Consider the following 115343-nt stretch of genomic DNA (forward strand, 5'->3'; position numbering starts at 1 on the left):
GTACTCGTCCGTGCTCTTTCGCATGACGTCGCGCCCGAATACTGGGTGCAGCAGGCTATTTACTTGGAAAGGCTTTAGGCGGAATATTGCGAAAGTGGGAGGAAGCAGTCGGAAAATCTCCTGAATAAATGCGCTCGAACGGCTTCCGCCCGTTGAATGCAAGGGAGGATAATCATGAGACGTACTTTCCCGCTCGCGGCATCCGCCGCGGCGTTGTTGCTCGGCGTGCCCTCCGCCTTCGCGCAGTCCGGCGGCGTCGAGAAAGCAGTCGGCGGCTACAGCTTCGAGGAAGCCGCAAAGGAAGCCCCCACCACCAAGGATTTCCATTCGGCCGATGGCCATCTCACCTTCGCCATCGTCACACATACGGCCGGCAACGGCTTCTTCGATCCGGTCTATGTCGGCGCAACCGCCGCCGGCAATCTGATCGGCGCCAAGATACTGCTGCTCGGCTCGGAATCTCCGACCGACGACCCGGCCCGCGAGATCGAAATCCTGAATCAGATCGTGCAGGATCCGACGATCGACGGGCTGATCATGACAACGCCCCAGGTCGGCGCCTATAACGACATCGTCAAGGCCGCCGGAGCCAAGGGCATACCGGTAGCAACGACCAATTCCTTCGACGGCACGATCCTCGACCGCAGCGGCATCAGCCACACCGGTCAGGACGCCTCCGCCGCGGCGATCGCCGGCGAGGCACTCGTCAAGTGCCTGGCGGACAAGGGTATCGAGAAGGGCTCGATCGTTCTGCCGTCATCGACCGCGATGGGCAACATCGAGGTGAACAATCGCGTCACCGCGGCCTTCAACGCGATCGTCAAAGGCCTGAAGGATGCCGGCAAGCTCGAGGCCTTCAAGGTCGACGCAGGTCCCGAGAACACCGGCATCGACACCAATCCGAACGATCCGGTGAACGGCATCGTGACGCTGTTCGAGTCGCGCGGTGATGTTGTCGGCGCCTTCGCCGGCAACAACGTGTTCACGCCAGCGCTGGCCAAGGCCGTCGCCCAAACCGGAAAGACCGGCAAGATCTGCGCCTATGGGTTCGACCTCGGTCCGGCGCAGCAGGATGCGTTGAAGAGCGGCGACCTGACCGGCGCGCTCGGGCAGCAGCCCTTCCTGCAGGGCTTCTATCCGGTCATGCAACTCTATCTGCAGATCGATCGCGGCATCGCGGCCGCCAATCTCGACACGCGCGCCCAACTCGTGACCCAGGAGACCGTTGGAAAGGTCGGCAAGCGTTTCGAGAACTGAATGTCAAAGCGACACTGAACTGGCGCGGGAGAACTGGTATCCTCCCGCGCATTTGGCCTTCGGAACCCTTTATCGAAGAATGCCCGCTGAAGCTCTCGCTCGTCGCCTTCCACCCCAGCTCGTCGGCGGCTGGGAAATGGGATTGCTTGCCCTGCTGGCGCTGATCTATCTCGGCGGCGCTGCCGTCAATCCGACGTTTTTCGGCTCGCCGGAGGCGTTCCATGCACTGCTTCGCGATACCTCGCGGGTCGCCATCATCGCCGTCGGAATGACCTTCGTCATCATCAACAAGGACCTCGACCTGTCGGTCGGTTCCATCTACGGCCTTGTGGCCGTCGTTTTTGCGAGGCTGTTCGCGCCAAGCTTCGCCGATCTCGGCATCGTCATGTCGGTGACCGTCTGCGTCCTTCTTGGCATGGTGATCGGCCTCGTCAACGGCGTGCTCGTTACCATTCTAAAAGTGCCGTCGTTCATCGCCACCTTGACCACGCTTTTAATCGGCCGCGGCTTCGTCCTCGCCCTGACGCACGGTCAGGCGATCTACTATCCAGGCAAAGCGAAGGAGGCCCCGCTCTTCTTCCATCTCGGCGAGACGAACGTCTTCGGCTTCAACAACCAGATCGCAATCTTCGCGGTCGTTGCCGTGATCGGCGCCTACGTGCTCGCCAACACTCGCTGGGGCTACGAAACCTTTGCGACGGGCGGCAACGAGCAGGCAGCAGTCTATGCTGGCATACCGACGAACTGGGTGCGGATCCGTGCCTATCTGCTCTCGTCGCTCTGCGCCGCTGTTGCCGGCCTCCTGTCGGCCGCTCAAGACAAGGGCGTGACCCCGCTTTACGGCGTCAGCGGCGAACTGACCGTCATCGCCGCGGTGATCATCGGCGGCGCTTCCATTCTCGGCGGTCGCGGCCGCGTCGCCGGGTCCTGCCTCGGCGCCACGCTGGTCGTTCTGCTGGACAAGGTGCTGCGCGAGGGTTTGCCGATCACGCGCACCATCAAGATCGGCGAGGAGGAGGTGACGGTCAACGCCGTCTACTCCCTGCCAGTAGGCGCGGTGCCGGTCTTCCTCGGACTGCTGCTTGTCATCGCAGTGCTGATCGAACCCTATCTCATCCGCCGCCAGGTCGCGGCGCGCCTCTGGGCATGGCTGCGCGGCAGGCCGCCGCCGCCGGCCTTCGAGATCGGCGGCGTCGCACTCGAGGGCGTGGTGACCAAGGGTGCGATGGCGACCGACATCGCATTGTCGGCGACCGGGTTCGGCAAGTTCCTCGCCCGGCGCGATGCCCTCGCCGTCATCCTGACAGTGGTGCTGTGGCTCACGGGTCTTTTCCTCAGGCCGGATTACTGGTGGAACCTGTCCAACACTTTCGCGATCCTGCTCAACTATACGGAACTGGCGCTGATCACGGTCGGGCTTACCTACGTCATCGCGGCCGGCGATATCGACCTCTCCGTCGGAGCCGTCCTGGCGCTCGCCGGCAGTGCGGCGGCCTATTTCCTGAAGGTCCTGGGCGCCGACCCCGTCACCGCTGTCGCGATGGGCCTGCTGGCGGGGATGCTTGCCGGCCTTGTCAACGCCGTCGTCGCCGTTGGCTTGAAACTGCCGGCCTTCATCGCAACGCTTGGCATGTTCTACATCGCCCGCGGCCTCGCGGCCTGGTTCGTCGCCGGGCAGCAGCTTACCGGCTGGCCAGAGGGCTACAATTTGCTCGGCCGCAAGGTGAATGACATCCTCCTTCACTTCAGCATCGTGCTTCCGGATGGCATCCTCAGAACACTGGCCGAGGTGGTCAGCGTGCAGACCATCTGGATGATCTTCGTCGCCGTGATTGCCGGCGTCGTGCTCGCCTACACGCCGTTCGGGCAAAAGGTCTATGCAACCGGCGGCAACATCCGCGCCGCCGCCTATGCCGGCATCAACACCAACCGGGCGCGCTTCATCTCGCTCATGCTGGCGGCGTTCTGCGCGACGATGGCCGGGATCATCAACGTCGCCTATTTCCGAAGCTTCAACCCCGTTGCAGGCCAGTTCCGCGAGCTCGACGCCATCGCGTCGGTGATCATCGGCGGCGGGTCGATCTTCGGCGGCTACGGCACCATGCTGGGTTCTCTGGCCGGTGCAGCCGTGATCACCCTCGTTCGGGCGCTCCTGCAGCTCAATGTCCAGGGCTTCAGCATGCCGCAGCATTGGATCAATGTCTTCATCGGCGTCATTCTCATTGTCGCGGTGCTGATCGACATCTGGGTGCGCCAGGCCAATATCTTCGGTCGCCTGCGAGCCCGCCTCGCGCGAGGCGCACGAACCCGGGAAACCATTCATGCCTGATGCTGCGTTGCCTCAACCGATCGTGGAAATGCGAAGCATCGAAAAAGCCTTCGGTGCCGTTCAGGCGCTTCGGAAAGTCGATCTAGTGCTCTATCCCGGAGAGATCCTTGGACTGGTCGGCGACAACTCGGCCGGCAAGTCGACGCTTATGAAGATCCTGACCGGCGCCTATCAGCGCGACGCCGGCGAAATCCTCGTCGCCGGTCAACCGGTGCACTTCAAGAGTCCGCATGAGAGCCGCGATGCGGGCATCGAGATGATCTACCAGGATTTCGCTCTTTGCGGAAACATGGATGTCGGCCAGAACATCTTTCTCGGCCGCTGGCCGCGCAAAGGCCCTTTCGTCAATCGCCGCAAGATGTACGCGGAAGCCGATAGCGTGCTGAAGCGGCTCAAGGTGGACGTGAACTCCGTTTTCCAGAAGGTCGAGAGCCTGTCGGGCGGTCGCCAGCAATCCGTGGCGATCGCCCGCGCGATTTCGTTCGAGCCACGCGTCGTGATCCTCGACGAACCGACAGCCAATCTCTCGGTGATGGCGACCGCGAGGCTCCTCGAGACCATGCTGGAACTGAAAAGGCAGGGTGTTGCCCAGATCATCATCTCGCATCGGCTGGTCGACATTTTCGCCGTAGGCGACCGTGTCATGGTGCTCAAGCGCGGCGAGAATGTCGGCGACCGTCATGTCAGGAACACCGACGAGCACGAGGTCCTTGAGATCATCGTCTCCGGCACGCGGGAGCAGGCGCTTACGGCCGATCAGGCGAGGGCGGTCTGACCACCGAGGCATTGACCCCGGGGTTTATCGCCTCTGCCGGGGGTCGGCTGAACCAAAATTCGTCGGCTTGACAACGGCCATGGCCTGCGCGACCCAACCGGAATGGGACGGGCTGCGAAACATGGTTGCTGTGGCTAAACTGTTGATCGTCAACTCGCCGCTGCGCTCCTTTCGTGCAAAAAGGACAAGGCGGTGACAAGGCCGCGCTCGCGGCGCGGCGGCGGCCGCCCGACCATCGCCGACGTGGCGCGCAAGGCGGGCGTCGGCGCGATCACCGTGTCGCGTGCGCTGCGCGAGCCTGGGCGGGTCTCGGAAGATCTGCGCCGGCAGATACAGGTCGCCGTCGACGAGCTCGGTTACATCCCGGACCCCAATGCGCGCGCATTGGCTTCGGCGCGCGCGGAGGTCTTCGGCGTGCTGGTGCCGTCGCTCACCAACAATGTCTTTGCCGAAGTGGTGCGCGGCATCTATGACAGTCTTTCGGACAGCCCTTTCCGTATCCAGATGGGCAATACCCACTATTCGGGCCTGGAAGAGGAGCGGCTGCTGCAGCTGTTCGCCTCGCAGCGCCCGGCGGCGCTTATCGTCGCCGGCATCGACCAGACGCCGCAGTCGCGAAAGCTGCTGGAGACGGCCGGCTGCCCGGTGGTGCAAGTGATGGAAACCGGACACGATCCGGTCGATATGCTGGTCGGCTTCTCGCATTTCGACGGTGGCCGCGCTGCCACCGAGCACCTGATCGAGGCAGGTTATCGGCGCATCGGTTTCATCGGCGCGCGCATGGACCCGCGCTCGCAGCGGCGCCTTGCCGGCTATCGCGCGGCCATGGAGGCGGCCGGCCTGTTCGATCCCCGCCTGGTCACCACCACGCCGCTATTGTCCAGTGTGACGCTCGGCCGCGAGCTTTTGCGCGATGCGCTGGCCAAGATGCCGTCGCTCGACGGCGTCTTCTGTAACAATGACGATATCGCGCTTGGGGTCTTGTTCGAATGTCGCCGCGCCGCCATCGCGGTACCGAAGGCCATCGGCATCGTCGGCTTCAACGACCTCGACATGATGCAGGCGGCGTTCCCGTCGGTCACCAGCGTTCGCACGCATCGTTATGAAATCGGACGGCAGGCAGTGGCGATGGCGCTGGCGGCGATTGCGGGCCGGAGGCCCCAGCAGAGGGTTGTCGATCTCGGTTTCGAGCTCATTCGCCGCGAGAGCACCGCACGTTGAAACACGCAAAGACGACTGTGCAAATGCCGGTTTACTACCTTGCATGGTAGCGCTACCATCTTCAGCATCGAGTAGTACGGTGGGTGGGGGGAAGGCGCTGTTTATTATACATAAGAAAACAGTCCTTACTTGTTTATTATGTATAATATGATAGTTTGCTGAATTGCCCGCAGGCGAGGCAAGAGGAGGCAGCGGGCAGCAAAGGCCGGCCGGCAGGCGATTGGATGCGGTAGGAGGTGCCGGCCAAAGCGCCAGGACTTAATCAACAAGCAGAACTGCAACTGGGAGGAATACTGATGATCAAGTCACTTGTTGGCGGTGTGGTTGCCGCCACTGCATTTGTCATGCTGAGCTCGTCGGCGATCGCCGATCCGGAAATCGTCAAAGGGCCCTCGGCCGAGCCCGACTGCTTCGCGCCCTGGGCGGCCGACACACAATTCTTCAAATATCCGAAGAAGGAAGGGCCCTATCGTATCGCGCTCGCGAACGGCTATATCGCCAATACCTGGCGCATCCAGATGATCCAGACGGCCAAAGCCTATGCCGCGCAGCCGGACGTCGCCAAGAAGCTGAAGGAATTCAAGGTGGTATCGACCGGCGAGGATGTGCCGGCGCAGATCTCGGCGATCAATAACTTCATCGACTCCGGCTTCGACGCGATCGTCGTCAACGCCCAGAACCCGACCGCGTTCGGGCCCGTGATCAAGCGCGCCAAGGAAGCCGGTGTCATCCTGGTTGCCTTCGACAACATCCTCGACACCAAGGACGCCATCAACGTCAATGTCGACCAGAAGGGGCTCGGCGAATTGTGGGGCAAGTGGCTGGTCTCGCACGTTCCGAACGGCGGCAAAGTGCTTGAGGTGCGCGGTGTCGCGGGTACCTCCGTCGATACCGACCGGCACAATGGCATTCACGAGGTTCTCAACGCGTCGGGCAAGAAATGGGATGTCACCGAGGTCGTCGGCAAGTGGGACGACGGCGTGGCGCAGAAAGCCACGGCCGACGCGATCGCCACCAGCGGACCGTTCGACGGCATCACAGGGCAAGGCGGCGATACCGGCATCGTGCAGGCGATGATCGACGCCAAGCATCCGTTCGTGCCGTTCGGCGGCGAGACGGAAAACGGCTTCCGCAAATTCTGCGCGGCGCATGCGGCGGACGGGCTGAAATGTTCGTCGGCCGGTACCGGCCCGGCGCAGGTTGCCGTTGCCATCAAGACGGCGATTGCCGCGCTCGAAGGCAATGTCGTGCCGCAGTCGGTCAAGCTGCCTTTGGCCATCGTCGAGGATCCGAACTTCAAGGCAGGGCAGGACTACTTCCCCGATCAGTCCGACAATTTCTTCGTCGGCAATTCCTTCCCGACCTGCGGCATCAATTTCACCGCGCAGGAAATCATGGGCCAGACCAAGGAAAACAAATAGTCTGACGGACCGGCGTCGCGGAAGCCGCGACGCCGGCCGCTTGATGCCAATCACGAACTGGCCTGGGGAGGGCTGATGAACGGCGCGGCTCCGCTCTTCCGCATGGAAGGCATATCCAAGCGCTATGGCGGCGTGCGCGCCCTGGAAAAGGCCGATCTTACCGTCACGGCCGGCAGCATCCACGCCATTCTCGGTGAGAACGGCGCCGGCAAATCGACTTTGATCAAGGTCATGGCCGGTGTCGTCGCGCCGGATGAAGGTACCATGACCCTGGACGGCCGCGAGGTGACATTTGCTTCGCCCGCCGCGGCAAACCAGGCCGGCATCGTCTGCATCTTTCAGGAGCTCTCGCTCATTCCGGAGCTGAGCGTCGCCGACAACATCGTCATATCCGACCCGCCGAAACGCTTTGGCATGATCGACCGCAAGGCGCAACGGCGCCTCGCGGAACAGGCGCTTGGCCGCGCGGGTGCCGCCGATATTCACCCCCTGGCGCTGATCAAGGACCTGCCGCTCTCGCGACGACAGATGGTCGAGATCGCCAAGGCGTTGGCCAGGAAGCCGCGCATCCTGATCCTCGACGAAGCGACGTCGGCGCTGACGGCCGCCGATGTCGCGAAGGTCTTCGAGGTGCTGAAGCGGCTGCGCCAGGAAGGGCTGGCGCTGCTCTATATCTCCCACCGAATGAACGAGATCTCCGAGCTTGCCGACCAGTGCACGGTGTTTCGTAACGGCCGCAATGTCGCCAGCTATCGGGCTGGATCGAAGAGCGACAACGAAGTCGTCGAGCTGATGATCGGCCGGGAATACAGCCACATCTTTCCGCCGAAGCCGACCAGGCCCCAGACGGTTGCGGCTCCTGTGCTGGAGGCGCGCAACCTGTCCTGGAGCGATAGGCTGGACAATATCTCGCTCTCGGTTGCGGCCGGCGAGGTCGTAGGATTGGGCGGGCTCGACGGCCAGGGTCAGCGTGAGCTGCTGCTGGCGTTCTTCGGCGTTCTGCGAGGTCTTTCCGGGCAGATCCTGGTCGACGGCAAGCCGGTTTCGATTGCCAGCCCGGCAGCCGCCAGCGATGACCGTATCGGCATGGCGCTGATCCCGGAAGACCGCAAGACGGAAGGGCTGATGCTGCCCATGACGGTGCGCGAGAACCTTTCCTTCGCAGCACTCGACAGGCTGTCAAAGGCCGGCGTCATCGACCGTGCCGCCGAGCAGCGGCTGATCGATGACATGGTTGAATTGCTGGCCATCAAGACGGCGGGGCTCGATATCCCGGTCGGCGCGCTGTCCGGCGGCAACCAGCAGAAGGTGGTGATCGCCAAATGGCTGATGCGGCAGCCGCGCATCATTCTGCTCAACGATCCGACGCGCGGCATCGATGTCGGCACCAAGCAGGAGCTCTATCAGCTGATGCGTAAGCTCGCCGACGCCGGCGCCGCGATATTGTTTTATTCGACCGACTATGACGAGCTGATCGGCTGCTGCGACCGCGTGCTCGTGCTTTATGACGGCGCCATCAAGCGCGAGCTGGTTGGCGCCGATATCACCGAGCACGCGCTGATCGCCAGCGCGCTGAATATCCACGGCGGCAGCGGGCGGGCAGAACAAGGAGAGGGCGCGTGAAGGATTGGCGCTATTGGCTGGCCGAACAGCGCGGAACGCTGCTGGCGTTCGCCATCTTCATCGTCATGTTCGCGATCTACAGCGGCAATCATCCAGCCGGCTTCACGGCCAACGTCGTGCAGACGGCGGCGAACAAGGGCGTTCTGCTTGCCTTCGTGGCGATGGCGCAAACGCTGGTGGTGATCACCGCCGGCATCGATCTTTCGGTCGGCATGATCTTCACGCTGACCAATTGCATGGCTTCCTGGCTCGTCATCGGCACGGGCCTCGAGACGGCGTTTGGATTGGTGGCTGTGCTTGGCACCGGGCTCGTCTGCGGGGCGATCAACGGCGCCATCGTGATCTACGGGCGCCTGCAGCCGATCGTCGCCACGATAGCCACCGGCGCCGTCTATTTCGGTCTCGCGCTGCTTTTGCGACCGGTTCCCGGCGGATCGGTCAACGAGGACGTCGCCGATTTCCTGACAGGGCGCTTCTTCGGCGTCGTGCCGGCAAGCCTGATGGCGCTGTTCGTCGTCGTGCTTGTCGTGTGGGTGCCGTTCCGCCGCTCCGAGCTCGGCCGCGCCGCCTACGCTGCCGGCTCGTCCGAGACGGCCGCCTACATGTCGGGTGTGCCGATCCGCAGGGGCAAGTTCCTTGCTTACACGCTGGCCGGACTGCTTGCCGCGATCGGCGGCCTGTTCCTCACCTTCTTTACCTATACGGGCGAGGCCGCCTATGCGAGCGGCAATGCCTACACATTGTTCTCGATCGCGGCTGTTGTGCTCGGCGGCGTCTCGCTGTTCGGGGGCAAAGGCAGCGCCATTGGCGCGATCTTCGGGGCGCTCGCCTTCCGCACCATCGGCGACCTGCTTTTCGTCTTCGATTTCGACCCGCTCTGGCAGCCGCTGTTCCAGGGCATCATCCTTTTGATCGCGGTCAGCCTCGGCGCCTTCGCGCTGTTTCGGGTGCGCAACCGGCTGGAGTGGTTCCTGTGAGCGAAACGACGCTTGGCGGCATCGCCAGCCGCATGCCGAAATTCATCCGCCGCGCCGATCCGGCGGTGGCGACCGCCTTTGCCTGCATCGTTATCCTGCTTCTGCTCGGTAGCCTCTATTCGCGCAGTTTTCTCTCGCCGGAATATCTCCTGCAGCAGCTGAAGGTCGCGTCGTTCCTCGGCGTGATCGCCACCGGCATGATGCTGGTGATCCTGCTCGGGCAGATCGACCTTTCCGTGCCGTGGTCGGTGGCGACCGGCGCGATGATGGCCTGTGCCGCTGCAGCCTACGGTTCGGTCGGCGTCGCGCTCGCGATCCCGTTCGGCGTTCTGTGCGGGGTCGCGATCGGCATCGTCAACGGCGTCGGCGTGGCTTATTTGCGCATTCCCTCGATGATCATCACTCTAGCCACCAACGCCGTCGCGCAAGGATTGATGGTGGTCTACACAGGCGGGTTCTCGCCGCAGGATTCGGCGACGGCGGCGATGCGCTACCTTGCGACCGGCTTCACCATTCCGGGGGTGCCGAATGCCGTGATCATCTGGGCGCTGATAGGGGCGGCAATGGTTTTCGTGCTGACCCGCACCTCCTTCGGCCGCGTAGTTTACGGCATCGGTAACCGTGAGCGCGCCGCCTATCTTTCCGGAATCGACACGCGCCGCGTGGTGCTGATTGCCTTTGCCGTCTCCGGCGGGCTCTCGGCCTTCGGGGGCGTCCTGCTCGCGGGCTACGCATCGAAGGCGGCGCAGTCGATGGGCGACGCCTATCTGTTGCCGTCGATCGCCGCCGTGGTGCTGGGCGGCACTTCGATCCTCGGCGGCCGCGGCTCATATCTCGGCACCGTCGCCGGCGTGATCCTGATCACGCTGCTGCAATCGATCCTGTCGGTCATGCAGATGCCGGAGGCGGGGCGGCAGATCATTTACGGCGTCGTGATCGTGGCCATGCTTTTGCTCTATGGCCGTGCGCCGGCAAGCCGCTGATTGTGGATGAAGGATCGCAAGGCCACAGCCGTCGGAGGTTTCCATTGAACGACATCCGGTCAGCGCCGGCCATAGTCGTGATGGGGGTCGCCGGCTGCGGCAAGTCGGTGATCGGCGAAGCGCTGGCCGAGGCGCTGGGCGCGGTCTTCATCGAGGGCGACCTATTGCATCCACCAGAAAACGTGGCGCGCATGGCGCGCGGCGAGCCGCTGACGGATGCGTTGCGCGAGGGTTGGCTCGATGCCATCGGCGAGCGCATCGCAGCTTCCGTCGGCGAGGGACACAAGCCGGTGGTGGCCTGCTCGGCGCTGAAGCGCAGCTACCGGAACCGGCTGCTCAGCTTTTGCCCGGGCATCGTCTTCCTCTATCTGAAGATCGATCGCGAGACTGCCTGGCGACGGGTGTCGGGGCGCAAAGGCCATTTCATGCCGGCGAGCCTGGTCGACAGCCAGTTCGCGACCTTGGAAGAACCGGAGCCGGACGAACCGGCGGTGACGGCGGATGGCGCGCGGAGCGTCGCCGCCATCCTTAAACAAGCACTGAGCTCAAGCCCCTCGAGCTGAACAGGTTCAGGCGACGCGATTTTCAGGCTTCGTTCTGATGCATGTCGTTGATCCAAAACCGCTGCGCATTTGGGCGACATGCATTATGCGGCGTCGCCGCCGATCGCGGCTTGATCCTGTTGTCCGGTGAGCCGGTTGGCGCTGGACCAGGCCATCATCTGCTCGGGATACAATTTGACCGCTTCCAGCAGCCGGTCGCGCTTGAGCAGGATATAGGCCGCTTGCAGAACGAAGTTCTTTGCCGCCACGTCCTTTGCCGGCCGGGATGCAGGCTGGGCAGCGTTGGGCTTCAGTTCGGGACTGACGATCGCCCGGTATTCGCGAAAGGGCACAGTCTCAAGGGTCGACATGCCAAACAGCGCAGCGCCGGCGCGCGCCGCAAAATTCGCCGGCGCCGAGGCGAGGTGGGTCCAGCCACGCTCGCCCATGGCGCTCTCGGTGAAGGTAGATCCCGCGTGGATGGTGTTGGTCATCAGCACGACTCCGTTCTCCTTCAGCGTCTTCTGGATGCGCGCCGTAACCTGGTAGGCTTCGGCGCGCTCGAAGACGATGCGGCTCTTCAGAAACCGGTTTTCGACCTCGACCAGCGGCCTGTTGATCACATGCAGGCCGAATTTGCTTTCCGAAAAGCCGTGAAAGTTGACGCTCACCTGGTGCGCTTCGATGCCGGCTTCGAAGAGGGCGCGCTTGCCCATGATGGTCTGGGCGATGAACTGATCGCACCAGACGATGGCGCCGCGGCCGCGCTGCAAGGCCTCGCGCAAGCCGTCGATGCCTTCCAGCCGGATTGCCGGCGACCAGCGCCTGCCAGGCGCCAGATGAGCGGCAAGCATCAGACGGCGGCGATGCGCGGCGGCGAGATGTCCCCTGAAAAGGCTTCGCGTGTCGGCATCATCGCCAAGCACCGCTTTGATCGCCACGTCATAGCGCGCGAAATCCTTGCGAAAATGACGCTTGCGTCGAAGCGTCGAAACCCAATCGCAGATCGGCGCCCACCAGGCTACCGGCAACACCGCCGCCACGCCGAGATAGAACAAGGAAAGCAGGCTTTCGCGCAGATCCTTGTTGGAGACGCTGCGCAACTTGCCGGGGCGGAGGAGCTTGCGGCTGAAGAAGCGGACGGTCTCGCCGCGCTCCGGCACTGCAACGTCGGCGATGATCTCGGTATGATAGACGCTGGCGGATGACGGTTGCCGGTTGGCCCTGCGGGACTTGCCAAGCCGAGGCAGCCTCATGCGTCAGATACCCCCAAACCTTCATACATCCGTCAGCCGATTACAGCGTCTGTCGCGGACAGACAACCAACGGCGAGGCGGCGCGGCTGAGCGATCAGATCTGCGACGTGAGTTCGACCGGGAAATCGTCGTTGTCGGCGTCGCGCATGGCGGCAAGGCTGCGGTTGTCGAGCACCTCGGCGATCGCCTGGCGCACTTCCAGCATCATGTGACGGACCTGGCACGTCGCCTCGTCGCAGTCCTCGCAGCGCTGATATTGCGTGCGGCTGGCGCAAGGGATCGGCGCCAACGGCCCGTCGAGCACGCGCACGACATGGCCGATCTTGATCTCGGAAGCGGGCCTGGCGAGGCGATAGCCGCCTTCCTTGCCCTTGCGGCTCTGGACGAAGCCGGCATTGCGCAATTCGCCCAGGATGGCGTCCAGGAACTTCTTCGGGATGTTGTTTGCGACCGCTATGTCGTTGACGAATGCAAGCTGGCCAGCCGGCAGGCCGGAAAGATGCACGAGGGCCTTGAGGCCGTATTTGCCTTTTTTGGTCAGCATGCCCGATTCAGTTTATCAAACCCCAATCGCCTGCATCTGGCGGTTGTTTGTGTGCAAATCATGACAGTTTGGCCGCGCTACGCGGTTTGGCACAACAATTCTTCGACACAGGTTTAGGCACAAACGCCTTGATTCTTCGTAACGTTTTTCACATTGGCCGCGTTGATTTCGTCGGCAAAGTGATGCCGGCTCCAGATTGAAAAAAGCCGGCGATGGCGACGGCGATGACGGCTTGCCACTTCTTTTGATTGTAAGCGCTACCGGCTGCCATAGGCCTGATCGAGCAAGCCGCCTGCCGCGAAATGCTCTTTCTGCACCCTGTCCCAGCCGCCGAAGACCTCGTCTACCGTCAACAGGCGCACGTCGGGAAACTCGGCCTTGTATTTGGCGGCCACTGCTGCGTCGCGGGCCCGCAGGCCGTTGCGGGCGGCAATGTCCTGGCCCTCGGGCGAATAGAGGAATTCGAGATAGGTCTTGGCGAGATCGCGGCTACCGTGCTCGTCGGCGATCTTATCGACGATCGCCACCGGGAATTCGGCCAGCAGGCTGACTGAAGGCGTGACCTGCTCGAACTTGTCGTCGCCATATTCCCTGCGGATGCCGCGCGTTTCGGATTCGAAGGTGATCAGCACGTCGCCGATCTCGCGCTGCACGAAGGTGGTGGTGGCGGCGCGGCCGCCGGTGTCGAAGATCGGCACGTTGGCGAACAGCTTGGCGATGAACTCCTTCACCTTGGCGTCGTCGCCCTTGAAGGCCTCCTTGGCGTAAGCGGTGGCAGCGAGATAGGTATAGCGCGCATTGCCTGATGTCTTCGGGTTGGGGAAGATCACCTGCACGTCGTCACGCACCAGATCGTTCCAGTCCTTGATGTGCTTGGGATTGCCAGCACGAACAAGGAAGGACGGCAGCGAATAGAAAGGCGATGCGTTGTCTGGGAAATCCTTCTGCCAGTCCGCGGAGATCAGACCCCTCTTGACCAGGAAATCGACGTCGGTGACCTGGTTGAAGGTGACGACGTCGGCTGCCAAACCTTCCGCGATGGCACGAGCCTGCGCCGAGGTTCCGGCGTGGGACTGATCGACGGTCACGCCGGGATGCTGAGCGATGAAAGCCTTGTTGATGTCGGCAAACAATTCGCGGCCGACGTCGTAGGAGGCATTGAGCAGCTTGTCGGCCGACCAGGCTTGGGAGGACGCGAGGACGACGAAGCCGGCAAGCGTGGCAATACCCAGCAATAAGCGCTTCATGAAAACGGTCCTCCTCCAGACAATCAGAACTATGGTGTGACCATAAAAAGGAAAGCCTGGCTGCGCGAGGCACGCGGTCCGGGGGACGCACGAGCAGCGGGAAAATCTCCCGCCCGAACAGCCGCTTGCTAGGATTTTCTTCCAACCTGATTCATCGGGGCCACTGCCGCGCGCCCGGAAGCGGCAGGCGGCAAACAGGTCAGGAGGCCGGGAAAAGCTTCCAGCGCCTCGGCCTGAAAGCCACCCGGCTCTTCTGTGCCGCCGGATGGTCGACCGGCAGCTCGATCTCGACGCGCTGACGCTCGCCGCCGATCTCGAGCTCGACCCGCCTTGTGCCGGCGACGCGGCGGCTTGCGGCGACCGTCCCGGCAATGCAGCCGCTGCAGCCGTCGAGCAGCTCGACATCGTGCGGACGAAAGTAGAGCAGGGCCTCCCCGGACGGCGCATGCGGCGCCTGCAGGCCGACCGGTCGGTCGGCGAGCCAGATCTCGCCATTGTCGACCTTGACCGGCAGCGAGCTCGATTCGCCGATGAAGCTGTAGACGAAAGGCGAGTTCGGCGTGTCGTAGATCTCGTCGGCCGAGCCGACCTGCTCGATGCGACCTTGGCTCATGACGACAACGCGGTCGGCGAGTTCGAGCGCCTCCTCCTGGTCGTGGGTAACGAAGACGGTGGTGTGGCCGGTGGCGTCGTGGATTTCGCGCAGCCAGCGGCGCAGCTCGCGGCGCACCTGCGCGTCAAGCGCGCCGAACGGCTCGTCGAGCAAAAGCACCTTGGGCTCGATGGCCATGGCGCGGGCGAGCGCGACGCGCTGGCGCTGGCCGCCGGAAAGCTGTGCCGGATAGCGCTTTTCCAGCCCCGACAGCTGGACGAGGTCGAGGAGTTCCGAGGCACGGCGGCGGATCTCCTGCGCCGAGGGACGCGCGGCGCCATGCCGGACCTTGAGGCCGAAGCCGATATTGTCGGCAACCGTCATGTGGCGGAACAGAGCGTAATGCTGGAACACGAAGCCGACATTGCGCTCCTGGATCGACTTCTGCGAGGCATCCTCTTCGCCGAAGAAGATGGCGCCCTTGGTGGGCCGCTCCAGGCCGGCGATCAGGCGGAGGAGCGTCGTCTTGCCGGAACCGGATGGCCCGAGCAGCGCGATAAGCTCGCCCGACCTGATGTCGAGCGAAACGTCGTGGAGCGCCGGAAACCGCTCGAACTCCTTGCGCACGTTGACAACGCGAACTTCCATACAGATCCCTCAATCAACTGATGCATGCTATGCGGTTTCGGGCGGCATGCATCTAATGTCCGCGCGTCGCGGCAATCTCGGCGCCGTAGCGCATCTCCAGAAGTGTTTTCAAGACCAGCGTCACCAACGCCAGGCCGGCAAGCAGCGAGGCGACTGCGAAGGCGCCGACGGCGTTATACTCATTGTAGAGAATTTCCACATGCAGCGGCATGGTGTTGGTGAGGCCGCGAATGTGACCTGAGACCACCGACACGGCGCCGAACTCGCCCATGGCGCGCGCGTTGCAGAGTAGCACGCCGTAGAGCAGGCCCCATTTGACGTTGGGCAGCGTCACATACCAGAAGGCCTGCCAGCCATTGGCGCCGAGTGACAGGGCCGCCTCCTCGTCGCCATTGCCCTGTTCCTGCATCAGCGGGATCAGCTCGCGGGCGACGAAGGGGAAGGTGACGAAGATGGTTGCGAGCACAATGCCCGGCACGGCGAACAGGATGACGATGCCATGCGCCTTCAGCCACGCGCCGAGCAGGCCTTGCGCCCCGAAGAGGAGCACATAAACCAGGCCGGAAATGACGGGCGACACCGAGAACGGCAGGTCGATGAGGGTGGTCAGAAAGGCCTTGCCCTTGAACTCGAACTTGGCGATCGCCCAGGCAGCCGAGATGCCGAAAATGAGGTTGAGCGGCACGGAGATCGCCGCCACCAGCAGCGTCAGGCGGATCGCCGAGCGCGTGTCGGGGCTGGCAAGCGCCTCCGTGTAAGCGCCGATGCCTTTGCTAAGCGCCTCGTGGAAGACAACGATCAGCGGCAGAAGCAGGAAGACGGCGAGGAAGGAGAAGGCTATTCCCATCGCCACCCAGCGCACCGGCCGGCTTTCGGTCACCGCGGCCGACTGGCTTTCGTGGTGCGGTTCGTAGGATTTGATCTCGGGATCAGCCATAGCGCTTGCGGCTCCATGTCTGGACGAGGTTGACGACCAAAAGCATCACGAAGGACAGCGCCAGCATGATCGCGGCGATCGCGGTCGCCGCCTCGTAATTGTATTCCTCGAGCCTGATGACGATGAGGAGCGGCGCGATCTCCGACTTGAAGGGCAGGTTGCCGGCGATGAAGATGACCGAGCCGTATTCGCCGACACCGCGCGCGAAGGCGAGCGAGAAGCCGGTGACGATGGCCGGCGCCAGTCCCGGAAAGAGCACGCGGGTGATGGTCTGGAAGCGGTTGGCGCCAAGCGTGGCGGCAGCTTCCTCGACCTCCCTGTCGAGCTCCTCCATGATCGGCTGGACGGTGCGCACCACGAAGGGCAGGCCGATGAACACCAAGGCGATGACGATGCCGAGCGGGGTGTAGGCGACCTTGATGCCGAGCGGCATCAGAAGCTGGCCGATCCAGCCATTCGGCGCATAGAGCGTGGTGAGCGCGATACCGGCGACTGCGGTGGGCAAGGCGAAGGGCAGGTCGACCATCGCATCGGCGATGCGGCGGCCGGGGAAGCGGTAGCGGACCAGCACCCAGGCGACGATGGTGCCGAAGACGACGTTGACCGCGGCGGCCAGGAAGGCGGTGCCGAAGCTGATCTTCAGCGCATTGAGAGTGCGCCGGTCGACGGCGATCGCCCAGAAGTCGGTCCAGCCGAGCGCGGCCGAACGCCAGACCAGCCCCGAAAGCGGGATGAGGATGATGAGCGTGAGGTAGGCAAGCGAGAAGCCGAGCGTCAATCCGAAGCCCGGAATGACACTCGGCTGTCTGAACCGCCACCCCGCCTTGGCGGGTGCTGTGTTCATGCTGTTCTGGATCGTCCCTTCTTACTCAGACCAGAGCGCCCTTCGCCTCGGCTCGGGCACTCGTACAATAGACCCAATCAGGTTTCATCCGGCCGATGGCCGCCATGCTTCATTGGGCGGGCTTGTAAATCTGGTCGAATATACCACCGTCGCCGAAATGATAAGGCTGCGCCTTCTTCCAACCGCCGAATTGCGGATCGTCGATGGTGACGAGCTTGATTGCCGGTAGCTTGGCGAGATCCTCGGCAGGCACCAGGTCGGGCTTGGCCGGACGATAGTGGTTCTTGGCGATGATGGTCTGGGCTTCCTTCGAATAGAGCCAGCTCAGATAAGCCTCGGCGACCTTGCGGGTGCCCTTGGCGTCGACATTGCCGTCGACGACGGCGACCGGCGGCTCGGCCAGGATCGAGGTCGGCGGGTAGACGATGTCGAAATTGTCGGCGCCGAATTCATCGAGCGCGAGATAGGCTTCGTTCTCCCAGGCGATCAGCACGTCGCCCAGCCCCTTCTGCGCAAAGGTCACGGTCGAGCCGCGGGCACCGGTATCGAGGACCGGGACATTCGCATAGAGCTTGCCGACGAACTCCTTGGTCTTGGCTTCGTCATTGCCGTCATTGGCATTGGCATAGGCCCAGGCGGCGAGGTAGTTCCAGCGCGCGCCGCCCGAGGTCTTCGGGTTCGGCGTGATTACCTGGACGCCGTCCTTCACAAGATCGTTCCAGTCATGGATGCCCTTGGGATTGCCCTTGCGCACCAGGAAGATGATGGTCGAGGTGTAGGGGGCCGAGTTGTTCTCGAACTTCGTGCGCCAGTCCGGATTGATCTTTTTCGTCTTCGCGGCAATGGCGTTGATGTCGCCTTCGAGCGCCAGCGTCACGACATCGGCGTCGAGACCGTCGATGACGGCTCGCGCCTGGGCGCCGGATCCGCCATGCGACTGTTGGATGGTAACGGTTTCTCCGGTCTCCGCCTTCCAGTGCGCGGCGAAGGCCTCGTCATAGGCTTTGTATAGCTCACGTGTCGGGTCGTAGGACACATTGAGAATGGTCGTATCGGCAAAAGCGAAACCGAGGGTGCCGAACTGGACAGATGTGGCGACCAGCGCGCCGAGCAGTTTCCCGAAATGAGGGTTGGTCATTTCCGCCTCCGTTGAACGGCCCGAACTCTAGCGAATTTATAGAAATTAGATGCACTGAATGTTGCCTTTTTCATCTCCTTGCAGCAATTTTTCGGCGAGGGGCGGCCAGTCGAGGAAATATCTTCCTCACGTGGCGGCAACATGGATCCTCGTCAGCGGGCCTAATTATAACCGGTCGCGGTCACGGCAAGCCGTGTGGCCCCAGTCGGCGGTCACCGGAAATCGAGGCGCTGCTTTGGGAACGGCTCGTCGGCAAGGGTGAAATGCCACCATTCGCGCCCATAGTTGCGGAAGCCGGCGGCGCGCATGGCCAAAAAGCAGCATCGTGCGGTTTGCCGCTGCTTGGACGGGCAGGTGGCGGTGGGCCGTCTCGCTCGCCGGATCGAAACAGTCGAATCCGGTGCCGAAGTCGAGGGTGCGGGCGTCAGTCACGCCGCAGGCGGGAGGAGCCGCGCTTGTCTCGTCAAGCCCAGCGACGGCGAGGTCAACGGTCGAGCCGCGCGATGAGGTCGCCGCGCTCGACATTCGGATACCACTGCGGGTCGGGCGGGCCGCCTTGCCTTGTCCATCTAACCATGTCGGCGACGGCGCGTGCCGGGCGGTAACAGTCGAAGGCGATCACGTGAGGCCCTTGGCCGTCATTGCTTTCTGAACGCCGGACAGCGCCTTCGCCGCCGGCGCGGTCAGGATGCAGACCGGCGCTTCGTAGCCGTCGACCTTGCGCTGCAGGAAGTTTCCCAGCCCGGCATAGCGGATGTCCTGGCGAATGGTCGGCTCGACATCGGCGAGCCGGACGAATCCGGCGGGCAGGGGGTCGGCGTGGGCGGAGAAGGCAGCCAGCAGGGCCAGTGCCAGGAGGATTATAGCTGCTCCCGCTGAAGGACGGGTGTGCTTCGCGATAAGCCTCGAGAGAAGTGCCTTCGACCCATGAAAGGCGCAACGCGCCGAATCGCTTGCCGGATTCTATTCAACGAAAACCTTCACGCTGGCCGCGCGCCCGGCGGCGTCGATAACGGTGAGAGTCGAATAGCCGGTGCCGTCGGGCTGCCAGGTCGCGGTGCGGCGGCGGTCGATGCCGGCGAGCGGCTTGCCGTTGGCAAGCCAGCGGAACGGCGCGCGCCCGCCCTGCAGCTTCAGCACAAGCGGCGAAGCGTCCGCAGAGTTGGTGCCGAGGTCGACGCGAGCCCCGTCCGGCGGGAAGACGATGGTGGGCGCCGGTTCGGTCGGCGTTGCCTGCACCAGCCCGTCGGAGCCGGCGCCGAAGCGGGCGAGCGTCACCGGCAACTCTTCGCGTTTAAGATTGAAGACGCCCGGCGGCCGGCCGGGCAGCGGCACGCTCCCCAAACCCGAGCGGACAAAGCCTTCGAACAGGATGGGCGCGGCCGAGACATAGCCGGAGAGGCCAGGTACCGGGCCGGCGTCGGCACGGCCGACCCAGACGCCAAGCACATAGCGGCCGTCGAAGCCAACCGACCAGGCATCGCGATAGCCGTAAGATGTGCCGGTCTTGTAGGCGATGCCGCGCGGGGCCGCACCTTCGGGCGGCTTCACGCCGGACAGGATGTCGTCGATCTGCCAGGCGGCCTGGTCGTCGAGGATGGTGGCGGTGATGCGCCCGGCATTGGCCGGCTCGGTGCCGTCATGCAGCGTGTGCATCTTGCCGCCATTGGCGAGGCCGGTATACAGCTGCACCAGGTCGCGCAAAGTCACGCCGGCGCCGCCGAGGCCGATCGCCAGCCCGGGCGCCTCGTTGAGCGGCAGGACCAGGTTGACGCCGGCCTGGCGGAAGCGCGCCGTGAGCCGTGCGGGACCAACCGCGTCCAGCAGCCGGATCGCCGGCACGTTGAGCGACAGCTGCAGCGCCTGCCTGATGCTGACGTCGCCCTGGTAGCCCATGTCGAAATTCTTCGGCCGATAGCCGCCAAAGTCGGCGGGGCTGTCCTCGATGATCGTCTCCTGCGCCACCAGGCCTTGCTCGAAGGCAAGCCCATAGATGAACGGCTTCAGCGTCGAGCCGGGCGAGCGCACTACTTTGGTCATGTCGATCCAGCCGGATCGGCTGGCGTCGAAGAAATCGGCTGAGCCAACTTCGCCAAGAATGTCGCCGGTGCGGGCATCGGCCATCACCATGGCGACGGAAAGCTTTGGGCCGAGCTTCCTGGCGGCCTCTTTCGCCACCTGCTCCAGCCCTTGCTGAACACTGCGGCGGATGGTGAGTTGCAGCGGCTTGCCGGGTTCAGCCTTGGGCAGCATGGCGTAGGAAGCATGCGCTGCCAATGCCGGGAGCTTGCGGCGCAGGCCGGAGACGTCGTCGAGCGCGGCGCGCGCTGCCTCTCGTTCGTTGAGCAGACCGGCCGAGACCATGCGGGTGAGCACGCGGTCGCGCGCGGCATGCGCGATGTCGAGGTTGCGGTCTGGCCGGCGCTTTTCCGGCAACTGCGGCAGCGCGACCAAAAGTGCTGCTTCCGATACGGTCAGCCGCTTCGGTTCCTTGCCGAAATAGGCGAGCGAGGCTGCGCGCACGCCTTCTAGGTTGCCGCCATAGGGCGCCAGCGTCAGGTAGCGCTCGAGGATTTCGCGCTTGGACAAACGCCGCTCGATCTGGATGGCGCGCAGGATTTGCCTGGCCTTGGAGGCGAGGCTGCGGCTGTCGCGCGGCTCGATCAGACGGGCAAGCTGCATCGAGAGCGTCGAGCCGCCGGAAACGATGTGGCCGCTGGTGGCGAACTGCCCGGCGGCGCGACAAAGCGCCAGCATGTCGACGCCGCGGTGGTCCCAGAAGCGCTTGTCTTCATAGGCGACCAGCATGTCGACGAACTGCTTGTCGACCTGGTCGAGCCGAGTTTCCAGCCGCCAATAACCGTCCGGTGTGGCGAAGGCCCGCAGCAGCTGGCCGTCGCGGTCCTGCACTTCGGTGGAGACCGTCAGCGGCGCCGGGAGCGGCGGCGGGAAGGCGCGGTCGAGCTCCCAGAGAGCGGCGACGGAAAGGGCAAGACAGGCGGCGGAGGACGCTGCCGTTATGGCAGCGCGGCGCAAGAATTTTTTGGAGAGCATGGCGCTGCCCCTCACCCTCCTCTCCCCGTGAACGACGGGGAGAGGAGGGTGTCAGCGCTGGAGCTTGTCCCTTCTCCCCGTCTTTCACGAGGATAAGGTGCCGGCAGTTGGATGATGGGCAGCGCTATCGCCATGTTTGTGATCGCCAGCGTCGGAATACTTACTCCGCCTTGACCTCCATCATGCCGGAGGCGGTGCGGGCCGAATATTGCGGCCGGTACATGTCCTCCACCGTCGCCGCCGGATGGGCATAGGTGCCGGGTGTCACGGCGCGCACGACATAGGCCAGCGTGATGTTGCGGTCGCCGTCCCCTTCGTTGGGATTGAAGGCGGCGACGAAGCGGTCGTCGCGGAACTCCAGATGCGCGGCGTCGGTCTGCGCCAGCCAGGAGAAGTTCGACAACTGAGCGCTGGACACCAGGCTCGGATTGTCGATCTCGAAGCCGGCCGGCAACAGATCGGTGATCAGCAGGCGCGAGGGCCATTTGTTCTGCTCATAGACCTTGAGCACGACCACATAGCGTTCGTTCTGCCTCGCCTCGGTGATGTTCGCCTCGGTGCCGTCGAGCCTGTAGTAGGTACGATCGATGGTGAAGCCGTCGCCGCCGGCCGGCAGCGGCTCGACGGGTGCGGCCACCGCGGTGACCACCGCCTGCAGCGCCGTCGTGCCGGTGTTGGCGATGGCGAGCGGGCTGTCGACAAGGTCGTTGCCGGCAACCCGATCGGAATAGCCGCCGGTATGCGGCGCGCCGTTGACAGAAAGCGTGATCGAATTGTTGCCTTCCTTCAGCGCCCTTGCCGCAAGGAGCATCCAGGATTCGTCCTGCGTGCTCGTCCAGCGGGCGTCGGCGCGTTCACGCGCCACCAGCCTGATCAGCTGCGGCACGATGCTCGGCACCGGCTTCGATTCCGCGGCCAGCGCAAGCATCGCCGCGCCGTCACGCAGGGGCGAGCCATAATCGGAGCGATAATAGTCGTATTCGGTGCTTGCCTGCGCCAGCCGCAAGGCCGTCTGGAAAGTCGCCTCCGAACGCTGGGTGTCGCCATAGAGCGCCAGGCTCGCGGCCAGTTGGGCGACAGCCATCGGGCTGGAGAAGGACTCGAGCTGCGTGTCCGAATAGTAGCGCAGATCGCCGATCGAGGCCTTCTTGTTGCGGGCGAGCACATAGAGCGCGTAGGCGATCTCGCTGCCACGATCCTGGACGTCCTGGTCATAACCAAGCGAGTTCTGCAGGTTGTTCAGCGCCTGGTTCATCGCCTGAGCCGGCACGTCGTATTTCTGCTCGCGTGCCCGGGTCAGGAACTCCGTGACATAAGCATCGAGCCAGAGATCGCCGGACCCCGGGCCCCAGAGGCCGAAGCTGCCGCTTGATGCCTGGTAGCTCAGCACCTTGTAGACGGCATCTTGGATGCGCCCATGCAGGTCCGGATCGCTCTCCATGCCGATGCTTTTGGCCATGTCGTTGACATAGAGCAGCGGCAAGGCGCGGCTGGTTGTCTGTTCGGCGCAGCCATAGGGGTAGCGATCGAGCGTCATCAAAAGCGAAGGGACGTCGAAGGCGGCTGCCTGCGAGACGCCGATGCTGACCGAAGCACCGTCGAGCACGCTTGCGGCGAGCAGCTCCTTGTCGACGCGCAAGGCTCCGCCATTGGGCTTCAGGTCGACCACCATGCGGTTGGTGACCGGGAGCTGCGCCGGGCGCACCGGCAGGTAGAGCGTCTGCTCGACCTCCGTTCCGCCGTCATGCGCGAGCTTGACGGTGATCGAAGCGTCGCCCGCCGTCTGCGCGATCAGCGGAAATGAGAGCGCTTGCCGCTTGCCCTGGCTAAGCGTCAGCTTCTCGGGCAGGGGCTTGTCGCCGGTCGAGAGATCGCCGGTCGTGGTGACCGACAGCTTGTAGTCGCCGGCAGGGCCGTCGGTGTCGGCGATGTCGAGACGCATCGTCGCGGCATCGCCAGGCGCCAGGAAGCGCGGCAGGCCGGCGGTGATCATCACCGGATCGCGCACGATGACGTCGGTTTGAGCATGGCCGACGGCCTCTTTGGTCCAGGCGACGGCCATGACGCGCACGGTGCCGTTGAACTGCGGGATGTCGAAATCGATCCGCGCCTTGCCGTTGGCATCGAGCTCGACCGGGCCGGAGAAGAAGGCGACCAGCTTCTCGGTCGGCGGGCTGCCCTGCGACTGCATGTTGGCGCCGTCGCCGCCGGTCCGCAATTTGCCGGTGGTGCCGAGCGAACCGTCGATCAGGCGGCCATAGAGGTCGCGGATTTCCAGACCCAGCATGCGCTGGCCGAAGAACCAGTCCTCCGGATCTGGCGCCTTGTAGTTGGTGAGATTGAGGATGCCGACATCGACGGCCGCGACCATCACATAGGCCTTGCTGCCGGCTTGCGCGCCGCTGACGGCGACCGGGATCGACAGCTGCTGGCGCGGGGCCGTCTTTTCAGGCGGCGTAAGCGCAACAGTGAGCTTTTTCGAACCCGGATCGACGGTCAGCCATTTGACGCCGATTGCGCGGGCCGGCATGCGCGATTCCTGCGCATCGCCGGGCCGGAACAAAGTCGCCGTGACATAGGCGCCGGCGCCCCAGTCGTTGCCGACCGGGATGTCGACGGTGCTGCCGCCGGTCGGCACCGAAGCGGTGACGGTCTTCAACAGCTTCTCGGCGCCGACGGTGACCAGGAGTTCGCCGGCAAAATGCGGCGACACCTTGAGCTTGGCCACCTCGCCGGCGGCGTAAGTGTCCTTGTCGAGAGCGATCTCCAGGCCGTCCGGTGTTTCGGTGGTGGTCGAGGCGACGTACCAGCCGGCGTCGAACTCATAGCTGGTCGCCGGGCCATCGGGGTCGGCCGTCTCGACCTCGAGCCGGTAGCGGCCCCAGTCGACAGGAAGCGACACGGTCGCCTCGCCGTCGGCTTTCAGGTCGATCTGGCCGTTGGCGACGGCCTTGGTGAGGTTCACCGCTTCATAGTTCCAGGAATTGTTCGAACGGTACCACTGGTAATTGCGCTCGACCTTGACCAGCGACCACTGCGCGCCCTTCAGCTCCTCGCGTTTGCCGTTCGGATCGACGGCGATGATGCTGAATTTCGCCGTTCCGCCTTGCGGCACCTCGCCGCCTTCGAAATCCGGGCGGATGCCGATCATCTCCTTTTCCGGCTGGACGGCGATGTCGAGCGAGCGCTCGACGGCACGGCCGCCGGCTTCGCGCATGCGGACTGTGACCTTGGCGTTGATCAGCTTGGTCGTGGAGGGCAGTTGGTCGATCGAGACCGGGAAGGTCGCCTTGCCGTCGTCGCCGACGAGGGGAAGGTTGGCCAAAGGCGTCACCGAAGGTTCGGCCGACTGCTCGTCGGCGAGACCGAAGGTGAAGTCCTTGAACCGATCCCAGCTGTCCGTGGTCGACAGCGTCATCTCGCCTTCGAGCGCGAGGCCGGCGGCCGGCGCGCCATAGAGGAAGCGGCCGTCGACGCTGACATTGGCTGTCTCGCCCTGCGCGATTTCCTTCTTGTCGGCCGTCAAGTCGAACTCGATGCGATCCGGCACGAAGTCTTCGACCAGGAACATATGGCTGGCGACCGGTGCCTGCTTGGGATCGGTGTAGATCGACACCGACCAGGTGCCGCGCATGGCGTTAGGCTCGAGCGACAGATCGACGGCATGGGCGCCGGCGGAAGCGCCGTCGCTGACGATACGGCGGTTCTCGACGCCATCGGGTCGGGTGAAGATGAAGGTCAGCGGCAGGTTCTCGACCGCCTTGGCGGCGCCGTCGCGCGCAAGGGCGGCGACATGGACGTCTTCGCCGGCGCGGTAGATGCCGCGCTCGGTCCAGGCATAGACGTCGAGCGCGCCGGGCGCGGCACGCCCGGCAACGCCGCGGTCCGACAGATCGAAACCGGCGCGGCCCATGTCGAGGAAGACGAAGTCGTTGTCGCCCTGCTTGGCCATCAGCACCGCCGGCACCATGCCGCCTTCGCCGCGCGTCAGGCCGGGGTTGAAAACGGCATGGCCCTCGGCGTCGGACGTCGCCGTGCCGAGGATTTCATTGTTCTTGGCAAGCAGCGTCAGTTCGGCGCCGGCAATCGGCTTGGCAGAGCCCAGCGAGCGGGCAAAGACGTTGAGACCGTCCTGGCCGGTATAAGTGGACAGACCGATGTCGGACACGACGAACCACTGGGTGGCGCGCGAACCATAATCGTCGCTCTTGTCGTCGACCGGCTGGGCGGTCAGCACATAGACGCCGGGCTTGCGCTGCGGGATCGCTTCGTCGACCGGGAAGGAGGTGGTGACCTCCTTGTTGAGGTCGTTGGCGATGTCGAGCGTGCCTTCCCAGACCGGCTCGCCCATCTGGTCGGAAATGGTGGAAATGTCGTAGCCGTCGAGCTGATGCAGGAACTGGTAGCCGGACAGAAGCTGCGCCAGCGATCGGTCGCCGATGCGGTAGAGCTTCATCTTGGCGGCGCTCATGTTGACGGTGACGACCGGAATGCCGCGGCGGGCGCCGGCCGGCAGCACGAAGCTGTCGCCGGTGAAGCGGGCGGACGGGGCGCGGTCCTGGACATAGATCGACAGCACGACCGGAGCGGCAATCGTCTCGCCGATCGCGGCCGGCAGACCGGCGCGGAAGGTCACGTCATAGTGCTGGCCATGTTCAAGCCCTTCGACGCAGATCTGCTTGTCCTTGGCTTCGACAGCCTTGGGAGCGGCATTGTCGACGGTGACGAACTGCGAATAGTCGACGCCGGTCTTCACCAAGTCCTCGGAGAACTGGGCGCAGATGCGCGGCGAAGAGGAATCGGCATCGACGGAATGGTCGATGACGCGGAAACCCTTGCGTGCCTTGAGGTCGGCGTAGTCGGCCTGCACGGCTGGCGAGTTCACCAGCGCAAGGCTCGCCTCATAGGCCTGAATGGCCGGCCGGAAAAGGTCGCGCTTGTCGAGGCCGGCGGCAAGCAGCGCCAGCGCCTCGGCGCGGGTCTTTGCCGTGCGCACCAGCTTATAGGCGTTGAAGGCCGCCGAGGTGACGTTTGCCGGCAGGGTAGAGGGTTCGGAGGTGTTGGAAGCCGGCTGCACGCCGAGCGTCTCGCGCGCCAGCGCCAGCCAGAGCGCGCCGTCGTCGGGCAGGACAGACAGCGCCGCCTGGTATTTCTGCATGGCCAGGCGATGGTCGCCGGTCAGCGCTGCCTGCTCGGCCGCGGCTTGAAGTGCGGCCAGCCCTTCGGTCGGCTTGTCATAGGCCGGATCGGTCAGCTTGTTGCGGAACTGCTGGGCCTGATCGGCCATCCAGTTGGGGAAGAAGGCAAGTGGAGGCGGCGCGCCGATATCGGGGTCGCCATCGACGTTTGCGACTTTGCCGGCGACTGCGCCGCTGAAGGGTTTCAGCTGATTGTAGTCGGATTTGAGAAAGCACCATTTGGCCTTGGTGTTGTAGGTGAAGGCGCGGCAGGCGGGATCGCCGAGGCACGTGGTCTTGCATTGGTCGAGGCTGACATTCTGGTCGGACCTGAGGTCGAAACCGAAATAGTCGGAGTTGTCGGTCGTCACGATTCGCCGGGCTTCGGCCGCTTGCGCGGCCCCGCTCAAGGCAAAGAACAGAAGAACGAGGAAAGAGAGACCACGAGCCGCGCGCATTGCCATATCACCCTCCCGACATTGCAGCGTCCGGCCATGATCAAGCATCAAATAGGCTTGTCAACGCCGAACGCGGCAGGTTTTCAACCCGCCAACGGTTTCCATGCCGGCCACAGGCCGGTATTTCGACAGAACCTCCATGGGACAAGGGTTCACGCTTTCTTGCGAAGGCGCAAAAGGTGTGAATTCCAAGCCCGGTCTATTTCAGACAATTGGATTGTGGCCCCTTTACGAGCGTTTCAGAACTTCATTCCAATTTTAGTTTTGTCGTCTAGGTTAGCGTAATGCCGGCGTATGAAACGCAGATGTCAGGAGGGATCGCGCCAGGGCGCGGGCTTCCGCGCGCCCTGCTTTTGGCGCTCGTCTGCGCGGCCATGCTCGCCGGCGAAGCGCGGCCGGCGGCTGCTTTCGAGATTTTCGGCATCAAGCTTTGGGGCTCGTCCAAGGACGAGGATGCCGACATCGTCGATCCGCTGCGCTATTCGGTGACCATTGACGCTCCCGATGCCGACAAGGATCTGGTCAAGAAGCTGGAAGATGCCTCGGCGCTCAAAAATGACGAGGAGCATCCGGTATCGGGGTCGCTCGGCTTGATGGCCAAGGCGCGCAGCGACCGCGAGCAACTCGTTGCCGCCCTTTATGCCGACGCCCGCTACGAGGGCGTGGTCACCATCACCATAGAGGGCAAGTCCATCGACGAACTGCCGCCGGACGCCGAATTCAAGGGGCCGCAGCCCATTCCGGTGGTCGTCAGCATTGCCGCCGGGCCGAAATTCACCCTCGGCGACATCAGACTGAAAGGCGACGCGGCCGGCCTGGCGAGCGCCGATTTCGGCCTGATCGCGGGCGGCGACGCCAGTTCGGGTGCCGTGCTCAAGGCCGAAGCGGCGATCGTGCGAGCGCTCAAGGAGGAGGGCAGGCCGCTAGCCAAGGTGACGGATCGCGAGATCGTCGCAGACCATGACACCTCGACGCTCGACGTGACACTGACGGTCGCGGCCGGCCCGGTCGCCGGCTATGGCGACACCACCGTCGAGGGCACCGAAAAGGTCGATCGCGACTTCACCGAATACATGACCGACCTAAAGCGGGGCCAGCAATATTCGCCGCAAGAGATTGACGATGCCCGCGATCGGCTGCTCGGGCTCGAAGTCTTCAACAGCGTGACCATCAAGGAGGGCGAGAGCCTCGACGCCCAAGGTAACATTCCGATCGACGTCCAGGTGAGCGAGCGCAAGCCGCGCTTTTTCGGCGTCGGCGGCACGTTTTCGAACACGGAAGGACTGGGGCTCGAAGGCTATTGGGGCCACCGCAACCTGTTCGGCCAGGCAGAGAAGCTGCGCATCGACGGCTCCATCAGCGGCATCGGCAGCAACAGCATTTCCGCGCTCAACTACAATGCCGGCATCATGTTCGAGAAGCCGGGGGTGCTCGGGCCGACATCGAAGTTCTTCACCGGCGTCAAGACCGTGTTGGAGCACCCCGACGCCTATGACCATTTCTCGGTCAAGGGCGACGTTGGAGTCTCCTACGACCTCGACAAGAGGCAGCGGGTCTCGGCTGAATTCGACCTCGACTACTCGAGGATCACCGACGCCTTCGGCAAGCACACCTATCTGATCGCCAGCATTCCGCTGCAATATGTCTATGACAGCCGCGACAACAAGCTCAACCCGACCAGGGGTTTCCGGGCGCTCGCCTATGCCGAGCCGAGCTACGACATTTTGAACGGCGCGACGTTCCTCAAGCTGAAGGGCGAAGGCTCGGCTTACCAGTCGCTCGATACGGCGAGCAAATTCATCCTCGCCGAACGGGCCACGCTCGGCTCGATCGTTGGCACGGGGCTGCAGAATGTTCCGGCCGACAGGCGCTTCTATTCCGGCGGCGGCGGCTCGGTGCGCGGCTATGCCTATCAAGGTATCGGCCCGAAGGACATCGACGGCCAGCCGATCGGCGGCCTGTCCCTGTTCGAGACCTCGGTCGAGATGCGCATGGCCGTCACCGACACGATCGGCATCGTTCCGTTCGTCGATGCCGGCACGGTCTCGACCAAATCCTTCCCCGATTTCTCCGACGTCAAGGTCGGCGCCGGCGTCGGTCTGCGCTATCTTACGCCATTCGGGCCGCTGCGCATCGACGCCGCCGTGCCGCTCAACCGCGATCCGGGCGATCCGCATTTCGGCCTCTATGCCGGCATCGGTCAGGCGTTCTGATGATGAGGATATTCTGGCGCATCCTTCGTATCTGCCTTTACACGCTGCTCCTGCTGCTGGTGGTGGCGATCGGCGCGCTCGGCGTGCTGACCGGCACCGAAGGCGGCCGTCAGAATCTCGCCGGTCTGATCTCGAAGCTGGCCTCGACCGAGGACCGCAAGATCACCGTCAGCGGTATCGAAGGCATCTGGTCCGGTCAGCTCAGGCTCGATCATGTCGTGCTGGAGGATCGCACGGGGCCCTGGCTGGTGGCGCGCAAGGTGGCGCTCGACTGGTCACCGACGGCGCTTTTGTCGCGCAACTTCAACGCCGATCGCATCGAAGCCGAGCGGATCGAGTTGGCGCGGCTGCCACAAGCCGGCCAACAGCCGTCGCAAGGCGCATCGAACAGTCTGCCGGTCTCGATCGACGTCAAAGAGATCGAGCTGCCGGAGATCGCGCTCGGGCAAGAGCTCGCCGGCAGCGGCATTGCCGAACTTGCCGCCAAGGGTTCGCTCAAGGCCGATCCATCGCCGCTGGCGATCGACACGGTGCTCAAAGTCGCCCGCCGCGACGGCAAGCAGGGCAATGTCGACGCCAAGGTCCGTTTCGCGCCGGCCGACAACAAGCTCGACCTCGATCTCAAGGCATCAGAGCCGGCCGGCGGCATCATCGCCAATTTGCTCAAGCTCCCCGATGCGCCGCCCGTCGATATCGTCGTCTCCGGCACGGGGCCGCTCGCCAATTGGAACGGCATCGGCACCTTCGTCGTCGACCGTCAGATCGTCGCCCAGCTCACCGGCCGCCATCAGTTGAGCGACAAGGGCCACTATATCGAGGCCAAAGGCGACGGCGAATTCGAGCGCTTCCTGCCCGAGAAGTTCAAGTCGCTGTTTGCCGGCAAGACGAACTTCGACGTGGCCGGGACGGCGACCACGACAGGCGGGATCGATATCGAGCGCGCAATTGTAGAGAGCGGCGCCGTGCATGGCACGGCCACCGGCAATGTCGACCCGACGGGCGCCAGCGATCTTGCCGTCGAGCTCTCCGCCAAGGACAAGCCCGTCACCATCGACGTCGGCACCAGCGCGGTGCCGATCCTGGTCGCGGTCGAGAAGGCGACCGCACGCGCCTTTGGCGACGGCAAGGCGGCGATAGTCGACATCGGCACCTCGTTGGCCTCGATCGCCGTCGGCGGCACGCAGCTCAACAATGTGACGGGACAGGTCCATTCCGACGGCTTCGACGTCGCGACCCGCACCGGGCCGGTCAATGTCAAGCTCGCGGCCGCCGGTCTGAAGACCGACGTGGCGACCCTGGCGCCGCTGGTGACGGGCAAGCTAGCCGCCGATCTCGCCGGTTCGATCAGCCGAGACACCGTAACCGTCGACCAGGGCACGTTGCGCAGCGATGCGCTCAATGCCGCGCTGACCGCCGGCGTCTCGCTCGCCGATCTGTCGATGACGCTGAAAATGAACGCCGACGCCGTATCGAAGGCGCTGCCGCCGCAGATCAGCTCGCTGCTTGGCGACCGGGTGAAATTCTCGGCTACCGCGACCCGGGATCCGGAAGGCGCTTTCGCGGCCAACGAGCTGGAGCTCACCTCGGGCTCGCTCAGCGCCAGCGGCACGGCCAGCGCGCAAGGCTCGGACATCCAGGCAAACGTAAAGGGAACGCTGGGCGATGTATCGGCGCTGTCGTCGCTGGCGGGCACGCCGCTTGCCGGCGGGGTCAATTTCGCGCTGACCGCCAGCGGTCCGCGCTGGGCGCCGGATTTCTCGGTGTCGGCCGACAGCGCGAGCCTGACGGCGGCCGGCCGCACGGTGAAGGACATCAAGCTCTCGGCGAAGGGCAAGGCGGACATCGCCAACCCCTCGGCCGATATCTCGCTGACGGGCAGCGTCGAGGAACAGCCGCTCGACATCGAGGCGTCGTTGGTGACCGCCGCCGGCAAGCGCGCGATCAGGGGGCTCAGCCTTGCACTCGGCGACAACAAGGTTTCGGGCGACCTCGCGCTTGACGAAGCGTTCCTGCCGCTCGGCACGCTGACGCTGGCCGTTCCCGATGTCGGTCCGCTGGCGGCGCTTGGCGGCCAGACGGCGACCGGCGATATCAACGGCACGATCGCTTTCGCCAAGGATGGCGCGGCTCCGAACCTCACCATCAATGCGGCCAGCACATCGATCGCGCGCGGCGAACTGGCGGCGAAAGCGATCACCGTCAACGCGCTGATCGCCAATTATCTCAAGGGACCGGCAATATCGGGCACGATCAAGGCCGACAGCGTCACTTCCGGCAAGACGGTGGTCAGCGGTATCGGCATCGACCTGAAGCGCGACGGCGACTGGACCAATTTTTCCGGCGGCGCGACGGCATCCGGCATTCCGGCCACCGCGACCGGGCGCGTGAAGATCGCCGACGGCAAGACCAGCGTCGAGATCGCGTCCGGCGAAGCGACCCTGCGCGGCATCAAGGCGGCGATCGCCGAGCCGTCGCGCCTTGCAATCGCCAACGGCGTCGCCAGTGTCGAGAAGCTTGCGCTCAATCTCGGCGGCGGCTCGGCGACCATTTCCGGCAGCGCCGGCCAGATCCTCGACCTGACGGCCAATTTCGCCAGCCTGCCTGCGGCGCTCGCCAATGATTTCGTGCCGGGCCTGGATGCTGCCGGAACGCTGGAAGGCACGGCACACCTCACGGGGCCGTCGGCCAATCCCGATATCGAGTTCGACGCCAAGCTTGCCGGCGCCGAGACCAGCCAGACCCGCCAGGCCGGACTTGGGCCGCTCAATCTGGATGCCGCCGGCAGCTACGGTCTGGCGAGCGGCCTGGCCCTGGACCATGCAGCGCTTGCGGGCGACAAGATTTCCGGCAACGCCGCCGGCACCTTGAATCCGAACGGCGTCAGCGATTTTTCGCTCGATCTGACGTCATCCGGGCCCAGCCTGCCGCTGACGATCGGCAGCGCCGAAAGCCCGGTCAAGATCGAGGTCCAGTCCTTGTCGGCAAAAATAGCCGGCCAAAGCACGCAGGCTCGCCTCGAGGCTTCCGCGATCCTGCCTTCGGTTGCCGCCAGCCAGGTGAATGTGGACGGCCTTGCCGTTGCGCTGCATTCGGATGCGTTCGATCTCAAGGGCAGAGCAGGCCCGGTCTCCGGGACGGTGTCGATCGACAGGATCGGCCTGGACAATCCGATGATCGCGCCGTTGGTTGCCGGCAAGGTCACGGCCGAGGTCAATGGCCGTTTGACGAGCGACGCCGTTGCCGTCAACAGCGGCTCGCTCAAGAGCGATGCGCTCAACAGCCAGGTCGCCGGCCGCATGTCGCTGCGCGACGGCGCCGTCGACCTCAATGTGAACGCCAATGTCGCTTCTTCCGCCTTGCCGGCGGCGGTGCGCGGCATGTTGGGCGAGAGCGCGCAATTGAGCGCCGCGCTGAAACGCGACGCCAACGGCAACGTCAATGTCTCCGGCTTGAAGCTCAACTCGGGCGCGCTGAGCGCCGACGGGCAGGCGAGCCTTGCCGACAACAAGCTTGCCGCCGACATCAGGGGGGCGTTGAGCGACGTTTCGCTGCTGTCGAAAGACGCCAAGGGCGCCATCGCTTTTGGCCTGAATGCGCAAGGTCCGATCATGGCGCCCGACCTTGCGCTGACGGTGAACAGCGACAGGCTGTCCGTGGCAGCGCGCGAGATCACCGGATTGAAACTCACCGCGACAGGCAAGGCCGATGCCGCCAATCCGGCGGCCGATGTGCAACTGACCGGCAATGTCGCCGGACAGCCGCTGCAGGCCAATGCGGTGCTTGCCACCGCCAATGGCAAGAGCGCGATCAACGGGCTTCTGCTGTCGCTGGGACCGAACAAGATCTCGGGCGACCTCGCGCTCGACGATCAATTCCTCCCGGTTGGCACGCTGACGCTGGCCGTCCCCGATGTCGGCCCGCTGGCGGCGCTGGGTGGCCAGACGGCGACCGGCGATATCAACGGCACGATCGCCTTCGCCAAGGATGGCGCGGCTCCGAACCTCACCATCAATGCGGCCAGCACATCGATCGCGCGCGGCGAAGTGGCGGCGAAGGCGATCACCGTCAACGCGCTGATCGCCAATTATCTCAAGGGACCGGCAATATCGGGCACGATCAAGGCCGACAGCGTCACTTCCGGCAAGACAGTGGTCAGCGGTATCGGCATCGACCTGAGGCGCGACGGCGACTGGACCAATTTTTCCGGCGGGGCGACGGCATCCGGCATTCCGGCCACCGCGACCGGGCGCGTGAAGATCGCCGACGGCAAGACCAGCGTCGAGATCGCGTCCGGCGAAGCGACCCTGCGCGGCATCAAGGCGGCGATCGCCGAGCCGTCGCGCCTTGCAATCGCCAACGGCGTCGCCAGTGTCGAGAAGCTTGCGCTCAATCTCGGCGGCGGCTCGGCGACCATTTCCGGCAGCGCCGGCCAGATCCTCGACCTGACGGCCAATTTCGCCAGCCTGCCTGCGGCGCTCGCCAATGATTTCGTGCCGGGCCTGGATGCTGCCGGAACGCTGGAAGGCACGGCACACCTCACGGGGCCGTCGGCCAATCCCGATATCGAGTTCGACGCCAAGCTTGCCGGCGCCGAGACCAGCCAGACCCGCCAGGCCGGACTTGGGCCGCTCAATCTGGATGCCGCCGGCAGCTACGGTCTGGCGAGCGGCCTGGCCCTGGACCATGCAGCGCTTTCGGGCGACAAGATTTCCGGCAACGCCGCCGGCACCTTAAATCCGAACGGCGTCAGCGATTTTTCGCTCGATCTGACGTCATCCGGGCCCAGCCTGCCGCTGACGATCGGCAGCGCCGAAAGCCCGGTCAAGATCGAGGTCCAGTCCTTGTCGGCAAAAATAGCCGGCCAAAGCACGCAGGCTCGCCTCGAGGCTTCCGCGATCCTGCCTTCGGTTGCCGCCAGCCAGGTGAATGTGGACGGCCTTGCCGTTGCGCTGCATTCGGATGCGTTCGATCTCAAGGGCAGAGCAGGCCCGGTCTCCGGGACGGTGTCGATCGACAGGATCGGCCTGGACAATCCGATGATCGCGCCGTTGGTTGCCGGCAAGGTCACGGCCGAGGTCAATGGCCGTTTGACGAGCGACGCCGTTGCCGTCAACAGCGGCTCGCTCAAGAGCGATGCGCTCAACAGCCAGGTCGCCGGCCGCATGTCGCTGCGCGACGGCGCCGTCGACCTCAATGTGAACGCCAATGTCGCTTCTTCCGCCTTGCCGGCGGCGGTGCGCGGCATGTTGGGCGAGAGCGCGCAATTGAGCGCCGCGCTGAAACGCGACGCCAACGGCAACGTCAATGTCTCCGGCTTGAAGCTCAACTCGGGCGCGCTGAGCGCCGACGGGCAGGCGAGCCTTGCCGACAACAAGCTTGCCGCCGACATCAGGGGGGCGTTGAGCGACGTTTCGCTGCTGTCGAAAGACGCCAAGGGCGCCATCGCTTTTGGCCTGAATGCGCAAGGTCCGATCATGGCGCCCGACCTTGCGCTGACGGTGAACAGCGACAGGCTGTCCGTGGCAGCGCGCGAGATCACCGGATTGAAACTCACCGCGACAGGCAAGGCCGATGCCGCCAATCCGGCGGCCGATGTGCAACTGACCGGCAATGTCGCCGGACAGCCGCTGCAGGCCAATGCGGTGCTTGCCACCGCCAATGGCAAGAGCGCGATCAACGGGCTTCTGCTGTCGCTGGGACCGAACAAGATCTCGGGCGACCTCGCGCTTGACCAAGCGTTCGTGCCGGTGGGCACCGTGTCGCTCGATCTTCCTGACATAGGGCCGCTGGCGGCGCTTGCGCTAGAAAAGGCGGAAGGCGACGTCCGCGGCGCGATCGCCTTCTCGAAGGCCGGCAACGCACCGAACGTCGCCGTCAAGGCAACGACGGCGGCGATCAGGCGCGGCGACCTCTCGGCCAAAAAAGTCGCCGTCGACGCCCAGATCGCCAATTACCTCGCAGCACCTGTCATCTCCGGCAAGATCCGCGCCGACAGCGTGACCTCCGGCGGCACTGCCGTTACCGGCATCGATGTCGACCTGAAGCGCGATGGCGACTGGACCGCCTTTTCCGGCGGCGCCACCGTGAAGAACATTCCGGCGAAAGCGGCCGGCCGGGTGAAAGTGGCGAACGGCACGACGACCGTCGAGCTCGCGTCGGGCCAAGCGACGGTGCAAGGCATCAAGGCGGCGATCGCGCAGGCCTCGATCGTGACCATCGCCAACGGCGCGACGACGCTCGACCGGCTGGTGCTCAATCTCGGCGGCGGCACGGCGACGGTGACGGGCAAGGTCACGCAGACGCTCGACATCAACGCCAATCTGGCCCGGGTGCCGGTCTCGCTCGCAAACAGTTTCTCGCCTGGCCTCGATGCGGCAGGCTCGATCTCGGGCACGGTCAAGGTCTCCGGCGCGCCGGCCACTCCGACGGTCGCCTTCAATGTCGATGCTTCGGGCGTGCAGACTTCGCAGACGCGGGGCGCAGGCCTCGGCGGCATGAACGTATCCTCGTCGGGAACCTTTGCCGGCAGCAAGCTTGCCTTCGACGCCAACATCAGCGACGGCGCCGGCCTTGGTCTCAAGGGCGGCGGCACGGTGACGACGGCAGGCGGGCCGACCCTGACGCTCGATTTCAAAGGCAAGGTGCCGTTTTCCTTCCTTGCCTCGAAACTCGCCGTGCAAGGCCTGGCGCTCAACGGAACCGCCAATGTCGACGTGCAGGTGCGCGGTCCTGTATCCGCGCCGGTGATCAGCGGCAAAGTCACGACGTCGGGCGCCCGTCTCATCGACGCGCGCTCCGGGCTGGCGGTCAACGACATCGGGGCCGACGTGTCGATCGGCGGCGGCGTCGCCAGGATCAATCGCCTGACGGGCACGTTGTCGACGCGCGGCAACCTTTCGGCGAGCGGCACCGTCGGCATCACGCCGGCGCAAGGTTTTCCGGCCGACCTGTCGATAAAACTCACCGACGCTCGCTACACCGACGGCAGGGTGGTGACCGCCAATCTCGGCGGCGACCTGACCATCAAAGGCCCGCTCGTGTCGGCGCCGGTGATCGCCGGCACCATCAATCTGGCGAGGACGGTCATCACCGTGCCGGACAAACTGCCCGGTTCGCTCTCGGAGTTGGATGTGAAGCATAAGAACCCGCCGCGCGCGGTGCGCGCGCAGGACAGGGCGCTGAACCCGCCGACATCCAGCAGCGGCGGCAGCAGCGGCAGTGGCCTTGTCCTCGACGTGACGGTCAACGCACCGAATCAGATCTTCATCCAGGGCAGGGGCGTCGACGCCGAGCTAGGCGGCTCGCTGAAGCTGACCGGCCCGGCATCCTCGCCGCAGGCCGTCGGAACCTTCACCTTGCAGCGCGGCCGGCTGACGATCCTTGCCAAGCGGCTGACCTTCACCGAGGGCACGGTCGGGTTCCAGGGTTCGCTTGTGCCTTACCTCAACCTGACCGCGACCACGACGACCAGCAGCGCCACCGTCACCATCGTCGTTTCGGGCGAGGCGACCAACCCGAAGTTCAACTTCTCCTCCGCACCGGCGCTGCCAGAGGACGAGGTTCTGGCGCAACTGATCTTCGGCCGCTCGATGTCCAATCTCTCGCCGCTGCAGATCGCCCAGCTTGCCGACGCGGCCGCGCAATTGGCCGGCGCCGGCGGCACGACCTCGCTGCTGGACAATCTACGCAGCGCGATCGGCATCGACGATCTCGACGTGACGACCGACGAGAAGGGCGGCACCGCGGTTTCGGCCGGCAAGTACCTCAACGACCGTACCTATGTGACAATCCAGAAGGGCGACAAACCGGGCTCCGGCAAGGCGACGATCGATCTCAACGTCGGGAGGGGCGTGAAGCTGCGCGGCGAGGCCAACGACGCGGGCGAAGCCAAGGGCGGCGTCTTCTACGAACGCGAATATTGACGGTGTTGCCCGCCCCGGCGGGCTGAAGCGGACTTTTGGCGCGCCCGCGACGCCCTGTCCGCCGACAATGTCTTGATTTGATTGCCCTGTTAATTTTTGGAAATGTGCTGTGGACTAACAAATTTGCGTCAAGGCTGTCGCTATCACGCCAACCGGGCCCATTCCAAAGTTGCACATTCCCCACCATGTTCCAATTCCAAACCGGCTTTTGACATCACGGCCTGGATGCGGAATGTTAAAAGGCAGAAAGCCAAACAATGGGAGTCAGTCATGGCAATCTACAAAAGTAACGGTGACCGCGTTCCGGACCACATCCTGGCGATGGCCGAAGCGGCCAAGTCGGGCACGGTGGACCGCCGTGAATTCCTGGCTTTGGCCAGCGTTTTCGGTGCATCGACGGCAATGGCTTACGGCATGCTCGGTCTCGCCGTGCCGACGCCGGCCAAGGCCGAGGACGTGCAGGGCAAGAAGGGCGGCGTGCTGAAGGTCGCCATGTCGATCAAGGATCCCAAGGATCCACGCACCGCCGACTGGTCGGAAATTGCGAACGCCGAGCGCCAGGCGCTCGAGCCGCTGGTGAAGTACACGAAGGAGTACACCTTCGCGCCTTACCTGCTGGCAAGCTGGGACATCAACGACGACGCCACTGAATACACGCTGCATGTGCGGCCAGGCGTCGAATGGAATAACGGCGACAAGTTCACCGCCGACGACGTGATCTACAATTTCACCCGCTGGGCCGACAAGGCAGCGGAAGGCAACTCGATGCCTGGCCGCCTCGGCAGCCTGGTCGACGACGGCACCAAGAAGCTGCGCGAAGGCTCCGTGGTCAAGGTCGACGACATGACGGTCAAGCTCAAGCTGAGCAAGCCCGACATCGCGATCATCCCGAACATGTGCGATTACCCGGCACTGGTCGTGCACAAGACCTTCGATGAGAAGGGCGCCAACTTCAAGAATTGCCCGATCGGCACCGGCCCGTTCGAGCTTGTCTCCTACGATGTCGGCCAGAAGGTGGTCTACAAGCGCCGCGAGACCGGCAAGTGGTGGCAGGGCGAAGCTTTCCTCGATGGTGTCGAGTTCATCGATTACGGCACCGATCCGGCGGCGACGGTTTCGGCTTTCGAATCCGGCGAAGTCCAGACCAACCACGAAACGACCGCCGACTACATCAAGATCATCGCTGATGTCGGCGCGCCGGTTTCGGAGGTCGTCACGGCGGCCACCGTGGTGTCGCGCTTCAACATCACCCACAAGCCCTATGACAACCAGAAGGTTCGTCAGGCGATGTTGCTTGCGGTCGACAACGCCACGGTGCTGCAGCTCGGCTACGGCAATGCCGGCACCCCGGCTGAAAACCACCATGTCGCGCCGATCCATCCGGAATATGTCAAGCTGCCCGAGGTCAAGCGCGACATCGCCAAGGCCAAGCAGATGCTGACGGAAGCCGGCGTGATCGATTTCGAGCACGAACTGATCAGCAACGACGAAGACTATCACAAGAACACCACGGACGCGATCGCGGCCCAGCTGCGCGAAGCGGGCATCAAGGTGAAGCGCACCGTGCTGCCGAGCTCGACCTTCTGGAACGACTGGACGAAGTATCCCTTCTCGCAAACCAACTGGAACATGCGCCCGCTGGGCATCCAGGTCATCTCCATCGCCTATCGCTCCGGCGAAGCGTGGAACGAGACGGCCTACGCCAATCCCGACTTCGACAAGAAGGTCAACGAGGCGCTCGGCATCGCCGATGCGGAGAAGCGCAAGGTTGTGATGAAGGACATCGAGCAAACCCTGCAGGATTCCGGCATCATCATCCAGCCTTACTGGCGCAAGCTCTACATCAACATCAAGCCCGAGGTGAAGAACCACTCGATGCACCCGACCTATGAGCACGACTTCGGCAAGGTCTGGCTCGAACAGGCGTGATCCTTTTGCGATAAATATGAGGGGCGTCAGCCCCACGTATTTGCAGCTTCGTCGCCGTTGCGTATTGTGCAACGGTGGCGGAGCCTCACAAGGTATCCGACACAGGGTTGAACCTATCTGACCCCAACCCGGCCGGCAGGGGAGCGCGCATGTTCTCATTCATTGCCAGACGCATCGGCACGATTCTGCTCACGATGCTATGCCTGACGCTGGTCGTCTTCTTTCTCGTCAATCTCGAGCCCAACTTGAAGAAGCTGGCGATCAGCCAGACCGAGATGCACACGTCGGCCGAACAGCTCGAAAGCTGGCTGGCCAATCACGGCTACCGGCAGAACTTCTTTGCGCGCTACGGCCAATGGCTGGGCGTCCTGCCCAAGCAGCCGATCACCGATCCTGCCACCGGCAAGGTGACGCAGCGCTTCTCCTTCTGCAACGACCCGGTCGAGCCGAAATTCTCCGGCGTGCTGCAGGGCGATTTCGGCTGTTCGACCAAGTTCAAGACGACGGTCGCGGCCAAGCTGTTTCCGGCACTCGGCGCCACCGGCATATTGATGTTCTGGGTGCTGGCGGTGATGGTGCCGATCTCTTTGCTCATCGGCATCCTTGCCGGCATGCGCGAAGGCTCGCGAACGGACCGGACCCTGTCGGTGGCCTCGATCGCCTCGACGGCGACGCCCGAATATGTGTCGGGCGTCATCTTCACCGTCATCTTCGCCTCATGGTTGGGCTGGCTGAACGGCTCGGCGGCATCCGCCAGCCAGGGCATCACCTTCTACAATTTCACCCTGCCGGTGATCACGCTGGCGATCTACGGCACCGGCTATATCGCACGCATGACACGGGCCTCGATGGTCGAGGTGATGACGCAGCAGTATATCCGCACGGCCCGCCTCAAGGGGCTCTCCTTCGGCAGTGTGGTGATCAAGCATGCGCTACGCAACGCGCTGATCGCGCCTTTCACCGTCATCATGCTGCAGTTCCCGTGGCTGCTCACCGGCGTCGTCATCGTCGAGGTGATGTTCCGCTACCAGGGTTTCGGCTACACGCTGGTCGAGGCCGCCGGCAACAACGACATCGACCTTCTGCTCGGCTGCTCGCTGGTCTCGGTGTTCATCGTGCTGATCACCCAACTCATCTCGGATGTCGGCTACGCGTTTCTCAATCCGCGCATCAGAGTTCAATAGGGGGCAGGGCGGATGCAGATCGAATATATCGGTGCCTTCGATGTCGTGCTCGGCGTCCTTTGGCGCTTCTGGCCGGTATGGGTCGCGCTAGTCCTGGTGATGGGCGTTAGCTTTACCTACAAGAAGAAGCTCGGGCTCTACGGCCAGCTCTTTGACAGCGGCGTCGGCATTGCCGGCGTCGGCATCTGCCTGTTCTGGCTGTTCACGGCGATCTTCGCCTCGACCATCTCGCCTTTCGATCCGCTGGCCCAGGTGTCGATCATGAAGGATACGCTGCCCGGCGCGATCGAGCCGACTTCGAAGCTCGTCTACTATTTCGGCGGCGACAAGCTCGCCCGCGACGTGTTCTCGCGCATGGTCTATGGCAGCCAGATCGTGCTGATCATCGCGCCGGCGGCGACCGGTTTTGCGCTGATGGTCGGCATCACGCTCGGCCTGCCGGCCGGTTACTACGGCGGCAAGATCGACACGGTGCTGTCGTTCCTCGCCAATCTGGTGCTGGCCTTCCCGGTGATCCTTTTGTTCTACCTGCTGGTGACGCCAGGCATCATGGATACGCCTATCCCGTACGCCCTGGCGGGGCTGTTCTTCCTGTTCCCGATCATCTTCTTCTGCGTGCTGTTCTGGACCCGCTACAAGAACCGACCGGACCGGCTCTATATCCTGCTCGGCCTGACGCTCGTCATCGGGGGCTGGATCTATACGGGCCTCGTCTTCGACAAGGATCCGCTGAGGATCGTCCACATCGATCCCAACCAGCTCAACATTTTCGTGGCGGTGGTGTTCGCTTCCAGCCCCGGCGTGTTCCGCATCGTGCGCGGGCTGACCATGGATATCAAGACGCGCGACTACGTGGCGGCGGCGCAGACACGCGGTGAATCGCCCTGGTACATCATGCTGTGGGAAATCCTGCCCAATGCACGCGGACCGCTGATCGTCGATGCCTGCCTGCGCATCGGCTATACGACGATCCTGCTCGGCACGCTGGGTTATTTCGGCCTGGGGCTGGCGCCCGAGAGTCCCGACTGGGGCACCGCGATCAAGGATGCCAGCCGGCTCTTGCGCTCCTTCATCCACCCGGCGCTGCCGCCGACGATCGCGCTGATGTCGTTCGTGCTGGGCCTGAACCTTTTGGCGGATTCGCTGCGCGAACAGTCGATGAAGGATTGATGGCGGGGCTTCGGGCCCCATCTTCCAGGAAGCAAGGATTGGAGCGACCCATGAACGAGGCAGTTCGAGATCCAGCCAAGACGACCAATGGGCCGATCATCGAGATCGAGAACCTCTCGATCTCCTTCTTCACCCGCAAGGGCGAGATCCCGGCGGTGATGGACTTTTCCTGCACGGTCATGCCCGGCGAGGCGATGGGCATCGTCGGCGAATCCGGCTGCGGCAAGTCGACCGTGTCGCTCGGCATCATGCGCGACCTCTCAAACATCGGAAAGATCGTCGGCGGCCGCATCAAGTTCCAGGGCAGGGACATGGGCGAGATGTCCGACGAGGAGCTTCGGGCGATCCGCGGCAACAAGATCGCCATGATCTATCAGGAGCCGATGGCGAGCCTCAATCCGGCGATGAAGGTCGGCCAGCAATTGATGGAAGTGCCGCTGATCCACGACAAGGTCTCGAAGGAAGAGGCCCATAACCGTGCACTGGAGATGGTGCGCGCGGTCAAGCTGCCCGATCCGGAGCGCATGATGCGCTCCTATCCCCACCAGCTTTCGGGCGGCCAGCAGCAGCGCATCGTCATCGCCATGGCGCTGCTGTCGAAACCGGCGCTGCTGCTCCTCGACGAGCCGACGACGGCGCTCGACGTCACCGTCGAGGCCGGCATCGTCGAACTGGTCAAGGGGCTGGGCCAGAAGTTCGGCACCTCGATGATCTTCGTGTCGCACAATCTCGGCCTCATTCTCGAGACCTGCGACAAGATCACGGTGATGTATTCCGGCGAGGCGGTCGAGACCGGCAAGATCGAGGACGTGTTCGACCGGATGCGCCACCCCTATACGCAAGGGCTGTTCCGCTCGATTCCGCTGCCTGGCGCCGACAAGAATTCGCGGCCGCTGATCTCCATTCCCGGCCAATTGCCGCTGCCGCATGAGCGGCCGAAGGGATGCAATTTCGGACCCCGCTGTCACCATTTCGTCGAGGGCGTCTGCAACGCCGCCGAAATTCCGATGGTTGCCGTCGAGGGGCATGAGGGCCATTTCTCGCGCTGCGTGCGCTTTAACGAGATCGACTGGGAAGCGCTGCCGCCCGGCGCCAAGAAGGTCAACGAAAAGGTCGAGCCCGGCGCGCCGGTGCTCAAGATCGACAATCTCAAGAAGTACTACAAGGTCGGCGGCAGCGAGGTGTTCGGCTCGAGCGAAGGCCGCGTCGTCAAGGCCAACGAGACGATTTCGTTCACCGCGCGCGAGTCCGAAACGGTCGCAATCGTCGGCGAGTCCGGCTGCGGGAAATCGACGCTCGCCAAGGTGCTTTTGGGGCTTGAGACCGCAAGCTCGGGCACCGTGACGCTGGGCAACAAGGAGATCCAGTCTACCGGCATCGAGAGCCGCAATGTCGAGACAGTGTCGTCGATCCAGATGGTTTTCCAGAACCCGTTCGACACGCTGAACCCCAGCCATACGGTCGGCTCGCAGATCATCCGCACGCTGGAGAAGTTCAATGTCGGCAAGACCGTCGCCGAGCGGCGCAAGCGCATGCTGGAGCTGCTCGACCTGGTGAAGCTGCCGCGGGCCTTCGAGACCCGCAAGCCGCGCCAGCTCTCAGGCGGCCAGAAGCAGCGCATCGGCGTGGCCCGCGCCTTCGCTGGCGACGCCAAGGTGGTGGTGGCCGACGAGCCGGTTTCGGCGCTCGACGTCTCGGTGCAGGCGGCGGTGACCGAACTCTTGATGGACATCCAGCGCAAGAACAAGACGACCATGTTGTTCATCAGCCACGACCTGTCCGTGGTGCGCTACATCGCCGACCGCGTCGTCGTCATGTATCTCGGCTATATCGTCGAGCAGGGCACGACGGACCAGATCTTCTCGCCGCCCTACCATCCCTACACGGAAGCGCTGCTCTCGGCGATCCCGATCGCCGACACCAGCGTGGTCAAGAAGCACATCGTGCTCGAAGGCGATATCCCATCGGCGATGAACCCGCCGACCGGATGCCCCTTCCAGACGCGCTGCGGCTACAAGAAGCTGGTGCCGGACAATCTGTGCGAGACGACGGTGCCGCCGGTGAAGAATCTCGGCAACGGCCATATGAGCCTGTGCTGGCTGTCGGACGATGTCTTGGCGAAGATGGAGCCGGTCATCAAGTTCGACAAGGAGCATGCGGCACATGAAGGCGTGCCGGACGACGCGCCGCACGGCACCGGGCCGGGTTTTGCCGGCACCCCGCCCAAGCGCCCGAGGGGCAAGAGGCCGAAGCCGAACTAAAACTTCGCCGGGTCCCGGCCTCAGCTCCCACATTGCCGCAACTGGGCGGCGTAGTCGCGGGCCATTTGGTCGGTGGCGCGCGCGTAGTTCTGCACGCCGGCATCGCCGCGATTGCCGCGTCCGTAGGCCGACCAGCCGAGATAGTAGGCGAGATAGAGACTGTAGGTGTCGTTGCGGGCGACGCCGAAGCTGTCGACAGTCTTGGAATGATACCAGCCGACGAAGTCGATGGCGTCGGCGAAACGGCTGCGGCGCGCTGCCCAGTTGCCGGTCTCCATCTGATATTGCGACCAGGTGCCGTCCAGCGCCTGCGAATAGCCCGCGGCGGTGGAGACATGCTTCCAGGGAATGAAGCCGAGGAGCTTGGTGCGCGGCGGCCGGGCGTTGCTCTTGAAGCCGGATTCCTTGCGCACCGTCGCCATCAGCACCGGAACGGGAATGCCGTATTTTTGTTCGGTGCGCTCGGCGGCGGACTGCCAGTTGTCGAACCAGCCGTCATTCTGGTCGAAGACGGCGCAGACATTGTTGATGTGGCTGGGCGCCGTCGCGCAGGCCGAAAGCGCCAGCAGCACAGAGACACCGACAATTTTACTAAAACTCGAGCTAGGCATCGGCAGACGAATAGGCCGAAATCATAAACGGAGTCTTTCGAGCTTCCTTAACGCCGGCCGAGGCGCCTCGACCCTGGCTCTATCGATATTTCGACGTCGTTCGTCGTATTTGTCTTCATCAGAATGAAAAAATGCCGCCTTGACTAAAATCACGCCGGCAAATGGCGAATTCCTGACAGCTCGCGCCTGAGGTCGGCGCTCTGATAGACGCATGACCGAACCAAGACGAAAACGCGGCGCCGAACGGACCAGCAACCGCGGGCCGGCCGCCATTCCGCAGCTGCCGCCACGGCGCGTGGTCAACCCTTATCCGCCGATGGCGGTGCTTTCGGCCGACCAGATCGAGGCCATTCATCAGGCCTCGATGCATATTCTCGAAAATTTCGGCATCGAGGTGATGAGCCCGCGAGCGCTCGCGCTGTTCGAACGCGCCGGCGCGAAGGTCGATCACAGCTCGATGAATGTGCGCCTCGATCGGGGCATGGTCGACGAAGCGCTGAAGACGACACAGGCCGGCTACACACTTACGCCACGCAACCCGGCTCACGCCGTTTATCTCGGCGGCAACACGATCAACTTCACGCTGGTGGCCGGGCCGCCCAATGTGCACGACATGGAGCGCGGCCGCCGCGCCGGCAATCTCGCCGACTATTGCGATCTCGTCCGGCTGGCGCAGCATTTCAACTGCATCCACATGCTGGGGAACCAGGTCTGCGCGCCGATCGAGCTGCCGGCGAATTCGCGGCACCTCGACACCTACTTCGCCAATCTGACGCTGACCGACAAATGCTTCCATGTCTCGGCGATCGGCCGGGGCAGGGCGCTGGACGGCATCGAGATGATGGCGATCGCGCGTGGCTTGACTCTCGACCAGATCGGCCGGGATCCCGGCGTCACCACCATCATTTCCGTCAACTCGCCGCGCCGCTTCGACGAGATGATGGCCGAAGGGCTGATGACCATGGCCGAGTTCGGCCAGTCGGTGGCGGTGACGCCGTTCACGCTGATGGGCGCGATGAGCCCGGTGACGCTTGCCGGCGCGCTGGCGCAGCAAAATGCCGAGGCACTGTTCGGCATCGTGCTGACCCAGTTGGTGCGGCCCGGCGCGCCGGTGATGTATGGCGCCTTCACTTCCAATGTCGACATGAAGTCCGGCGCGCCGGCCTTCGGCACGCCGGAGAACACCAAGGCCAACATCGCCTCCGGGCAATTGGCGCGGCGCTACAATCTGCCGTACCGCACGACGCCGGGCTCGGCGTCCAATGCCGCCGATGCGCAAGGCGCCTACGAGACGCTGATGGCGCTGTGGGGTGCCGTGCTTGGCCACGGCAACCTCGTCTATCATGCCGCCGGCTGGCAGGAGGGCGGACTGACGGCCTCATTCGAAAAACTCATCATCGATGTCGAGATGATGCAGCACATGATGGAATTCCTGCGACCGATCGTGGTCGACGAAGGCGAATTGGCGGTCGACGCATTGGGCGCCGTGCCCACCGGCGGCCACTTCTTCGGCGAGCCGCATACGCTTGAACGCTATGCCACCGCCTTCTATCAGCCGATGCTCTCCAACTGGCAGAACTACGAGGCTTGGCAGGAGGCCGGCGCGCTTGACACGACGGCGCGCGCGACCCGGCTCTGGAAGAAGGCGCTGGGAGAGTACGTTCAGCCGACAATGGACCCAGCCGTGCGCGAGGCACTTGAAGTCTATATGGCGCGCCGCAAGGAAGCGATCGGGCAGGGCGAGCCGTGACGGTTTTGGAACGCTGGCGCCGCCCCTCATCCGCCTTCCAGCACCTTCTCCCCGTGAAGGACGGGGAGAAGGGAAGCGCTACAGCGCTGGCGACCCCTCTCCCCGTTTTTCACGGGGAGAGGGCAAGGTGAGGGGCAGCGCCGACGTTTGAGGAGAGACATGCCTCTCATCCTGAATCCACTCAGTCATCCAACTCACTGAAACAACGAGAAGAACCCATGAAGTCGCATGCAAAGGTCGTGGTCATCGGCGGCGGTGTTGTAGGATGTTCCGTGCTGTTCCATCTTGCCCGCCACGGCTGGACGGACGTGGTGCTTCTGGAGCGCGATGAGCTGACCTCGGGCTCGACCTGGCACGCGGCCGGCGGCATGCACACCATCAACGGCGATCCCAACGTCGCCAAGCTGCAGAAATACACGATCTCGCTCTACAAGGAGATCGAGGAGCTTTCCGGCCAGGCGACGGGGGTGCATCTGACCGGCGGCGTGCTCTTGGCAGCAACCGAGGCGCGGCTCGACTGGCTGCGCGGCGTCGTCTCCAAGGGCCGCTATCTCGGCATCGACCTCGAGGTGATCTCGGCGAAGGAAGCGGCCGAGTTGATGCCGCTCATCGATCCGAAGCAATTCGTCGGCGCCGTGCGCAACAAGGAGGACGGCCATCTCGATCCCTCCGGCGTCACCCACGCTTACGCCAAGGCGGCGCGGAAGCTGGGTGCGGAAGTGGAGCGCTTCACCAAGGTCGAGGACATCGTGCGCCGGCCCGACGGGCTGTGGCGGGTCATCACCAACAAGGGCGATGTGATCACCGAGCATGTCGTCAACGCCGGCGGGCTTTGGGCGCGCGAGGTCGGCCGCATGGTCGGGCTCGAACTGCCGGTGCTCGCCATGGAGCACATGTATCTGATCACCGAGGACATGCCGGAGGTCGCCGACTGGAACAAGAAGACCGGCACGGAAATCATCCATGCGGTCGACTTCGACGGCGAGCTCTATCTGCGCCAGGAGCGCGGCGGCATGCTGATGGGCACCTACGAGAAAGCCAACAAGGTCTGGTCCGAATTCTCCACACCCTGGAATTTCGGCCATGAGCTCTTGGAGCCGGATATCGACCGTATCGCGCCCTCGCTCGAAGTCGGCTTCCGTCACTTCCCGGCCTTTCAGAAAACCGGGATCAAGCAGATCATCAATGGCCCCTTCACCTTTGCGCCGGATGGCAATCCGCTGGTCGGTCCGGTGCGCGGCCTGCCGGGCTTCTGGGTCGCCTGCGGCGTCATGGCGGGTTTTTCTCAAGGCGGCGGTGTTGGCCTGGCGCTCTCAAACTGGATGATCGAGGGTGATCCCGGCGCCGATATCTGGGCGATGGACGTGGCGCGCTACGGCGACTGGGCGACGATGACCTACACCAACGCCAAGGTGCGCGAGAATTACTCGCGCCGCTTCTCGATCCGCTTCCCGAACGAGGAACTGCCGGCCGGACGGCCGCTGAAGACAACGCCCCTTTACGACACATTGTCGGCCAAAGGCGCGCAATGGGGCGTCGCCTTTGGGCTGGAAGTGCCGCTCTGGTATGCGCCCGAAGGCGTCAAGGACGAGTTCTCGTGGCGGCGGTCGACCGATTTCGACCATGTCGGCAGCGAAGTGGCCGCCGTCCGCAACGGCGTCGGCCTCTCGGAGATCTCAAGCTTTGCCAAGTACAAGGTGACGGGCGAGGGGGCGGCAGCCTGGCTCGACCGTCTGCTTGCCTGCAGGCTGCCCAAGCCCGGCCGCATGACGCTGGCGCCGATGCTGAAGGAAGACGGCAAGCTGATCGGCGATTTCACGCTCGCCAATGTCGGCGAGGGCGACTGGTTCGTCGCCGGCTCCGGCGTCGCCGAGCAGTACCATATGCGCTGGTTCGAGGCGCATCTGCCGAAGGACGGCTCGGTGCAGATAAAATCGCTGGGGCAGAAGCTCACCGGCCTAGCCATCGCCGGGCCGAAGGCGAGGGCGGTGCTGGCCAAAGTCACCCGCGCGGATGTCTCAAACCCGGCGTTCCCCTTCATGGCCGTCGCCACGATGGATATCGGCATGGCGCCGTGTCTTGTCGGCCGCGTCAGCTACACCGGCGATCTCGGCTACGAGATCTGGATGGCGCCGGAGTATCAGCGCGCCGCCTACCAGGCGCTGATCACGGCCGGCGAGGAATTCGGCATCGGCCTGTTCGGGTCGCGCGCGCTCAATGCGCTCAGGCTCGAAAAGAATTACGGCTCATGGGCGCGCGAATACCGGCCGATCTACGGACCGCTCGAGGCCGGGCTCGACCGTTTCGTCGCCTACGGCAAGGAGGCCGGTTCATCGGCAAGGAAGCAGCACTTGCCGAGCGCAAGCAAGGCGGCAAGCTCCGGCTGCGCGCCTTCATCGTCGAGGCTACTGATGCCGACGTCATCGGCGACGAGGCGATCTGGCACGACGGCGTCGTGCGCGGCTGGGTCACGTCCGGCGGCTATGCGCATAATGCAAAGAAGTCGATTGCCATGGGCTACGTGCCGAAGGAGATCGCCGACAGGCCCGACGGCTTCGAGATCGAGATCCTCGGCAAGCGCCACGCCGCGCGCATTCAGGCAACGCCGCTGTTCGATGCCAATTTCGAGCGGATGCGCGCCTGAAAACAGGCGCGCGTCCGCACAGGGCATCAGGCGCTGCGGCGGTTGTCGAGCGCGAAAGCGCCGGGATCGGCAAAGACCAGATAGAGGAAAATGAAGCAGAACGAGATCGCCGCGTCGCCGCCATTGTTGACGGGGAAGAAGTCGCGCGGGAAATGCGCCATGAAATAGGCGATGGCCATTTCGCCGCAGAGCAGGAACGCCACGGGGCGGGTCAACAGCCCCAGCGCCAGCAGGATGCCGCCGGCGAATTCAAGGATTGCGGACGTCAGCGCGAGCCCCGTCAGCGCCCCGGCATGGGCGCCGGCGGGGAAATTGAACAGCTTCTGGGTGCCGTGCTCGGTGAACTGCAGCGCCGTCATGATGCGAAGCACGCCCAGCGCCTGCGGCTGATAGCGGGAGAGACCTTCAAAAAGCTTCATCTAAACTCCATCTTGCCCTTCTCGACCCGCCATAATTTATCGCCCGGAAGCGGACCATTCACTTCCCATGCCCCGCCATCAACAATCGGTGAGTGGGCATGGTTTCATGTCTTCTCGTCCACTCTCTCCATGGTTGCAATCGTCTCTCATAAGTTGTATTGGTGCGCGGATACACCAAATGATCCGGGAATCCAATCGCCATGCAAAAATTCGCCATCAGCCTCTTCGCATTCCTTGCAGGCACGAGCTTCGCCATAGCTGCCGATGCTGGTTGTGATGCCTTCAAATGGCCGGTGACACGCGAGCAGGCCCTGTTTCCGTCAGCGTCCGCCGCCCAGTCCGGCGCGGCCCTGACAGTCGGGCAAGCGGCGGATTTCTCACTTGCAGCGGTCGACACGATCGGCTTCGAAGTTCCGCCTGGACGTGCACCGGCAGCCGGCACGTTCGGCGCGATGGCAAGCGTGACCGTACCGGCTGAAGGCGAGCTCCAGTTCAGCCTGTCCGATGAGGTCTGGATCGATGTCGTCCAAGACGGCCGCGCCGTGAAGTCGGCGGGCTTCAGCCGCGCAAAGACCTGCCCGGGCATTCGCAAGAGCGTGCGCTTCAAGCTGTCCGCCGGTCCGGCCACCGTGCAGCTCAGCGGCGCCAAGAAGGCCGATCTCAAAGTGGCGGTGCTGACGCCGGAGTGACGCCCAAGAGGGCGACGCCGGCGCCGGGCCAGCGCCCCCTCTGCCCGGCCAGACCTCCGCAGCAGCTGCGTTGCGGCTGCGGAGGGTGGACCGGACATCTGCCGCACAACAGGGGCGGCAGTTTCTATCGCCCAGGCGCCAGCAGCGCGAAATGCGCGCCCTGCGGGTCCTGGCATTGGATGATCCACTGCGCGCTCGGCACCTCCATCGGTCCCATCAATACCTTGCCGCCATTGTCGGTGACGCGCTTGGCGGCGGCGTCGATTGCGTCGACGTTGAAATAGAACTGCCAGACCGGGACCGGGATCTGCGGCGGCTTGTTCATCATGCCGCCGCCGGATTCGGGGCCGGCGCCGAAGGTCTGGTAGATGCCCATCTCGCCCATGTCGAACTGACCGACGCTCTCCCAGCCGAACTGGCTGGAATAGAAGTCGAAAGCGGCTTTCCAGTCCGAGGTGTAGAGCTCGTGCCAGCCAACATGGCCGGGCGTGGTAGCGGGTACCGGCGGCTGCTCGGGCTGGTTGGGCTGCAGGAACATTAAGGTCGCGCCCTGCGGGTCGGCGACGACGGCGAAGCGACCGACGCCGGGAATATCATCCGGCGCGCGATGAACGGCACCGCCGGCCTCCTTGAGCGCCTTCGTCGAGGCATCGACGTCCTTGGTGTAGATGTAGCCGAGCCAGGCCGGCGGCATGCCCATCTTGGCGGCATCCTCTGGCATCGTCATCAAACCGCCGACGCCGCGCAGGCTGGAATTCATCACGATATAGCGCGGCATGCCCGGCGCCTTGTCGAAGGGCTCGGCCCGCCAGCCGACGACGGCAGTATAAAAAGCCTCGGCGGCGTCGAGGTCGGTGGTCATCAGTTCGTACCAGAAGAAGGGTTTTGCGGCATTCGGCATGGTCGGTCTCCTCACCGGTTCAGGCAGCGATCGCGGTTCCGATCCATCATAGGACGATCTCGGCGACAGAAATCCGACATCTGGACCAGAAATCGAGAACGGCAAGGCGCTCATGCGTGTCACTCAAAAATGCGCAGCGGTTTTTGGGCGGCCGACACGCATCAAAAACGGAGCTTAAAGTGCGTCGCCCGAATCCGTTTCTGCGCGAAGTGCTTCAGGCCCCGCGATCTTGCATGGCCCGGGGTTTTGGACTTTGCTGCGGGCAAAATGAGGGGGCTGTCTTCCATGCGTCGAATGTCGCTTACGCCGGAGCTTGTGGCTTTGTGCCATCGCGAGGAGCTCGACCCAGGTCCGAGCGGGGACTGGACGCAGCTTAACGACGACGATTTCCGCGCGCTCGCCTCGCGCCTGTCAGACGAGGCCGACGAGGGGCCGCTCTGGGTGTTCGCTTATGGCTCGCTGATCTGGAAGCCGGCGTTGGAATCCATCGAGCAACGCCGCGCCTCCGCCTATAGCTGGCATCGCTCCTTCTGCCTCGACATGGTGCGCTGGCGAGGCAGCGCCGCGCAGCCGGGATTGATGATGGCGCTCGAGCGCGGCGGCCGTTGTGACGGCGTCATCTATCGTCTGCCGGATGGCGAGAAGCCCGCCCAGATCGAGAGATTGCTGCGGCGAGAAATCGACCATCATGAAAGCGTCAGTTCGGTCCGCTGGGTCCCGGTACGCACGGCGCAAGGATCGCTGCGAAGCGCTGAGCTTCTGGATCGGGGTGACGGGCAGGGGCACGTCGCTGAGGCAGCCGCTCGAAAGGGTGGCAAAGACACTGGCACGCGCATGCGGCCATGTCGGTTCCGGCGCCGAATATCTTTACAACACCGTCAGCCACCTCGAAACATTCGGCATCCATGACCGCAATCTGTGGCGCCTGCAGGAACTCGTGGCAGACGAGATCAGGTCGATCCATCCCTCCAGGATTGAAAGCGCTGAACCGACAGACATCGGCGTGGCGATAATATGAGTACGACTATCATGTTTTGTCCAAGCAATACAGCAGCTTGGCCGAAAATTGACCAATGGATAAAAAAATAAAACGTGCTAGCCTTCCTCAAAACAAACAAGGGGAACTGGAATGGCGACTGGTCATTTCATCGAAGGCATAGCCGGCGGCCGGCTGTCTGCGGAGCAATACGCCGATAATTTTTCCGACCTGCACCCGCCGCTCGATCACCACGAGGCGCTGGTTGAGGCCGATCGCTGCTATTTCTGCTACGATGCGCCGTGCATGAATGCATGCCCGACCTCGATCGATATCCCGTTGTTCATCCGGCAGATCGCGACCGGCAATCCGCTGGGCTCGGCCAAGACCATTTTCGACCAGAACATTCTTGGCGGCATGTGCGCCCGCGTCTGCCCGACGGAGACGCTGTGCGAAGAGGTCTGCGTGCGCGAGGTCGCGGAGGGCAAGCCGGTGCAGATCGGCCGGCTGCAGCGCTATGCGACCGATGTCGCGATGGATGAGGGCAAGCAGTTCTACAAGCGCGCCGAACCGACCGGAAAAACGGTCGCCGTGGTCGGCGCCGGGCCAGCGGGCCTGGCGGCGGCGCATCGCTTGGCCCGCCACGGCCACGATGTGACGATCCTCGAAGCACGGCCGAAGGCCGGCGGCCTCAATGAATACGGCATCGCGGCTTACAAGAGCGTCGACGATTTCGCTCAGGCCGAGGTCGACTACGTCACCGCGATCGGCGGCATCGACATCCAGAACGGCAAAGCGCTCGGACGGGACTTCCAGCTTTCCGACCTGATCCGCAACTACGATGCGGTGTTCCTTGGCCTCGGGCTCGGCGGCGTCAATGCGCTGCGCGCCGAAGGCGAGGATACGGATGGCGTCGCCAACGCAGTCGAGTTCATCGCCGAACTCAGGCAGGCAAGCGACCTTTCCAGCCTGCCGGTCGGCCGCCGCGTCGTCGTCATCGGCGGCGGCATGACGGCGATCGACGCCGCGGTGCAGTCGAAGCTGCTCGGCGCCGAGGAGGTGACGATCTGCTACCGGCGCGGCCAGGAGCATATGAATGCCTCCGGCTTCGAGCAGGATCTGGCCGCCGCGAACGGCGTCACGATCCGCCACTGGCTGCAGCCGAAGCGCGTCATCGCTGAGAACGGCAAAGTGTCGGCGATCGAGCTCGAATACACAGCCATGAATGGCGACAAGCTCGCCGGTACCGGCGAAATGCTGAGGCTCAACGCCGACCAGGTGTTCAAGGCGATTGGCCAGAGCTTTGTGCCGGCTCATCTCAACGGCAGCGTTGCCTCCATCGAGCTCGATGGCGGCCGCATCAGGGTCGATGCCGAGGGCCGCACCTCGCTGGCGAAAGTCTGGGCGGGCGGCGACTGCATCTTCGGCGGCGATGACCTGACGGTCTCGGCCGTGGCGCAAGGCCGCGACGCCGCCGAATCCATCCACCGGGCACTGACCTCTAACGGGAGGGCATGAGCATGGCAGACATCCGCAACACCTTCGCCGGCATCAAGTCGCCAAATCCGTTCTGGCTGGCTTCGGCGCCGCCGACCGACAAGGCCTATAATGTCGAACGCGCCTTCAAAGCCGGCTGGGGCGGCGTGGTCTGGAAGACGCTTGGCGAAGAGGGCCCGCCGGTCGTCAACGTCAACGGCCCGCGCTACGGCGCGATCTGGGGCGCCGACCGCCGGCTGCTCGGCCTGAACAATATCGAGCTGATCACCGACCGCGACCTGCAGACCAATCTGCGCGAGATGAAGCAGGTGAAGATGAACTGGCCGGATCGGGCGCTGGTCGCCTCGATCATGGTGCCTTGCGAGGAGGAAAGCTGGAAGGCGATCCTGCCGCTGGTCGAGGAGACCGGCGCCGACGGCATCGAGCTCAATTTCGGCTGCCCGCACGGCATGAGCGAACGCGGCATGGGCTCGGCGGTGGGCCAGGTGCCGGAATATATCGAGATGGTGGTGCGCTGGTGCAAGCAGTACACGCGCATGCCGGTCATCACCAAGCTGACGCCGAACATCACCGACATCCGCAAGCCGGCGCGGGCCGCCAAAGCCGGCGGCACCGACGCGGTGTCGCTGATCAACACCATCAACTCGATCACCGGGGTCGACCTCGACAGTTTTGCGCCGCAGCCGACCATCGACGGCAAGGGCTCGCATGGCGGCTATTGCGGCCCGGCGGTGAAGCCGATCGCGATGAACATGGTGGCCGAGATCGCGCGCGATCCGGAAACGCACGGCCTGCCAATCTCGGGCATCGGCGGCATCACAACCTGGCGGGATGCTGCCGAATTCATGGCACTCGGCGCCGGCAACGTGCAGGTCTGCACGGCGGCAATGACCTATGGTTTCAAGATCGTGCAGGAGATGATCGCGGGGCTGGAGAACTGGATGGACGAGAAGGGCCACGCCTCGCTGTCCGACATCATCGGCCGCGCCACACCCAATGTCACGGACTGGCAGTATCTCAACCTCAACTATGTCGCCAAGGCGCATATCGACCAGGACGCGTGCATCAAATGCGGGCGCTGCCACATCGCCTGCGAGGACACCTCGCACCAGGCGATCACCAGCATGGTCGACGGCGTCAGGCATTTCGAGGTGATCGAGGCCGAATGCGTCGGGTGCAATCTTTGCGTCAATGTCTGCCCGGTCGAGGGCTGCATCACCATGGAACCGCTGGCCGCCGGCGTGCTGGATCAGCGCACGGGCATACCGGTGTCGCCGGTCTACGCCAACTGGACGACGCATCCGAACAATCCGATGGCCAAGGTGGCCGCGGAGTAGGGAACACTTTTGAAAGAAATGCGGCGCCTTCGGGTGCCGTTTTTCGTTACCTATATTGCAGATAAGAATTATCCATGATAGGAACTATCCATGAATTGGAGCCAAAGATCGTGAAGCTGGGAGAGGGCGTCGAAGCGGCGATCCACTGCGCCGCCATGCTTGCCGGCGTCGACGGCAACAGCACCATGTCGGGCGCGGCCATGGCCGAGGCGTTCGGCCTGTCGCCGAGCTATCTCTTGAAGCATCTCAATCAGCTGACAACGGCGCGCATCCTGGAATCGGTGCCGGGGCCGGCAGGCGGCTACAGGCTGGCGCGACCGGCCGAGCGGATCACGCTGCTCGACATCGTGCTTGCGGTCGAGGGCAGGGAGCCGGCCTTCCGCTGCGGAGAGATCCGCCAGCGCGGGCCGGTCAAGCTAGACGCGTCGGCCTATGTCAAACCGTGCGGCATCAATGCCGCGATGCTGAAGGCCGAGCGCGCCTATCGTGCCGCCCTTGCCGAGGCAAAGCTCTCCGACATCGTCGCCGATTTCATGAACGACGCCGATCCCCGCACCGTCGCCGCAAGCTGCGCCTTCGTCGAACGCCATCAGCGGCTGCAGAAAGTTCAACAACCAAGCAAAGCGTGAAAGGTAAGAGAATGAAACAGAGGCTGCAATTCTTCGCCAAGGCGCCTGAAATCATGAAGGCGGTGATGGCGCTCAACAAGGCCGTCGAGGAGTGCGGGCTGGAAGAAAGCCTGATGCACCTGGTCAAGCTCAGGGCTTCCCAGATCAATGGCTGTTCCTATTGTGTCGAGATGCACAGCCGTGAGGCAAGGCGGGATGGCGAAACGGAGCAGCGGCTTTATCTGGTCGCCGCCTGGAAGGAGTCGCCGCTGTTTTCCGAGCGCGAGCGCGCCGCGCTCGGCTGGACCGAGAAGGTGACGAACATCTCCGACAACGGCGTTCCGGACGATCTCTACGCCAGGACGCTGGAGCAGTTCTCCGAGGAAGAGCTGGTCAAGCTGACAGTGGTGATCGGCATGATCAACACCTGGAATCGGCTCTGCGTGTCCTTCCACGCCATCCATCCGATGCCGGCCGCCAAGGCTGCCTGACTATCCAAAGCCGCGCGGATCCGAAGACAGTTCCGCGCGGCTTTCATTTGCCGCGCGCCTGCTGCTCGGCGGCGCCTTCGTCATTGACGGCCTGCGCAACGTCCAGCACAAGACCTGCTCATCCCGATGATGGCGGCACGCGGCGTGCCGAGGCAGGCCGGTATTGTGGCTGGGCATTGTCCTGCTGTCATGGCCGGACTGCTGGTGATCGGCGGCTTATGGACCGGGCTGGCGGCAAGCCTGACCCTGTTCCTGATCGTCGCGACGCCGATGTTTCACAATTTCTGGGATCATCAGGGCCGGATCGCGCCTCACGCATAAACGGCTTCGTCGCCAATGTCGCCCTGGCCGCGGTTCCTGGCGCTGGTCACGCACTATGCCTGACAACCGCACTTGGATTCCCTGCAATCGATGGCGCCGCGTTAATCGGTTTGTCGCGATTGTCCTGTATTAGCAAAAACAGGTTCGCCCGTCGGAGCGTTCATGAGCAGAGCTGGACTGCATTCTGGGCACGCGTTTCGGATGCCTTCCACCAGGCGCTGTTGCCGTTCCGTGCAGTCGCGGGAGCGTTCGGCCAGCATCCGAGCGACATTCAGATATGGTGCTTTCTGTGCGGCGTCTTCTTCCTGGCGGTCGTCGCCATACAGACCTATGGCGACATCATGCTCAGGCGACGCGGCGCCTTTGCCACCGGCAAGGTGATCGGCATCGACAAGTCGAGCGACGGCCCGGACACGCCGATCATCGAATTCGCCGACCGACTGGGCAAGACCTGGCATTTCTACTCGCACCTGCCGGTCAACGGAACGACCGGGAACGTCGGCACAGCGGTCGAAGTGATCTATGACCCACTCCACCCGAAGCAGGCGCGGGAAGTGGGCCGCCCGCTGATGAAGGCCGTCCACCTGGCTGTCTGGTATGCGGTCGTCGCCGGGCTGATGATGCTGGCCTTCCTGCCCGGCCTCATTTCCAATTGATCATTCAGGCGGCGAAGCGCAGGCCGCCGTCGCAGGTCAGCACCTGGCCGGTCATGAAACCGTTGGACACCAGGAAGGCGATCGCGTCGGCGACGTCCTCGGCGCGACCGATACGGCCGACCGGCGTCTTTCCGGCGTACTCGGCAAAGACCGCCTGCCGCTCTTCGCCCGATAGAAAATCCCACCAGGGCGTATCGATGACGCCGGGGGCCACCACGTTGACGCGCAGCGGCTTCAGTTCGACGGCCAGGATCGGGACTACGGTCAAAAGCATGCCGTTGATGGCGCCGATGCCGGCAATGCCGGGTGCTGCGATCTGCGCCGAGACGGCCGAAATGAAAGTGACCGATCCGGCTTTGTTCAAGGTCGGCAGGGCCGCTTGCAAGCAGCCTAGCTGCGGCTTGATCTTCTCGTCGACGCCGCTGCCGATGTCGGCAAGGTCGAGGGTCGCGAACGGCCCAAGGCCCCTGCCGCCGCTTGCGGCGAGAACGAGATGGTCGAATGGGCCGAGACCATCGAAGAAGTGCCGGACCGCGTCCGGCTTGGTCGCGTCGAAAGCGGCCTTGCCGACGGTGCCGCCGAGGCTCTTCCAGGCGTTGTTCAGCTTGTCCTCGCTGCGGCCGGTGATCGTCACCTTCATCGTGGGGCTGAGCAGCCGTTTGGCTGTGGCAAGGCCAATGCCAGACGAGCCGCCGATGATAACGCAATGTTCGATGCTCATGAATGCTGTTCCCTGGATGTCGCGGAAGATTGTCCGGTCAGTTCGAGGCTGAGCGCCCGCAACCGGCTGCGGGCTCTTTCGTCATAGGCCTGGGCATCGGCGCGCGCTTCCCGCTGGCCATCGAAATAGAGGCCGCTGCGCCCTTCGAGCGCCGGAGATATTGCCAAGTTGAGGATCGCGTCGGCGCCGGTCTCGACCGAGCTCCACGGTGTGATGCCGGCCTGCCGGACCATGGTGGTATCCATGTAGCTTGCCGGATGGAGTGCATTGACGGTGACGCCGCTGCCTTCGAGCTGCTCGGCCAGATCGATGGTGAACAAGATCTGCGCCAGCTTGCTCTGGCAATAGGCGCGCACGCCGCTGTAGCCGCGGGCCAGATTGACATCGTCGAAATCGATCGCCTGCTGGCCGGCGGAGGCGACATTGACGATGCGCGCCGGCGCACTTGCCTTCAGCAAGGGCAAAAGCTCCGACGACAGCAGGAAGCCTGCGAGATAGTTGACGGCGAAGCGCATTTCGTAGCCGTCGGCGCTCACTTGCCTTTTTGCGCCTTCGCCGCCCGTGCCGACGCCGGCATTACTGATCAATATGTCGAGCCGGTCGGTTCCTGCCCGCACGGCGCCGGCAAGGCGGCGCACTTCGGCGAGCGACGAAAGATCCGCAAGCAGAAATTCGGCGTTGCCGCCCTCGGCTTCGATGGCAGCGACTGTCGCCTTGGCGCGAGTTTGGTCGCGGCCATGCACCAGCACGCGGGCGCCGGCAGCGCCGAGCCTTTCAGCGACCATGCGGCCAACCCCGTCGGTCGAGCCGGTGACGAGAACGGTCTTATTCTTAAGTTCCATGTTCAGAGCCTCCTTATGCTGCTCTGAACGCAAGATGGGGCGCGGCGCGCAGGCCAAACAGTTCAAATTTTATCCTGGTATCGATACTGCTATAATAGCTGCATGGATGCCGTGCCCCATTCCCCTGAGGACAGCCGCCGCCGCGAGCTCGGCGCTTTCCTGCGCTCGCGCCGGGAGCGGCTCTCGCCTGCCGACATTGGGATTGCGAGCGGCGCCAGGCGGCGTACGCCCGGGCTGAGGCGCGAGGAAGTGGCAATGATCGCCGGCGTCGGCACCACCTGGTACACCTGGCTGGAGCAAGGGCGGGACGTGCGGCCCTCGGTCGAAGTGCTGACCGCGCTCTGCGAGGCGCTGCGCCTGGACACCGTCGAGAAGCGGCATCTGTTCATCCTTGCCGGCCGCCAGCAGCCGGAGCAGCGCGCGGCGACCTCTGAAAAGGTCGACGCCACACTGCTGCACATGCTGAGGAGCCTCGTCTTGCAGCCGGCTTATGTGGTTGGCCGGCGTTGGGACGTGCTCGCCTGGAATCCGGCGGCGGTCGCCGTGTTCGGCGACTATGGCCTGCTGGAGGGCGATGCCCGCAACATCGTCCATCTGGTGTTCACAAGCCCGCATCACCGCCGGCTGCTGGTCGATTGGGAAGAGCTTGCCCGCGTGGTGCTCGCTTCGTTTCGCGCGGAGAGCGCCAAATATGTTGGCGATCCGGATTTCGAGCGGCTGATCGCGCTGATGATGCGCTCAAGCCCGGAGTTCCGTGATTGGTGGCCGCGGCGGGACGTGGCGAGAAGGCTGACGGGCGTGAAACACGTCCGCCATCCCACAGCCGGCCCGATGGCTTTCGAGCATATGAGCCTGTCGATCGACGACGGCTCAGACATGCGGCTGATCGTCTACACGCCATTGCCCGAGCAGAATACGATCGCCAAGCTCAAGAAGCTGCTGGAAGAGAAGCCCGCCGAGCGGCGCAGCGCCTGATCTTCGCCCGACCTAAGCTTTCGGCTTCAGCCCATCGAGGAACAGTTGCTCCAGGAACCGGGCAGCATCCTCGAAGCGGCCGTCGCCGCCGCGGTCGGAGCCGAGCACGGCGCGCACCTGGACGTCGAAATCGGCGTAATGCTGCGTCGTCGCCCAGATCGAGAAGATCAGATGCCAGGGGTCGGTGCGGGCGATCTTGCCGGCGCGCATCCAGCCCTTGATGACGGCGGCCTTCTCCTCGACCAGCGTTTTCAGCTCGCCCTCCAGCATCGGCATGATGCGCGGCGCGCCCTGCAGGATCTCGTTGGCGAAGAGCCGGCTTTCGCGTGGAAAATCGCGCGCCATTTCGAGCTTGCGGCGGATGTAGCTTCTGAGCTCGGTCATCGGATCGCCGATATCGTCAAGCTCGCGGAGCGGCGCCAGCCAGGTGTCCAGCAGCCGCTGCATCAATGTCTCGTGAATGTCCTCCTTGCGGCGGAAGTAATAGAGAAGGTTCGGCTTCGACATGCCGGCGGCTTCGGCAATCTGGTCGATGGTCGAGCCGCGAAAACCGTTGGCGGAGAAGACTTCCAGCGCGGCCTCCAGGATGAGCTCGCGCTTTTCCTGCTGGATGCGGGTGCGGCGTGGAGCTGAGCCTTCCATCGTGTCCGTCATCCTTGCGGGCTGCTGCCGTGTGGGCACTCTGGACCAATTCTCTGGACCAGTTTTTCTCCGAGCCGTGGAGCGCGCTTTCGATGCCGCATTTCCGTTAGTAGTCCCTTGACCGCCGACAGGGCGGTGCTAACGTTTGTCCAACCGGTCAAAATTTTGCGTAGCACGAAAACGCAACGAAGACCAAGCCTTGGGAAGACCAAGCGTTAGCGCACCGAAACAGGTTACAAGGGGAAATCTTGGTCATGTCCAACCGGCTGAAAGTCACGCCGAACGATCTCAGCGCATTCTGGATGCCGTTCACGGCAAACCGGCAGTTCAAGCAGGCGCCGCGCATGTTCGTGTCCGCCAAGGACATGCACTACACGACGAGCGATGGCCGCAAGGTGCTCGACGGCACTGCAGGCCTCTGGTGCGTCAACGCCGGCCATTGCCGGCCGAAGATCACCGAGGCCATTCAGCAGCAGGCCGCCGAACTCGACTATGCGCCGGCCTTCCAGATGGGCCACCCGATCGTGTTCGAGCTGGCGAACCGCCTTGTCGATATCGCGCCGAAGGGCATGGACCATGTGTTCTTCACCAATTCCGGCTCGGAATCGGTCGAGACCGCGTTGAAGATGGCGATCGCCTATCACCGTGTCCGCGGCGAGGGCTCGCGCACCCGGCTGATCGGCCGCGAGCGCGGCTATCACGGCGTCAATTTCGGCGGCATTTCGGTCGGGGGCATCGTCGCCAACCGCAAGATGTTCGGCACGCTGCTCGGCGGCGTCGACCATCTGCCGCACACCCACCTGCCGGAGAAGAACGCCTTCTCGAAGGGCGTGCCTGAGCACGGCGCCGAACTGGCGAACGAGCTGGAGCGTCTCGTCACCCTGCATGACGCCTCGACCATCGCGGCGGTCATCGTCGAGCCGGTCGCAGGCTCGACCGGCGTCATCCTGCCGCCGAAGGGCTACCTGCAGAAGCTTCGAGAAATCTGCACCAAGCACGGCATATTGTTGATCTTCGATGAAGTGATCACCGGCTTCGGCCGTCTTGGCGCGCCGTTCGGGGCGGATTATTTCGGCGTCACGCCGGATATCATGACGACGGCCAAGGGCGTATCCAACGGCGTCATCCCGATGGGCGCGGTTTTCGTGAAGAAGGAAATCCACGACGCCTTCATGAACGGCCCGGAGCACATGATCGAGTTCTTCCACGGCTACACCTATTCGGGCAATCCGATCGCCTGCGCCGCGGCTCTCGGCACTTTGGACACCTACAAGGAAGAAGGCCTGCTAACCCGCGGCGAGGAGCTGGCGCCTTACTGGGAAGACGCGCTGCATTCGTTGAAGGGCGAGCCGCATGTCATCGACATCCGCAATATCGGCCTGATCGGCGCGATCGAGCTTGCGCCGATCGCCGGTAGCCCGACCAAGCGGGCCTTCTCGGCCTTCGTCAAAGCGTTCGAACGCGGCGCGCTGATCCGCACAACCGGCGACATCATCGCGCTGTCGCCGCCGCTGATCATCACCAAGGGCCAGATCAACGAACTGATCGACCATGTTCGCGATGTTCTGCGCTCGATAGACTAACTGCTCAAACCGCTCGGGCGGCGACGGGAACCGCCGCCCGACCGGAGACCTGAAATGAGAGGACTTTGAATGGCCGCCCCCGGCGAGAATCTGCGAATCAATTCAGACCGTTTGTGGGATTCCATCATGGAGATGGCGAAGATCGGCCCCGGCATCGCCGGGGGCAACAATCGCCAGACGCTGACCGATTCCGACAAGCAAGGCCGCGAACTGTTCAGGTCCTGGTGCGACGAGGCCGGGCTCACGATGGGCGTGGACCAGATGGGCACCATGTTCATGACGCGGCCCGGCACCGATCCGGACGCGCTGCCGGTCTATGTCGGTTCCCATCTCGATACCCAGCCGACCGGCGGCAAATATGACGGCGTGCTCGGAGTGCTCTCTGGCCTCGAGGTCGTGCGCTCGCTCAACGATCTCGGCATCAAGACCAAACATCCGATCGTCGTCACCAACTGGACGAACGAGGAGGGAGCCCGTTTCGCGCCGGCCATGCTCGCCTCCGCCGTGTTCGCAGGCGTTCACACGCAGGATTATGCCTATGCCCGCAAGGATCTCGACGGCCTTAGCTTCGGCGACGAGCTGAAGCGGATCGGTTGGGTCGGCGACGAGACGGTCGGCGCGCGCAAGATGCACGCCTATTTCGAGTACCATATCGAGCAGGGGCCCATCCTCGAGGCCGAGAACAAGCAAATCGGCGTGGTGACCCACTGCCAGGGCCTGTGGTGGCTGGAATTCACGCTGACCGGCAGGGAGGCGCATACCGGCTCGACCCCGATGAACATGCGCGTCAATGCAGGGTTGGCCATGGCGCGCATACTGGAGATGGTGCAGACGGTCGCGATGGAGAACCAGCCTGGCGCCGTCGGCGGTGTAGGCCAGGTGAAGTTCTCGCCCAACTCCCGCAACGTTTTGCCGGGCACGGTGATCTTCACTGTCGATATCCGCTCGCCCGATAAGGCGAAGCTCGACGGCATGCGCGCGCGCATCGAGAAGGAGGCGCCGAAGATCTGCGAGCCGCTCGGCGTGAAATGCGCCGTCGAGGCGGTCGGCCATTTCGATCCGGTGACCTTCGATCCGACGCTGGTCGGCCGTGTCCGCACCGCCGCCGAGAAGCTGGGCTACAGCCATATGAACATCATCTCCGGCGCCGGCCACGACGCCTGCTGGGCGGCCAAGGTCGCGCCGGCGACCATGGTCATGTGTCCCTGTGTCGGCGGGCTCAGCCACAACGAGGCCGAGGACATCTCCAAGGAATGGGCGGCGGCAGGCGCCGATGTGCTGTTCCACGCGGTGGTCGAGACGGCAGGAATCGTCGAATGACCGAATAGAAATCACCTCGAAAAAGCCGCTCGCAAAGAAGCGTGAAAAGATCAGGGGAACAGCTATGACCAAAGTCATCAAGAACGGCACCATCGTCACCGCCGACCGCACGTGGAAAGCCGACGTGCTGATGCAGCACGGCAAGATCATCGCCATCGGCTCGAACCTGCATGGCGATCACGAGTTCGACGCCACCGGCTGCTATGTCATGCCGGGCGGCATCGATCCGCACACCCATCTCGAAATGCCCTTCATGGGCACCTATTCGGCCGACGATTTCGAATCCGGCACGCGCGCGGCGCTTTCCGGCGGCACGACCATGGTCGTCGATTTCTGCCTGCCGGCGCCGCAGCAGTCGCTGCTGGAGGCGCTGCAGATGTGGGACAACAAGACCTCGAAGGCTGCCTGCGACTATTCCTTCCACATGGCCATCACCTGGTGGGGCAAGCAGGTGTTCGACGAGATGGCGACCGTCGTCGACAGGGGCATCACCTCGTTCAAGCATTTCATGGCCTATAAGGGCGCGCTGATGGTCGACGACGACGAGATGTATTCCTCGTTCCAGCGCTGCGCCGATCTCGGCGCGCTGCCGCTGGTCCATGCCGAAAATGGCGACGTGGTCGCGGCACTCTCGCAGAAGCTGCTTGCCGCCGGCAATAACGGCCCCGAGGGGCATGCCTATTCGCGTCCGCCCGAAGTGGAAGGCGAGGCGACAAACCGCGCCATCATGATCGCCGACATGGCAGGCGTGCCGCTCTATGTCGTGCACGTCTCCTGCGAGCAGAGCCATGAAGCCATCCGCCGGGCACGCCAGAAGGGCATGCGCGTTTATGGCGAGCCGCTGATCCAGCACCTGACGCTCGACGAGAGCGAATATTTCAACAAGGACTGGGACCATGCGGCGCGGCGCGTGATGAGCCCGCCTTTCCGCAGCAAGTGGCACCAGGATTCGCTATGGGCAGGCCTGCAGGCCGGATTGCTGCAGGTGGTGGCGACCGACCACTGCTCCTTCACCACCAAGCAGAAGCGCAACGGCGTCGGCGACTTCACCAAGATCCCGAACGGCACCGGCGGCCTCGAGGATCGTCTGCCCGTGCTTTGGACCAGCGGCGTCAATACTGGCCGGCTGACGATGAACGAGTTCGTCGCGGTGACCTCGACCAACATCGCCAAGATCCTCAACATGTATCCGAAGAAGGGCGCGATCGTCGAAGGCGCCGATGCCGACATCGTGGTCTGGGACCCGAAGCGCAAGAAGACGATCACGGCCAAGAACCAGCAGTCGGTGATCGACTACAACGTCTTTGAGGGCTTCGAGGTGACGGGGCTGCCGCGCTTCGTCTTTTCCCGCGGCGAACTGTCGATCGAAGAAGCGGACGTCAAGGCCAAGGTCGGGCACGGCGAGTTCGTGGCGCGCGAACCGAACGCCGCCGTCAACCGCGCGCTTTCGACCTGGAAGGAGATCAGCGCGCCGCGCAAGGTGGAGCGCACGGGCATTCCGGCGACCGGAGTTTGAGCGTGCGCGCAACTCACCTTCTGACCGGGGCAGCCGTGCTGCTGGCCGCCGGCCAAGCTTTCGCCGCCGGCATCGATCTCTCCAAACCCTGGGGCAACAAATCCGGCTGCATCAACAAGAACGGCCAGGAGGTCTATGCCGAGGACATGCTGCTGTTGACCAGCGAGGCGCTCGTCACGGTCGCCAGCGCCTGCACCTTTACCGACAAGAGACCCCAGGCGAATGGCTCCCTTGTGGTGACGGCGCAGTGCGAGGCGGAAGGCGAGGAGGGGCAGACGCCGGCCCAGTTCATCATCAAGCGCAGCGCCAAGAACGCCAAGAGACTGGTGATCGCCGACAAGGACGGCAACGCGATGGGAGAAGTCTCCCGGTGCAAATGACGGCGGTCCCGTCGACCTCAGGCAACCAACGCATCCAGTTCCGGCATCAGGACCACGCTTTCCTGCTCGTTGGGATCGGTGCGGGCGATGACCGCCGAAGAGGGCGCTCCGCTCAGATTGGCGGGCAGATGCGGCACGCCCGCCGGAATGTAGAACAGGTCGCCGGCCTGGACGACTTTGTGATGCTCGAGCCGGTCGCCATACCAGGTATGGACCTCGCCGGAGAGCACATAGATCGCGGTCTCGTGGTTCTCATGCATATGCGCCTTGGCGCGGGCGCCGGGCGGCATGGTGAGAAGGTGCATACAAATGCCGGAGGAGCCGACGGTTTCGGCGGCTATACCGGCGAAATAGCTCAAGCCTTGCTTGCCTTCATAAGTGCTTTCAGGGCGAATAAGGTGGCATGTGGGTTTAGGCGACATCGGCAAGGCTCCGGGCGTCGATCAAGTGGGACTGGACGAGTGGAAAGCAAGGCAATCGTAAAATCAACCGGATTCCGGCCGGCGCGGCAGCGGCTGCGAAAGACAGGTTTCTGCCGATGAGCGGACAGTCGCCAGCCGTCGTTTCGGCAAGCAAGCTCGGCCTCACCTTCCAGACCAATGACGGTCCGGTGCAGGCGCTGTCCAATGTCGATCTCACCATCGGCAAGGGTGAGTTCGTCTCCTTCATCGGCCCCTCCGGCTGCGGCAAGACAACCTTGCTGCGCGTTATCGCCGATCTGGAGAAGCCGACCTCGGGAACGATCTCCGTCAATGGGATTTCGCCGGAGCAGGCGCGCGAGAAGCGGGCTTACGGCTATGTCTTCCAGGCGGCGGCGCTGTTTCCTTGGCGCACGATCGAGCGGAATGTGGCGCTGCCGCTGGAAATCATTGGCCTCAGCCAGGCCGAGCAGGCGGAACGCATCAAGCGAACCCTCGAACTCGTCAACCTCTCCGGCTTCGAGAAGAAGTATCCCTGGCAGCTGTCCGGCGGCATGCAGCAGCGCGCCTCGATCGCGCGCGCTCTCGCCTTCGACGCCGATTTGCTTTTGATGGACGAGCCGTTCGGCGCGCTCGACGAGATCGTGCGCGACCATCTGAACGAACAGCTTCTCGAACTCTGGGATTCGACCAACAAGACGATCTGCTTTGTCACTCACTCGATCCCCGAGGCGGTCTATCTGTCGACCCGCATCGTGGTGATGTCGCCGCGGCCGGGCCGCGTCACCGACGTGATCGAATCTACCTTGCCCAGGAAGCGGCCGCTCGACATCCGCGAGACGCCGGAATTCCTGGCGATCGCCGCGCGCGTGCGCGACGGGTTGAGGGCGGGGCACAGCTATGATGATTGAGGGTGCTTGCCAGCGGACGGACACCCGCTGCTTCGACATCCTGGGGCGGAGCAAGCGCGAAGCCGCGCGCGTGGCGGGAGCCGACCGCCGTGATTTCGTCATCCTAGGGCGGAGCGACGCGAAGCGGAGCGCAGACCCTAGGATCCATGCCGTGACCTCGGCCGAAGGCCGTAAGCGGCTCAGAATACCCGACGAGCTGAGCGCGGCGCACGGAGGCGTATTCTGCGCCACAGCGGAGCGTCGAGGTAACGGCATGGATCCTAGGGTCTGCGCCGCGTCGCTTCGCTCCTTGCTCCGCCCTATGATGACGAAAAACGCGCAGCGCCGCGTGCTGCCGTTGCGCCGGGGGAAGGCCTGCTAAATGGACTCCTTCCGTTCCAAGATCATCCCGGTCACCTCAATCCTCGCCGGCGTGGTGGTGCTCTGGTATGTCTTCGCCGTCATCCTCAATGCGCCGTTCCAGCGCGATCTCGACGCCAGAGCCAACGAAACCCCCGGCACGGTCGAATTCATCGGGAAGACATTATCGCAGCCGAAGCCGACGCTGCCGGCGCCGCACCAGGTGGCGGTGAACTTCTTCGAGAACACCTTCCTGCGCAGCATCACCTCGAACCGCAGCCTTGTCTACAATGCCTGGGTGACGCTGTCCTCGACGCTGCTCGGCTTTGCTTTCGGCACGGCGCTCGGCATCGTGATCGCCGTCGGCATCGTGCATGTGACGACGCTCGACCGCAGCCTGATGCCTTGGATCATCGCCTCGCAGACCATTCCCATCCTGGCGGTGGCGCCGATGATCATCGTGGTGCTGGCGGCCATCGGCATCACCGGGCTGATCCCGAAGGCGCTGATCTCGACCTATCTGTCGTTCTTCCCGGTTGCGGTCGGCATGGTGAAGGGATTGCGCTCGCCCGAGCTCATGCATCTCGACCTGATGCACACTTATAATGCCAGCGCCTCGCAGACCTTCTGGAAGCTGCGCGTCCCGGCATCGGTGCCGTTCCTGTTCACGTCGATGAAGGTGGCGGTGGCGGCGAGCCTGGTCGGCGCCATCGTCGGCGAATTGCCGACGGGTGCTGTCGCCGGCATCGGCGCCAAGCTGCTTTCCGGCGCCTATTACAGCCAGACGATCGACATCTGGTCGGCGCTGGTTGCGGGCTCGGTGGTTGCCGCGCTTCTGGTCATGGTGGTCGGCATCGCTGGCCGCCTGGTCGACCGCGCCATGGGCGGGAGGCCGGCATGACCTGGCTGAAACCATCCTGGCAAGCGGTGCTGGCGATCCTTCTTTGCGTCGTCGCCTTCGCGCTCGGCGCGATGTCGACACCGGAAGCGGCTGCGCTGGCCGAGCCTGCCGCGACGGTTGCCTACCCGTATATGGGCACCAAAGGTCTCATCCTCGGATTGCTGCTGATCGCGGCGCTGGTTTCGACGGTGAGACTCGCGCCACTTGTCGAAGCCGTTGTCTTGTTCGTCGGCGCCCATGTCGCAGCGTGGCTTCTGGTCAAGGGCATCGGAGGCTTCGAGGGCACGGCACTGGCGCCGTACTTTCTGGTTCTCGCGGCCGACTGGTTGCTTGCCTGGCGCTGCGTCGCGCTGTTGTCCTCGCTACGGCCTGCAGCCAGTGGGGCCAAAACGGCGCTGCGGCTGATCATTCCGGCGATCTTCGGCGCCTGGATCCTGATCATCTGGGAAGCGGTGACGCGCGGCGCCGGCATTCCCTTCATCCTTTTGCCGCCGCCGAGCGCCATCGGCGCGCGCATGGCCAACTCGCTGCCGATCCTGGGATCGGACGTGCGGCAGACGATCTTCAAGGCAGTGCTGATCGGCTACATCGTCGGCAATCTCGCCGGCTTCGTCGTCGCCATCCTTGCCGACCGTGTGCCGTTCCTCAGGCGCGGGCTGCTGCCGATCGGCAACATGGTATCGGCGCTGCCGATCATCGGCGTCGCGCCGATCATGGTGATGTGGTTCGGCTTCGACTGGCCGTCCAAGGCGGCGGTCGTCATCACCATGACCTTCTTCCCGATGCTGGTGAACACCGTCGCGGGGCTTGCCGCCTCCGGCCACATGGAGCGCGATTTGATGCGCACTTATGCGTCGGGCTACTGGCCGACCTTGCTGAAGCTGCGGCTGCCGGCGGCAATGCCGTTCATCTTCAATGCGCTGAAGATCAACTCGACGCTGGCGCTGATCGGCGCCATCGTCGCGGAGTTCTTCGGCACGCCCGTGGTCGGCATGGGATTCCGCATTTCGACGGAAGTCGGGCGGATGAACATCGACATGGTCTGGGCCGAAATCGCAGTTGCAGCACTGGCGGGTTCGGTCTTTTATGGCGTGGTCGCTCTTGTCGAGAGAGCCGTCACGTTTTGGCATCCCTCTGTCCGTGGTGGATAGGGGCGGTGGGTTTGGGTGCTAACTTCAGAGGGTAAAAACATGAAAAGACTGGTAATTTCTGCTCTGGCCGGGGCGATGTCGCTGGCCGCTTTCCAAGCGATGGCGGCCGACAAGGTGACGCTGCAGCTGAAATGGGTCACGCAGGCCCAGTTCGCGGGCTACTACGTCGCCAAGGCCAAGGGCTTCTACGAGGCCGAAGGGCTCGACGTCGACATCAAGCCGGGCGGGCCGGATATCGCGCCCGAGCAGGTGATCGCAGGCGGCGGCGCCGATGTGATCGTCGACTGGATGGGCGGCGCGCTGGCCGCCCGTGAAAAAGGCGTGCCGCTGGTCAACATCGCCCAGCCGTTCAAGAAGGCCGGCATGGAGCTGGTCTGCCCGAAGGACGGCCCGATCAAGACCGAAGCCGACTTCAAGGGTCACACCCTCGGCGTCTGGTTCTTCGGCAACGAGTACCCGTTCTATGCCTGGATGAACAAGCTTGGCCTCAAGACCGACGGCGGCAAGGACGGCGTCACCGTGCTGAAGCAGAGTTTTGACGTTCAGCCGCTGATCCAGAAGCAGGCGGACTGCATCTCGGTCATGACCTATAACGAGTACTGGCAGCTGATCGACGCCGGCTACAAGCCGGAGCAGCTCACCGTCTTCAACTATTCGGCCATGGGCAACGACCTGCTTGAGGACGGCCTCTACGCGCTGGAGAACAAGCTGAAGGATCCGGCCTTCGAGGACAAGATGGTGCGCTTCGTGCGCGCCTCGATGAAGGGCTGGAAATACGCGGTCGACAATTCGGATGAGGCGGCCGAGATCGTCATGGATAATGGCGGCCAGGACGAGAACCATCAGAAGCGCATGATGGGCGAAGTCGCCAAGCTGATCGACAATGCCGACGGCAAGCTCGATCCGGCCACCTATGAGCGCACCGCCAAGGCGCTGCTCGACCAGAAGATCATCGCCAAGGAGCCGTCGGGCGCCTACACGACCGCGATCACCGACAAGGCGATCAAGTAAGGTCGACCTCGCCAAGTCGAGACTTAACGGGGGCGGGTGACCGCCCCTTTTGCTTGGCTGTGGTAAAATATCCGTGTGCAGGGATACAAGCGGCCTGCCAACCGTTGCAGTGGGGCATCCGCGCGCCGGGGGAGCCGCGGCGGGGCGGATGCGCGCCAGCCAAGGAGGTTCTCCAATGCGCATCCAATCATGGCCGATGCTTTCGGCCTTTGCTGTCTCGACTGCTTTGCTGCTCGCATCTCCGGCCTTGGCCGAAACTGTGAAGTACAATGCGACGCTCGACGGTAGCCAGCAGAGCCCGCCCGTCACCACCAAAGGCAAGGGAACCGCCACATTCACCTTCGACACCGCCAAGAAGAAGCTCAGCTGGAACGTCAAATATTCCGGCCTCAGCGGACCTGCGACGGCTGCTCACATTCACGGCCCGGCCGCGTCGGGTGAAAACGCACCTCCGGTGATCCCATTCAAGAAGCTCAAGAGCCCGATCAAGGGATCGGCGACGCTGACCGACGCGCAGGCAGCCGACCTCGAGGCCGGCAAGTACTACGTCAACGTCCACACCAAGGCGAATCCGGACGGCGAGATCCGCGGCCAGATCGAGAAGGCAGGCGGATCGATGTAGCGGAGTTTCCTGGCAGCAACGAGGGGGGCGACCGCCTCGTTCTGCCGGATCAGGACTTGTCGCGTATCTGTGTCAGCGTGCGGGTCGGCGTGATGGCTTCAGGATCGAGCCTGATCTCGACGATCGCCGGCTTGCCGCTGGCGCGTGCGCGCTCGAAGGCCGGAGCGAAGTCTTCGGTCTTTTCGACGGTCTCGCCATGGCCGCCATAGGCGCGGGCGAGGGCGGCGAAATCCGGGTTCTTGAGGTCGGTCGCCACGACGCGGCTCGGATATTCCCGCTCCTGATGCATGCGGATCGTGCCGTAGATGCCGTTGTTGACGACCACCACGATGATCGGCAGGTCGTATTGCACGGCGGTCGCGAACTCCTGCCCGTTCATCAGAAAGCAGCCGTCGCCGGCAAACGCGATGACCTCGCGATCCGGGTACAGGGCCTTGGCCGCGACCGCGGCCGGCGTGCCGTAGCCCATCGAGCCGGAAGTCGGCGCCGCCTGCGTGGCGAAGCGGCGGAAGCGGTGGAAGCGATGCACCCAGGTGGCGTAGTTGCCGGCGCCGTTGGTGAGGATGGCGTCTTCCGGGAGCGCCTTTTCCAGATAGGTCATGATCGGCCCCATCTGGACGGCGCCGGGGCCGGTCTGAGGCGGCGTCGACCATTCGAGATAGGCGGCATGCAGCTTTGCCGTCTCCGCCGCCCAACCGGGCGCGGCCGAACCTTTGCGTCTGGCGAAAGCCCGCACGAAGGCGGTGGGGGAGGCGTTGATCGCCAGGGTCGGCCGATAGACGCGGCCAAGCTCGCCGGCGTCGGCGTGGACATGCACCAGCATCTGGTCGGGGTATGGGCTTTTCAACAGCGTATAGTCCGAGGACGGCATCTCGCCCATGCGGCCGCCGATGAGCAGCACCAGGTCTGCCTGCTTGATCGCTGCAGCCAGCTTCGGATTGATGCCGATGCCGACATCGCCGGCATAGTTCGGATGCAAGTGGTCGAACAGCATCTGGCGGCGGAACGAGCAGCCGACCGGCAGTGACCACGCCTCGGCGATCCGGGTGACGTCCTGAACCGCCTGAATATCCCAGCGCGTGCCGCCCAGGATGGCAATTGGCCGTTTGGCGGCATTGAGCAGGGCCTCAAGCCGGTCGAGTTCGGCTTCACCGGGGCTTGTTTCGACCGGCGTATGAGCCAGCGCCGGTGGGGCCTCGACCTCGCTGGTCAGCATGTCCTCGGGCAGCGAGATGACGACCGGACCAGGTCGGCCCGACGTCGCCACCGCGAAGGCGCGGGTGACGAATTCCGGGATGCGCGAGGCATCGTCGATCTCGACCACCCATTTGGCGATGTCGCCGAAGAAGCGCTTGTAGTCGACCTCCTGAAAAGCCTCGCGCTCCTTGGCGTGACTGGCGACCTGGCCGATGAACAGGATCAGCGGCACCGAATCCTGCATGGCGATATGAATGCCGGCCGAAGCGTTGGTGGCGCCGGGGCCGCGGGTGACAAAGCATATCCCGGGCTTGCCGGTCAGGCGCCCCTGGCAGTCGGCCATCATCGCCGCTCCGCCTTCCTGACGGCAGACGATGGTGCGGATCGGCGAGTCATGCAGCGCGTCGAGCACCGCCAGATAGGATTCGCCTGGAACGCAGAAGATGCGGTCGGTGCCGTTCGCTTCGAGCGCCTCGACGATCAATTGTCCGCCGGTCTTCATTTTGCTGATCTCTCCAGTTCGGCAAGGATTTCCTCAGTGTGCTCGCCGAGACGCGGCGAGGGGCGCTCATAGACGAGCGGCGTGCCGGACATCACCATCGGCGCACGTACCGTAGGCAGCAAATTGCCATGGCCGTCGTCGAGGTTGAGCTTCATGCCGCGCGCGATCGTCTGCGGGTCGGCGAACATCTGGCCGATCGTGTTGATCGGGCTTGCCGGCACGCCGGCCGCCTCGAGCTTCGCCAGCAGCGGATCGCGATCCCACGTGCTCAGCGACTCGATGATCTGTTCGCGCAGCTTGGCGCGATTGGCGACGCGCGCCGGATTGGTGGCGAAATCCGGATTGGCTGGCAACTCGGTCAGCCCGACCACTGCGCAGAACTTGATGAATTGTCCGTCATTGCCGACCGCCAGAATGATATGGCCGTCCCTGACCGGCAGCACCTCGTAAGGCGCGATGTTCATATGCGCGTTGCCCATCTGCACGGGCGACTTGCCGGAGACCAGATAGTTGAGGTTCTGGTTGCCGAGCGCCGAGATCTGGCTGTCGAAGAGCGCCATGTCGATATGCTGGCCTTCACCGGTCCTTTCTGCGTGGCGGAGCGCCGCCTGGATGGCGATCACCGAATAAAGCCCAGTGAACAGGTCGGAGATGGCGACGCCCGCCTTCTGCGGCTCGCGGCCGACCTCGCCGGTGATCGACATCATGCCGGCCATCGCCTGGATGATGAAATCGTAACCCGCGCGGGGCGCGTAGGGCCCGTCCTGGCCAAAGCCGGTGATCGAGCAATAGACGAGACGCGGGTTGATCCTCTTCAGGCTTTCATAGTCGAGCCCGTATTTCTTGAGACCGCCGAGCTTGAAGTTCTCGATCAGCACGTCGGCCGTGGCGACGAGGCGGCGGAGCGTGTCGGCGCCTTCGGGCTTGGAGAAATCGATGGCGATCGAGCGCTTGCCGCGATTGCAGGAATGATAATAAGCCGCCGAAAGGTTCTCGCCGTCATGGCTCATGACGAAGGGGGGGCCCCATTTGCGGGTGTCGTCGCCGCCGTCCGGGCTCTCGACCTTGATGACATCGGCGCCGAGATCGGCGAGCAACTGCCCGGCCCAGGGGCCTGCCAGGATGCGAGCGAGTTCGATGACGCGGATGCCTTTCAGCGGGGGTTCAGCCATGGATCACCGTGAAGGGTTGAAAGCGCAGCGTCTACCAACAGAGGTCGCCCCTGTCACGACCCATGCAATGGGCCAATGCCGCTAGGGTTTCAGCGTATGATCCGCCCAGGCGGCGAAATCATTCATGATGATGTCGCGGTTGACCTCGTTCAGGCTTTCGTGGCGGGTGTCGGCGTAAACCTTTGAAACCAGATTCGAAAAGCCCATTTTGTCCATCCGCCGGGCAAGGTGGTGAACCGCTTTGCCGTGGTCCGATGCCGGATCCTTCTCGCCGCCGATCAGATTGACGAAGAGGTCGCGGCGCACGCCGGCGAAGCTCGAATCCCTGCCGGCGTAGAGCGCGAGGTTGACCACATCGCGCCACATGGAGACGGAGGCATCCCAGCCGCAGAGCGGGTCGGCGATGTATTTGTCGACCTCGACCCGATCGCGCGACAGCCAGTCGAACAAGGTCCGGTGATTGGGCACGGCCTTGCCCCAGGCCTGGAAGGTCAGCTTGGGCAGCAGCCGAGATGGCACGTCGGAGCCCAGCCGCATCCTTTCCCAGCCCAGGATGGCCAGGGCCAGCCGGCCGAGCAGGCCTTGCGAGAAATTGCCGTTCCAGATCGCTGCGCCATGGACGCGATCGGAATGGCGGAGCACGAAATTCAGCGCGATCGAGGCGCCGAGCGAATGTCCAAAAGCGATGACCGGCAATCCCGGATGTTCAACGGCGATCAGATCATGCACCGCGCCGACATCGGCAATCACCTTGGCGATGCCGTCGGTATCGGCGAACCGGCCGAGCGGCGCATCGGGCGCCTTTGTCGCGCCATGGCCGCGATGGTCATGGGCGTAGACATGGAAGCCGCGCGCGCCGAGGAAGTCGGCAAAGCGGGCGTAACGCGCCGCATGCTCGGCCAAGCCGTGATTGATCTGGATGACGGCGCGCGGGGATATTTGCGCATGTCTCACATAGAGGTTGAGGTCGGCCCCGGTCGGTGAGGCCAGCCTGGTCTGCTTGTCGAATGGCATGTCTCGCTCCCTTGGCGACTGATGGGCGAGGGCTTCGGCTGCGTCAAGAGAGCGCGATCCTTTCGAGCCATGTGGAGTGCGCTTATCGCTCTCCTGGGGATTATTTTCGCGCGACGACAAAGATCGCAATTCTGACACGTCGCCTGTTCTAATGTGGCGAATCCGATACGGTTCGATGATCGCCGGGAGAGCGGGAATGCGGGTTTGGGCAGTATGGGGTTCGGTTGTTCTGGCCCTGGTTGGCGCCGGCGCGGCTCAGGCCGATGTGAAGATGAGCGGCACCTTCGTGGCCGACAGCGCCTGTCCGGCAACGCAAGCCATCAAGAGCGGCAAGAACTCCGGCAACGTGTCTACCCAAGCGGGACAGACCTATCAGCTTCTGGCAGGCAACAAGGACGAGCCTACCCATTATCTCATCCAGGTTCCTGGCGCCGATCCGGAGCGACGCTGGGTGAAGATCAACTGCGGCCATGTCATCGGCGGCAGCGCGTCCGCCACGCCCTCGCCGGCCGATCCGATGAAGCCGTCGCAAGCCGGTTCCGGCAAGCCTGAATATGTGTTCGCGCTGAGCTGGCAGCCCGCGTTCTGTGAGACCAAGGCCAGCAAACCCGAATGCAAGGCGCAGAATCCCAACGAATTCGACGCTTCGCACTTCACGCTGCATGGGCTGTGGCCGCAGCCGAACGGCAATTTCTATTGCCAGGTGTCGGCGGGCGACAAGGCCAACGACAATCCCGCGCATTGGGGAGATTTGCCACCCGTCGAACTCGACGCCAACACGCGCGCCGAGCTCGACCAGATGATGCCGGGCACGGCGTCCAAGCTGGAGCGCCATGAATGGATCAAGCACGGCACCTGCTACGGCAAGAGCCAGCAAGAGTATTTCTCCGACGCGCTCAATCTGATGCGCGCGGTGAACGCCTCGCCAGTGCGCGATCTCTTCGTCAAAAACATCGGCAAGCAGCTGACATCGGAGCAGATCCGCAATGCCTTCGACCAGGCCTTCGGCAAGGGTGCCGGCGACCGCGTGCGCGTCTCCTGCCTTGTCGATCCGTCGAGCGGAAGGCGGTTGATCGGCGAGCTGACGCTCGGTCTCTCCGGTCCGATCGGCCCCGACAGTAAGCTCGCCAGCCTGCTGATCGCCTCGGCGCCGACGAGCAAGGCGGGCTGCCCGAAGGGCACGGTCGACGCGATAGGGTTCCAATAGGACGTGCCACCGCCCGGATTCGGCCACCGAACCGAGCATGATTGCCGGCCGGTAGAGTTCACGACGCGGCGAAAGCGATTGCCGTTCGGCGCTTCATCTCCTACATAGCGCGCAACTCCACCCAATTCGACAGTTCAGTTTCAGGGAAAGCGCGCGTGGCTCGCCAGTTCATCTATCACATGTCAGGCCTGTCGAAGGCCTACGGCACCAAGAAGGTGCTCGATAACATCCACCTGTCCTTCTATCCGGACGCCAAGATCGGCATCCTCGGCCCCAACGGCTCGGGCAAGTCGACCATCCTGCGCATCATGGCCGGGCTCGACAAGGAGTTTCAGGGCGAGGCGTGGCTGGCCGAGGGCGCGACCGTGGGCTACCTCGCGCAGGAGCCGCAGCTCGACAACAGCAAGACCGTGCGTGAAAACGTCATGGACGGCGTCGCCAGGAAGACTGCCATCATCGAGCGCTATAACGAGCTGATGATGAACTATTCCGACGAGACGGCGGACGAGTCGGCCAAGCTGCAGGACGAGATGGACCGGCTGAACCTTTGGGATCTCGAGCAGCAGGTCGAGATGGCGATGGACGCCCTGCAGTGCCCGCCGGCCGATTCCGAGGTGACGAACCTCTCGGGCGGCGAGCGCCGCCGCGTGGCGCTCTGCCGGCTGCTGCTCGAGCAGCCCGACCTTTTGCTGCTCGACGAGCCGACCAACCATCTCGACGCCGAGACCACGCAGTGGCTGGAAAAGCACCTGCGCGACTATCCGGGCTCGGTGCTGATCATCACCCACGACCGCTACTTCCTCGACAACGTCACCGGCTGGATTCTCGAGCTCGACCGCGGCCGCGGCATTCCCTACGAGGGCAACTACACCAAATATCTCGACGCCAAGGCCAAGCGCCTGATCCAGGAAGGGCGCGAGGACGACGCCCGCCAGAAGGCGATCTGGCGCGAGCGCGAATGGATCCAATCCTCGCCGAAGGCGCGCCAGACCAAGTCCAAGGCGCGCATCAAGGCCTATGAGGAATTGGTCGAGCAGTCGCAGAACCGCAAGCCGACCGACACGCAGATCGTCATCCCGTCGAGCGAGCGCCTCGGCAATGTCGTCATCGAGGTCGAGGGCCTCAACAAGGGCTTTGCCGACGAGCTTTTGATCGAGGATTTGTCGTTCAAACTGCCGCCGGGCGGCATCGTCGGCGTCATCGGCCCGAACGGCGCCGGCAAGACGACCCTGTTCAAGATGATCACCGGTCAGGAAACACCGGATGCCGGCTCGATCCGCAAGGGCGAGACTGTGAAGCTCGGCTATGTCGACCAGAGCCGCGACGCGCTCGACCCGAACAAGACGGTTTGGGAAGAGATCTCGGGCGGCGCCGAGGTCATCAAGCTCGGCAAGCACGAGGTCAACAGCCGCGCTTACTGCTCGTCCTTCAACTTCCGCGGCGGCGACCAGCAGCAGAAGGTCGGCAATCTTTCCGGCGGCCAGCGCAACCGCGTGCATCTGGCCAAGATGCTGAAGGGCGGCGGCAATGTGCTGCTGCTCGACGAACCGACCAACGATCTCGACACCGAAACGCTGGGCGCGCTGGAAGATGCGCTCGAAGCCTATGCCGGTTGCGCGGTGATCATCAGCCACGACCGCATGTTCCTCGACCGCATGGCGACCCACATGCTCGCCTTCGAGGGCGACGCGCATGTCGAATGGTTCGAAGGCAACTTCGAGGAATATGAGAAGGACAAGCTGCGTCGCCTGGGCGCGGAAGCGGCAACCCCGCACCGCATGACGCACAAGCGGCTGACGCGGTAGCAAAGTCCATGGGCGGCGAACAAATATGAGGTTCTGAAATGGCTGACTGGTCCGCCGCCCAATATCTGAAGTTCGAGGACGAGCGCACGCGGCCCGCGCGGGACCTGGCAGCACAAGTCCCGGTCGATTTCCCGCGCCGCGTCGTCGATATCGGCTGCGGTCCGGGCAACTCGACGGAGCTGCTGGTCGAGCGCTGGCCGGATGCGGAGGTCAGCGGCTTCGACACCTCACCCGACATGATCGAGAAGGCGAAGGCGCGGCTGCCCAACGTGAATTTCGCTCTAGCCGATGCTTCCGCATGGCAGCCGGCACAGCCCGTCGACGTGATCTTCGCAAACGCGGTCTTTCAATGGCTGCCGGAGCATCCGGCGGTGTTCCAGCGGCTGATCGGGCTGCTCGCGCCGGGCGGCGCCTTGGCCATCCAGATGCCTGATAATCTTGGCGAACCCTCGCATCGGTTGATGCGCGACACCGCGGCCGAGATGCCGTTCTCGGCCAAGCTCAGGAGTGCCGCCCGCGCGCCGCTGCCCGCGGTTTCCTTCTACTACGATCTTCTGTCGCCGCTCGCCGATCGCGTGGATATCTGGCACACGATCTACAATCATCCGTTGGCCAATGCCGAAGCGATCGTCGAATGGGTCAAGGCGACGGGGCTGAAGCCGTTCCTCGATCCGCTCGACGCGGACGAGAGAAAGACATTCCTCGAAAGCTACACCGCAAAGATCGCAAAGGCCTATCCGAAGACGGCGAACGGCAAGGTGCTGCTGCGCTTCCCGCGCATCTTCATCATTGCCAAGCGGGCCTGACCGTTTCCGGTCAACTCATCGCGATAGCCGGAACTGCGATTTAGGCTGGCATAAACCGGCCAAATGCGACAAGGGTAGCGCGCTCCGGCACAAAGGCCGTGCCTCGGACGGATTGGACATGCATCGCGTCATCATCAGCGGCATCGGCGCCGAAATCCCCGAGCCTGTCATCACCAATGAAGAGCTGGTCGAAAGCTTCAACAGCTGGGTCGACACTGAGAATGCGCGCCGCGCCGTCACAGGCGAGACGCTGCTGCAGAAGTCGAACAGCGACTTCATCGTCCATGCCTCGGGCGTGCAGACCCGCCATGTAATCGAACGCGAAGGCATCCTCGATCCGACCCGCATGGCGCCGCGCATTCCGGCCCGGCCGGACGACGTACTGTCGCTGCAGGCGGAGTTCGGCATCGCTTCGGCCAAAAAAGCCATCGCCCATGCCGGCGTGGAAGGCTCGGACATCGATCTGGTGATCTGCTCGGCCTCGCATCATCAGCGGCCTTATCCGGCGATCGCCATCGAGATGCAGCAGGCCCTGGGCACCAAGGGCGCCGGCTTCGACATGGGGCTCGGCTGCTCTTCCGCCGCGGCGGCGCTGCACATCGCGGTCAACCTTGTCAGGGCAGGGGCGCACAAGCGCATCCTGGTGTCGACGCCCGAAATCATCACCGGCCATCTCAACTTCCGCGACCGACAGACGCATTTCATCTTCGGCGACGCCTCGGTCGCCATGATCGTCGAAGGGCTCGACCAGGGCGAGAAGCGGCCGGGACGCTTCGAGGTGCTCGACACGCGCACTTGGACGCAAATGTCGAACAACATCCGCACCAATCTCGGCTACCACACCCGCACTGCCCAGGACGATCCCTACCAGATCAAACTCGAGGGCAATCTGATCAAGCAGGTCGGCAACAAGGTGTTCAAGGAAGTCACGGTCGCGGGCCACAAGTTCATCGTCGAGTTCCTGGCCGAGCATGGTCTGACGCCGCAAGGCATCCGCCGCTTCTGGCTGCATCAGGCCAATGCGCGCATGAATGCGATGATCCTGAAACTCGCCTTCGGCCACGATGTCGACCACGACCGCGCGCCGATGGTGCTGGAACGCCTCGGCAACACGGCGGGCGCCGGCGCCATCGTGGCACTCTCCGAAAATCATGCGGACATGAAGGCCGGCGATTTCGGCCTGCTCTGCGCCTTCGGCGCCGGCTATTCCATCGGCGGCGCGCTGCTGAGGATGTTGTAAACCGGCTCAGGCGGGGACGAACGGCACAAGCATCGGCACGCGCCTGGCATAGTCGTCATATGCGGGGCCGAGCTCGCCGCGCAGGAAGCTCTCTTCCAGCCTGGCCTTGACGACGATGCCGACGAGCAGCAGGGCAGTGCCGGCAACACCCCAGACAGTGCCCTTGGCTGCCATGGTAGCGAGGATCGACACCAGCAGGCCGGTGTAGATCGGGTGGCGGACCAGCCGATAGGGACCGGTGTCGACCACGCGGTGATCGGCTTTGGCGGTGACGGTGCCCGACCACAGCCGACCGAGATGCAAGCGCGCCCACCAGGCGAAAGCGATGCCGATCGCGATCAGGGCGACGCAGATCCAGCCCTCGGCAAGCGTCGGCGTCCACAGCCGCAATCGGCCGACATAGCCGTGCGCCGGCGCGAACAGCAGAAAGGTGCCGGCCAGCCAGAGAACCCGGTAACGGGCCTCAGCCTTGAAGTCCGCGCGCTTTTGCGCTGGATCGGCCCACGCGGCGGCCAGCACCCAAGACACCACCCAGGCCAACCAGAGCGCGGCGATCGCATGTTGAACCTGCATGATCTGAACCCTCCCAAGTTCGCGCCGCCATTTACGCCGCCGGCGCGGCGGCAATGCGGCGGAACGTGAAAGCGTGCGGCGTCTTCAGGTAAGAAAGTCGTGATCGCCATCAAGCGCTGTGATCGGATCATCAGCGCTTTCGACTGGACCGAGTAGCCGAGCGTCTCTAGACCAACGCTATGCAGGAAACGAACCTAGAGCTTTTTCCGTCGGCGGAGCCGACGGCCGACATCGTCGCCGGCCGCAAGCTGACAGCATTGGCAGCGGCACTCTATGCCGCGCCGTCCGATCATTTCGAGACAAGGCCAGTGGACGAATTGCGCCTTGGCTTCGACGGGATCGAGGGTGACTTCCATGCCGGCGCGACGCGGCGCTCCGGCGGGCGCGAGCCCTGGTACCCGCGCGGCACCGAAATGCGCAACGAGCGGCAATTGTCGCTCGTCGCCGCAAATGAGCTCGCCATCGTCGCCCACCGCATGGGCCTCGAGGAGATCAAGGCGGAATGGATCGGCGCCAACCTGATGATCGAAGGCCTGCCGCATCTTTCGATGCTGCCGGCGGGGTCGCTGTTGTTCTTCAAGGGCGGCGTGACGATCAAGATCGACGGCCAGAACAAGCCCTGCCGGGTCGCCGGGCAATCGATCGCCGAACATGTCAACGCGGCGGATCGCGACGCGACGGCCTTGCTGTTTCCGAAGACGGCGAAGAGGCTGCGCGGTCTGGTCGCCTGGGTCGAAAAACCCGGCATCATCAGGACCGGCGAAGAGATTTCGGTGCGGGTGCCGGAGCAGTGGATCTATCGCGCGTGATCGGGCTTCGGCTTTGGATATCGCCGGTTCAAGTCTCGCTCTGAGTGAACTGTTGGAGTGGCTTTGGTCGTCATCCGTAGCGCACCGCGCTCGACCAGGCCGGATCCTCGTGCTTTTGCCAGTAGAGGCGCATCAGACGCTCAGTGATCGCCCCGACCTTGCCATAGGCAACCGGAGCACCGTCGATCATCGTGACGGGCATGATGCCGCCGGCCGTCGAGGTGATGAAGACTTCGTCGGCTGACTTGAGCGCGGCCACGCTGACATCCGCGGCAACCGCGGACAGTCGCGCCTCGGCGCACAGGTCAAACACGGTGCGGCGCGTTATGCCGGGCAGCACGCCGACGGCGGGCGTGGTCAATTTGCCTGCCCTGACACAGAACACGTTGAAGCCTGGACCTTCGGCGAGGTTGCCGTTGAAGTCGAGGACCAGCGCGGTGTCGGCGCCGCGGTCATAAGCGTCGTAGAGCCCGCGCACCAGGTCCAGCCAATGGTAGTTCTTGATCGAGGGATCGATCGAGGCAGGTGGGATACGGACCTTGTCGCTGATCGCGACGTGGAGGCCGCTTCGCAACTGTTCGGCATTGGCGACCGAGCCGAAGGGGACGGCGAAAGCCATGAACCGGTTGATCGCCTGACGCGGATCGCGGCTGAAGGTCGGCGAGGCACCGCGCGTGCACAGCATCTCGACATAGGCGGCGCGATGGCCGGACAGCGCGACGCAATTGTGCAGGATTTCGGCAACGCCGTCGCGGTCGAACGGGATGGTCATGCGAAGCTTTTCCAGCCCGCCGAAGAAACGGTCGAGATGCAGATCGAGACGGAAAAAGCGGCCGTCCCAGACATGGACCGTGTCGTAAGTGGCGTCGGAATGCAGAAAGCCCCAGTCCAGCACCGACACCTTTGCCTGCGACATCGGCAGATATTGTCCATCGAGGTAAGCGACGCCGTTGGGATAGGCATGCGGATCGAGATGACGCTCTGACAGAACGGGTAGTGGCGCGGCAGGCGCGGGGGCGGCTTGGCTCATTTCGCTCCTTCTTCGTCGTTGTGGAAAGGCAGGCTAGCGTCCCGCTTCGAATGAAGTAAGAGCCAGGCCAACGGCGCTGTCTAGCCTAGCCTGTGCTTTACTCGTCCTCGTCATCCTCTTCCAGCAGCCGCGTCGCGCGCCAGCGGGTCAGCACCTCATTGGTCTCGTCGATGACAAAGAAGCGTGCCGAGTCGCGGTCATAGCCTTCGGCCAGCAGTTTGTCATAGTCGGTATGGGTGTGGCGGACATGCGCGATGGTTGCCAGCCACACCGCGATCGTCGGCGGCAAGCTCTTCATATGCACGGCTCCGGCATCGGCGCGGATTTTTTCCATGTCGGAATAGGGGGCGAGCGGCAAGAGCGCGGTGAGCGCCTTGGCAATCGCGCGGCGGCGGCCGGTCGGCGCGCTCATTTCTCCTCGCGTCCGGCAATGGCCGCCTCAGGGAAGGCATCGGTCGACGCATAGTAGGGCTTGATGTCGACGACCGGCGTGCCGTCGAGCACGTCGATGGCGTCGATCTCGATCCGGCCTTCCTCGATATCGAGCGCGACGAGCTTCGCGATGTGCAGGCCGACAGGGTTCGGCCGGGCAGGGGAGCGCAGCGAGAAAACGCCTTTCGGTTCAGCCGCATGGCGCGGTTTCTGCACAATCAGATTCCGTGGGGCATGATCGAGCCAGGACAGGATGACGATGTGGCTGGCGCGATCGAGGTTCTGCAGCCCCCGGCGGTAGGGCTTGTCGATCAGGATGGCCGCAGTCCGGCCGGTCTCGCGGGCGGCGCGCATGTTCTTGGGACAATCCTCGCGGCTCGTCCAAGGCGAGGCGATCCGGCCGATGAAGACGACATGGCCGTCCGGCGGCAGATCGGCCGGGTCGTTTTCCAAGAGCGTCTCGTCCTCGCGTCTCTCGAACATCGTTCAATCAATCCGCGGACGCATGGCCTGCAATGCGCGGATCATGGCTGCGCCATTTTCTTGTCAGGGAGCGACATAGCGCTTGCCAGGCTTTCAAATTCGACATAAACATATCTTTATATCTTTCAGCGAGAACCTTTCGTGCATGTCACGCTCGACACGATGGTAGATACATTGAAGGCGGCTGCCGAATCCAGCCGCCTGCGCATTCTGGTGCTGCTGTCGCGCGGGGATCTCACGGTCTCCGACCTTACCGAAATCCTTGGCCAGTCGCAGCCGCGCGTCTCACGGCATCTGAAGTTGCTGCTCGATGCCGGGCTGATCGGCCGCTACCAGGAAGGGTCCTGGGCCTTTTTCAGGCTGTCGGACACAGACAGCTCGCGCGATTTCGTTCAGGGCCTGGTCTCGGGCGTGCGCGAGGCCGACCCGCAGGTGGTGCGCGACCTGGAGCGGCTGGCCGCTGTCAAGCGCAAGCGGCAGGACCGGGCCGCGGAGTATTTTTCGGAGAACGCCGCCAGCTGGGATCGCATCCGCTCGCTGCATGTGCCGGATCGCGCGGTGGAAGCGGCACTGCTCAAGCTTGTCGGCAAACGGCCGTTCCAGTCGATGCTCGACCTCGGCACCGGCACGGGCAGGCTGCTGGAAATCTTCGCGCCGCTCTACCGGCGCGGCGTCGGCATCGACATGTCGCGCGAGATGCTGACCGTGGCGCGCGCCAATCTCGACAAAGCCGGCGTCGCCAATGCGCAGGTGCGCCAGGGTGACATCTTTTCGCCGCCGGTCGAGCGCAACGCCTTCGATCTCGTCACCATCCACCAGGTGCTGCACTATCTCGACGATCCGGCCCGCGCCATCGGCGAGGCCGCGAGGCTGCTGCGTCCGTCCGGCAGGCTGGTGATCGTCGATTTCGCGCCTCACAATCTGGAGTTCCTGCGCGACCAGCACGCGCATATGCGGCTCGGCTTTTCCGACCGGCAGATCGCCGACTGGTTCGAGGAGGCAGGGCTTGACCTCGAAGAGAGCCAGGAGTTCGAGCCGCGCGGCCAGGCCGAGGCGAGACTCACCGTCAAGCTCTGGTTGGGTCGCGATCGCCGCCTGCTGATCGCCGATCCGTCCAACGACACACTTCCAGCAAGGGAAACAGCCTGATGAACCAGTTCCGCTTTTCCCGCCGCCCCGACATTGGCGACAAGGTCCGGGTTTCGTTCGAGTTCTTCCCGCCCAAAACGGATGAGATGGAAGCAAGGCTCTGGGACACCGTCACAAGGCTCGAGCCGCTCAAGCCGCGCTTCGTCTCGGTGACCTACGGTGCCGGCGGCTCGACCCGGGAGCGCACGGCGCGCACCGTGAAGCGCATTCTCAACGAGACGACGCTGACGCCGGCGGCGCATATGACCTGCGTCGACGCGGCCCGGCATCAGGTCGACGCCGTCATCCAGGAATTCGCCGACTTTGGCGTCACGCGTTTCGTCGCCTTGCGCGGCGATCCGGCCGCAGGTGTGGGAACCGCCTATCGTCCGCATCCCAATGGTTATGCCAACGGCGCCGAACTGGTCGGGGCGCTGAAGAGCGTCGGCGATTTCGACATCTCGGTCTCGGCCTATCCGGAAAAGCATCCGGAAAGCCCGGACTTCGCCACCGACATCGACATGCTGAAGCGCAAGGTCGACAATGGCGCGACGCGGGCGATCACCCAGTTCTTCTTCGACAACGACCTCTACGAGCGCTATGTCGAGCGCGCGCGCCGCGCCGGCATCTACATTCCGATCGTGCCGGGTATCCTGCCCGTGCACAACTTCACCCAGGTCGCCAATTTTTCCGCCCGCTGCGGCGCGCTGGTGCCGGCGTGGCTGGCCGAGCGCTTCGAAGGGCTGGAGAACGATCCGCAAACGCATGCACTGGTGGCCTCAGCGGTCGCGGCAGAGCAGGTCCATGATCTGGTCGAGCGCGGCGTCGGCGATTTCCATTTCTACACGATGAACCGTGCCGATCTGGTCTTCGCCGTCTGCCACATGATCGGCATCCGCTCGCATGAGGCGGAAGCGGCCGGCTCGGCCGCGGCCTGATCAAACTCGCCGAAAAGTGTGCAGCGGTTTTGCGAAACGACATGCATCCAAAACAATGATTGAAACGGAAAAGGCCGGGCGGAACCCGGCCTTTTCGAATCGGTTGGACTCATCCTCGGTGTTGGTCTTCCCGGCTTCGGCGGGTCAGGGAAGAACGCCCATGATAAGGGCGCCGATGAATGCAAACGCAGCACAAATCATCAATGCGTTGATTGGCCTCGTCAGTCCCATGCCATAGCCTCCTCTTAAGAGCTATGGCCGGAATCTAGAGTCATTTGGGTCACAGGCAAGCGGAAAATGTGCTGCATTGCGACGCGATTGTGGAATTTGCGACCTCGAATTTGCCGTTAGCCATTGAAACTCTTCGGCAAAAATCGATCCAAGAGTTTGTGAATAAATTATGGCGAAGCCGTGGCATGGCACCGCTACCATCGGCCGAACAGGCGCCCGTCAATGGTGATCAAGCCGACTCCGATGAGCGCCATGCCGCTCAGTTCGAAGAGCTGCAGCCGCTCGCCCAGAAACAGGAATCCCAGCAGCACGGCACTCACCGGTACGATCAAAGTGACCAGCGAGGCGTTGGTGGCGCCGGCCGCGGCAACAAGGTTGAAATAGAGGATGTAGGCAAAGGCTGTGGAGAGCAGGGCCAGCCCGAGCACCGCGGCCCAGACCGGGGGCGAGACCGAAAACAGCCCGGCCGGGCCGTAGGCAATCAGCACGACGGGGATCATGATGATGGTCGATGCGGTCAGTTGCCCGGTGGCGATGACCGGCGAAGGCACCCCCTTGAAGCGGCGCGCGATCATCAGGGCAATTGCGTAGGACACCGAGGCGCCGATCAGCGCGAACTTGGCCCAGGCCGGCTCGCCGAGGCCAGCAGCCAAACCAGGACCGATCATGACAGCTGTTCCTGCAACGCCGAGCGAGATGCCGGCCAGCTTGTTCCAGGACAGTTTTTCGTCAGCGGTGAGCGCATTGGCGAGGAGCAGCGTCCAAAATGGCGTCGTGGCATTGAGCACAGAGGCAATACCGGCGCCGAGCTCGGTCTGGCCGGCGAAGATCAGCGAAAACGGAATGACATTGTTGGCCAACGCCAGCAGGAAGAACAGGCCGGCGTGGGGAAAGGCGAGACGGAAGGACGGGCCGCGGATCGCCAGATAGAGCTGAAGCGCGGCCGTCGCGATGGCGACGCGAAACAGCACCAGCGCCAAAGGATGGATCTCCGCCACGGCAATGCGGGCAAAGAAGAAGGAGCCGCCCCAGATCGCGCCGAGCAGCAGGAGCTGCGCCCAATCCCTGAGCGTCATCGGTCCGCGTGTCGGCGCGGCGCCAGCCGCCATCGTCATGTCGTCACCCCTCCCATGCCGATCGCTCCCTCAATCCCCGAACCAGCTCCAATCGATATACGGTTCGGTGGCAAGGGCCACCCGAAACCTGACCAGTGGTTTAGCGTGGCGCAAAGGGTGCGGACGCTCGCAGGCGAAGGCGAGACACAGAACTGTTTTCTTTGGCGTCTAGCTAGGATTAATTGTGCGCGCCGAGATCAAGGATTCGTCCATGCAGCGATTCGAAAATGCCCGCGAGGCGGCACTGGCGCTTCGTCCGGACGATCCGGTCTATTGCTTCCGCCCGCAGGTGCTTAAGGCCGATGCTTTGCAGTTCATGGGCATGTTCCCGGGCAAGACCGCCTATGCGGTCAAGACCAATGGCGAGCAGATCGTGCTGAAGACGCTGGTCGAGGCTGGCGTGAGCGCCTTCGACGTCGCCTCGCCCGGCGAGTTCGCGGCCGTGCGGGCCGTCTCGCCCGAGGCCGAAATGCTCTACATGCATCCGATCAAGGCGCAGTCGGACATCAAGCTGGCGCTGGAGAAATACGGCATCCGCGTGATTTCGCTCGATCATGAGGACGAGATCACCAAGCTGACGCGCGTGGTGCGTGCGCTCGACATCGATCCCGGCGCTCTCACCGTCTTCGTGCGCATCCAGACCAAAGGCCACGCGGCCTATGAGCTGTCGAAGAAATTCGGCGCCGGTCCCGCCAATGCGGTGGAGCTTGCCGAGCGGCTCAACCGTACCGGCTACAAGGTCGGGCTTTGCTTCCATGTCGGCAGCCAGATCGAGGACCCCGACACCTACGAGCGCGCGCTGGCCTCTGCCGACTGGGTGCGCAACCGGCTGACCTTCGACATTGCCGGGCTTGACGTGGGCGGCGGCTTTCCGGCCGAGTACGGCCACGATCCCAACCGCAAGCACATCGAGATGCCGTCGCTCGGCCAGCTCATGTCGCGGCTGGCCGGCGACCTCAAGGAATACCAGTTCGACGAGATGCCGCTGGTCGCCGAACCCGGCCGCGTGATCGTGGCGCGCTGCCTGTCGCTGATCGTGCGCGTGCTCTTGCGCAAGGGCAAAAGGCTCTACATCAATGACGGCATCTGGGCGTCGCTCTCGGATTCATGGACCGGCAAGATCACGCTGCCGGCGCGCTTCATTCCCGATCCGGCGATCCGCACGCGCAATGGCAGCGACAAGACGGTCGTGCCGTTCAAGGTTTGCGGCGCAACGTGCGATTCCGTCGACATCCTGTCGCGCCCATTCTGGCTGCCGGAAACGGTCGACACAGGCGACTGGATCGAGATCGGCCATATCGGCGCCTACTCGCTGTCACTGAGGACGCGATTCAACGGGTTCTATCCCGACACGTTCGTGGAGGTGACGACGCCGTTCGACGAGGGCGACGCGCCGCAAGGTTTCGCGAGCTTGGAGACGATGGCGGATTGAGCTCCCCCTTCTCCCCTTGTGGGGAGAAGGACAGGGCGCTACAATTTCGCCAGCAATTCCGGCGTCGGCCAACCGTCCACGGCCATGCCCAGGCGCATCTGCTCCTTGCGGATCGCTTCGCGGGTATTCGTGCCGAGGATACCGTCGACCGTGCCGACATCGTAGCCCTTGGCCTCAAGCTTGGTCTGCAGGGCCTTCATCTGGTCACCGTTGAGGCCGGGCTCGGGCGTGCGCGGGTCGAATTGCGGCGCCCCGGCCAGACGGGTCGCCAGCACCGCAGCGGTGAGCGCGTAAGTGAAGGACTGGTTCCATTCCAGATAAACGTCGAAATTGTCGTAGGTCAGGAAGGCTGGACCCTTGCGACCCATGGGCAAGGCGAGCCCGGCCTTCAGGCCGTTGTCGACGAGCGGCGTGCCGTCCGGATTGGTCACGCCCCATTGGGCCCATTGCGACAGCGGCAGCTTGTTGGTGCGGCCGGTCTGGTCCCAGGGCATGTCGTCGGGAACACGCACCTCCTCGACCCAGGGCTGGTCGCGCTTCCAGCCGCGCGACAGGATTTTGTCGGCCGTGGTCATGATCACGTCCGCCACGCTGTTCCGGAGATCGACCTTGCCGTCGCCGTCGCCGTCAACGCCGCGGGCGAGATAGTCGGTCGGCAGAATCTGCGTCTGGCCGATCTCGCCGGCCCAGGCGCCCTTGACATCGGCCGGCAGCACGCCGCGGTCGATCAAGGTCAGCAACGGCACCAATTGCGGTCGGAACAACTGAGGGCGGCGGCAGTCGTGCGCGAGGGTGACCAGCGCGTCCAGCGTGTGGAAATCGCCCTGTACGGCGCCGAAATCCGTCTCCAGTCCCCAGAACGCTGTGATGACGGCCGGCTGCACGCCGAATTCCTTGTCGGCGCGCGCGAAGACGTCGGCATATTTCTTGAGGTTGGCCGCGCCCTGCTTCAGGCGATAGGCCGAGATCATGCGGTTCGAGAATTGGGTGAAGGTCTGGGCGAACACCCCTTGAGCGCGGTCGCGCGACAGCACCTTCTCGTCGATCGCGGCATTTTCCAGCGCCTCCAGGCCAACGGCGCCGACGCCGGCTGCCTTGGCTTCCGCGGCCACGCCCTGTTTCCACGCTTCGAAATCGCCGCCGCATTCCTGCGCCGCCGCAGGCCAAGCGAAAGCGCCGACCAGCAGCGCCGCCAGGATTTCAACGCGCAATCGCATCGCTTCCCTTACGAGACCGGGGCATGATCACGGCCGGGTGCGGACGCATCATGCGTAGATTTCAAAATTCAGGAGCGCCGTGCGGCACCCCGGTGGGGTGCGCCGCTCCGCATCGCCAGCGGTTGCAACTATCACCGCCCGCCATGTCGAAAGCAGGCAAGGGGGCCGATGTCAACGGGTGTTCTGCCGCAGCCACTTGTTCCAGGCGGCTTCCGAGCCATTGAAAACATTGATGTCGGACTTGCCGGTCATGCCGGGCACGATGCCGGTTCCGGTGTACTGCCAAAAGGTGAAAGGATGGCTGCCATACTTCTGGCGCGGATGGCCGGCGACCGAGCGCAGCCAGTAAGGATAGCCGCGGAACGTCGCCAGGTTATTGTCATCGAAGAAGTCGAGCGACGTATAGATGATCGGCTTCTTGCCATAATGGCGCTCGACGATCTCGAGAAAGGTGGTCATCTCGCTGCGCACCGTCGCGGGATCAGGGCGCAGTCGGCAGGTCGGCGACTTCGGGTTCCATTCCATGTCGAGCACCGGCGGCATTGCCGACGGATCTTTCGGAACATTGGCGATGAACCAGCGCGCCTGGGTGGCGGCCGGGGTGCAGAAATAGAAGAAATGATAGGCCGCGCGCGGGATTCCGACGGCCTTGGTGCGTGCCCAGTGCTCGTTGAAATAATAGTCGAAGCGATCGCCGCCCTCGGTCGCCTTGATGAAGGCGAAGGAGATGCCGCTGGCCTTGGCCGTCGGCCAGTCGACGGAGGTCTGGTATTTTGAGACGTCGGTGCCGTGGACCGCATAATTCCACGGCGCGCCGCTGTCCCATTCATGCGGTTTGGAATCTTCGAAACGGGGCGCGCGCAGGGCGACCGTCTGCGATGACGGCGCCAGCGGCGATAGATCGTCCACGGTCGAGCAGGCGCTCAACAGCGTAAGCATCAGGACGGCCGCAAGACGGCGCATGGTATCCCCCGAGCCGGGATCAGCCGGCCGCTGATGGGTCCTTCACTGATGGTGGTCGCTTCCGCGCGCCCCCTCCGGACGATCGCCCCACAGGACCGCCCAGTCTCTCCGTTCATCGCCGAACATGGTTGATAATCCATTGACGGCGCTCGACATCGACCATGATTTTGGAGAAGCAATGGCGGCAAATCGATGACATAAAGCGAACCGGAAATCCAAGGGCGGAAAGATGCGGGCTGTCGTGAAGTTCATCAAATGGCTGCTCGGCCTCATTGTGCTGGCGGTGGTCGCGCTCTTCGCCTGGCTCTACTTTGCGCCGCCCGAACTGATCCGTGTCGGCTCGGGCTATGCGGCCAAGATCGTCTGCTCCAACGTGTTCATCGCCGGCCGCGACCCGAATGAAGTGCTGGCCGTCGATGTGCAGGCGCCGGGCCATCCGCTGCTCAAGCTGATGAAGGTATCCGTCGACAAGGAAAGGGGCCTTGTTTCGGCGGGCCTGCTTTGGATGCTTGGCAAGAGCGTCGCCGTAGAGCGCGACGGGGTCGGCTGCGCGTCGGTTCCGGATGGCGACACCGGCAGGGCGCGGCAGACCTCCGTCCATATCGAGCCTTTGGCGGTGACCTCGCAGGACGCGCTCTGGCCGGAGGGCGAAAGGGTGGACGCCCTGCAAAACCCCGCGGTGACGAAGATCGTCGACGATGCCGCGATGGTCGGGACCGGCATGCGCGCGGTCGTGGTGGTGAAGAACGGCCGAATCGTCGCGGAACGCTATGGCGAGGGTTTTTCGGCCAAGACGCCGCTGCTCGGCTGGTCGATGACCAAGACGGTGAACGCCGCGATCGTCGGCACGCTGGTCAAGGACGGCAAAATGGCGCTCGACAATAAGGGCCTGTTCTCGCCGTGGAAGGCCGACGGTCGGACGGCGATCAGCCTTGCCGACATGATGGCGATGTCGAGCGGGCTGGAGTTCAACGAGGATTATGGCGACGTCGCCGACGTGACGCGCATGCTCTATCTCGAGCCGGACATGGCGGGCTTTGCCGAGGCCAAGCCGCTCGGCGGCGAGGTGGGCAAGGCATTTTCCTATTCGAGCGGTACGGCTGTCATGCTGTCGCGGCTGTGGCAGGAGGCAATCGGCGACAAGGCGAAGGCGCTGAGCTGGCCGCGCACGGCGCTGTTTGAGCCGCTCGGTATGCACAGCGCGGTGCTCGAAACCGACGAGCGAGGCACTTTCGTCGGCTCGTCCTATCTCTACGCCACGGCGCACGACTGGGCCCGCTTCGGCCAGTTTTTGCTGCAGGGCGGTGTCTGGAACGGCGCGCAGATCCTGCCCGCCGGATTCGTCGACTGGATGCGGCAGCCGGCGCCGGCCTCGAAGGTCTACGGCAACGGCCAGGTGTGGATCGAGGGTCCGGGCGATGAGGAGAATCCGGGCGCGGGCGCTGCCGCCGGCCTGCCCAAGGACACCTACTGGATGGAAGGCCATGACGGCCAGACGGTGGCCATCGTTCCGTCGGAGCAATTGGTGGTGGTGCGGCTCGGGCTGACACCTGCCAAGCTGGGCTATCGGCCGCAGACGATGGTGGCCGCGCTGGTCAAGGCCCTGCATCAGTAGGGCTTCTCTATTTTCGAGCTCCGATGACGCCGAGCCAGGCATAGCCGCGATAAAGCGTTCTGAAACGCAAGGTTGCGCCGGTCCGTTTCGACTCCGAGTCAAGGACGTCGCGCAGCGAGGCGCGCGGCGTGACATGGAATTTCCGCAGCCAGCCGCGCAGCAAGGCCCGGAACCAGTTTGGCAGACCTTCCTGCTGGCCGAAATCGACGACATGCAGCGAGCCGCCGGGTGCGAGCGCGGCAAGCGCGGCCGACACAGTCTTCTGCCAGCCGGGGATCATCGACAACGAATAGGATACGAAGACACGGTCGAAATGCCGTGCGCCGAAGAGCGCCGCGGGATCGAAATCCGTGGCGTCGCCGCGCGCCAGTTTGACCTTGTCGGAGAGACCTTCGCGAGCGATGGCCGCGTTTGCCGTCTCCAGCATCTCGGCCGAGATATCCAAACCGAAGAAGCGGGCGTCCGGATAGCCGCGGGCGGCAAGTACGATGTTGCGGCCGGTACCGCAGCCGAGCTCGAGCACGGTACCGCCTTGCGGCACGTCGAGCCCCGCTATCAGCCGGTCGCGGCCGAGCAGGTAGTATTTGCGGGTGATGTCGTAGATATGGCGCTGCCAGCGATAGACGCCGTCCATCAGTTCGGCATGGCGGACCGGCAGCTCCGTCGTGCTCATGCGGCGCGCTTCACATAGAGATGGAAGCCGCCATAGATCGCCGAACGATCCCTGGCCGAGAATTCGCGCGAGGCCTCGGCTTCGTAGCGCCACTGGTCGAGCAGGGAACTGGAGACGCGGCCCGGCAGCAGGCTGGGCTCGGCCGCGGTGCGGAAGATCACGCGCGCGCCAACCGAGGCCGTGCGGGTGATCTCGGTCCACAGATCGTTGAGCAGATCGTTGGTCATCCAGTCCTGGGCATCGAGCAGGACGAAGCGATCGACCGAGCCCGCATCCTTGCCGGCGAGGAATTTGATCAAGTTGGCATGATGGATGGCGACGCGTTCGGTGTTGGCGCGGATCGTCCTGTAGTTGCGCTGTTCCAGATAGGCGGGCAGAGCTGCCTCGCCGGGCAGCGGATAGCGGCGGGCAAAGGCCTGCCAGGCGAAATAGTTGTTCTTCAGCGGGAAATCGCAGGCGAGCTTCTCCAGCCGCGCCTTCAAGACGCTCGCCATCGAACCGTCGCCGGACGTGATCAGCGAGTCGTACTGTGCCGGCGGGATACCCAGACCGAAAAGCGAAGCCTTGCGCGATGTCGCCCAGCGCAGCAGCTTCTTGTCGAAGACCGGCGCCAGCTCCTCGTTAAAGAAACGGCGCTGCTCGCCGATGTTCTCGGCCTTCATGATGCCGGCCGGATCGACACCGAACAGTTTTGCCACACGATGGCCCATGGCGATGAAGAGGCCAAGCAGGCCGGTCTGGTAGAAGTTGCGGTCGAAAACCGCGATGCGGCGGCGGCCGCGCCAGTTCCTGCGCTCCCAGTAATGGCGGCTGACCGGGTCGAGATGCGGCGCGATGAAGCGGTCGTAAGCTTCCGAGTTGTGGCTGGTATCGGCTGCGCCGAAGAAGCGGAACAGATCGCCCTGCGAGGGCAGATGGCGCACCGCCTCCAGCTTCATGCGGTTCAGCGCGATGTGCGCGGCGTTGAGGTCGACGGCGTCGATCCGGGCGGGCGAACGGGTGAGGTAAGCCAGAATGTTGCAGCCGCCCGATGCGATTGTGACGACGCGATGGCCGGCGCCAAGCTGCATGGCGTCCATGTCGACCTCCGGGTCTTCCCAGATCTGGGGATAGACGAGGCCGGAAAACAGGAAGGCGAAAAGCCGCTCGGAAATGCCGTCCTTCGACAGGGCGCGGTTCTGGTAGACGGCTTTTCCAACCTCCTTGCCGCGTCGAAAAACGAGTTCTCCCGATACATCCGACATGGCAAGCTGATTCCCCGTTTGCATTGGCGCAAGCGGGTAGCGCAGCGTTGTGACAGGCGGGTGACAGGCTGCTGACGTTGAGTCTTAGGCCTTGCCGAATCCGCCGGGCGTTGGCGTGACGACGATGACGGCCTCGCCGGCGTCGAGCGTGGTCTGGTCGCAGGCCTTCAGCACGTCGATCGAGCCGTCGTTGCGTCTGACCTTGGTCGAGCCGGCCTCGCCGTCGCCGCCGCCGTTCAGACCCTGCGGCGGGCGGTTGCGGTGTGAGGAGAGGATGGCGCATTCCATTTTTTCGAGGAAGCGGATCGTGCGTTTGGTGCCGTTGCCGGCGTTCCATTTGCCCTTGCCGCCGGAACCGTCGCGGATGTGGAAGTCTTCCAGCACGACCGGGAAGCGCAGTTCCAGCACTTCGGGATCGGTAAGTCGCGAATTGGTCATATGCGTGTGGACGCCGGAGGTGCCGGCAAAGCCGCGGCCCGAATTCATTTGGCCGGCCGGCGAGCCGGAGCAGATCGTCTCATAATATTGGTATTGCCGGTTGCCGAAGGTGAGATTGTTCATTGTGCCTTGCGCGTTGGCCATCGCGCCCATGGCGCCGAACAGCGCGTTGGTGACATGCTGCGAGGTCTCGACATTGCCGGCGACGACGGCGGCAGGGTAGGAGGGTTTGAGCATGCAACCGTCGGGGATGACGATGTTGATCGGCCTGAGACATCCGGCGTTCATCGGGATCATGTCCTCGACCATGACGCGGAAGACATAGAGCACAGCGGCTCGCGCCACCGGCTCCGGCGCATTGAAATTGTTCTTCATGACCTTCGAGGTGCCGGTGAAATCGACCGTCGCGTCGCGCCTTTGCCGATCGACGGTGATCTTCACTTTGATCACCTGGCCGGTGTCGGTGGCATACTCGTAGTCGGAACTGTCGGGCAGCCTTTCCAGCACGCGGCGCACGCTCTCGGCGGCATTGTCCTGAACATGGCCCATATAGGCCTCGACGACAGCGAGGCCAAAATGCGCGACCATCTTGCGCAACTCCGCCACGCCCTTTTCGTTGGCGGCGATCTGCGCCTTGAGGTCGGCGATGTTCTGGGCGGGATTGCGGGCAGGATAGGGATGGTCGGTGAGGAGCGCCTCGAGCTCCTCCTCGCGGAAGCGGCCGCGATCGACGATGCGGAAATTGTCGAACAGCACGCCTTCCTCGTCGACGGTGGTGGCCAAAGGCGTCATCGAGCCCGGCGCCGTGCCGCCGACATCGGCATGGTGGCCGCGCGAGGCTGCCCAGAACAGGATTTCCTTGCGCGCATCGTCGAACACCGGCGTCACCACCGTGATGTCGGGCAGATGCGTGCCGCCATTGTAGGGCGCGTTGAGCGCAAAAACGTCGCCGGGATGGATATCGCCCGAATTCAGGCGGATGACAGTTTCGACGGACCGGTCCATCGAGCCGAGATGCACCGGCATATGCGGCGCGTTGGCGACCAACGCGCCATGGCGATCGAACACGGCGCAGGAAAAATCGAGCCGTTCCTTGATGTTGACGGAATAGGCGGTGTTCTGCAGCGTGACGCCCATCTGCTCGGCGATCGACATGAAAAGGTTGTTGAAGACCTCGAGCATCACCGGATCGGCTTCCGTGCCGAGCGCCGCCTGCCGGGCCTTTTTCTCTATACGCCGCAGCAGCACGTGGTTCCTGGCCGTGATCTCGGCCTGCCAGCCCGGCTCGACGACGATGGTCTGGTTCGGCTCGATGACGAGCGCGGGGCCTGCCACCTTGTGACCGGGCTTCAAATCCTCGCGCCGGAAGATGCCGGCATCGCGCCAGGCGCCGTCGGCGAAGAATTGCCGGGACTGCCAGGGGCTTGCCACCTGGTCTTCGAGCCCTGCTTCACTTTCGTCGCGGCCGGCGGTCCCGACATCGCTGCCTTCGACGCCGACTGCCTCGACGATCATCGGCTTGTCTTCGTAGACGAAGCCGAATTGCGCTTTATGGGCGGCCTCGAAATCGCTCCCGGCGCGAAACATCGAGCCGTGCTCGAAGTTGACCGGCAAAGTTGTGTCGGTGCCGTCATAACGGACCTGCAGGACCGGCTTTGAGGCGATGGCGTCTTGCGCAATGCCTTGCACTGCAAGCTCGGCGATGACGCCCTGGTGCAAGGTCGCAATCAGGTCCTCGATCGAGGAGCGGGACTCTTCGGCGAGCGGCTTCAGTAACGCCTGCTGGCGCGAGGCGAAAACCGTCGACAGCCCGATGCCGTAAGCCGAAAGCAAGCCGGAGAAGGGGTGGATAAGCACCGCTTCCATGCCGAGCGCATCGGCGACAAGGCAGGCATGCTGGCCGCCGGCGCCACCGAAACAGTTCAAGAGATATTCGGTGACATCGTAACCGCGCTGCACCGAAATCTTCTTGATGGCGTTGGCCATGTTCTCGACGGCGATGGTGACGAAACCCTCGGCCACCGCTTCGGGCGAGCGTCCATCGCCGATCTCGGCGGCTAAAGCCGCGAATTTTTCGCGCACGGCGGCGACGTCGAGCGGCTGGTCTTGACCGGGGCCGAAGATCGCCGGGAAGACGTCGGGCTGCAGCTTGCCGAGCATGACATTGGCGTCGGTGACGGCGAGCGGGCCGCCGCGTCGATAAGCGGCCGGGCCGGGATTGGCTCCGGCGGAGTCCGGGCCGACGCGGAAGCGACCGGCCTCGTAATGCAGGATCGAGCCACCGCCGGCCGCGACGGTATGAATACGCATCATCGGCGCGCGGATGCGCACGCCGGCAACTTCAGTGTCGAAGGCGCGCTCGTATTCGCCGTCATAATGGGCGACGTCGGTCGAGGTGCCGCCCATGTCAAAGCCGACGACCTTGTCGAAGCCGGCGAGCTTCGCCGTCTCGACCATGCCGACGACGCCGCCGGCCGGGCCGGAAAGCAGCGCATCCTTGCCCTGGAACATGTCGGCGGCGGTCAACCCGCCCGATGACATCATGAACATCAGCCGCGGGCCGGCGCCCAATTCTCCCGCCACCCTTTGCACGTAGCGTGACAGGATCGGCGACAGATAGGCGTCGACCACCGTGGTGTCGCCACGACCGACCAGCTTGATCAGCGGCGAGACCTCGTGGCTGACCGATATCTGGCTGAAGCCGATCTTGCGGCAGACTTTCGCGACTGCTTTTTCATGGTCGGGATATTTCCAGGCGTGCATGAAGACGATGGCGACCGCGTCGATGCCGTCGGCCTTGGCCTGCTCGATCGCCGGGCGGCAGGCGGCGATGTCGAGCAGGCGCTCGACGGACCCGTCCGCGCGCACGCGCTCGTCGATCTCTACCACCCGCTCATAGAGCTGTTCGGGCAGGATGATCTCCTTGGAGAAAATATCCGGCCGCGCCTGATAGGCGATGCGCAGCGCGTCGCGAAAACCCCTGGTGATGAGCAGCAGCACGCGGTCGCCCTTGCGCTCCAGCAGCGCGTTGGTAGCGACAGTGGTGCCCATTTTTATGTCGCCGATCCGCTCCGCGGGAATGGCGGCGCCGGTTTTCAGTCCAAGCAGTTCGCGGATGCCCTGGATGGCGGCATCGGCATAGGCCTCAGGGTTCTCCGACAACAGCTTCCGGGGATGCAGTCGGCCTTGCGGATCGCGGCCGATGATATCGGTGAAGGTCCCGCCCCGGTCGATCCAGAAATCCCATTTGTTGGCTGCGGCGTCCTGCATGCTGCTTATCCGTTATCTGCGACAACCCGTTCTGTTAGTTCGCCGTTTTGGCCCCGGCAACCATGCGCTTGGTGTTACACATGGAAACGCAACGTTACGAAACCCGGGTCCGATTTCTGCATTTCCTCTGCGACGTTCACCGAAACGTGAGCGTTTTCTGAAGGAGAGATACCATGAAGAAGCTTATTCTGGCGTCTGTTTCGGCGCTCGCCCTGCTGGGGGTCGCGGCTTGCAGCGACAGCAGCACCGACAACACCACCACGCAGAGCACCAACCCGCCGGCCAACGAACAGCCAATGAAGCCGGCCACCCCTGACCCTTCGAAGCCTGCTGAACCGGCTCCGGCAACACCTCCTGCTGCGCCCGCGCAGTAGAAGTTCATCCACTGAAATCAGGAAGGCCGGCCCCTGTGCCGGCCTTCCTTTTGGCGGGACTGTCCTCAAAGTCGTTCGACCTGCGGCATCGTCCCGGCTTGATAGCGGTGCCCGGTTCGCACTAAGAAGCCGCATGTCGATTTGGGACCGCCTCGGCGACTTCATCGCTCGTGTTTCGTCGTCGGCGTCCTCGGGCGTCGGCGATGTCGTCGAGGCCGTGCGGACCATGTACTCGGGCGACCCGGATCTACGCCGGCGCGTGGCCTTCTCGGTGGCGATGATCGCGCTTTCGGCCAAGATGGCGAAGGCCGACGGCATCGTCACCCAGGACGAGGTGCGCGCCTTCCAGGAAATCTTTGAGGTGCCGCCGAGCGAAACGCGCAATGTGGCGCGCCTCTATGACCTCGCCAAGCGCGATGTTGCCGGATTTGAAATCTACGCCCAGCGCATGTCGCAGCTTTGCGGTTCCGGTCATGCGAATTGCAAGATGCTGGAAGACATACTCGACGGGCTGTTCCACATCGCCAAGGCGGATGGCCTGGTTCACGAGAGGGAAGGGCAATTCCTGCATCGCATCGCCGAGATTTTTCAGATCGATGAGGCGCATTACCAGGCGATCCTGGCGCGCCACGTCAATCTCGGCGCCGCCGATCCCTATGTGGTTCTCGGCGTCGAACGCGGGAAGCCATTCGAGGAGGTCAGGCAGCGTTATCGCAAGCTGATCTCCGACAACCATCCCGACCGGCTGATCGCGCGCGGCCTGCCGCAGGAATTCATCAAGATCGCCACGACAAGGGTCGCCGCGATCAATGCCGCCTATGAGATGATCGAACGGGGCCTCAGGCACGTATGAGCGGTTTCTTGCCCGACCAGCCGGGTGCCGAGGTCAGGCTATCGCCGAATTTCGGTCCGCGACGCGAGACGCTCAGGCCCGACATGATCGTGCTGCACTATACCGGCATGCCGACGGGGCCTGGGGCCGAGGCCTGGCTGTGCGATCCGGCAAGCGAGGTATCCTCGCACTATCTTGTGCATGAGGACGGCCGCATCGTGCAAATGGTGCGCGAAAGCGACCGCGCCTGGCATGCCGGCAAGAGTTCATGGTTCGGGTGCACCGACATCAACTCCTGCTCTGTCGGCATCGAGATCGTCAACCCCGGGCATTCGCTGGGCTACAAAACCTTCCCGAAGCGGCAGGTCAAGGCCGTGATCGATTTATGCGCGGGGATCGCGGGCCGGCATTCCATTCCACCGCAAAGGGTGCTTGCGCATTCCGATGTGGCGCCGGGACGCAAGGTCGACCCGGGCGAGAAGTTTCCCTGGAAGGCGCTCTTTGCCGCCGGTGTCGGCCATCTGGTTCCCGCGGCTCCGATCAGGACGGGCGCGGCGCTGAAGGCGGGCGACGCAGGTGCTGACGTGGAAGCCCTGCAATCGATGCTGGCGCTTTACGGCTACAGCGCCGAGATATCGGGTGTCTTCGACCGCCAGACGGAAATCGTGGTGGCGGCATTTCAGCGGCATTTTCGACGGCGGCTCGTCGACGGCGTGGCGGACGGTTCGACGATCAGCACGCTCCAAAGGCTGTTGGCTGCGGTAAAGGCAGCCTCTTCCAAATAGCCGGCCAAGCTGGCTAAATTACAATTTGTCATACAAAGTGAATTGCCTCGCCTTTATTGGCGCCAATTCGGTCTCCAAACGCATCTCCCGCAAGTTGTCGGGCATCTATCCCTCCAAGATGCTCCGGTGTTGGATTGGCCCCGCCGCGTGAAATTCTTCGCGCGGTTCTAACAGAACAGGAATACATGCAAAGATTGACCGTTGTAGCGGCAGCCGTTGCTGCCGGAGTGATGACTTTTGCCTTCAGCCCAGCGAACAGCGCCCCCCTGAGCCTCCGGGCGGCGGACAATGGGTTTGCTGCGACCCCCTCAAAGCCCAAGGCTACGCAAAGCGCCAAGACTTCGACGGCCAAGAGAGCTACCCCGGCGAAGGTGCAGAAAGCCGCCGCAGCGCCGTCCGCGAAATCAAGAGTCAAGCGCTACGCAAAGCGCAGCAGGCAAACCATCGACCTGACCGCGACAGCTTCCATCCGTCCTGAAAAGCCCGCCTTGTCTTCTTCGGCAACTGGCGACGGCCAATATTCGGCGATCATCGCCCGCTATGCGGCAAGCTACGGCGTGCCGGTGTCGCTGGCCAAGGCCGTCATCACGATCGAGAGCAACTTCCGGCCCAACATGGTCGGCGGCGCCGGCGAGATCGGCCTGATGCAGATCAAGCCGGCGACGGCCCGGATGATGGGCTATACCGGTTCGGTCAAGGGACTGTTCGATCCCGACACCAACATCAAATACGGCATGAAGTACCTCGCCATGGCGCAGGGGCTAGGTGGCGGCACCACCTGCGGTACCATCCTCAAATACAATGCCGGACATGGGGCGACGCGGATGAATCCGATTTCGGCCGCCTATTGCAGCAAGGTGAAGGTGCAGATGGCAGCGCTCGGTTCGCCTGTCTAAGCGGGACAGTTGCCTTTTTTGTTGCGTTTTCAGGCGCGAATCCCTTTATACACCCTTGCCAGCTGGCCGGGCGGCCGCGCCCGCAAGAGCCGAAAGGCTGCGGGTGAGGAAAGTCCGGGCTCCATGGAGACACGGTGCCGGCTAACGGCCGGCGGGGGAGACCCCAGGGAAAGTGCCACAGAAAGCAAACCGCCGCGGCATTTGCCGCGGCAAGGGTGAAAGGGTGGGGTAAGAGCCCACCGCGCGACTGGCAACAGAAGCGGCACGGCAAACCCCACCGGGAGCAAGACCGAATAGGGGCGGTGCGAAGGGAAACCTTCGAGGGCTGTTTCCGGCCCACCGCCCGGGTAGGTTGCGTGAGGCGCATGGCGACATGCGCCCAAGATGAATGGCCGCCACGTTCCCGCGCCGCAAGGCGTGGGGGCCATACAGAACCCGGCTTACAGGCCAGCTGGCATTTTCCTCCACAGCGCTCCGAGCCGCTCAGCCGCCAAGCCGGTCCAAAGACGCCTCGATCGCCTGCCAGAGCTCTTCCACCGGCTCGCAGCCGACGGCCAGCCGCACGAAGCCGGGCGGCACGGCATCGCCGCGCTTCGATCGCCGCTCGGCCGATGTATGGACGCCACCAAACGAGGTCGCCGATTCAATCAGCGCGCAGTTGTTGATGAAATCCTCGGCCTTCTCTTCCGAAGCCAGTTCGAACGAGATGAGAAAGCCGAAGCGCTCCATCTGGGCACGCGCCAGATTGTGCGAGGGGTCGCCCTCAAGGCCTGGAAAGCGCAAGCCGCTCACGGCGCGATGCCCCTTGAGCCGGCGGGCGATCGTTTCCGCCGAGGAGCACATGCGATCGTACCGCACCTCAAGTGTTTCAAGGCCGCGATGCACGAGCCAGGCCTCGAACGGCCCGGGAATGCCGCCGGCGGTTTCTCGCCAGTCCCTGACCTTGGCGATAATATCCGGATCGCGGCTGGCGACATGGCCGAACAGCACATCCGAGTGACCGTTGATCGCCTTGGTGTCGGCCGAGACCACGATGTCGGCGCCAAGGTCGAGCGGGCGCTGGCCGAAGGGCGTCATCGTCGTGTTGTCGACGATGAGGAGCGCACCTTGTTCGTGGGCGGTCTTGGCGACGGCGGCGATGTCGCAGATATCCAGCCTTGGGTTCGAGGGAGTTTCGACGAAGACCAGCCGGTAGCCGGCGAAGCCGCCGTCGAGCATGCTCGATGTCGGCCTCACGTCATAGGCGATGCCGAGCGGTTTCAGGAAACGCTCCGCCAGGGCTCGCGTCGTGTGGTAGCCGTCCGAGGGCAAGAGGATGCGGTCGCCAGATTTGACCAGCGCAAAGAACGTTGCCGAAATCGCCGACATGCCCGACGGAAAGGCGATGCACTGCGCATCTTCGAGATGACCAAGCGCATGCTCGACCGCGTGCCATGTCGGATTGCTGAAGCGGCCGTATTGATCGAAGCCCGTCGCGTCCCCCGGCGAATGAAAGATCGAGGCCATGGTCAGTGGCAAAGGGATGGGATCGCCCTTGGCGAAATCGCCGCTGCGCAGATGGGCAAGTGTCGCGGCGCGTGACTTCGCGGTTTCGGACATTGGGCGCATTCCTTCACTGAACTGACGTCCGAACGCTAGGCGTGCCGGCCCTTCGCGGCAAGCCGCGTCCTTTTGGGCCAGAGCCTTCTAAACGCTTCGTTAGGCTTAATGGTCGATAAAGACGAGACGTGCCGCGAGCCTGCGCTTTCAGGTTGTGGCATGCGTGTTTGTGATGCCTCTTCCCGTTGACGCCCATATTACCCCATGATATCCCATTCTCATCAAGCTTTCGTTCCGCGTCAGGGTGAAGCGTACGCCAATCGGGCAGTCGCGGCGGCTGCGCGTTTGCCGGTTTTCGCCTTGGTGAATGAAGCGATTTGTCGCGAGGCGATGCGCGGCGGCGGCGCGGAGAAAAACATGGGCAGGGGTGCGGCGGCGACAGCGGCTGTAAGGCGTAGTGGACCGATTTCTGTCAAACGCAGTGAACAGGATCGATGCGAAGGGGCGGGTATCCGTTCCGGCGCATTTCCGTTCGGTCGTGCAGAAACGTGGCTATGCGGAACTCTATGCGCTACGCTGCCTCGACCTTCCGGCGATGGACGTCGGCGGGCTCGATCTGCTCGACCGGTACGAGCAGCGGATCGCGCTGGAAGATCCCTTCCTGCGGACGGCGGACGATATGTCCTTCTTCTGCCATGGCGACGGGACGTTCCTGAAACTCGACCAGGACGGCCGCATCACGATGACCGATTTCATCCGCGAGCACACGGGCATCTCGAACGAGGTGGCCTTTGTCGGCCGCGGCAATTTCTTCCAGATCTGGGAGCCGGGCCGACTTGCCGCCTATGGGGCGCAGGCTCGAGCCAGGCTTTTGCAGCTTCGGCAGGGGACGAAGCCCGGGGAGCGACCGGAATGATGACTGGCCACGGCGATGATCCTCACGCCGTTGGCGGACTGGTCCGTCACATTCCGGTCCTCCTTGCCGAAGTGCTGGAGGCGCTTGAACCCAAGGCGGGCGAGACGATCGTCGACGGCACGTTCGGCGCCGGCGGCTACACCGCCGCCATCCTCGAGCGCGGCGCCTCGGTCGTGGCCATCGACCGCGATCCGGATGCGATCGCCGCGGGTAAGGCTCTGGAACAGCAGGCCGGCGGCAGGCTGAAGCTTGTTCAGGAGCCGTTCTCGACCCTGGACAAGCATGTCGAAAGCGCCGACGGCGTCGTGCTCGACATCGGCGTCTCGTCGATGCAGCTCGACCAGGCCGGGCGCGGCTTTTCCTTTCGCGCCGACGGACCGCTCGACATGCGCATGGCGCAGGCTGGCCTGAGCGCCGCCGACGTCGTGAACACCTTCAAGGCGGGCGACCTTGCCCGCATCTTCGGCTTTCTCGGCGAAGAGCGGCATGCCGGCCGCATCGCCCGCATGATCGAGGCCCGGCGCGAGAAGCGGCCCTTCGAGCGCACGCTCGATCTTGCCGACGCCATCGCCACCCATGTCGGCCGCGCGCCGAAGGACAAGATCCATCCCGCCACCCGCGTCTTCCAGGCGCTGCGCATCTTCGTCAATGACGAGCTCGGCGAGTTGGCGAGCGCGCTGTTCGCCGCCGAGCGGGTGCTGAAGCCGGGCGGCAGGCTCGCCGTCGTGACCTTTCATTCGCTGGAGGATCGCATCGTCAAGCGCTTCATCGCCGATCGCGCCGATGCGGCCAGCGGATCGCGTCATATGCCGGACGCGCCGGCGCGGCTGGCGACCTTCCGCAAATCCGGCGGCGGGGTGACGCCGGGAGAGGCCGAGATCGCCGGCAATCCGCGGGCGCGCTCGGCGAGGCTGCGCGCGGCAATCCGCACCGGCGCGCCTGCGCGCGCCGGCGACTTTTCGATTTTCGGCCTTCCAAAGCTTCCCGCCGTCGAGCGGCCGGGGGAGAGGTAAGCACGTGTTTCGCACCAGCGATATAGTCCTGATCGCCGTCATGGTCTCGGCGGCGGCATTGACCTACAAGACCAAGCGCGAGGCCGAGGACCAGCTGGCGGCGGTGCAGAAGCTGCAGGCGCAGATCCGCTACGAGGAAGACACAATCGATCTTCTCAAGGCGGACTGGAGCCTGCTCACCCAGCCGGCGCGGCTGCAGAAGCTTGCCGAAATCTACAAGTCGCAGCTCGGGCTCGAGCCGCTCAACGCCCACCAAATCGGCGGGCTCGACGACGTGCCGATGAAGCCGCTCAATATCGAGGACCTGTCGTCGCAGCCGCTCGGCGGCATGGCCGACAATTCGGGCAAAGGGCCGTCGGACGGCAAGGATCCGGTGGTGACCGGGAGCACCGTGCAATGATCAGTAGGCTTCCAGGGATCGGCAACCTGCTGAAGCGCCGAAGCAAGGCAGCTGAGGACGGCTCGATCGTCGTCGACGCCGCCCGCAAGGCAACCGGCGGCAAGGCCAAGACCCGCATCGTCATGACGATGGCGGTGTTCTTCACCATCTATTCGACGATTGCCGGCCGACTGGTCTATCTCGGCCTGCAGAATCCGGACAATTCAGGTGGTCCGCAGAGCCGCGTCACTGCATCGCGGCCGGACATCGTCGACCGCAACGGCGAGGTGCTGGCGACCGACATCAAGACGGCGTCGCTGTTCGCCGAGCCGCGCCGTATCGTCGACGCCGACGAGGCGATCGAGAAGCTCTCGACCGTGCTTCCCGAGATTGACTACGAGCAGACTTATCACAAGCTGAAGAGCGGCGCCGGCTTCGTCTGGCTGCAGCGGCAGCTGACGCCGAAGCAGCAGGCCGACATCATGGCGCTCGGCATCCCGGGTCTCGGTTTCCGCACCGAAAAGCGCCGCTTCTATCCGAGCGGCGAAACGTCATCCTACATTGTCGGGCTCACCAACATCGACAATCAGGGCATCTCCGGTATGGAGAAGTACATCGATGACCAGGGCCTGACCGATCTGCAGGCGTCAGGACTGGCGGTGGCCAGGGACCTGAAGCCGGTGAAGCTGTCGATAGACCTGCGCGTCCAGCATGTGGTGCGCGACGAGGTGGCGACCGGCATGGAGCGGTTCCACGCGATCGCGGCCGGCGCGGTGGTCCTCAATATCAAGACCGGCGAAGTCCTGGCCATGGCCTCGGTGCCGGATTTTGACCCCAACAATCCCTACAATGCTCAGGAAAAGGACCGGCTGAACCGTATGTCGGCCGGGCTCTACGAGATGGGCTCGACCTTCAAGAGCTTCACCACCGGCATGGCGCTCGATTCCGGCAAGGTGACGCTGGAGAGTCGCTTCGATGCGTCGCGCCCGATCAGGATCGGCCGCCAGACCATCCATGACTTCCACAGCAAAGGCCGTGTGCTTTCGGTGCCCGAAGTGTTCATCTATTCGTCCAACATCGGCTCGGCCAAAGAAGCCGAGGCTGTCGGCATCGAAGGGCATCGCGAGTTCCTGCATCGGCTGGGCGTGCTCGAAAAGATGCAGACGGAGTTGCCGGAAGTGGCGCGCCCGACCGAACCGAAAGTATGGAAGCAGGTCAATTCGATCACCATCGCCTTCGGCCATGGCGTCTCGACAACGCCCCTGCAGACTGCCGTCGGCTGCGCCGCATTGATGAGTGGCTACCTGATCGAGCCGACTTTTCTGCCGCGCACGGCCGAGCAGGCGATGGAGGTGGCCAAAAGGGTGGTCAAGGACACAACGGTGGAAGGGATGCGCTATCTCTACGCACTCAACGCCGAGAAAGGCTCGGGCAAGAGCGCCAGGGTTCCGGGTTACCGCGTCGGCGGCAAGACGGGCACGGCGGAAAAGGTCGTCAACGGCCGTTATTCGAAAGAGAAGAATTTCAACGCCTTCGTCGCCGCCTTTCCGATGGACGATCCGCAATATATCGTGCTGACTATCGCCGATGAGCCGAAGCCGGAAAAGCCTGGCATGGGCGCCACCGCCGCCTCGAATGCCGGCATCATGGCAGGCAACATCATCAGGCGTGCGGCTTCGATGCTTGGCGTGAAGCCAGATTTCAGCCATGAAAATGGTGCAACGCTGGTTTCCTATCAGTGATTCTTGGGGCGCGCCGGCAACTGCGCGCTATTTTGTTGCGGTGAACGGGACTCAATGTATCTGAAAAATCTAGCCGGCATCCTGCCTGTCGAGGGAACAGCTTCCCCCGATCTGGAGGTTACCGGTCTCTCCTCCGATTCCCGCCAGGTAAGACCGGGCGTCGTTTTTTTCGCGCTCGCCGGCAGCAAGGCTGATGGCTCGACCTATGCCGCCGATGCCGCCGGCCGCGGCGCTGCCGCAATCGTGGCGGCCAGAGGCAATACCATCTCCGGTCTGTCGATCCCGGTTCTTGCCGTCGATGATCCGCGTCTGGCATTGGCGCTGAGCGCGGCGCGCTTCTTTGGCAAGCAGCCTCGGACGATGGTCGCCGTCACCGGTACCAGCGGAAAGACATCGGTTGCCGCCTTCACCCGCCAGATCTGGGAGCAGGCAGGTTTTGCCGCCGCTTCGATCGGCACGACGGGCGTGGTGGCGCCTGGCCGCAACGAATATGGCTCGTTGACCACGCCCGATCCCGTCGCCCTGCACCAGTTGCTCAAGGAACTGGCGGAGGCAGGGGTAACGCACGCCTCGATGGAGGCTTCCAGCCATGGTCTCGACCAGCGTCGGCTCGACGGCGTCAAACTGGCCGCCGGCGGCTTTACCAATCTCGGCCGCGACCACATGGATTACCATCCGACGGTTGAGGATTATCATCGTGCCAAGCTGCGTCTGTTCGACACGCTGCTGCCGAAGGGGGCGCCGGCCGTGATCTTCGCCGACGATCCCTGGTCGCAGCCGACGGTTCATGCCGCGCGGGCAGCGGGCCTGAACGTGCTGACAGTCGGCCGCCACGGCGAATTCCTGACGCTGAAGCGCGTCGAGCATGAGCGGCGGCGCCAGCGTGCCGAGGTGGAGGCCGATGGTGTGCTTCACGAGATCGACCTGCCGTTGGCAGGTGATTTCCAGATCGCCAACGCGCTGGTTTCGGCCGGCCTCGCCATCTCGACTGGAACATCCGTTGATAAGGCCTTGGCCGCATTGGAGAAACTCAAAGGTGCGCCGGGCCGCCTCGACCTTGTGGGCACGACGGCCGCCGGCGCTCCGGTCTATGTCGACTATGCGCACAAGCCCGACGCGTTGGAAAATGTCCTGACCTCGGTTCGTCCGTTCACCACGGGCCGGGTCGTTGTCGTCTTCGGCTGCGGCGGCGACCGCGATCGCGGCAAGCGGCCGATCATGGGCGAGATCGCGACCCGGCTCGCCGATGTCGTCATCGTCACCGACGATAATCCGCGCACGGAAATCCCTGAAACCATCCGCGCGGCAATCCTTGCCGCGGCGCCCGGCGCCATCGAGATCGGCGACCGCCGCAAAGCGATCCACGAGGCCGTCGCCATGCTCCATGCCGGCGATACGCTCATCGTCGCCGGCAAGGGGCATGAGGAAGGCCAGACGATCGGCACCGAAACCTTCCACTTTTCCGATCATGAGGAAGTGCGCGAGGCGCTTCAGGAGCGCGCCGCATGAGCTTGCTCTGGACGTCGCAAGCGCTTGTCGAGGCCATGGGCGGCAGGCCGATCGGCTCGCTGCCGGAAGGCATCACCGGCATTTCGATCGACAGCCGCAGCCTCGAACCGGGCAACGCCTTCTTCGCCATCAAGGGCGAGACGATGGACGGCCACGATTTCGCAACCGCTGCAGTGAAGGCGGGCGCTGCGGTGCTGGTGGTGGCCGAGGGCAAGCTGCCGTCGCTTGGCCGGCTGACTGCGCCGATGATTGTCGTGCAGGATGTGCTTGCAGCGCTGGAAAAGCTCGGCATTGCGGCGCGCGCTCGCTCACGGGCCAAGATCATCGCGGTGACCGGCTCTGCGGGCAAGACGACCACCAAGGAAGCGCTGCGCCATGTGCTGTCGGCGGTCGGCAAGGTGCACGCCTCGGCGCAGTCGTTCAACAATCACTGGGGCGTGCCGCTGACCTTAGCCCGCATGCCCGCAGACTGCGACTACGCGATCTTCGAGATCGGCATGAACCATCCGGGCGAGATCAGGCCGCTGGTCAAGATGGTGAGGCCGCATGTCGCGATCGTCACGCTGATCGCGGCCGCCCATCTAGGCTTCTTCAAGAATCTCGACGAGATCGCCATGGCCAAGGCCGAGATTTTCGAGGGCATAGAGGCCGGCGGCGCCGCGCTGCTCAATCGCGACGATCCGCGTTGGAAGCTGCTCGGGAAAGTGGCCAAGGATGCGGGTGTCGAGCATGTCTTCGGTTTCGGCGAGAACGCCCGCTCGGCCTTCCGGCTTGTTGGCTGCGACCTTTATGCCGACCACTCCGATATCGCGGTCAAGATCGGCAAGAGGGACGTGACGGCCCGTGTCGGGGCGCCCGGCCGCCACATCGTGCAGAATGTGCTGGCGGTGCTTGGCGCCGCGCAACTGGTCGGCGCCGATCTCGACAAGGTCGCGGCGGCGCTCGCCGATCTTTCGGCCGAGCGCGGGCGCGGCCGGCGCCACATTTTGCGCCATCCGAACGGTCCGATCACGCTGATCGACGAGAGCTACAATGCCAATCCGGCGTCAATGGCGGCAGCCATGGCGCTGCTCAACGCCACGCCGGTATCGGGCGAGGGCAGGCGCATCGCGGTGCTTGGCGACATGCTGGAACTCGGCAGCCATTCGGCGAAGCTCCACGCGGCGCTTGCCGAACTTATTGTCGGCACAGAAACGCGCAACGTCTTTCTCGGCGGCCCGGAGATGCGGGCACTGGCCGAGGTTTTGCCTTCGGATGTCGAAACCGAGTACCGGCCAGGAGCCGAAGAGCTGAAGCCCGTCGTCATGTCGGCGATCAGGCCGGGCGACGTGGTGATGGTCAAGTCGTCGAAAGGCATCGGCTTTTCAAAGCTGGTCGAGGCATTGCTCGGCAAATTTCCGGCGGAAGCCGCAACCATTGAACCGACCTGAGGTCGGGATCCGGGGGACCGATGCTCACTTTACTCGTTGATTTCGCGGACAAGATCTCGGCCTTCAATGTCTTCCGCTACATCACCTTTCGCACCGGCGGTGCGCTGATCACTTCGGCGCTGATCGTCTTCATATTCGGACCGACCATCATCAATTCGCTGCGGCTTCGCCAGGGCAAGGGGCAGCCGATCCGCGCCGACGGACCGCAGACACATTTCAAGAAGGCCGGAACGCCGACGATGGGCGGGCTGATGATCCTGTCCGGCATCATCGGCTCCTCGCTTCTGTGGGCAAACCTCTCCAGCATCTATGTCTGGGTGGTGCTTTTGGTCACCGTCGGCTTCGGCTCGATCGGTTTCTACGACGACTATCTCAAGGTGACGAAACAGTCGCATCTGGGCTTCTCCGGCAAGGCGCGGCTGGCGATCGAATTCGTTGTCGCCGGCATCGCGGCCTGGGTGATCATGCACAATGGCCAGGCGCCGTTCTCGTCGTCGCTGACCTTCCCGTTCGCCAAGGAATTCCTGATCAATCTCGGCTGGTTCTTCGTGCCGTTCTCCTGCTTCGTGATCGTCGGCGCCGGCAATGCGGTGAACCTGACCGACGGTCTGGACGGGCTGGCGATCGTGCCGATCATGATCGCTGCGGCGTCGTTCGGCGTCATCGCCTATCTTTCCGGCAACGCGGTGTTCGCCGAGTATCTGCAGATCCATTTCGTTCCCGGTACCGGCGAACTGGCGGTCGTGCTGGGCGCCGTCATCGGCGCCGGCCTCGGCTTCCTGTGGTTCAACGCGCCGCCGGCCGCGATCTTCATGGGCGACACCGGCTCGCTTGCCATGGGCGGCCTGATCGGCACCATCGCTGTCGCCACCAAGCACGAGATTGTGCTGGTCATCGTCGGCGGCCTGTTCGTGGTGGAGATCCTGTCGGTCATCATCCAGGTCGGCTACTTCAAGATGACCGGCAAGCGCGTCTTCCTGATGGCACCGATCCATCACCATTTCGAAAAGCTCGGCTGGACCGAAAGCCAGGTGGTGATCCGCTTCTGGATCATCGCCGTCATCCTGGCGCTGGTCGGCCTCTCCACCCTCAAGCTCAGATAGGATGCCCGCTTGATCGCCGCCGCTTCATTTGCAGGCAAACGCGTTTCGCTCTTCGGGCTCGGCGGGTCGGGGATTGCCACCGCGCATGCGCTGATCGCCGGCGGCGCCGAGATCCTCGCCTGGGACGACAATCCGGACAGCGTCGCCAAGGCAGCAGCCGCCGGGATCGCGACCGGCGACCTGCGCGGCGCCGACTGGTCGCGCTTTGCGGCCTTTGTCCTGTCGCCCGGGGTGCCGCTCACGCATCCGAAGCCGCACTGGACGGTGGAACTGGCGCGCGGCGCCGGCGTCGAGGTGATCGGCGATATCGAGCTGTTCTGCCGCGAGCGCATCCAGCGCGCGCCGGCCGCACCCTTCGTCGCGATCACCGGCACCAACGGCAAATCGACGACCACGGCGATGACGGCGCACATCCTGAAGTCGGCCGGACGCGACACCCAGATGGGCGGCAATATCGGCCGCGCCATCATGACGCTCGATCCGCCCGAGGCCGAACGGCACTATGTGGTGGAGTGCTCTTCCTACCAGATCGATCTCGCGCCCTCGATCAATCCGACCGCCGGCATCCTGCTCAATCTGACGCCCGACCATCTCGACCGCCACGGCACCATGGCCCATTACGCCTCGATCAAGGAAAGGCTGGTCGCCGGCAGCGACACCGCGATCATCGGCGTCGACGATTCCTGGTGCGCCCAGATCGCCGACCGGCTGGAGCGGGCAGGCCGGCAAGTGATCCGCATTTCCAAGCGCCTGCCGCTGACCGACGGCTATTTCGCCGACGGCACGAATCTGATGGAAGCCGTGCACGGTCGCTACAGCCGCATCGCATTCCTGGAAGGCATCGGCTCGCTGCGCGGCCAGCACAATGCGCAGAATGCGCTCGCCGCCGTCGCCGCCTGCCTCAGGGTCGGGCTGGAACTCGGCGAGATCCAGGCGGGGCTGGAAAGCTTCCCGGGGCTGGCGCACCGCATGGAGCAGGTGGGCCGCAAGGATCATGTGCTGTTCGTCAACGATTCCAAGGCGACCAATGCCGATGCGGCCGCTCCCGCGCTGTCGAGCTTCAACCGCATCTATTGGATCGCAGGCGGCCTGCCCAAGGAAGGCGGGATAGAGCCGCTGCGCGGTTTCTTCCCACGCATCGCCAAGGCCTATCTGATCGGCGAGGCCGCTCCCGCTTTCGCCGCCACGCTCGGCGAGGCGGTGCCTTACGAAATTTCCGGAACGCTGGCGGCCGCGGTCGAGCACGCCGCCCATGACGCCGCGGGCGACACCGGCGGCGAGGCCGTCGTCCTGCTTTCGCCGGCCTGCGCCAGTTTCGACCAGTTCAAGAATTTCGAGGTTCGCGGCGAAGCCTTCAGGCAAGCTGCGACTGCTATTGATGGGGTGAAACCCATCGGAGGGCCACGTTGATGCAAAGCCGTCTCGACAAAAGTCCGGTCGCAACCTGGTGGTGGACGATCGATCGCTGGTTCCTGGCGGCATTCCTGTCGCTGATGGGGCTCGGCATCGTCCTGTCCTTCGCCGCAAGCCCGGCGGTCGCCGAGCGCATCGGTCTCGACAGCTTCCACTTCGCCACAAGACAGATCATCTTCACCATCCCGGCGCTCGTCGTGATGCTGGCGGTTTCCTTCCTGGAAGCGCGACAAATAAGGCGCATGTCGCTGGCGATGATCTGCATCATGCTGGTGCTGATGGTGGCGGTTCTCTATATCGGCGTCGAGGTGAAGGGCGCGCGGCGCTGGGTATCGCTCGCCGGGCTCTCGATCCAGCCGTCCGAGTTCCTGAAGCCGGCCTTTGTCATCATTTGCGCCTGGCTGTTTGCCGAGCACAAGCGCCAGCCAGACATTCCCGGCAATCTGTTCGCCATGCTGCTGCTGGCCTTGGTGATCTCGCTGCTGATCGCGCAGCCGGATCTCGGCCAGACCATGCTGGTGCTGGGCACCTGGGGCGTGATGTTCTTCATGGCCGGCCTGCCGTGGTTCTGGATCGTCGCGCTGGGGGCTGCCGGCGTCGGCGGCGTGTTCGCGGCCTATACAGTGTTTCCGCATGTGGCCGCCCGCATCGACAAGTTCCTCACCGGCGAAGGCGACACTTTCCAGGTCGACATGGGCCGCGAGGCGCTGATCAATGGCGGCTGGTTCGGCGTCGGCCCAGGCGAGGGCACGGTGAAGCGGGTCATCCCCGACAGCCACGCCGACTTCGTGTTTTCGGTCGCGGGCGAGGAGTTCGGGCTGATCATGTGCTTCTTCATTATGTCGATTTTCGCCTTCATCGTGCTGCGAGGATTGAGTATCGCGCTCAAGGAGCATGACGACTTTACCCGTTACGCCGTCGGCGGGCTCGTCACCATTTTCGGCCTGCAGTCGGCCATCAACATGTGCGTGAACCTACAGTTGATGCCGGCCAAGGGCATGACGCTGCCCTTCATTTCCTACGGCGGCTCCTCGCAGATCGCGATTGCCGTCTCGATGGGCATGGTGTTGGCGCTGACGCGCAAGCATCCCGAAAAGCGCAAGCAGATTGGCTATGCCTTCTCGCAGCGCGCCATGCCGGCGGAATGAGGCGGGATGTCGAGGGGTGTCATCCTGCTGGCGGCCGGCGGAACGGGCGGACATCTGTTCCCAGCCGAGGCGCTTGCGCATGAACTGATCGAGCGGGGCTGGGAGGTGCATCTTGCCACCGACCGCCGCGCGGAGCGCTACTCCGGCCACTTTCCAGCCGCCGCGATCCACTCCATCCGCTCGGCGACTTTGGGCTCGAAGAATCCCTTCGCCGTGCTCGCCGCCTTCTGGACGATCTGGCAAGGCGTGCGGCAAGCGGGGCGTGTCATCGCCAGGATCAAGCCCGACGCCGTCGTCGGCTTCGGCGGGTATCCGACATTGCCGCCGCTCTATGCGGCGACACGGCGCAAGGTGCCGACGCTGATCCATGAGCAGAACGCCGTCATGGGACGTGCCAACAAGGCGCTGTCGAGCCGGGTCGATGCGATTGCCGGCGGGTTCCTGCCCGAGGGGGAAAGCGCGGCCGGCGCCAAGACGGTGACCACGGGCAATCCTGTGAGGCCGCAGATACTTGAAGCGGCGAAATCGCCTTATGCCGCGTCGGATGCCAGCGAGCCGTTCCGCTTCCTGGTCTTCGGCGGCAGCCAGGGTGCCCAGTTCTTTTCCGATGCTGTGCCGGCGGCGATAGCGCTTTTGCCCGAAGCGCAGCGCAAGCGGCTGGCGATCACCCAGCAAGCGCGCGCGGAAGACGTGGCGCGAGTGAAGACCGCCTATGCCGATCTCGGCGTCGACGCGCAGGTCTCGCCCTTCTTCACCGATATGGCGGCGCGCATGGCGGCCGCACATCTGGTGATGTCGCGGTCCGGTGCCTCGACCGTATCGGAGATCGCGGTCATCGGACGCCCGGCGCTGCTGGTGCCTTACCCGCATGCGCTCGATCACGACCAGGCGGCGAATGCCGCGGCACTTGCCGCCGCCGGTGGGGCCGAGGTCCATCAGCAATCGACGCTCTCGGCCGAGCGGATCGCGGCGTTGGTCGGCGGGCTGATGGAGGATCCCGGCCGGCTGACCGCAATGGCCGCGGCTGCCCGCTCGGCCGGAAAACCCGACGCGGCGCGGTTGCTCGGCGATCTGACAGAGGCTATTGCGTCCGGCAAAACGGTTTCCGACTACAGGAGGACGCGCGCATGAAGATGCCGCAGACGATCGGCCTCGTGCATTTCATCGGCATCGGCGGCATCGGCATGAGCGGCATTGCCGAGGTGCTGCACAATCTCGGCTACAAGGTGCAGGGCTCGGACCAGGCGGACGGCGCCAATGTGCAGCGGCTCCGCGACAAGGGCATCGAATGCTTCGTGGGCCACAAGGCCGAGAACGTCGGCGAGGCCGAGGTGGTCGTGGTGTCGACCGCCATCAAGAAATCCAACCCTGAGCTCAGGGCGGCGCGCGAGAAACTGCTGCCGGTCGTGCGCCGCGCCGAGATGCTAGCCGAGCTGATGCGCTTCCGCCAGGCGGTCGCCATCGGCGGCACGCATGGCAAGACGACGACCACCTCCATGGTGGCGACGCTGCTCGAAGCCGGCGGACTCGATCCGACCGTCATCAATGGCGGCATCATCAACGCATATGGTACCAATGCCCGCATGGGTGACGGCGAGTGGATGGTGGTCGAGGCCGACGAGAGCGACGGCACGTTCCTGAAACTGCCGGCCGACATCGCCGTCGTCACCAACATCGATCCCGAGCATCTCGACCACTATGGCAGCTTCGACAAGGTGCGCGAGGCCTTCCGCCAGTTCGTCGAGAACGTACCGTTCTATGGTTTCGGCGTTATGTGCACCGACCATCCAGAGGTGCAGGCGCTGGTCGGCAGCATCGAGGACCGGCGCGTCATCACCTATGGCGAGAATGCCCAGGCCGACGTGCGCTTCGCCAATCATCGCATGGACGGAGCTACATCCGAGTTCGACGTGGTGATCCGCGACCGCAAGGGGCGGGGCACGACGACGATCACGGGTCTGCGGCTGCCGATGCCCGGCCGCCATAATGTCTCCAACGCGACGGCAGCGATCGCGGTCGCGCATGAGCTTGGTCTGTCCCCCGGAGCCATCAAGAAAGGCCTGTCATCCTTCGCCGGCGTCAAGCGACGTTTCACGCACACCGGTTCCTGGAACGGCGTCGAGGTCTTCGACGATTACGGCCACCACCCGGTCGAGATCGCGGCGGTGCTCAAGGCCGCGCGCGGAGCCACAAAGGGCCGCGTCATCGCGATTGCGCAACCGCACCGCTTCACCCGGCTGCACGACCTGTTCAATGAGTTTTCCGTCTGCTTCAACGATGCCGACACGGTCATGGTGGCGCCCGTTTACGCGGCCGGCGAGGAACCGATCGAGGGGGCGACCTCGGACGCGCTGGTGTCGCGCATCCGTGCCGGCGGCCATCGCGACGCGCGCTATATCGAAGGCCCGGCGGCGGTCGCGCCGGCCGTCCGCGAACTTGCCAAGCCGGGCGACTTCGTCATCTTCCTCGGCGCCGGCAACATCACGCAATGGGCCTATGCGCTGCCCAAGGAACTCGGTGGGGCCCCCTTATGATGCGCGGCCAGGACCTGATCGACAAGCTCGGCGACAAGCTTGCCGGCCTGCGCGGCCGCGTCACGCCCAATGCCGAGATGGACAAGATCACCTGGTTCCGTGCCGGCGGGCTGGCGGAAGCGCTGTTCCAGCCGGCCGACGAGGAGGATCTCGCGGCCTTCCTACGCGCGGTGCCGGAGGAAATCCCGATCACGGTCGTCGGCGTCGGCTCAAACCTTCTGGTGCGCGACGGCGGCATTCCCGGTTTTGTGGTGAGGCTCTCCGCCAAGGGGTTTGGCGAGGCCGAGGTCACCGGATCGACCACCATCAAGGCTGGCGCAGCAACGCCGGACAAGCGCCTGGCCGCCGTGGCTTATGAAGCCGGCATCGGAGGGTTTCATTTCTTTCACGGCATCCCGGGCGCTGTCGGCGGGGCGCTGAGGATGAATGCTGGCGCCAATGGCGTCGAGACGCGCGAGCGCGTGGTCGAGGTGCGGGCGCTCGATCGCGCAGGCAATGTCCATACGCTGAGCAATGCGGATATGGGCTATGCCTACCGCCATTCGTCGGCGCCTGGCGGATTGATCTTTACCTCGGCCATCTTCGAGGGCCCCCCGGGAGACAAGGTTGCGATTAAAGCGGCGATGGACGCCGTGCAGAACCATCGCGAGACGGTACAGCCGATCCGCGAGAAGACCGGCGGTTCGACCTTCAAGAACCCGGAAGGCTCGTCGGCGTGGAAAGAGATCGACAAGGCCGGCTGCCGCGGGCTGATGATCGGCGGCGCGCAGATGTCTCCCATGCACTGCAACTTCATGATCAACACCGGCACCGCGACCGGCTACGATCTCGAATATCTCGGCGAGACGGTGCGAGCGCGGGTGCTGGAAAATTCGGGCATCCGCCTGCATTGGGAGATCAAGCGGCTGGGCAACTTCCGGCCGGGTCACGCGGTGCAGGAGTTCCTGGGCCAGCTTCTTTAGCTCGCTGCGATGTTCAAGTAGTGCTTGAACTTGCGTCGTCGGCGACGCCGTCAAGCGTTACCGCAAAGACTCAACAACACACTTTTCTCGCCCGTTTTCGCGGAAAGTGAATCTCTCGGAATCATAGGTACTTGCCAGGGAATCAACTCTCTGATTCTCTGCTCTAAAGCGTTTCCTGATTTGAGTCGTTTGACGCGTTACCCGCGTTTTCCGTCTGGGGGGCAACCTGCCGGAAGACCCGGACTCAATGTGCGGAAATGTTGCGTGCGGAAATATTGGTTGCAGGCCCGGCGTGAAAG

At 63.9% G+C, this 115343-nt stretch carries 90 protein-coding genes, 1 other RNA gene and 2 pseudogenes; 61 read left to right on the plus strand and 32 right to left on the minus strand.

From position 1 onward, the window contains the following. Window positions 1-174: 174 nt before the first annotated feature. The 9 genes from A9K71_RS03690 (at window position 175) to A9K71_RS03730 (ending at window position 11149) form a co-directional block, all read left to right on the plus strand. Window positions 175-1257 carry a substrate-binding domain-containing protein gene (locus tag A9K71_RS03690; protein ID WP_066990516.1) on the plus strand — a complete coding sequence of 361 codons (1083 nt, stop codon included), beginning with the start codon at window positions 175-177 and terminating at the stop codon, window positions 1255-1257. A gap of 79 nt (window positions 1258-1336) precedes the next feature. Next, window positions 1337-3586, plus strand: a complete 2250-nt coding sequence (locus A9K71_RS03695) for an ABC transporter permease (protein ID WP_066990520.1) — start codon at window positions 1337-1339, stop codon at window positions 3584-3586. Next, on the plus strand, window positions 3579-4361 hold the full coding sequence (locus tag A9K71_RS03700; RefSeq protein WP_066990523.1) for an ATP-binding cassette domain-containing protein: 783 nt from the start codon (window positions 3579-3581) through the stop codon (window positions 4359-4361). Before A9K71_RS03695 ends, A9K71_RS03700 begins: the two co-directional genes overlap by 8 nt. Window positions 4362-4553: 192 nt before the next feature. After that, on the plus strand, window positions 4554-5582 hold the full coding sequence (locus A9K71_RS03705; RefSeq protein WP_066990526.1) for a LacI family DNA-binding transcriptional regulator: 1029 nt from the start codon (window positions 4554-4556) through the stop codon (window positions 5580-5582). Between the two features lie 296 nt (window positions 5583-5878). Further along, on the plus strand, window positions 5879-7003 hold the full coding sequence (locus A9K71_RS03710; RefSeq protein ID WP_066990529.1) for a sugar ABC transporter substrate-binding protein: 1125 nt from the start codon (window positions 5879-5881) through the stop codon (window positions 7001-7003). Between the two features lie 75 nt (window positions 7004-7078). Then, on the plus strand, window positions 7079-8626 hold the full coding sequence (locus A9K71_RS03715; protein ID WP_066990533.1) for a sugar ABC transporter ATP-binding protein: 1548 nt from the start codon (window positions 7079-7081) through the stop codon (window positions 8624-8626). Next, entirely contained in the window at window positions 8623-9603 is a 981-nt protein-coding gene (locus A9K71_RS03720; protein WP_066990536.1) for an ABC transporter permease, read from the plus strand. Before A9K71_RS03715 ends, A9K71_RS03720 begins: the two co-directional genes overlap by 4 nt. Further along, on the plus strand, window positions 9600-10586 hold the full coding sequence (locus A9K71_RS03725; RefSeq protein ID WP_066990539.1) for an ABC transporter permease: 987 nt from the start codon (window positions 9600-9602) through the stop codon (window positions 10584-10586). The genes A9K71_RS03720 and A9K71_RS03725 overlap by 4 nt, the downstream gene beginning before the upstream one ends. 80 nt (window positions 10587-10666) lie before the next feature. After that, window positions 10667-11149 (plus strand): gluconokinase, encoded by a 483-nt coding sequence (locus A9K71_RS03730; protein ID WP_082980325.1) that lies wholly within the window; start codon window positions 10667-10669, stop codon window positions 11147-11149. 83 nt (window positions 11150-11232) lie between these two features. Here A9K71_RS03730 and A9K71_RS03735 read toward each other — a convergent pair whose 3' ends face one another. From A9K71_RS03735 to A9K71_RS03780, 10 genes are all read right to left on the minus strand, one after another. Then, window positions 11233-12384 carry a hypothetical protein gene (locus tag A9K71_RS03735; protein ID WP_066990541.1) on the minus strand — a complete coding sequence of 384 codons (1152 nt, stop codon included), beginning with the start codon at window positions 12382-12384 and terminating at the stop codon, window positions 11233-11235. A gap of 94 nt (window positions 12385-12478) precedes the next feature. Then, complete coding sequence (locus tag A9K71_RS03740) at window positions 12479-12928, minus strand: Rrf2 family transcriptional regulator (RefSeq protein WP_013530871.1); 450 nt, start codon at window positions 12926-12928, stop codon at window positions 12479-12481. Between the two features lie 257 nt (window positions 12929-13185). Continuing rightward, window positions 13186-14175 (minus strand): sulfate ABC transporter substrate-binding protein, encoded by a 990-nt coding sequence (locus tag A9K71_RS03745; RefSeq protein ID WP_066990543.1) that lies wholly within the window; start codon window positions 14173-14175, stop codon window positions 13186-13188. Between the two features lie 199 nt (window positions 14176-14374). Further along, window positions 14375-15415 carry a sulfate/molybdate ABC transporter ATP-binding protein gene (locus tag A9K71_RS03750; protein ID WP_066990546.1) on the minus strand — a complete coding sequence of 347 codons (1041 nt, stop codon included), beginning with the start codon at window positions 15413-15415 and terminating at the stop codon, window positions 14375-14377. A gap of 52 nt (window positions 15416-15467) precedes the next feature. Then, entirely contained in the window at window positions 15468-16352 is an 885-nt protein-coding gene (gene cysW / locus A9K71_RS03755; protein ID WP_066990548.1) for a sulfate ABC transporter permease subunit CysW, read from the minus strand. Beyond that, window positions 16345-17196 carry a sulfate ABC transporter permease subunit CysT gene (gene cysT, locus A9K71_RS03760; RefSeq protein WP_066990552.1) on the minus strand — a complete coding sequence of 284 codons (852 nt, stop codon included), beginning with the start codon at window positions 17194-17196 and terminating at the stop codon, window positions 16345-16347. Before cysT ends, cysW begins: the two co-directional genes overlap by 8 nt. A gap of 109 nt (window positions 17197-17305) precedes the next feature. Next, entirely contained in the window at window positions 17306-18334 is a 1029-nt protein-coding gene (locus A9K71_RS03765) for a sulfate ABC transporter substrate-binding protein (protein WP_066990553.1), read from the minus strand. Between the two features lie 212 nt (window positions 18335-18546). Next, window positions 18547-18642 (minus strand): M15 family metallopeptidase, encoded by a 96-nt coding sequence (locus A9K71_RS32310; protein ID WP_245299515.1) that lies wholly within the window; start codon window positions 18640-18642, stop codon window positions 18547-18549. Between the two features lie 655 nt (window positions 18643-19297). Further along, window positions 19298-21388, minus strand: a complete 2091-nt coding sequence (gene pbpC / locus A9K71_RS03775) for a penicillin-binding protein 1C (RefSeq protein ID WP_082980326.1) — start codon at window positions 21386-21388, stop codon at window positions 19298-19300. Window positions 21389-21548: 160 nt separating this feature from the next. After that, complete coding sequence (locus A9K71_RS03780) at window positions 21549-27029, minus strand: alpha-2-macroglobulin family protein (RefSeq protein ID WP_066990555.1); 5481 nt, start codon at window positions 27027-27029, stop codon at window positions 21549-21551. A 278-nt stretch (window positions 27030-27307) separates the two neighbouring features. Here A9K71_RS03780 and A9K71_RS03785 point away from each other — a divergent pair, with 278 nt between their 5' ends. The 6 genes from A9K71_RS03785 (at window position 27308) to A9K71_RS03810 (ending at window position 43702) form a co-directional block, all read left to right on the plus strand. Further along, a complete protein-coding gene (locus A9K71_RS03785) occupies window positions 27308-29236 on the plus strand; it encodes an autotransporter assembly complex family protein (RefSeq protein WP_066990558.1) in 1929 nt (642 codons plus the stop codon). Beyond that, on the plus strand, window positions 29236-37158 hold the full coding sequence (locus tag A9K71_RS29755; protein WP_082980327.1) for a translocation/assembly module TamB domain-containing protein: 7923 nt from the start codon (window positions 29236-29238) through the stop codon (window positions 37156-37158). Before A9K71_RS03785 ends, A9K71_RS29755 begins: the two co-directional genes overlap by 1 nt. 270 nt (window positions 37159-37428) lie before the next feature. After that, window positions 37429-39087, plus strand: coding sequence for an ABC transporter substrate-binding protein (locus A9K71_RS03795; RefSeq protein WP_066990561.1), 1659 nt, complete (start codon window positions 37429-37431; stop codon window positions 39085-39087). 149 nt (window positions 39088-39236) lie between these two features. Beyond that, entirely contained in the window at window positions 39237-40271 is a 1035-nt protein-coding gene (locus tag A9K71_RS03800; protein ID WP_066990563.1) for an ABC transporter permease, read from the plus strand. A 12-nt stretch (window positions 40272-40283) separates the two neighbouring features. Then, entirely contained in the window at window positions 40284-41441 is a 1158-nt protein-coding gene (locus A9K71_RS03805) for an ABC transporter permease (RefSeq protein ID WP_066990564.1), read from the plus strand. A gap of 50 nt (window positions 41442-41491) precedes the next feature. Further along, on the plus strand, window positions 41492-43702 hold the full coding sequence (locus A9K71_RS03810; RefSeq protein ID WP_066990565.1) for an ABC transporter ATP-binding protein: 2211 nt from the start codon (window positions 41492-41494) through the stop codon (window positions 43700-43702). Window positions 43703-43722: 20 nt separating this feature from the next. Here A9K71_RS03810 and A9K71_RS03815 read toward each other — a convergent pair whose 3' ends face one another. After that, entirely contained in the window at window positions 43723-44313 is a 591-nt protein-coding gene (locus A9K71_RS03815) for a transglycosylase SLT domain-containing protein (RefSeq protein ID WP_066990569.1), read from the minus strand. Between the two features lie 211 nt (window positions 44314-44524). Between A9K71_RS03815 and A9K71_RS03820 the strand changes: the two genes are divergently transcribed. Together A9K71_RS03820 and A9K71_RS03825 are read left to right on the plus strand one after the other, a co-directional pair. After that, entirely contained in the window at window positions 44525-46063 is a 1539-nt protein-coding gene (locus tag A9K71_RS03820) for a trimethylamine methyltransferase family protein (protein WP_066990572.1), read from the plus strand. Window positions 46064-46281: 218 nt separating this feature from the next. Further along, window positions 46282-48707: pseudogene (locus tag A9K71_RS03825) on the plus strand (FAD-dependent oxidoreductase). 26 nt (window positions 48708-48733) lie between these two features. Here A9K71_RS03825 and A9K71_RS03830 read toward each other — a convergent pair. After that, complete coding sequence (locus A9K71_RS03830) at window positions 48734-49126, minus strand: DoxX family protein (RefSeq protein WP_066990576.1); 393 nt, start codon at window positions 49124-49126, stop codon at window positions 48734-48736. A 200-nt stretch (window positions 49127-49326) separates the two neighbouring features. Between A9K71_RS03830 and A9K71_RS03835 the strand changes: the two genes are divergently transcribed. Then, window positions 49327-49815, plus strand: a complete 489-nt coding sequence (locus tag A9K71_RS03835) for a hypothetical protein (protein ID WP_066990580.1) — start codon at window positions 49327-49329, stop codon at window positions 49813-49815. 124 nt (window positions 49816-49939) lie between these two features. Here the strand turns inward: A9K71_RS03835 and A9K71_RS03840 are convergent, their stop codons facing one another. Continuing rightward, complete coding sequence (locus A9K71_RS03840; protein ID WP_066990584.1) at window positions 49940-50716, minus strand: VOC family protein; 777 nt, start codon at window positions 50714-50716, stop codon at window positions 49940-49942. Window positions 50717-51001: 285 nt separating this feature from the next. Between A9K71_RS03840 and A9K71_RS03845 the strand changes: the two are divergent. The 7 genes and pseudogenes from A9K71_RS03845 (at window position 51002) to A9K71_RS31875 (ending at window position 56602) form a co-directional block, all read left to right on the plus strand. Then, window positions 51002-51734 (plus strand): annotated as a pseudogene (locus A9K71_RS03845) (gamma-glutamylcyclotransferase). Window positions 51735-51845: 111 nt separating this feature from the next. Continuing rightward, window positions 51846-53210 carry an NAD(P)-dependent oxidoreductase gene (locus A9K71_RS03850; protein WP_066990587.1) on the plus strand — a complete coding sequence of 455 codons (1365 nt, stop codon included), beginning with the start codon at window positions 51846-51848 and terminating at the stop codon, window positions 53208-53210. Window positions 53211-53212: 2 nt separating this feature from the next. Then, complete coding sequence (preA, locus tag A9K71_RS03855; protein ID WP_066990590.1) at window positions 53213-54526, plus strand: NAD-dependent dihydropyrimidine dehydrogenase subunit PreA; 1314 nt, start codon at window positions 53213-53215, stop codon at window positions 54524-54526. Window positions 54527-54636: 110 nt separating this feature from the next. Further along, window positions 54637-55155 carry an Rrf2 family transcriptional regulator gene (locus A9K71_RS03860; protein WP_066990982.1) on the plus strand — a complete coding sequence of 173 codons (519 nt, stop codon included), beginning with the start codon at window positions 54637-54639 and terminating at the stop codon, window positions 55153-55155. A gap of 11 nt (window positions 55156-55166) precedes the next feature. Beyond that, window positions 55167-55625 carry a carboxymuconolactone decarboxylase family protein gene (locus tag A9K71_RS03865; protein WP_066990592.1) on the plus strand — a complete coding sequence of 153 codons (459 nt, stop codon included), beginning with the start codon at window positions 55167-55169 and terminating at the stop codon, window positions 55623-55625. Between the two features lie 126 nt (window positions 55626-55751). After that, window positions 55752-55946, plus strand: coding sequence for a hypothetical protein (locus A9K71_RS29760; RefSeq protein ID WP_348626971.1), 195 nt, complete (start codon window positions 55752-55754; stop codon window positions 55944-55946). A 221-nt stretch (window positions 55947-56167) separates the two neighbouring features. After that, entirely contained in the window at window positions 56168-56602 is a 435-nt protein-coding gene (locus A9K71_RS31875; protein ID WP_066990595.1) for a DUF3592 domain-containing protein, read from the plus strand. 4 nt (window positions 56603-56606) lie between these two features. Here the strand turns inward: A9K71_RS31875 and A9K71_RS03875 are convergent, their stop codons facing one another. Together A9K71_RS03875 and A9K71_RS03880 are read right to left on the minus strand one after the other, a co-directional pair. After that, window positions 56607-57323: an SDR family oxidoreductase gene (locus tag A9K71_RS03875; protein WP_066990603.1), complete on the minus strand. Its 717-nt coding sequence runs from the start codon at window positions 57321-57323 to the stop codon at window positions 56607-56609. Then, window positions 57320-58165 carry an SDR family NAD(P)-dependent oxidoreductase gene (locus tag A9K71_RS03880; RefSeq protein ID WP_066990606.1) on the minus strand — a complete coding sequence of 282 codons (846 nt, stop codon included), beginning with the start codon at window positions 58163-58165 and terminating at the stop codon, window positions 57320-57322. Before A9K71_RS03880 ends, A9K71_RS03875 begins: the two co-directional genes overlap by 4 nt. Before the next feature lie 102 nt (window positions 58166-58267). On the opposite strand from A9K71_RS03880, the gene A9K71_RS03885 reads away from it, so the two are divergent. Further along, window positions 58268-59140: a helix-turn-helix transcriptional regulator gene (locus A9K71_RS03885; RefSeq protein WP_066990608.1), complete on the plus strand. Its 873-nt coding sequence runs from the start codon at window positions 58268-58270 to the stop codon at window positions 59138-59140. A 12-nt stretch (window positions 59141-59152) separates the two neighbouring features. Here A9K71_RS03885 and A9K71_RS03890 read toward each other — a convergent pair whose 3' ends face one another. Further along, complete coding sequence (locus tag A9K71_RS03890; protein WP_066990985.1) at window positions 59153-59782, minus strand: TetR family transcriptional regulator C-terminal domain-containing protein; 630 nt, start codon at window positions 59780-59782, stop codon at window positions 59153-59155. A 254-nt stretch (window positions 59783-60036) separates the two neighbouring features. On the opposite strand from A9K71_RS03890, the gene A9K71_RS03895 reads away from it, so the two are divergent. The 4 genes from A9K71_RS03895 (at window position 60037) to A9K71_RS03910 (ending at window position 64581) form a co-directional block, all read left to right on the plus strand. Then, complete coding sequence (locus A9K71_RS03895) at window positions 60037-61365, plus strand: aspartate aminotransferase family protein (protein WP_066990611.1); 1329 nt, start codon at window positions 60037-60039, stop codon at window positions 61363-61365. 69 nt (window positions 61366-61434) lie between these two features. Next, the gene (locus A9K71_RS03900) at window positions 61435-62685 is read left to right on the plus strand and encodes a Zn-dependent hydrolase (protein ID WP_066990614.1); all 1251 of its coding nucleotides are present in this window, start codon (window positions 61435-61437) and stop codon (window positions 62683-62685) included. Window positions 62686-62749: 64 nt separating this feature from the next. Next, window positions 62750-64201 (plus strand): dihydropyrimidinase, encoded by a 1452-nt coding sequence (hydA, locus tag A9K71_RS03905; protein WP_066990617.1) that lies wholly within the window; start codon window positions 62750-62752, stop codon window positions 64199-64201. Between the two features lie 2 nt (window positions 64202-64203). After that, window positions 64204-64581: a hypothetical protein gene (locus A9K71_RS03910; protein WP_066990620.1), complete on the plus strand. Its 378-nt coding sequence runs from the start codon at window positions 64204-64206 to the stop codon at window positions 64579-64581. Between the two features lie 17 nt (window positions 64582-64598). On the opposite strand, the gene A9K71_RS03915 is transcribed toward A9K71_RS03910, so the two are convergent. Further along, on the minus strand, window positions 64599-65009 hold the full coding sequence (locus tag A9K71_RS03915) for a cupin domain-containing protein (protein WP_176478031.1): 411 nt from the start codon (window positions 65007-65009) through the stop codon (window positions 64599-64601). A gap of 110 nt (window positions 65010-65119) precedes the next feature. On the opposite strand from A9K71_RS03915, the gene A9K71_RS03920 reads away from it, so the two are divergent. From A9K71_RS03920 to A9K71_RS03945, 5 genes are all read left to right on the plus strand, one after another. Further along, window positions 65120-65911: an ABC transporter ATP-binding protein gene (locus tag A9K71_RS03920; protein WP_066990627.1), complete on the plus strand. Its 792-nt coding sequence runs from the start codon at window positions 65120-65122 to the stop codon at window positions 65909-65911. Between the two features lie 361 nt (window positions 65912-66272). Beyond that, entirely contained in the window at window positions 66273-67151 is an 879-nt protein-coding gene (locus tag A9K71_RS03930; RefSeq protein WP_066990637.1) for an ABC transporter permease, read from the plus strand. Further along, window positions 67148-68302 carry an ABC transporter permease gene (locus A9K71_RS03935; RefSeq protein ID WP_066990640.1) on the plus strand — a complete coding sequence of 385 codons (1155 nt, stop codon included), beginning with the start codon at window positions 67148-67150 and terminating at the stop codon, window positions 68300-68302. The genes A9K71_RS03930 and A9K71_RS03935 overlap by 4 nt, the downstream gene beginning before the upstream one ends. A gap of 39 nt (window positions 68303-68341) precedes the next feature. Further along, window positions 68342-69313 carry an ABC transporter substrate-binding protein gene (locus tag A9K71_RS03940; RefSeq protein WP_066990642.1) on the plus strand — a complete coding sequence of 324 codons (972 nt, stop codon included), beginning with the start codon at window positions 68342-68344 and terminating at the stop codon, window positions 69311-69313. 175 nt (window positions 69314-69488) lie between these two features. After that, complete coding sequence (locus A9K71_RS03945) at window positions 69489-69935, plus strand: CHRD domain-containing protein (protein WP_066990644.1); 447 nt, start codon at window positions 69489-69491, stop codon at window positions 69933-69935. 49 nt (window positions 69936-69984) lie between these two features. Here the strand turns inward: A9K71_RS03945 and A9K71_RS03950 are convergent, their stop codons facing one another. The 3 genes from A9K71_RS03950 to A9K71_RS03960 all read right to left on the minus strand — a co-directional run bounded on the left by A9K71_RS03950 (window position 69985) and on the right by A9K71_RS03960 (window position 73820). Further along, window positions 69985-71634, minus strand: coding sequence for a thiamine pyrophosphate-binding protein (locus tag A9K71_RS03950; protein WP_066990646.1), 1650 nt, complete (start codon window positions 71632-71634; stop codon window positions 69985-69987). Further along, window positions 71631-72806, minus strand: a complete 1176-nt coding sequence (locus A9K71_RS03955) for a CaiB/BaiF CoA-transferase family protein (RefSeq protein WP_066990648.1) — start codon at window positions 72804-72806, stop codon at window positions 71631-71633. Before A9K71_RS03955 ends, A9K71_RS03950 begins: the two co-directional genes overlap by 4 nt. 81 nt (window positions 72807-72887) lie before the next feature. After that, window positions 72888-73820 (minus strand): alpha/beta hydrolase, encoded by a 933-nt coding sequence (locus A9K71_RS03960; protein WP_066990650.1) that lies wholly within the window; start codon window positions 73818-73820, stop codon window positions 72888-72890. Between the two features lie 196 nt (window positions 73821-74016). Between A9K71_RS03960 and A9K71_RS03965 the strand changes: the two genes are divergently transcribed. The 4 genes from A9K71_RS03965 to A9K71_RS03980 all read left to right on the plus strand — a co-directional run bounded on the left by A9K71_RS03965 (window position 74017) and on the right by A9K71_RS03980 (window position 78878). Next, window positions 74017-75027: a ribonuclease gene (locus A9K71_RS03965; RefSeq protein WP_066990652.1), complete on the plus strand. Its 1011-nt coding sequence runs from the start codon at window positions 74017-74019 to the stop codon at window positions 75025-75027. Window positions 75028-75182: 155 nt separating this feature from the next. Beyond that, window positions 75183-76832, plus strand: coding sequence for an energy-dependent translational throttle protein EttA (gene ettA, locus A9K71_RS03970; RefSeq protein WP_066990654.1), 1650 nt, complete (start codon window positions 75183-75185; stop codon window positions 76830-76832). A 38-nt stretch (window positions 76833-76870) separates the two neighbouring features. Further along, window positions 76871-77638, plus strand: coding sequence for a trans-aconitate 2-methyltransferase (gene tam / locus A9K71_RS03975; RefSeq protein WP_066990656.1), 768 nt, complete (start codon window positions 76871-76873; stop codon window positions 77636-77638). A 118-nt stretch (window positions 77639-77756) separates the two neighbouring features. Further along, the gene (locus A9K71_RS03980; protein ID WP_066990659.1) at window positions 77757-78878 is read left to right on the plus strand and encodes a beta-ketoacyl-ACP synthase III; all 1122 of its coding nucleotides are present in this window, start codon (window positions 77757-77759) and stop codon (window positions 78876-78878) included. A 6-nt stretch (window positions 78879-78884) separates the two neighbouring features. On the opposite strand, the gene A9K71_RS03985 is transcribed toward A9K71_RS03980, so the two are convergent. Continuing rightward, on the minus strand, window positions 78885-79451 hold the full coding sequence (locus A9K71_RS03985) for an isoprenylcysteine carboxylmethyltransferase family protein (protein ID WP_066990664.1): 567 nt from the start codon (window positions 79449-79451) through the stop codon (window positions 78885-78887). A 179-nt stretch (window positions 79452-79630) separates the two neighbouring features. Between A9K71_RS03985 and A9K71_RS03990 the strand changes: the two genes are divergently transcribed. Then, window positions 79631-80260 carry an MOSC domain-containing protein gene (locus tag A9K71_RS03990; protein ID WP_066990667.1) on the plus strand — a complete coding sequence of 210 codons (630 nt, stop codon included), beginning with the start codon at window positions 79631-79633 and terminating at the stop codon, window positions 80258-80260. A gap of 70 nt (window positions 80261-80330) precedes the next feature. Here A9K71_RS03990 and A9K71_RS03995 read toward each other — a convergent pair whose 3' ends face one another. The 3 genes from A9K71_RS03995 to tsaA form a co-directional block, all read right to left on the minus strand. Then, the gene (locus A9K71_RS03995) at window positions 80331-81290 is read right to left on the minus strand and encodes an aminotransferase class IV (protein ID WP_066990670.1); all 960 of its coding nucleotides are present in this window, start codon (window positions 81288-81290) and stop codon (window positions 80331-80333) included. Window positions 81291-81387: 97 nt separating this feature from the next. Beyond that, the gene (locus A9K71_RS04000) at window positions 81388-81702 is read right to left on the minus strand and encodes a DUF2293 domain-containing protein (RefSeq protein ID WP_066990672.1); all 315 of its coding nucleotides are present in this window, start codon (window positions 81700-81702) and stop codon (window positions 81388-81390) included. Next, window positions 81699-82205 carry a tRNA (N6-threonylcarbamoyladenosine(37)-N6)-methyltransferase TrmO gene (tsaA, locus tag A9K71_RS04005; RefSeq protein ID WP_066990675.1) on the minus strand — a complete coding sequence of 169 codons (507 nt, stop codon included), beginning with the start codon at window positions 82203-82205 and terminating at the stop codon, window positions 81699-81701. The genes A9K71_RS04000 and tsaA overlap by 4 nt, the downstream gene beginning before the upstream one ends. A gap of 141 nt (window positions 82206-82346) precedes the next feature. On the opposite strand from tsaA, the gene A9K71_RS04010 reads away from it, so the two are divergent. Together A9K71_RS04010 and metF are read left to right on the plus strand one after the other, a co-directional pair. Continuing rightward, the gene (locus tag A9K71_RS04010) at window positions 82347-83354 is read left to right on the plus strand and encodes a metalloregulator ArsR/SmtB family transcription factor (protein WP_066990679.1); all 1008 of its coding nucleotides are present in this window, start codon (window positions 82347-82349) and stop codon (window positions 83352-83354) included. Beyond that, entirely contained in the window at window positions 83354-84271 is a 918-nt protein-coding gene (metF, locus tag A9K71_RS04015) for a methylenetetrahydrofolate reductase [NAD(P)H] (protein WP_066990683.1), read from the plus strand. Before A9K71_RS04010 ends, metF begins: the two co-directional genes overlap by 1 nt. 425 nt (window positions 84272-84696) lie before the next feature. On the opposite strand, the gene A9K71_RS04020 is transcribed toward metF, so the two are convergent. After that, window positions 84697-85617, minus strand: a complete 921-nt coding sequence (locus tag A9K71_RS04020; RefSeq protein WP_066990686.1) for a DMT family transporter — start codon at window positions 85615-85617, stop codon at window positions 84697-84699. A gap of 211 nt (window positions 85618-85828) precedes the next feature. Here A9K71_RS04020 and A9K71_RS04025 point away from each other — a divergent pair, with 211 nt between their 5' ends. Next, entirely contained in the window at window positions 85829-87049 is a 1221-nt protein-coding gene (locus tag A9K71_RS04025) for an alanine racemase (protein ID WP_066990988.1), read from the plus strand. A 38-nt stretch (window positions 87050-87087) separates the two neighbouring features. Here the strand turns inward: A9K71_RS04025 and A9K71_RS04030 are convergent, their stop codons facing one another. From A9K71_RS04030 to A9K71_RS31880, 3 genes are all read right to left on the minus strand, one after another. Further along, window positions 87088-88266, minus strand: a complete 1179-nt coding sequence (locus A9K71_RS04030) for a lytic murein transglycosylase (protein WP_066990689.1) — start codon at window positions 88264-88266, stop codon at window positions 87088-87090. 171 nt (window positions 88267-88437) lie between these two features. Next, complete coding sequence (locus A9K71_RS04035; protein ID WP_066990692.1) at window positions 88438-89229, minus strand: GH25 family lysozyme; 792 nt, start codon at window positions 89227-89229, stop codon at window positions 88438-88440. A gap of 42 nt (window positions 89230-89271) precedes the next feature. Then, window positions 89272-89481, minus strand: a complete 210-nt coding sequence (locus A9K71_RS31880) for a hypothetical protein (protein WP_197504179.1) — start codon at window positions 89479-89481, stop codon at window positions 89272-89274. Here A9K71_RS31880 and A9K71_RS04040 point away from each other — a divergent pair. Beyond that, complete coding sequence (locus tag A9K71_RS04040; RefSeq protein ID WP_066990695.1) at window positions 89459-90844, plus strand: serine hydrolase; 1386 nt, start codon at window positions 89459-89461, stop codon at window positions 90842-90844. The genes A9K71_RS31880 and A9K71_RS04040 overlap by 23 nt on opposite strands. Window positions 90845-90851: 7 nt before the next feature. Here the strand turns inward: A9K71_RS04040 and A9K71_RS04045 are convergent, their stop codons facing one another. The 3 genes from A9K71_RS04045 to A9K71_RS04055 form a co-directional block, all read right to left on the minus strand. Continuing rightward, window positions 90852-91517 carry a class I SAM-dependent methyltransferase gene (locus tag A9K71_RS04045; protein WP_066990697.1) on the minus strand — a complete coding sequence of 222 codons (666 nt, stop codon included), beginning with the start codon at window positions 91515-91517 and terminating at the stop codon, window positions 90852-90854. After that, complete coding sequence (locus A9K71_RS04050; RefSeq protein ID WP_066990698.1) at window positions 91514-92761, minus strand: DUF3419 family protein; 1248 nt, start codon at window positions 92759-92761, stop codon at window positions 91514-91516. Before A9K71_RS04050 ends, A9K71_RS04045 begins: the two co-directional genes overlap by 4 nt. An 84-nt stretch (window positions 92762-92845) precedes the next feature. Further along, window positions 92846-96469 (minus strand): hydantoinase B/oxoprolinase family protein, encoded by a 3624-nt coding sequence (locus A9K71_RS04055; RefSeq protein ID WP_066990701.1) that lies wholly within the window; start codon window positions 96467-96469, stop codon window positions 92846-92848. A 173-nt stretch (window positions 96470-96642) separates the two neighbouring features. Between A9K71_RS04055 and A9K71_RS29765 the strand changes: the two genes are divergently transcribed. From A9K71_RS29765 to rnpB, 5 genes are all read left to right on the plus strand, one after another. Then, window positions 96643-96843, plus strand: coding sequence for a hypothetical protein (locus A9K71_RS29765; protein WP_082954075.1), 201 nt, complete (start codon window positions 96643-96645; stop codon window positions 96841-96843). 133 nt (window positions 96844-96976) lie between these two features. Beyond that, a complete protein-coding gene (locus A9K71_RS04065) occupies window positions 96977-97696 on the plus strand; it encodes a DnaJ family molecular chaperone (protein WP_066990706.1) in 720 nt (239 codons plus the stop codon). After that, complete coding sequence (locus tag A9K71_RS04070; RefSeq protein ID WP_066990709.1) at window positions 97693-98460, plus strand: N-acetylmuramoyl-L-alanine amidase; 768 nt, start codon at window positions 97693-97695, stop codon at window positions 98458-98460. Before A9K71_RS04065 ends, A9K71_RS04070 begins: the two co-directional genes overlap by 4 nt. Window positions 98461-98645: 185 nt before the next feature. Next, entirely contained in the window at window positions 98646-99356 is a 711-nt protein-coding gene (locus A9K71_RS04075; protein WP_066990712.1) for a transglycosylase SLT domain-containing protein, read from the plus strand. A gap of 58 nt (window positions 99357-99414) precedes the next feature. After that, window positions 99415-99815, plus strand: an RNA gene (gene rnpB / locus A9K71_RS04080) — RNase P RNA component class A. A 24-nt stretch (window positions 99816-99839) separates the two neighbouring features. Here rnpB and A9K71_RS04085 read toward each other — a convergent pair. Further along, entirely contained in the window at window positions 99840-100955 is a 1116-nt protein-coding gene (locus tag A9K71_RS04085; RefSeq protein WP_066990714.1) for a cystathionine gamma-lyase, read from the minus strand. 397 nt (window positions 100956-101352) lie between these two features. Here A9K71_RS04085 and mraZ point away from each other — a divergent pair, with 397 nt between their 5' ends. The 12 genes from mraZ to murB are packed head-to-tail and all read left to right on the plus strand — an operon-like array spanning window position 101353 to window position 115044. Next, window positions 101353-101811: a division/cell wall cluster transcriptional repressor MraZ gene (mraZ, locus tag A9K71_RS04090; protein ID WP_066990717.1), complete on the plus strand. Its 459-nt coding sequence runs from the start codon at window positions 101353-101355 to the stop codon at window positions 101809-101811. Continuing rightward, complete coding sequence (gene rsmH / locus A9K71_RS04095) at window positions 101808-102824, plus strand: 16S rRNA (cytosine(1402)-N(4))-methyltransferase RsmH (protein WP_066990720.1); 1017 nt, start codon at window positions 101808-101810, stop codon at window positions 102822-102824. The genes mraZ and rsmH overlap by 4 nt, the downstream gene beginning before the upstream one ends. Window positions 102825-102828: 4 nt before the next feature. Then, a complete protein-coding gene (locus A9K71_RS04100; RefSeq protein ID WP_066990723.1) occupies window positions 102829-103224 on the plus strand; it encodes a hypothetical protein in 396 nt (131 codons plus the stop codon). After that, the gene (locus A9K71_RS04105) at window positions 103221-104945 is read left to right on the plus strand and encodes a penicillin-binding protein 2 (protein ID WP_066990727.1); all 1725 of its coding nucleotides are present in this window, start codon (window positions 103221-103223) and stop codon (window positions 104943-104945) included. The genes A9K71_RS04100 and A9K71_RS04105 overlap by 4 nt, the downstream gene beginning before the upstream one ends. 54 nt (window positions 104946-104999) lie before the next feature. Continuing rightward, complete coding sequence (locus A9K71_RS04110; protein WP_066990731.1) at window positions 105000-106454, plus strand: UDP-N-acetylmuramoyl-L-alanyl-D-glutamate--2,6-diaminopimelate ligase; 1455 nt, start codon at window positions 105000-105002, stop codon at window positions 106452-106454. Further along, complete coding sequence (locus A9K71_RS04115) at window positions 106451-107884, plus strand: UDP-N-acetylmuramoylalanyl-D-glutamyl-2,6-diaminopimelate--D-alanyl-D-alanine ligase (RefSeq protein ID WP_066990733.1); 1434 nt, start codon at window positions 106451-106453, stop codon at window positions 107882-107884. Before A9K71_RS04110 ends, A9K71_RS04115 begins: the two co-directional genes overlap by 4 nt. 20 nt (window positions 107885-107904) lie before the next feature. Further along, on the plus strand, window positions 107905-108987 hold the full coding sequence (mraY, locus tag A9K71_RS04120; RefSeq protein ID WP_066990736.1) for a phospho-N-acetylmuramoyl-pentapeptide-transferase: 1083 nt from the start codon (window positions 107905-107907) through the stop codon (window positions 108985-108987). Between the two features lie 9 nt (window positions 108988-108996). Further along, on the plus strand, window positions 108997-110397 hold the full coding sequence (gene murD / locus A9K71_RS04125) for a UDP-N-acetylmuramoyl-L-alanine--D-glutamate ligase (protein WP_066990739.1): 1401 nt from the start codon (window positions 108997-108999) through the stop codon (window positions 110395-110397). Next, entirely contained in the window at window positions 110397-111548 is a 1152-nt protein-coding gene (ftsW, locus tag A9K71_RS04130) for a putative lipid II flippase FtsW (protein ID WP_066990742.1), read from the plus strand. The genes murD and ftsW overlap by 1 nt, the downstream gene beginning before the upstream one ends. Window positions 111549-111554: 6 nt before the next feature. Then, window positions 111555-112679 carry an undecaprenyldiphospho-muramoylpentapeptide beta-N-acetylglucosaminyltransferase gene (gene murG, locus A9K71_RS04135; RefSeq protein ID WP_066990745.1) on the plus strand — a complete coding sequence of 375 codons (1125 nt, stop codon included), beginning with the start codon at window positions 111555-111557 and terminating at the stop codon, window positions 112677-112679. After that, entirely contained in the window at window positions 112676-114082 is a 1407-nt protein-coding gene (gene murC, locus A9K71_RS04140) for a UDP-N-acetylmuramate--L-alanine ligase (RefSeq protein ID WP_066990748.1), read from the plus strand. The genes murG and murC overlap by 4 nt, the downstream gene beginning before the upstream one ends. Then, complete coding sequence (murB, locus tag A9K71_RS04145; RefSeq protein ID WP_066990751.1) at window positions 114079-115044, plus strand: UDP-N-acetylmuramate dehydrogenase; 966 nt, start codon at window positions 114079-114081, stop codon at window positions 115042-115044. The genes murC and murB overlap by 4 nt, the downstream gene beginning before the upstream one ends. The last annotated feature ends 299 nt before the right edge of the window (window positions 115045-115343 follow it).

The organism is Mesorhizobium sp. WSM3873 (assembly GCF_001672445.1).
GTDB lineage: Bacteria > Pseudomonadota > Alphaproteobacteria > Rhizobiales > Rhizobiaceae > Mesorhizobium.

What these genes read in the sequence shown, in the direction of transcription:
- A9K71_RS29755 (WP_082980327.1), top strand. Translation starts at nt 29,236, where the DNA reads ATGATGAGGATATTCTGGCGCATCCTTCGTATCTGCCTTTACACGCTG.
- A9K71_RS03710 (WP_066990529.1), top strand. Translation starts at nt 5,879, where the DNA reads ATGATCAAGTCACTTGTTGGCGGTGTGGTTGCCGCCACTGCATTTGTC.
- A9K71_RS03985 (WP_066990664.1), bottom strand. Translation starts at nt 79,451, where the DNA reads ATGCAGGTTCAACATGCGATCGCCGCGCTCTGGTTGGCCTGGGTGGTG.
- tam (WP_066990656.1), top strand. Translation starts at nt 76,871, where the DNA reads ATGGCTGACTGGTCCGCCGCCCAATATCTGAAGTTCGAGGACGAGCGC.
- A9K71_RS03955 (WP_066990648.1), bottom strand. Translation starts at nt 72,806, where the DNA reads ATGGCTGAACCCCCGCTGAAAGGCATCCGCGTCATCGAACTCGCTCGC.
- A9K71_RS03700 (WP_066990523.1), top strand. Translation starts at nt 3,579, where the DNA reads ATGCCTGATGCTGCGTTGCCTCAACCGATCGTGGAAATGCGAAGCATC.
- A9K71_RS04115 (WP_066990733.1), top strand. Translation starts at nt 106,451, where the DNA reads ATGAGCTTGCTCTGGACGTCGCAAGCGCTTGTCGAGGCCATGGGCGGC.
- A9K71_RS03840 (WP_066990584.1), bottom strand. Translation starts at nt 50,716, where the DNA reads ATGCCGAATGCCGCAAAACCCTTCTTCTGGTACGAACTGATGACCACC.
- A9K71_RS03835 (WP_066990580.1), top strand. Translation starts at nt 49,327, where the DNA reads ATGCAAAAATTCGCCATCAGCCTCTTCGCATTCCTTGCAGGCACGAGC.
- A9K71_RS03795 (WP_066990561.1), top strand. Translation starts at nt 37,429, where the DNA reads ATGGCAATCTACAAAAGTAACGGTGACCGCGTTCCGGACCACATCCTG.
- ftsW (WP_066990742.1), top strand. Translation starts at nt 110,397, where the DNA reads ATGCAAAGCCGTCTCGACAAAAGTCCGGTCGCAACCTGGTGGTGGACG.
- A9K71_RS03930 (WP_066990637.1), top strand. Translation starts at nt 66,273, where the DNA reads ATGGACTCCTTCCGTTCCAAGATCATCCCGGTCACCTCAATCCTCGCC.
- A9K71_RS03920 (WP_066990627.1), top strand. Translation starts at nt 65,120, where the DNA reads ATGAGCGGACAGTCGCCAGCCGTCGTTTCGGCAAGCAAGCTCGGCCTC.
- A9K71_RS03995 (WP_066990670.1), bottom strand. Translation starts at nt 81,290, where the DNA reads ATGAGCCAAGCCGCCCCCGCGCCTGCCGCGCCACTACCCGTTCTGTCA.
- A9K71_RS03950 (WP_066990646.1), bottom strand. Translation starts at nt 71,634, where the DNA reads ATGAAGACCGGCGGACAATTGATCGTCGAGGCGCTCGAAGCGAACGGC.
- murG (WP_066990745.1), top strand. Translation starts at nt 111,555, where the DNA reads ATGTCGAGGGGTGTCATCCTGCTGGCGGCCGGCGGAACGGGCGGACAT.
- A9K71_RS04050 (WP_066990698.1), bottom strand. Translation starts at nt 92,761, where the DNA reads ATGTCGGATGTATCGGGAGAACTCGTTTTTCGACGCGGCAAGGAGGTT.
- A9K71_RS03890 (WP_066990985.1), bottom strand. Translation starts at nt 59,782, where the DNA reads ATGGAAGGCTCAGCTCCACGCCGCACCCGCATCCAGCAGGAAAAGCGC.
- A9K71_RS04025 (WP_066990988.1), top strand. Translation starts at nt 85,829, where the DNA reads ATGCAGCGATTCGAAAATGCCCGCGAGGCGGCACTGGCGCTTCGTCCG.
- A9K71_RS04035 (WP_066990692.1), bottom strand. Translation starts at nt 89,229, where the DNA reads ATGCGCCGTCTTGCGGCCGTCCTGATGCTTACGCTGTTGAGCGCCTGC.
- A9K71_RS04055 (WP_066990701.1), bottom strand. Translation starts at nt 96,469, where the DNA reads ATGCAGGACGCCGCAGCCAACAAATGGGATTTCTGGATCGACCGGGGC.
- A9K71_RS03960 (WP_066990650.1), bottom strand. Translation starts at nt 73,820, where the DNA reads ATGCCATTCGACAAGCAGACCAGGCTGGCCTCACCGACCGGGGCCGAC.
- A9K71_RS04000 (WP_066990672.1), bottom strand. Translation starts at nt 81,702, where the DNA reads ATGAGCGCGCCGACCGGCCGCCGCCGCGCGATTGCCAAGGCGCTCACC.
- murB (WP_066990751.1), top strand. Translation starts at nt 114,079, where the DNA reads ATGATGCGCGGCCAGGACCTGATCGACAAGCTCGGCGACAAGCTTGCC.
- A9K71_RS03750 (WP_066990546.1), bottom strand. Translation starts at nt 15,415, where the DNA reads ATGGAAGTTCGCGTTGTCAACGTGCGCAAGGAGTTCGAGCGGTTTCCG.
- A9K71_RS32310 (WP_245299515.1), bottom strand. Translation starts at nt 18,642, where the DNA reads ATGCGCGCCGCCGGCTTCCGCAACTATGGGCGCGAATGGTGGCATTTC.
- metF (WP_066990683.1), top strand. Translation starts at nt 83,354, where the DNA reads ATGAACCAGTTCCGCTTTTCCCGCCGCCCCGACATTGGCGACAAGGTC.
- cysW (WP_066990548.1), bottom strand. Translation starts at nt 16,352, where the DNA reads ATGGCTGATCCCGAGATCAAATCCTACGAACCGCACCACGAAAGCCAG.
- A9K71_RS03780 (WP_066990555.1), bottom strand. Translation starts at nt 27,029, where the DNA reads ATGGCAATGCGCGCGGCTCGTGGTCTCTCTTTCCTCGTTCTTCTGTTC.
- A9K71_RS03690 (WP_066990516.1), top strand. Translation starts at nt 175, where the DNA reads ATGAGACGTACTTTCCCGCTCGCGGCATCCGCCGCGGCGTTGTTGCTC.
- A9K71_RS03730 (WP_082980325.1), top strand. Translation starts at nt 10,667, where the DNA reads ATGGGGGTCGCCGGCTGCGGCAAGTCGGTGATCGGCGAAGCGCTGGCC.
- A9K71_RS04045 (WP_066990697.1), bottom strand. Translation starts at nt 91,517, where the DNA reads ATGAGCACGACGGAGCTGCCGGTCCGCCATGCCGAACTGATGGACGGC.
- A9K71_RS03940 (WP_066990642.1), top strand. Translation starts at nt 68,342, where the DNA reads ATGAAAAGACTGGTAATTTCTGCTCTGGCCGGGGCGATGTCGCTGGCC.
- A9K71_RS03785 (WP_066990558.1), top strand. Translation starts at nt 27,308, where the DNA reads ATGCCGGCGTATGAAACGCAGATGTCAGGAGGGATCGCGCCAGGGCGC.
- A9K71_RS29760 (WP_348626971.1), top strand. Translation starts at nt 55,752, where the DNA reads ATGATGGCGGCACGCGGCGTGCCGAGGCAGGCCGGTATTGTGGCTGGG.
- A9K71_RS04070 (WP_066990709.1), top strand. Translation starts at nt 97,693, where the DNA reads ATGAGCGGTTTCTTGCCCGACCAGCCGGGTGCCGAGGTCAGGCTATCG.
- A9K71_RS29765 (WP_082954075.1), top strand. Translation starts at nt 96,643, where the DNA reads ATGAAGAAGCTTATTCTGGCGTCTGTTTCGGCGCTCGCCCTGCTGGGG.
- A9K71_RS03980 (WP_066990659.1), top strand. Translation starts at nt 77,757, where the DNA reads ATGCATCGCGTCATCATCAGCGGCATCGGCGCCGAAATCCCCGAGCCT.
- A9K71_RS03715 (WP_066990533.1), top strand. Translation starts at nt 7,079, where the DNA reads ATGAACGGCGCGGCTCCGCTCTTCCGCATGGAAGGCATATCCAAGCGC.
- A9K71_RS03875 (WP_066990603.1), bottom strand. Translation starts at nt 57,323, where the DNA reads ATGAGCATCGAACATTGCGTTATCATCGGCGGCTCGTCTGGCATTGGC.
- A9K71_RS04085 (WP_066990714.1), bottom strand. Translation starts at nt 100,955, where the DNA reads ATGTCCGAAACCGCGAAGTCACGCGCCGCGACACTTGCCCATCTGCGC.
- hydA (WP_066990617.1), top strand. Translation starts at nt 62,750, where the DNA reads ATGACCAAAGTCATCAAGAACGGCACCATCGTCACCGCCGACCGCACG.
- A9K71_RS03695 (WP_066990520.1), top strand. Translation starts at nt 1,337, where the DNA reads ATGCCCGCTGAAGCTCTCGCTCGTCGCCTTCCACCCCAGCTCGTCGGC.
- A9K71_RS03880 (WP_066990606.1), bottom strand. Translation starts at nt 58,165, where the DNA reads ATGGAACTTAAGAATAAGACCGTTCTCGTCACCGGCTCGACCGACGGG.
- A9K71_RS04065 (WP_066990706.1), top strand. Translation starts at nt 96,977, where the DNA reads ATGTCGATTTGGGACCGCCTCGGCGACTTCATCGCTCGTGTTTCGTCG.
- murC (WP_066990748.1), top strand. Translation starts at nt 112,676, where the DNA reads ATGAAGATGCCGCAGACGATCGGCCTCGTGCATTTCATCGGCATCGGC.
- pbpC (WP_082980326.1), bottom strand. Translation starts at nt 21,388, where the DNA reads ATGCTCTCCAAAAAATTCTTGCGCCGCGCTGCCATAACGGCAGCGTCC.
- preA (WP_066990590.1), top strand. Translation starts at nt 53,213, where the DNA reads ATGGCAGACATCCGCAACACCTTCGCCGGCATCAAGTCGCCAAATCCG.
- A9K71_RS03850 (WP_066990587.1), top strand. Translation starts at nt 51,846, where the DNA reads ATGGCGACTGGTCATTTCATCGAAGGCATAGCCGGCGGCCGGCTGTCT.
- A9K71_RS04075 (WP_066990712.1), top strand. Translation starts at nt 98,646, where the DNA reads ATGCAAAGATTGACCGTTGTAGCGGCAGCCGTTGCTGCCGGAGTGATG.
- A9K71_RS03885 (WP_066990608.1), top strand. Translation starts at nt 58,268, where the DNA reads ATGGATGCCGTGCCCCATTCCCCTGAGGACAGCCGCCGCCGCGAGCTC.
- A9K71_RS03865 (WP_066990592.1), top strand. Translation starts at nt 55,167, where the DNA reads ATGAAACAGAGGCTGCAATTCTTCGCCAAGGCGCCTGAAATCATGAAG.
- A9K71_RS03765 (WP_066990553.1), bottom strand. Translation starts at nt 18,334, where the DNA reads ATGACCAACCCTCATTTCGGGAAACTGCTCGGCGCGCTGGTCGCCACA.
- rsmH (WP_066990720.1), top strand. Translation starts at nt 101,808, where the DNA reads ATGATGACTGGCCACGGCGATGATCCTCACGCCGTTGGCGGACTGGTC.
- A9K71_RS03740 (WP_013530871.1), bottom strand. Translation starts at nt 12,928, where the DNA reads ATGCTGACCAAAAAAGGCAAATACGGCCTCAAGGCCCTCGTGCATCTT.
- A9K71_RS03815 (WP_066990569.1), bottom strand. Translation starts at nt 44,313, where the DNA reads ATGCCTAGCTCGAGTTTTAGTAAAATTGTCGGTGTCTCTGTGCTGCTG.
- A9K71_RS03800 (WP_066990563.1), top strand. Translation starts at nt 39,237, where the DNA reads ATGTTCTCATTCATTGCCAGACGCATCGGCACGATTCTGCTCACGATG.
- A9K71_RS03895 (WP_066990611.1), top strand. Translation starts at nt 60,037, where the DNA reads ATGTCCAACCGGCTGAAAGTCACGCCGAACGATCTCAGCGCATTCTGG.
- A9K71_RS03965 (WP_066990652.1), top strand. Translation starts at nt 74,017, where the DNA reads ATGCGGGTTTGGGCAGTATGGGGTTCGGTTGTTCTGGCCCTGGTTGGC.
- A9K71_RS04030 (WP_066990689.1), bottom strand. Translation starts at nt 88,266, where the DNA reads ATGCGATTGCGCGTTGAAATCCTGGCGGCGCTGCTGGTCGGCGCTTTC.
- A9K71_RS04020 (WP_066990686.1), bottom strand. Translation starts at nt 85,617, where the DNA reads ATGACGATGGCGGCTGGCGCCGCGCCGACACGCGGACCGATGACGCTC.
- A9K71_RS03900 (WP_066990614.1), top strand. Translation starts at nt 61,435, where the DNA reads ATGGCCGCCCCCGGCGAGAATCTGCGAATCAATTCAGACCGTTTGTGG.
- A9K71_RS03745 (WP_066990543.1), bottom strand. Translation starts at nt 14,175, where the DNA reads ATGAAGCGCTTATTGCTGGGTATTGCCACGCTTGCCGGCTTCGTCGTC.
- A9K71_RS04040 (WP_066990695.1), top strand. Translation starts at nt 89,459, where the DNA reads ATGCGGGCTGTCGTGAAGTTCATCAAATGGCTGCTCGGCCTCATTGTG.
- A9K71_RS03735 (WP_066990541.1), bottom strand. Translation starts at nt 12,384, where the DNA reads ATGAGGCTGCCTCGGCTTGGCAAGTCCCGCAGGGCCAACCGGCAACCG.
- A9K71_RS03945 (WP_066990644.1), top strand. Translation starts at nt 69,489, where the DNA reads ATGCGCATCCAATCATGGCCGATGCTTTCGGCCTTTGCTGTCTCGACT.
- A9K71_RS04110 (WP_066990731.1), top strand. Translation starts at nt 105,000, where the DNA reads ATGTATCTGAAAAATCTAGCCGGCATCCTGCCTGTCGAGGGAACAGCT.
- tsaA (WP_066990675.1), bottom strand. Translation starts at nt 82,205, where the DNA reads ATGTTCGAGAGACGCGAGGACGAGACGCTCTTGGAAAACGACCCGGCC.
- A9K71_RS03830 (WP_066990576.1), bottom strand. Translation starts at nt 49,126, where the DNA reads ATGAAGCTTTTTGAAGGTCTCTCCCGCTATCAGCCGCAGGCGCTGGGC.
- A9K71_RS03990 (WP_066990667.1), top strand. Translation starts at nt 79,631, where the DNA reads ATGCAGGAAACGAACCTAGAGCTTTTTCCGTCGGCGGAGCCGACGGCC.
- A9K71_RS31880 (WP_197504179.1), bottom strand. Translation starts at nt 89,481, where the DNA reads ATGAACTTCACGACAGCCCGCATCTTTCCGCCCTTGGATTTCCGGTTC.
- A9K71_RS03935 (WP_066990640.1), top strand. Translation starts at nt 67,148, where the DNA reads ATGACCTGGCTGAAACCATCCTGGCAAGCGGTGCTGGCGATCCTTCTT.
- mraY (WP_066990736.1), top strand. Translation starts at nt 107,905, where the DNA reads ATGCTCACTTTACTCGTTGATTTCGCGGACAAGATCTCGGCCTTCAAT.
- A9K71_RS03810 (WP_066990565.1), top strand. Translation starts at nt 41,492, where the DNA reads ATGAACGAGGCAGTTCGAGATCCAGCCAAGACGACCAATGGGCCGATC.
- A9K71_RS03805 (WP_066990564.1), top strand. Translation starts at nt 40,284, where the DNA reads ATGCAGATCGAATATATCGGTGCCTTCGATGTCGTGCTCGGCGTCCTT.
- A9K71_RS03820 (WP_066990572.1), top strand. Translation starts at nt 44,525, where the DNA reads ATGACCGAACCAAGACGAAAACGCGGCGCCGAACGGACCAGCAACCGC.
- A9K71_RS04105 (WP_066990727.1), top strand. Translation starts at nt 103,221, where the DNA reads ATGATCAGTAGGCTTCCAGGGATCGGCAACCTGCTGAAGCGCCGAAGC.
- cysT (WP_066990552.1), bottom strand. Translation starts at nt 17,196, where the DNA reads ATGAACACAGCACCCGCCAAGGCGGGGTGGCGGTTCAGACAGCCGAGT.